We start from the raw sequence: 114,700 nt of genomic DNA on the forward strand, positions 1-114,700 counted from the left end.
CGTCTCGCCGAACTCGTGGGAGACCACGGGCTCGCGGGCGAATTCCGAGCCCGTCATGCCGAGTTGGTGAACCTGGTCGACGACTTTTGGGATCCGGAGGAAGGGATGTACTACGACCGTGCCAGCACTGCGCCCTTCGACTTCCACCGGGTGAAGACACCTGCCGCGTACTGGCCACTGCTGGCGGGCGCGTCCAGCACAGAGCAGGCTGCGAAGCTGGCTGACGCGCTGGAGGACAGTGCCGTCTTCGGCGGTGACGTGCCGTGGCCCTCCGTGGCACGCGACGACCCCGCGTTCCGGGCCACAGGGCACTACTGGCGCGGCGGGGTCTGGATCCCCTTGGCCTACATGAGCGGCCGAGCACTCGCCGACACCGGACACGCCGCTACGGCGGCCCGCGCGGCACGGCGGCTCCTCGACCACATGGCCAGGACGTACTCCGATTACAACCCGCCGACAATCTGGGAGGCGTACTCTCCGAACCGCCCCGCACCATCGACCGGCAAGGACGACCAGTACATCGTTCGCCCCGACTTCTGCGGCTGGTCCGCTCTCGCACCGATCGCCATGCTCATCGAGCATGTCCTCGGCTTCCGGGTCGATGCGATACAGAACGAAGTGGTCTGGACCCGCCCCGGTGGTGTGGCCGGCATCCGCGGCCTGTGGTGCGGCACGACGTCCCTGAGCGTGACCGACGACGGAGAAGGTCTGCTGAGCGTGCAGACGAACGGACCACTCCGGCTCACCGTCGACGGCACAGCCTACGACCTCACTGCGGGCTGCCACACAGTGCGCACGGCGACATGAGGGCGCACCTCAGACATACCCTCAGACGATGAGTGCGACGGTCGGGGCTGCCTGGGCGACCGCACGGCGCTGTCACGTTGTTGGATGCGTGTGTTTCTGACGGTGCGTCGGCACGTGGTGGAGCCCGTCCGGGCCTGGGCTCAGGCCGTGGTCGACAGGCCGGAATCGCCGGTGATCGCGCCGGTGAACGTCCCTCGCGCCTGCTCCAGTTGCTCAGCATTGCGCCGATCGACCGACCTTGTTGCTGGATCCGGACACCGCTGAACAGGAGCGAGATCCGGATGACGTGCATTGTCCCCCCTTGATCTGCGGACGGTTATCAAGAGGAGCGCGCGGACCTTCCTGCCCTCGCATGGGTCTGTCAAACGAGCGGCCGTGTCTCACATTCGGTGGTGACGGAGGGTTGCCAAGGTCGTTGACATTCACGTGCGAGATGTCAACGAGCTTGTAGATGTGGTGTTCTCGGGGCTGATACCGCTGGTCATCGAGGACGTGACCGACGAAGGCGAGCGGATCCTGGTGCGAGCACGGACGCCGGCGGACATGGTGCCGTGCCCGAGTTGCGGGGCGCCGTCCGGGCGGGTGCATGGCTTTCACCTGCGGACGGTGGCCGACGTACCGGTGGGCGGGCGACGGGCAGTAGTCCGTGTGCGGGTGCGGAGGCTGGTGTGTCCCACGCGAGGCTGTCGGCACACCTTCCGTGAGCAGGTGCCTGGGGTACTGGAGCGATACCAGCGACGCACGGCCCGTCTGACCAGGCAAGTCAAGGCCGTGGTCAAGGAGTTAGCGGGCCGGGCCGGGGCTCGTTTGCTGGCGGTACTCGCGGTGGGCGTCTCGCGGCACACCGCCCTGCGGACCCTGCTGCGTATCCCACTGCCCACCGGCCGAATACCCCGCGTGATCGGTGTCGACGAATTCGCTCTGCGTCGGCTTATCTCGAGCCGCCCGAAGGGCGTCCTTGATGTTGTGCACGACGCTGTGAGCCTCGGTGTTCTTCGTGGTGGACGTGGTTATCTGCGGCCGTCCAGCACACAGAACTCCGGGAGGGAACATGCTGGTTCAGCGTGTCGTGTCGCCGATGACGCGGCAGGAATCGTGGACGGTCTTGGGTGACGACGACGTACCGGTGGCGCCGATCGAGCGGTACTTGTCGTACCTGACGGACATCGAGCGGTCGCCGAACACGGTGAAGGCGTACGCGCACGACCTCAAGGACTACTTCGACTTCCTGTCCCAACAGGATCTGGACTGGCGCGAGGTGCGGCTGGAGGACCTCGGCGAGTTCGTGGCTTGGCTACGCCGTCCGCCCCGGGCCCGCAGCGGCAACGTGACGGTGCTGCCGTCGGTCGAGGCCCACTGCACGGAGTCGACGGTGAACCGGAAGCTCTCGGCCCTCTCCGCGTTCTACCAGCACGCCGCCCGGCACGGCGACGACCTGGGTGAACTGCTGATCACTTGGCAGCCGGCCCGACGACAGCGCGGTTCATGGAAGCCGTTCTTGCATCATGTCAGCAAGGGCGGTCCGGTCGCCCGCCGCACGATCAGCCTGAAGGCGCCGAAGAAGCTGCCCCGAGTGCTGACCGCCGTCGAGGCCCAGACCGTGCTCGATGCGTGCACCCGACTGCGCGACCGGTTCCTGTTCGCGGTGCTGCACGAGAGCGGAGTGCGGATCGGCGAGGCACTCGGCCTGCGCCACGAGGACATCGCAGCCGCCGAACGTGAACTGTCCATCGTCCCGCGCCTCAACGACAACGGCGCCCGCACCAAGTCCCACCAGCCTCGCCAGGTCCCCATCAGCGCCGAACTGGTGCGTCTTTATGCCGACTACCTGCACGGAGAGTACGGCGACCTCGACTCCGACTACGTCTTCGTCAACCTCTTCGCCCACCCGCACGGCCGCCCCTTGTCCTACGCCGCCGTCTACGACCTAGTCCGACGAGTGCGCCGCATGACCGGGATCGACTTCGACCCGCACTGGTTCAGGCACGGGGCGGCGACCAGGATGCTGCGCGACGGGGTGCCCATCGAGGTGGCCTCCAAGATCCTCGGGCACGCCGACATCACCACCACGCTCGACGTCTACGGACACCTGACCGTCGAGGACGCCCGCCGCACCCTGGAAGAGGCGGGCTGGTTCACCGGACGGGAGGTCACCCTGTGACCGCAGGTCAGGCCGACGCCTCGAGCACCGAGTCCGCACCCTGGGACTACCCGGGCGGACTGCGGGAGAAGCTGATGGCGGCGGTCCGTCCCGAATCGCGGGCCGACATCTGGTTCATCGAACCATCCGACCCGGTCTTCGGCGGCGTCCCCTGCCAAGTCAGCGCCTGTCGGCGGGCGGCCCGGCTGCACGATCTGTGCGAGGGGCACTACCAGCGCTGGAACAGCCAAGGCCGCCCGGACAAGGGCGAGTTCGCCGAGGAGACATCCGCCTCGCTACGCGGGCACGGCGTCCTTCCGGCCTGCCGGGTCGAGGGCTGCGGATACGGCAGGAACAGCACCGGCCTCTGCGTCGCACACGTACGCCAGTGGCACCAGGCGGGCCGGCCCGAGATCACCGCCTGGCTGGCCTTCCGGCGGCCGGTCACCACTCCGGCGCCTCACGGCCAGTGCCGGATTGCGGGCTGCGAGCTGTGGTCCACCGCCTACGCTCCGCTGTGTGTGTCGCACGCGGAACGGTGGCGGGTGGCCGGCCGCCCGGACATCGAGGAGTTCATGGCGGCGCTCGAGTCCGCCCCGCACCACTGCGAGATGATCGCGTTCCTGTGTCTGCCGCCGCGGCTGAGGCTGGAGATGCAGTACGTCCTGCAACAGCGCCGCGACGAACAACAGGCCCGACTCACACCCAAGTTGGCCCGGCACTCGATCAACGTCCTCGCCGCCACCGGCATGAACTCCCTGCTGGAGTGGCCGGAGGAGCTCTGGCGTGAGCGGCTGCGGACGGCCCCCGGCGCCCGCAAGGCGTCCAGTGCCTTCCTCACCTATGCCCGTCGAGAGGTGGAGAACCTGCACTACGGCGCCGGCTGGGACGTCGAATTCCCCCGAGACATCTGGCGCCTGCGCAACCTCGGCATCACCGGAACCCTGGCCCACCTGCACTTCACCGCGATCGAACAGCCCTGGCTCAAAGACCTTGCCAAACGCTGGACGCGATGGCGCCTGACCTGCGGACTCAGCCTCGGCACCGTCGGAGCCGGACTCGCGGCCGTCACCCGCTTCGCTGCCTTCCTCGCCCGCCCCGAACTCGGCGTCACCGGCCTGGCGAAGGTCAACCGGGCGGTGCTGGAACGCTACCTCGCCGAGTTGCACGGCCTGGGCGGCAGCACACACCACCACCAGCGGATCATCGGCCAGCTGGGCATCTTCCTCACCGACATCCGCCGTCACCGCTGGGACACGACCCTGCCCACGGACGCGGTGCTGTTCACCGAGGACGTCCCGCGCGAGACCAAGCGCCTGCCGAGGGCCCTGGCCGAGCACGTCATGGCCCAGGTCGAGGACCCGGCGAACCTCGACCGCTGGCAGGACCCCGCCTACCGGCTGATCACCCTCATCCTGATGCGCTGCGGACTCCGCCTCAAGGACACCACACGGCTGCCCTTCGACTGCCTGGCGCACGACGCCGACGGCGCCCCCTACCTGCGCTACCTCAACCACAAGATGAACCGCGAGGCCCTCGTCCCGATCGACGAGGAACTCCAGCAGGACATCAGCGACCAGCAGCAACGGCTTCTCGAACGCTGGCCGTCCGGCATCCCGGTGCTCTTCCCCAGGAAGCTGAAGAACGTCCACGGCACCGAGCCGATGAACGGCGGCACCTACCGCCAGGTCCTCACGCCCTGGCTGGAACGCTGCGACGTCCGTGACGAGCAAGGCCGCCCCGTCCACCTGACGCCGCACCAGTGGCGCCACACTCTGGGCACCCGGTTGATCAACCGAGACGTCCCGCAGGAAGTCGTACGCAAGATCCTCGACCACGACTCGCACGAAATGACCGCCCACTACGCCCGGCTGCACGACACCACCGTCCGCCGTCACTGGGAGAAGGCCCGCAAGGTCGACATCAATGGCGAGAGAGTCACGCTCGACCCCGACGGTCCGCTCGCCGAGGCTGCCTGGGCCAAGCAGCGCGTCGGCCGCGCCACCCAAGCCCTGCCCAACGGCTACTGCGGTCTGCCGGTGATCAAGACCTGCCCGCATGCGAACGCCTGCCTGACCTGCCCGATGTTCATCACGACCCCGGAGTTCCCACCCCAGCACCGCCAGCAACGCCAGGAGGTTCTCCAGATCGTCACGGCCGCCGAGGCACGGGGCCAGCAGCGGCTCGTCGAGATGAACAACCAGGTCCTCGGCAACCTCGACCGGATCATCACCGCGCTCGACCAGGACAACGACCCGACACAGGAGGTGGTTTCCGATGCGGGCTGACAACAGCTCCCACCTCGTCGTCTCGGCCCGTCGGCGCCACGAGCTGACCCGCGCCAAGACCGTCAGAGCCCTCCGCGAACTCGACATCGCCGGCGCTCCGGTGACCTTCGAAGCCGTCGCACGAGCCGCGGAGGTCTCCCGCTCCTGGCTCTACACCCAGCCCGACCTCCGAGCCGAGATCGAACGGCTGCGAGCACTCGACCGCCGCCCGCTGCCAACGCAGGCGCCCGCACGACAACGCGGCAGCGACGCCTCGCTCGCCCAACGACTGGAGATCGCCCTGGCCCGCAACCGTGACCTCACCGAGGACAACCAGCGGCTCCGCCGCCAACTTGCCCACGCCCTCGGGCAACTCCGCTCCGCCGGTCTCCCCGTCCTCGAAGGACCCACCGCACCACGACACACTTCCGTCACGATCGGCCCCTGCTGACGCCACTCACGAACGACTGCTCTGTCTCGTCAACGACACCGTCCTCGACGAGACAGAGCAGGTCACAGTCCTAGACAAGCGATCAGCTCGAGATAAGCCGGCGCCACCGCTATGCCACCGTGATCATCGATGCCGAGACCCACGAGCGGATCGACGTGCTGCCCGACCGCACGGCCGACACCCTGGAAGCATGGTTACGCGCTCGTCCGGGCGTCAAGGTCGTCTGCCGCGACGGCTCCGCGACTTATGCCGAGGCCATCCGTCGTGCTCTGCCCGACGCGGTGCAGGTTGGTGATCGCTGGCATTTGTGGCACAACCTGTGCGAAGCCGCGCTGAGCGAGGTCAAGGCGCACAGCACCTGCTGGGCCACCGTCCTGGACGCGCCCCTCTACGACGGCCCCCGTGCACAGACCACCCTGGAACGCTGGCACCAGATCCACGACCTGCTCGACCAGGGCGTGGGCCTTCTCGAATGCGCCCGCCGTCTGCAACTGGCCCTGAACACCGTCAAACGCTACGCCCGCGCCGATCGGCCCGAGCGGATGCTCCGCGTCCCCAAATACCGCGCGAGCCTTGTCGATCCCTACCGCGAGCACCTGCGCAAACGCCGGGCCGAAGACCCCGCCGTCCCGGTCAAGCACCTCTTCGAAGAGATCAAAGACCAAGGGTTCACCGGCTGCCTCAACCTCTTGCACAAGTACATCAACCAAGGCCGCGCGGACGCCGACCGCAGCCACATCTCCCCGCGCAGACTCGCCCGCATGTTCCTCACCATGCCCGACAACCTCAAGGCCGAACATCAGCACCTACTGGACCGGCTCATCGCGGCCTGCCCCGAGATGACCCAACTCGCCGTCTGCATCAGGGACTTCGCCCAGCTCCTGAAGCCTCACCCAGACAATGCCGACGCGCTCGAGACCTGGATCACCCAGGTCCGCACCGCCGATCTGCCGCACCTGCATGCCTTCACCCGAGGGCTGGAGCGAGACCTCGACGCCGCGATCGCCGCGTTCACACTCCGCTACAGCAACGGCCCCACCGAGGGCGTCAACACCAAGACCAAGCGGATCGCCCGCCAGATGCACGGACGAGCAGGCTTCACCCTCCTCCGCCACCGCATCCTCCTCGGATAGCGACACTCTCCGTCACCACCGAATGTGAGACAGGGCCGCTCGTTTGACAGACCCCCTCTGGCGAACCCTCAGAAACCCGCCCACAGCACACCCCGACGACACATCATGACGCAGGACCGGACGACAATCCGGCACAAGAACCGGCACCTTCATGGCCGGCCTGCCTCTGCAGGCTTCATCAGGCGCGCTCGACGGAGAACAGAGCACCCGCGAGCGGTGGCGGAACCTCATCACCGCACGGCGCGGCCGCACTCCGGTGATCTGACATTGGACGCCACGCCGCACAGCGAGAAACTCTCAGGACAGCTCGCCGGGCGCGTGCTTCACCCTCTGTACTGCCCGGGCCATATGGTCCCGACAGCTTCCGTGGATGGCAGTCCTCCTGGCCGTCTTCTCGGGCCTGTCTGCGGCAGTAGTCACCTCGGCCCCTCAAATCGTCCCCGGGTGGCGACTGAGTTCCGACGTCTCGCGCCATGGGATCCAAGGCGAGCAAGGGTCTGCGTATCGAGCGAATCCACACCGCCCCCAGCGTGCATCCGTGCGGACGACCGGGTCGAGCCGAAGGACGCCGATGAGTTCGAGGGGCCGGGGACGTGGCCATAATTACGGCGGCGGAGCGGGAACGCCGCGTTGGCCGAGCCAGCCTACGGTCACACCATGACCGAGCCCTCAACCTTCCCTGCGGCCGTCACCTTCCACCAAGACGGATTCGCCTCGATCCATGATCTCCTGTCGCCCGCCGAGGTCGGCGCCTACCGTGAGATCTACGACCTCTTCATCAATGGCGACATCGCCTGCGGTGACAAGCGCTCCGATCTCGGCGCCGGAAGCAGCCGCAAGAACGGTGCCGTGGAGAACATCACGCAGATCATGTGGCCGTCGGTGCTGTTCCCGCCGCTGCTGGACCTGCCGCTGCACGCGCGGGCCCTGGCGGTGGCGCGGGATCTGATCGGTGAGGACGCCGTTCTCGACTTCGACATGCTCATCGACAAGGCTCCGCACACCGGCGTGCCCACGCCCTGGCACCAGGACGCCGCCTACTGGGTGGGGCTTCCCGACACTCGGGCAGTGTCGATCTGGGTGGCGTTGGACGAGTCAGTCCTCGACAACGGCTGCATGTGGTACGTCCGCGGCTCCCACGAGACCCCGCTGCGGCCCCACTGGCCCGCCGGATCCGGCAGCGGTGCGCTGCAGTGCGAGTGCTCCGAGGATGAGCCCGGCGCCATGCCCGTACCGCTGCCGCCGGGATCCGCTGTCGCGCACGCCGGCGGCACACTGCACTACTCCCGAGGCAATCTCACCAACGGGCACCGTCGTGCCTACATCCTCAACTTCCGGCCCGCGGAGATGATCCGGCTGGAACGGGAGAAGGGCATGGACCACGGGCTGAGCAGCAACGAACGCGTCGTGCGCAACGGGGGCGCCCAGTGACGCCTGGCAGTCAGCGGCAGCCCGAGCCCTGGGCGCACCACGGGATCGCGACCCTTGCCGACGGCAGGCTCGTGACCTTCGCGCCCGACAACAGCCGCATGCAGATCAAGGACCCTGGTGGACGGCTGCTCGCTGAGCGTCCGACAGCTGCGGTCACTGCCCACGGGGTCACGGTGGCCTTCTCAGACGACGACGGCGAGCTTGTCTGGGTAGCTGACACCGGCTCCGGACCCCGCCCTGACGGCCACGGTGGCTACTTCCCCTGGTACGCCCCAGGTCACGGCAGGGTACTGGCTTTGCGGCTGGACGGCAGCGTCGCGCGTGAGCTCGGCCTGCCGCCGCTACCGGTCTACGAGAGTCAGCGGTTCGAGCCGACTGCCGTCCTTCCCCTTCCAGCGTTCGACCAGATCTGGGTCGCCGATGGCTACGGCGCCGGCCTGGTCCATCGCTATGCCACGTCCGGGGATTACCTGGGCACGGCCCCGGCAAGCCACGACGCCGCGTTCTGCTGCCCGCACGCGATGGTGCAGTTCGCAGACGAGGTGCTCATCGCCGATCGGGAGAACAACCGGCTGGTGATCGTCGATTCCGAAGGCCGGTTCGTCCGCACCCTTGCCGACGGCCTGCGAAGACCCAGCTGCCTGGCAATCCATCGCGATGCCGTGGTGGTCGGCGAGCTGTCGGCGTCGGTCGCCCTGCTGGACTTCGACGGCCGCGCGATGAGGCGCTTCGGGGCGGACGAGACGACAACGGTACGGCCGAGCTGGCCCAACGCGCTGGACTGTGACGGGGTGACCATCGCCCCGCCGCGTAGCGTCGAAGGCGGATTCAACAGTCCGCACGCGGTGGCGGTCGACCACACCGGCCAGATCCACGTGGTGGAGTGGCTCATCGGCGGACGGCACCTCCGCTTCGACCCGGACGACGCCCTGCCGCCAGCCCTGCTGTGACTGGTCCGGTTGTGTTGCAGGCGACCACCCCGCTGCACAACCGGACGTCGCTCTATCCACAGAAGGCTAAAGTCCAGACTGTTCAACGCTCCCCCGCCGTGAAACGATCAGTCCCCTGTCTTCAGCCGAAAACGGCGACTATGGCCCTTCCCTTCAACGACCATGTGAACCTCCACCAGACCGCGGAGCGCACGGTGGTCGATCTGTCCGCTCTCGGCCTGGCACCGTTGCTGGCGCTAGGCAGCTACCGGTACCTGCGCGCCCACGTGCCGCGTCCCCCGGACCGCCACCGAACCATGGTCGTCCTCGCCCTACCAATGCGCGGGACGTTTATGTTCGATGTCGACGGTGCCGAGCACCCGGTCTGCCCCGGCCAGATCATCCGCGTCCCGCCCGGTTGCGCCTACAGCACCGGCACGGAGGCCGAGCCGCGTGGGGCACTGATCTGGCTCATCGCCCGAGCGGCCGCCGACTCCGGTCCCGAAGACCTGCGCCGGGCTCTGGGGGTTCTCGCCGACCCAGCGGGACCGCTGGTCGTTGCCGTGGACGAGGTGGCCCGGGACGGACTGGACCGGGCGTTGAGCTGGGCCGACCGCCCCCGCGACTGGATCGATGATGCGCTGCTGCATCACATGGTCATCTCGGCTGTCCTGGGAGCGACCAAGGCGTACATGAACGCCGAGTCCCCGGTGTCCTGGCCGCACCAGGGTATCGCCCGGGTCCTGGCCTGGATCGAGGAGCATCTCACCGAGCCGGCCACCCCTGCGGAGCTCGCTGCCCTGGCCGGCCTGTCCACCAGCCAGTTCTATGAGGCGTTCCGCGTCGCCACCGGAACCAGCCCGAAGGACTACCTGCTGCGCCGCAAGACTGAGTACGCCCGCCAGTGGCTGCAGGACGATCCCACAGTTCAGGTTACGGCCGTGGCCCATTCCCTGGGGTTCTCGACCTCCCAGCGGTTCGCCACCATCTTCCGCCGCTACCACGGTGTCTCGCCGACCGCATGCCGGACAACACCTAAAGGCCTCGACGGCACCGCGTGAATTTCCGGTGGAGGAACGGGTACGCCAAGCTCCACGGCTCTCCGTAATCTCGCCGCAAGGCCGAGAAAGACAAGCCAGGTCACTGACGCCGAACTCCCCGACCTGGACAGCTGCGCGGCAACCCGGTCGAAGGGCTCCAGCTCACCGTCGGCCATGCCGCAGTCCCGCTCCATCGGGAGCGCCATCCTCTCGACTCGCGTGCCCGTCACCACCAGCCGTTCACCAGGGGAACCCATGCCCAGAAACTCGCGCGCCCTGCGCGCCGCCGTCGGAATATCAGTACTCGGTGTGTCCGCTTGCGGGGGAGGGACGGGCGGCACGTCCCAGAACGCCGACGGTAAGACCGGCAGCGTCACCTCGATCAAGCTCGTGGCCGCGGAGTACTCGAAGGACCACACAGCAGCGTTCTGGAAGAGCTTCGCCGCCACGTACAAGAAAAAGTACGGCATCACCCTGGACGTGCAGATCGTCAACTGGAACGACCTGGCCCAGCAGGCCACCACGATGATCCAGAACGGCAATCCGCCGGACATTCTGAACATCAACTACTACTCCAGCTTCGCCAAGGATGGCCTGGTCTACAGCGCGGACGAAGTGCTGCCCGCCTCGGTGCAGTCGGATCTTCTGGATGCGTTCAAGACCAGCGGCACTTTCAAGGGCAAGCTGTACGGTCTCCCGGACCTGTCGTCGGCGCGGGCGCTGTTCTACAACAAGACGCTGTACGCCAAGGCCGGTATCGCCAGCCCGCCCACCACCTGGGACGAGTTCGAAGCAGACGCCAAGAAGATTCAGGCGCTCGGTGGCGGGGTCGTCGGCTACGCCGAGCCCCTTGGCCCCGAGGAGGCACAGGCCGAGTTCTCCATGTGGGCGTTCAACAACGGGGGCAACTGGAAAGACGCCTCTGGCAAATGGAGCATCAACTCCGACGCCAACGTCAAGGCACTGCAGTTCCTGAAGAAGCTGTCGGTTGAGGACAAGGTCACCCAGAACAACCCTGGCAAGACCAACCGCACCGACGGCGCGTTCCCCTTGTTCACCAGCGGCAAGGCCGGAATGGTCGTGGGATTCGGACCGCTGTCCGCACAGTTGGACAAGGACAAGAGCGTCGACTACGGCATCGCGCCGATGCCCACCGCGGATGGCTCGGCCCCACGCACCTACGGCGTCACCGACTACCTGGAAGCCTTCAAGAAGCCCGGCAACCAGCAAGCCGTGAAGGACTTCTACGAGCTCTACTACCAGCCCGACCAGGTCAACACCTGGATCAAGTCCGAGGGCTTCCTGCCGGTCACCAAGTCGGGCCTGAAAGTCTTCAAATCTGAAGCGGCCCTCAAGGTGTACCTGGACACGCTGCCCAACATCATCCTGACCCCGAACCAGGACCCGAGGTGGGACAAGACCCTCACCGCGGTGCAGCAGAACCTCGGCGCGGCGGTAGAGCCGAGCGGGGACCCGAAGGCGGTCCTGGACCAGCTGCAGCAGACCGCCGAAGCAGGCGGCTGACCGTGGCCGCACAGCTCCAGATGCACCCCGCCGCGGATGCCTCGCCGGCCGCGGCGGGGACCGCCGCACCCGGCGTGGCCCGATCGCCCCACCGCGCCGGCTCCCGCCGCGACTACGTCCGGCTGCGTACAGCGCTGCTGTGGCTAGGACCTGCGATCGCCCTCATCACCGGGGTGGTCGTCTATCCGGCCGTGGAATTGGTCAAAGCCTCCACCGGCGACTACTCGCTCACCGGCCTGCGTCGCGGGTCGGTCGGCGCAGCCAACTTCACGCAGGTATTGCATCATCCGGCATTCGCGACCGTCACGGCGAACACCGTCATCTGGGTGTTCGCGGTCGTCGCCGTCACGATCGTCATCGGCCTCGGTCTCGCGCAGTTCCTATCGAAAGAGTTCTTCGGTCGCAAAGCGGTGCGTTGGGCGGTCATCGTGCCGTGGGCAACATCCCTGATCGTCACCGCACGCCTGTTCACTCTGGCACTCGACTACTACCACGGTGTTCTGAACAGCTTGCTGACAGCCGCACACATCATCGACAAGCCGATCGACTTCCTGGGCAACGACTCGTGGACGATGCCCTCGATGATCGCGGTCGGGGTGTTCGTCTCGCTGCCATTCACCGCCTACGTCCTGCTGGCCGGCCTGTCGTCCATCCCCGCGGAGGTGTACGAGGCCGCCCGGATGGACGGGGCCGGGAAGTGGAGGACGTACTGGCATGTGACGCTGCCGCTGCTTCGACCCGCACTCCTCGTGGCAAGTGTGCTGAACATCATCTACGTCTTCAACTCCTTCCCGATCGTGTACACGCTCAATGACCGGAACCCGGGCTTCGCCCATGACACGTCCATCACCTTCATGTACAAGCTCGCCTTCAAGAGCTCTGAACACAGCATCGGCATGTCCGCCGCGGCCGGAGTCATCAACGTCGCGCTCATCCTGATCGTGGTGCTGGTCTACCTGCGAAGCGTCAAGTGGAAGGAGATCTGATGGACTCCGCTCCGTCCATGGCCCGTATCCTCCATGACCGCGGCCGCAACTCCCGGTGGCGCCGTGCTCGCCGCTTCGTCCTTCCCGCTGGCGGGGCGGCCGTGGCCTTCGGGTTTCTGGCCCCGTATCTCATCATGTTGCTGGACGCGCTGCGGCCCTCCAGCGAAGTCGTCGCCTCGCCCGCCACGGTCCTGCCGCGCACCTGGCAGTGGTCGACATTCGGCACCGTGTTGTCCGATGACCGCTTCCTGAACTGGTTGAAGACTTCCGTGCTGGTCGCGGCGGCGTCGACCGCCATCGTGATCGCCGTCGCCGTACCGGCGGCCTATTTCTCGGCGCGGTTCAGATTCCCCGGCCGGACCGCGTTCCTGTTCCTTGTCCTGGTCACCCAGATGTTCTCGCCGACGTCACTGGTGGTGGGCATATACCGCGAGTTCTTCGACGCGGGTCTCGTGAACACGTACGCGGCGATCATCTTGACGAACGCGGGGTTCAACCTGGCGTTCGCCGTCTGGATCCTGCACGGTTTCATCGCCTCTGTGCCACGAGAGGTGGAGGAGGCCGCCGAGCTTGACGGCTGCACCAGGCCCGGAACTCTTCGACGGGTGATCCTGCCCTTGATCCGGCCTGGCCTGGTGACCGCGGTGATCTTCACGTTCATCGCGGCCTGGAACGAGTACGTCGTGGCTCTGACCCTGATCCAGGACGACGCCAAGAAGCCTCTGACCGTCGGTATCAGCTCCTACGTCACCGGCTACGAGCAGCACTGGGACCAGCTGTTCGCCGCCTCGATCGTCGCGGTCATCCCGGTCGTGATCCTCTTCGCGTCCATCGAGCGGCACCTGGCGGGCGGTCTCACCGCAGGCTCGGTCAAGTAGTGCAGCGCACGCAAAGCCCTTGCCAGCGAACATAGTCTGCCCTGGTCAGCGGATCGCCGTCGACTGAGGTCTCCCCCCTGCATGGGCGGTCCCGGAGGACCTGCCTTCATCACCAGTGCAGCATCACGCCGGAAGATTTCGTCTACATAGAAACCTCCCGTTGTGTTCGTGGCGCACGGTCGTCGGCTTATGCCGCCTGCTGGGTTATGCCGACTGCGACGGGCGGAAGCCTGATGGGGTCGGTGCCGGGTCCCGAAGCGGTCGACATAACCCTTGGCCTACTGCTCAGAGTGTCTGGAGGAACGCCAGCAGGGTGTCCGGGGCGGTGTAGCGGCCGGGTGTGCTGCCGGACGGGGCCGTGCGCGTGAGCGCGCGTTCCTTGATGGCCATGTCGGCGTGCAGATAGATTTGTGTAGTTTCCGTTGATTCATGGCCGAGCCAGAGGGCGATCACGGAGATGTCGACTCCCGCGTGCAGGAGCGCCATCGCTGTGCTGTGCCGCAGGGTGTGCGGGGTGACGTGCTTGTCGGCCAGGGACGGGCAGGTTGTTGCGGCGGTCCGGGTGTGCTTGGTGACGAGTCGCTCGACGGCGTCCCGGCTGAGCGGGGTGCCACGGCGGGTCGGGAACAGCGGATCGCCTTGCTCACCGCGTCGTTCCTTCAGCCAGGTCTTGAGCACCTTGACGGTGTCGGTGGTCAGTGGGGTGCATCGGTCCTTGCGGCCCTTGCCGTGGCAGTGCAGGTGGGGGCCGGTGCCCAGACGGATGTCCTTGAGGGTGAGGCCGGTCAGTTCGCTGACGCGCAGTCCGGTGTGGACGCCGGTCAGCAGCAGGGCATGGTCGCGACGTCCGGTCCAGGTGGTGCGGTCCGTTGCCGCGACCAGGGCGTCGGTCTCCGTGGCGGTCAGGTAGTTGACGATGGCCCGGTCGAAGCGTTTGGGCGGGATCGCCAGCACGCGTTGGATCACTGCCGCGTGCTCGGGGGCCCGCAGGGCCGCGTAGCGGAAGAACGAACGGATCGCGGCCAGGCGGGCGTTGCGGGTCGCGGTGGTGTTGCCTCGGTCGGTTTCCAGGTGCTGGAGGAACGCACCGATCGCCGGTGCGTCCAGGTCGGCGATGCTCAGCCGGGTCGGCCGGTGGCCGGTGCGCTGTCCGGCGAAGCCGAGCAGGAGGGTGAAGGTGTCCCGGTAGGCGGCGATGGTGTGGGGGCTGGCCTGGAGCTGGAGCATGAGTTTGTCGGTGAAGAAGCCCTGGAGCAGGGGTGCGAGGTCGCTCACGGTCGGCCTCCGAAGCTGTGTTCCAGGCGGGCCGCGGCCAGGGCCAGCAGTTCCGGTGAGCCGGAGAGATACCAGTAGGTGGACTTCGGGTCGGCGTGGCCGAGGTAGGTGGTCAGCAGTGGGAGCTTCGCCTGGACGTCGGCGCCGTCGCGGTACCAGTTCAGCAGGGTCGTGGTCGCGAACGTGTGGCGAAGATCGTGCATGCGGGGCCTTCGGCGGCTTTGGCCTGCGGTGATGTCCGCCGTCTCCAGCAGTTTGGCGAAGGTGTGCGGAATGTTGTGGGAGTCGAGGCGGGTGCCGCGGGTGGAGACCAGGAAGGCGGCCGTGCTCGGGGCGGGCCGCTGGCAGTCACGGTCCCGGGCGTACTTCCGCAGTGCGGCGGTGGTGCTGGCGTGCACCGGGACCTGCCGCGATTTGCCGAACTTCGTGTCCCTCACGGTCAGGAGACCGTCGGTGAGGTCGACGTCGGTGCGGTCCAGGCCGCAGGCTTCGGAGGTGCGCAGGCCTGTCACGGCCAGCAGGCCGAGCAGGGTGTGCCAGGTGTGGGCTCGGAAGGACGGTCGGAGTTCGCCCGTCGCCTGAAGGAGGGCGGCCAGTTCAGCGGGGGTGAACAGGTGCGGGGTGATGCGCCGGTAGTGGTGGGGCAGGGCATCGTCGGGCGGGACTTCGGTGGCCGGTTCCAGGGCCTTCAGATGCCGGGCGAAGATCCGCACGGCCATCAGGCGTCGGCTCCAGTGGACTTGATCGGTGCTGCGAGGGGTACTGGTTGCCCAGGTGAGCGCGGCCTCAGCGGTCAGGACGGTGGCGCCGGTGTGCTCCAGGTAGCTGACGAAGCTCATCAGCTTCTCGCCGAAGCTGGTCAGTTTGAAGCCCAGCCGGCGGCGCATGGCCAGGTACTCGTCCGCGTGCTGCCGGATCGTGGTCATCGTGCACCGCCTTCCGGCCACGGCTGGGCCAGCGCCTGCAGGGCTGCGTGGTCGACCTTCGCGTAGACGGCGGTGCTCAGCTGGCTGCGGTGCCGCAGCACTTGTCCCACTTCGGGCAGCGGGGCCCCGGCCCGGAGGATGGCGGTGGCCAGGCTGTGGCGGAGCCGGTGGGCTCCCCGCCGCGGCAGACCGGCCCTCTCGCAGGCCCTCCCCGTGATCGCCCGGATACAGGTTCCGGTCAGTGCCTGATACGGGGCCCGCGCCGTGACGAACACGGCCGTCGCCGAACAACTGGGACGGGCCCCGGTCAGGTAGCCGGCCAGGGCTTCACCGACCTCGGTCGGCAGCGGCAGCCGCTCGATGCGGGACCCTTTGCCCCGCACGGCGATCTCTCCCGCATGCCAGTCGATATCGGACAGCCGCAGGGCGGCGACTTCCGCACCACGCAGTCCCAGGCGGGCGAGCACCGTCAGCACCGCCCGGTCCCTCCGGCCCGCCGGAGTCCCCGGGTCCGCAGCCGCCAGCAGCGCGGTTATCCCCTGCGGCGGCAGGCCGCGGGGCAGGGGAGCAAGACGCCAGCCTGCCACCGACGGGACCGCACCGGTCAGCGAAGCCGGGATCCGCCCGTCCACGTGAAGGTAGCGCAACAGCGAACGCACTGCGCTCACCAGGGCTTTCGCCGACCAGACGCTGTCCGCGTCGGCCGTGTGCCGGACCATGAACGCGGTGACCTGCGCAGCGTCCAGCCGGACCAGCGACTCCTCCAGCGGATCCGGCAGCGCGGCGAGGAACTTGCGTGCCTGACCGCAGTAGCAGCGCACGGACTCGGCAGCCAGTCCGCGTTCCCCTCGCAGGTAGGCACCGTAGTCCGCCAGCAGTTCCTCCAGCGCACCGCCGCCGGCCGGAGCCGGAGCGGGCACGATGCCGCTGCCCCGAAGAACCCTGATCACCGCACCGAGCGACCGGCGGGCCACCGGCTCTGATCGGCACACCGCCCGCCGGAATGCCAGGAACTCCTCCACCCGCGGAGCCGTCAGTTCAGCCGGGGTGAGCTCCCGCCGTTCCATCCACGCACTCCGGCGCCTCATCATGCGTACCGCGTCCGTCACCGACGCCGCCGCGTACCCCAGGGACCCCAACTCCGTACGCACCAACAGCTCGTACGGCACCAACGATCCCGTCATCACCAGCGGCACCGGTCCACGACGCCGCCCTCCGCTCACATCCATGATCTGCTCCCGTCTTGCAGGTCAACTTGCCTGCACAGACAGGGATAAGAGACTCACCGGGACGTGGCCGCCGGTTATGCTGAACCTTTCGAAACCGGACATCAGGCCCATCAGGCTTCCGCCCGTCGCAGTCGGCATAACCCGGCATACGGCATAAGCAGATGATTTTGTCGCGATGTGCACCAGCCGTGAACAGGCCGAAAGGGTCAAGGAACGGCTGACCACATGGCTGACGCCCAGAGGGCTCGCCTTCCACGAGGACAAGACACGCATCGTCCACGCGGAGAGCGGGTTCGATTTCCTGGGGTTCAACGTCCGCCGCTATCACGGCAAGCTGCTGATCAAGCCGAGCACAGCGGCTCAACGACGGATCCGGGAACGGCTGAGTGCCGAGATGCTCGCCCTGCGAGGGGCCAACGCGGGAGCGGTGCTCAAGAAGATCAACCCGATCGTGAGGGGTTGGTCTGCCTACTACCGGACGGTGGTGTCCAGCGAGATCTTCACCGCGCTGGACAGTCACATGTGGAAGCTCGCTTACAAGTGGGCCAAGCACAGCCACCCGAACAAGCCGAAGCACTGGATATCCGACAAGTACTTCGGCCGGTTCAACAAGTCCAGGAAGGACCGGTGGGTGTTCGGCGACCGCTACAGCGGCGCCTACCTGCTCAAGTTCTCCTGGACGAAGATCGTCCGGCACCAGTTGGTCAAGGGCAGGGCGTCTCCCGACGACCCGGCGCTGGAGCAGTACTGGGCCGAACGGCGTCGCAAGGGACCGCCTCCACCGGTCGACGGCATGACCGTGCGCCTTCTCCAGGCACAGCAAGGTCGTTGCCCGATCTGTCGAGGGCTTCTGTTGCACGCCGATCACCCGCCGCGAAGCCCTCAGGAGTGGGAAGCGTGGCGGGCCGTCATCAGGAAGGCGCTCTCCAAGCAGTACATCGCTTTCCCAGGCGGCGGCTCATCGGGCGATCAACGGCTCCGTCTTCTTCACACCCTCTGTCAACGGCGGATGGAGCCGCCGGACTGACGAATCCTGCACCTTCTCCTGACCGCGAGCCCCTGAGGCTTGCTTGAGCCGTGTGCGGTGAACAGCTGCTTGCACGGTTCTGAGGGGGCGGGGACGCAGCAATGCGTCCCCGCTACCCGACTCATCATCGGCACCGACCGGTCCGCGATCGGCACGCTCGTGGAGCGCACGACCAGGTTCACGATGCTGCTGCACCTGCCACGGATGGAGGGCCACGGCATCGAACCGCGGACGAAGAATGGGCCAGCGCTGGGCGGATACGGCGCGGAGGCCATGAAGGATGCACTCGCGGCCAGGATCACCACCCTTCCTGCGCAACTGCGCCGCTCGCTGACCTGGGACCGCGGCAAGGAGCTGGCCCAGCACGCCCAGTTGACGATCGACACCGACATCCCGGTCTACTTCGCCGACCCGCGCAGTCCGTGGCAGCGCGGCTCCAACGAGAACACCTATTGGTGCAGCCTTGGCGGGCCGGACTTCTTCGACGGGAGAGGTTCGGCGGGACCGTCGGGTGACTCGGAGAACACGTGCCGAAAGGCTTTCCGTTGAGATGTCCACGGCGGTCCACAGGGCGAGAGTCCTGGCCGGGAGTGACTTGATAGAAGCCTGCTGAGCCGTCAACTCGCAATAGGTCTGTCCCCTGGCCAGGGCCCTCGCATCTGTCCCGTCATCCGCGACAGCAGACAAGAGGACAACTCGATGGTGACAGTGGGGATCGACCCGCACAAGCACGTCCACGTCGCAGTGGCCGTCGATGCTGACGGCAGGCGGCTGACCAGGCCGTTGACCGTCAAGAACGACGCGAACCTGATCGGCGTCCTGCTCAAGTGGATCCGCACGATCGCCGACGGCACCCCCGTCACCTGGGCCATCGAGGACGGCCGTGGCTTCGCCCGCCGCCTGGCCGACGGCCTGCTGCTGACCGGCCACGAGGTGGTCTGGGTCCCCACCCGGCTGATGGCCGCCCACCGCAAACTGCACGCCGCCACCGGCTCGAAGTCCGACCCCGTCGACGCTGCCGCGGTCGCCCACGCCGCTATCGCCACACCCGGCCTTGACCGTCACCGCATCGATGACCGCGTGCGCGAGCTGCGCGTTCTGGTCGACTCACGGGCCGACCTCGTCCGACGCCGCACCATGGTGATCAACCAGATCAAGGCATACACGCACCTCTGGCTCGACCTCACCCCGGGCGACCTCACCCGCCGGCCTGGCATGACCTTGCTGACGGCGCTGGTGGACACCACGGACATGAGCGGGCACGTCCGCCGGGTGCTGATCGAGATGATCACGGAGATAGACGGGCTGAACAAACGTGTCCGGGGACTCGAAACCACGATCCGGGAATTGGTCACCCCGCTGGCACCCGCGCTCCTGGAGATAACAGGGATCAGCCACGTCTCCGCAGCGGTCCTCCTTGCCGAGATCGGTGACATCACCCGTTTCACCAGCTCAGCAAAGCTCGCCCGCTACACCGGGACCGCACCGATCCCGGTCTACTCCTCCGACAAGGAACGCTACCGACTGCACCGAGGCGGCAACCGGCGGCTCAACAGCGTGCTCTACACGACGTCCATCGTCCAGCAGCGATTCCATGCGGGCGCGCGAGCACTCCTGGCCCGCCACGAGCCGACCAAGGGAGCCCGCGGAGCCCGACGCATCCTCAAACGCCATCTGATCGACGTCATCCACCGCGCCATGATTCAAGATCGAGCTACCTGGCAGCACCACATCACCCAACACCAGCTCGCCGCTTGACATAGAAGCGTCAACGGCCTGCTCCGCCAGTACTTCCCGAAGGGCACAGACCTTTCCCGCTGGGACGTACACGAGATCGATGCCGTTGCCACCGCCCTGAACTCCAGGCCCCGAAAGACACTCGGCTGGAAGACACCCGCAGAGGCCCTCAACGAACAGCTACTGTTGATCCAACAAGGCGGTGTTGCGACGACCGATTGAGCCTGGGCTGGCACCCGCGGTCGGAGTGGAAGATCACCGGACGAGAGGGGCGGCGCTGTCGGCAGGCGGCCGTCAGAGCATCGGCGACCAGCTCAGTGCGAAGGTGATCGGCCGTCGCCCAGCCCACCACCCGGCGCGAGGCGATGTCGATGACCGTGGCCAGATACAGCCAGCCCTCCGCGGTCGCGATATAGGTGATGTCGCCGCACCAGCGAGCGTCGACGGCCGAGGTGTCGGGCCGGAAGTCCCGCAGAACGAGGTCGGGCCTGATGGCAGCTCGTGGATCGGGGACCGTGGTCAGGTGCCGTCGTCGGCGGTGCCGGCCCTGCAGTCCGGCGGCCCGCATCAGCCGGGCGATGCGGCGGGCCGACTCCGCCCGGCGCGCTGCTTCCTCCCCGGCGGCCTGGATCGACACCGCCCCCAACTACACCAGCGGCCGCGCCCACCGGCTGCTGGCCCCCGGCCCTCGCCGACCACCCCGCTCTGCGCGTCGCGAAGAAGACGGGATTCCTCACCGCGGCCGCCGCCCGGCTCGCGCTCGCGGCCGGCGTGGTCGACCAGGCCGATGCCACAGCCGGCCACAGCCTCGCCCCGGCATATGTGCGGTGGCAGCTCGAACGCAATCGGGCCGAACTCGATCGGCATCGGCTCGACACGGTCTTTCTCCACAACCCGGAACGCATCACTCGATGGCGCCGGGCCAGGGGGTGTCAACGAAGTAGTTGGTTGTGCCATCGGGTGAAGAGGGTTTGTGGGTCGCCGGTGTATGACCATGGGGTGGTGGTGGGGCGGTTTCCGAGGTGTTGGAAGACTGTGGTGGCGTCGTTGGTCCGGTTGGCGTAGATGAGTGCGTGGGCGAGGAGGTTGAGGTCGGTGACGTCTTGTGCGTATTCGAGGGTGCTTCGGTGTGCGATCCATCGGGTGAGGGTTGTGTTGAGGTCCTGGTGCAGTGCCTCATGGGTCCAGTGGAAGGAGAGTCCGATGGAGGTTTTTCCTTCGGTGCGGATGAGTTCTCGGTAGTGCTCGGCGCGGGCTGCCTGGGGGAGGACGGCGAGGGGTGAGCCCAGCGGGGCGGTAGTGGCGACGTCGCGGGCGAAGTCGTACATGCGGCCGTGGGAGCCGTGCCAGCGGGCGGAGAGGTGACGCAGTACCTGGTGGTGTGCTTCACGGGAGTAGCGGTCACGCTGGAGGAGTTCGTCCCACCACTGCCAGGTGTGTGGGTGTCCTCCGCTGTAGAGGCGGGCGAGGGTGAGCAGGGAGATCCAGGGCATGGGGTCGGCGGGGAAGGTTTTGGTGGCCTGGAAGCAGACGTCGGCGGCGTGATGAAGGCGTTGGAGGTCGAAGGAGTCTGGGTGTTCCAGTGCCCGTGCATGGAACAGTCGCATCACTTCGGTGTCTGCCCGCAGGACGAGTGCGTCCGTGCTGTGAGGTTCGGCGATCTGCCAGCTCTCCACGGTGCGGTTGCCTGCCGCGGTCTCGGCGAGGAGTCTGATCCTGTGCGTGCGCCGGTCCCAGTCGTGGCCTGTGGCACGCAGCAGGTCTCGTGCGCCTTGCCAGCGTCCCATCCGCAGGTCCTGCAGGGCTTGTGCGAGTGGTTGGTCGCCGAAGGCGGGGTCGTAGCGCAGCGTTCGGGAATGGCGGATGCGTTTGGGTCGCGGTGGGGTCATGGCAGAGCCGTTGTCAGAGGTCGCTGACGCGGCCGTCGCGTTGCGTGGGGACGGTTCCGATGATGCCGCCGTACTGCGACTCCATGCTGTCTGCGACTGCCGCATCCAGGCGGGCGTGTGGGCGGGTGTAGTACTCGCTGTCCGCGATGACGTACCAGGTGAAGGGCAGGACACCGGCGAGCAGGGCGCCGAGGCCGATCACGAGGGGCGTGGCCTCAAGGTGGAGTAGCGACTGGTAGAGGACCCACAGCATGAACAGGGCTCCGGACAGTGGCCACAGGCCGATGAACACCGCGTTGGCGACGGATTTCAGTAGCAGTCTGCGATAGGCCACGACGACCGCGAATCCCGCGAGGGAGTAGTAGATGGTGATCTGCAGCCCGATGGCGCTGAACGCGTCGGCGAGTACGGTGTTGACGGGGCCCAGTGCGCTGGAGGCGAAGAGCAGGGCGAGTGCGACGGCTGTGACTGCTGTGATGGCGACCCAGGGGGTTTGCCATCGTCGGTGGGTGAGCCCGAAGGCGGCCGGGAGGGTGCGGTCGCGTCCCATGGCGAACAGGGTGCGGGTGACCTGGATCAGTGTCGTCTCCAGGGTGGCGATCGTGGACAGCATGACGGCCATCACCATGGCTTTGCCGCCCCAGCCCGGCCACAGGGCGTCCCCGAGGTCTGCCAGCACCGCGGCGCTGTTCTTCTGGATGTCGCCCTGGGTCATGACCAGGTTGACCGCGATCGAGACGATCTCGAACAGGGCCAGTACGCTGATCACGCCGAGTATCGCTCCCAGCCCGGTGCTGCGGCGGCTGTTGCTGGTCTCCTCACTGAGGTTGGCCGTCACATCCCAGCCCCAGAAGTAGAAAGCCGCGACGAGGGCGACGCCCGCAAACCCTTCGGCACCCCCAAGAGCGGTGACATCGAAGAGCCAGGACCACGAAAACGTCTCCCGGCCGCCCCCGCGGGCCAGCACCGCCACGCTGATCACCAGCAGAATCATGACCTCGATACCGGTCATCAGCCACTGAGCACGGGCCGTGATCCGGACACCCTTGACCACCAGCACTGCCATGAGCAGAAACCACAGGGCGCCGACTACGGCCGCCCAAGTGCCGTTCTGCGCCAAGCTGTCGGAGAACAACGACAGCGTGTAATAGCCGGCCGGCAGCGCACCGGCCACCATGAACAGCGTGGCCGAAACCACGAGCGCCCACCCGCTCAGAAAACCCAGCGCCGGGTGGAGAGCCCGGCCCACCCACGAGTAACTGGCCCCGGCGTTCACGTCCAGCCGCCCCAGATACTTGAACGCCAAAACGATCCCCATCATGGGTATCGCACACCACAACAGCGCGGCCGGGCTCGCAAGCCCGGCTGCTCCCGCCAGCACCGCCGTGGTCGCCGCGAGCGTGTACCCTGGCGCGCTCCCCGCGATGGCCATCACCACCGCATCCCCCACCCCCAGAACATTCGCTCTCAACCCATTGATCGCCCCTGTGCCGTCGATCCGACGATCCCTACTCATCAAACTCAGAACCTTTCGCCGCGCTCCGGGCCGATAGCCGGCTCGGTCATGCACGTGTGCTCTTGACATGCTGAGCACACGTGCAGCACCACCGATTCGGCTTGGTCCCTCGCGTGCATGGGACGGACAGCGAGCCGCTCTCGCGTTGTGTCCGTCAGCGGGTGACTGGAAGGAATGTTGCGGCTAGCAGCTGCTCCGGTAGATGTACTTGCCCACGGCGGGGTCGCCCATATTGTTCCGGTCGATGACCGCGAGGTCAGTGGCGATCTCCTTGGTGGTCGCCTGCCCAAGGAGCGCGTGCATCACCTGCTCCACGCCTTGCTGGCCGATTCCGTACGGGTCCTGAGCGACCAGGGCATCGATCACCCCAGCCTTGAGGTCCTCCATCTGCTTGGGGCCGGCGTCGAAGGAAACAATCTTGACCTTCCCTTGCTTGCCTGCGTTCTTCAGGCCGGTAGCCGCACCCTCGCTGGTTACCACGTTGGCCGCGAAGACACCGGCCAGGTCCGGGTGAGCGGAGAGCTGTGCTGTGGTGATTGATGCCGCTCTGGCCGCTTCGTCGTTGGTGTACTCGGGTCCGATGAGCTTGATACCGGGGTGCTTTGCTATACCTCGTTTGAATCCCTTGATCCGTGCATCCGTGGTCGTCACGCCGGGCTTCACGCTCAGGATCAGCACCGAGCCCTTGTTACCGACGAGCTTGGCAAGGGCTTCGGCTGCTTTCTCTCCCCCCTGCTCGTTGTTGGAGGAGATCCGCGTAAGGCCGATCGACGGGTCGTCCACGCTGGTGTCAACCAGCGCGATTTGGCTGCCGCCCTGCTGCGCTTGCTGCAGGGGTGCTGCCATCGCCACGGGGTCGACCGGGGCGATCAGGAGGCCGTCCGGACGCTTGGCCGTGACGCTTGTGACGACCTGAGTCTGCTGCTGAACATCCCACTGGTCAGGGCCGGTGACGTCGAGGGAGGCCCCGAGTCTCTTCGCCGCCTCCTGCGCACCGCACTGCATGGTGACGTAGAAGGTGTCGCCCTTTACTCCCTGCACGAGCGTGAGGTGCTTGACACTGCTGGACGTTCCGCCGGACTCGCCACTGGTGGACGGTCCGCCCGACGTACCAGCGCTACTGCAAGCGCTCAGCCCGAAGGCGGCCATGGCCGTTGTTGCCACGATCTTCTTCATCTGCATGGGTTTCCTCCTTGTCGTGTGCACCCGAGGGTGCTGTTACCGTCACAGCCGTGCTCGCGCGCGGCGACGAAGTTGGTCGACATAGACGGCGGCGATCAGGACCGCCCCCACCGCGACGGACTGCCAGAACGGCTGGACACCGAGGATGACGAACCCGTTGTGCAGAACCGCCGGGATGAACACTCCGATGACGGTGCCGATCACAGTGCCGGTGCCGCCGAAGAGGCTGGTCCCGCCGAGCACCACCCCAGCAATGGCACCGAGGTTGTCGTTGGCGTGGCCAGCAATGGTGGTGGTGCTGAAATGGGCCAGCGACAGCACTCCTGCAACGCCCGAGAGGAGCCCGGCCAAGCCGTACACCTTGATCAGATGGCGGTCCACGCGAATCCCAACGCGGCGGGCCGCCTCGGCGTTGGATCCGATGGCCAGCGTGTAACGGCCGAACCTAGTGGTGGCAAGCACTAGGGCGGCAATCACGGTTACCACGACAGCAACCACCACCAGCCACGGCACCCCCGCAACTCGGCCGTTGCCGAGCGTGGCAATCAGCCGGGGCGGGACCCCGCTGACGTCGACACCCCCCGTGAGCAACTGGGCGAGGCCAAGAGCCATACCCAGGGAGCCAAGAGTGACGATGAGCGAGGGAATCCGCGCCTTGGCGACCAGGACACCGTTGAGCAGCCCCCACCCCAGACCACTGGCAACGCCAGCGACGGCGCCCAAGGCTATCGCGCCCCACCCGGCATCTCCGCCGCCGATGGCGGTCATCACCTTGGCTGCCACGACACCTGAGAACACAAGAACCGAGCCAACGGAGAGGTCGATCCCAGCGGTGACAATCACGAAGGTCATCCCGACGCCCATCACCAGCAGAATGGCCACTTCAGTAGCGACACTGCGCAGGTTGAAAGCGGTGGCGAAGGATGCCGGCGTCAGAACGGCGAAGACCGCCATCAGCAAGACGAGCACAACGAAGGTCCAGGTGGTGTTGGTCCTGAGCAGGCGGCGCAGGGAGGCGGATGCGCCACCGCCGGCGTGAGTCTGGCTACTGTCCGTCGCCGAGGCGTCGGCTGGTTCGCTGCCTTCCACAAGGGGGGAAGCGCTCATGAGGCATCCACCCCGTGGCTCAGCGCGCCCGTCATAGCGCCCACCAGTTCCTTCATCGAGGTCCGCGTGGCGTCGAACTGCGCCACGCGACTGCCCAGTCGGAGGACCTCGACGCGGTCGGCGACCGAAAGCACCTCGGGCATGTTGTGGCTGATCAGTACGGTCGCGATGCCTCGGTCACGGACACGCCTGATCAGGTCCAGCACCCGCTCGCGCTGGACCACGCCAAGGGCAGCGGTGGGTTCGTCCATGAAGATGACTTTCGAAGCCCATGCGACTGCCCGGGCGATGGCTACGCTCTGCTTCTGGCCGCCGGAGAGCGCGGCGATAGGCGCTTCGGAATCCTTGAGGGTGACACCGAGTTCCTGGAAGGCGGTGGCTGCCCGCCGCCGCATGGTGGCGCGGTCGAGCACTCCCAGTCGACCGCGGATCCCTCTGCGGAGCAGTTCCCGGCCTAGGAAGACATTGGCTGCGGCGTCGAGGTCGGTGGCCAGTGCGAGGTCCTGGTACACGGTCTCGATACCGGATCGTTGGGCGTGGGCAGGACTGCCGAAACTCACCGGCTCACCGTTGAACAGGATCTCGCCGCAGTCGGGGCGAATGGCCCCCACGAGCGTCTTGACCAGCGTGCTTTTGCCAGCGCCGTTGTCTCCGATCAGGGCCACAACCTCACCCGGGAAGACGGTGAAAGCGGCTCCACGCAAAGCCTGCACGTGCCCGTAGTTCTTTGTCAGCCCCTTGGCTTCGAGTAGTGGTTCCGGCATGGCTCCTCCTATTGGCGCATCAGCTGCAGTCCCGTCCCCCTGTGACCAGCGAAGTGATGACGGGAGAACCGCGACAAGGCAGCTCAGGGCAGGGGCCTTGGACGCGGAGTCATCTGACAACGTTGTCGACAACGATGTCAGGTCGGGTTGACCGGCATGGTGTGCCTTTCCTCGCTGCGCTGTCAACGTCGCCAAGACGGACAGGGCGCTAATAGGACCCAGATAGTTACCTGATCACTACTGACAGAACGGGGCAGTGCGCTATGCGGACAATCGGTGACGGAGAACCAGAGATAGTTCCTTGACTAGAGAGAGGCTGCGTAGCCGCAGCAGGCGCAAAGTATGTGCTGACGCTCCTCCCAGGCGTACGGTTTGGCCGTTAAGGGGAGCGGAGGTGCCGGCCATTTCCGCATTCGACGAGCTGAATGACCACGGGCACCTGGGTCCTGAGTGTCTCTTTTTGATCAATAGGTTGATCTCAGAGGAAGTGCGACGGCTGCCGGTTCTGTCTCCGCTGGCGGCGCAGCAGGTCCTGGAGGACATACTGGGTGACTTTCTGGTGTACCGCCTCAAGGGAGGCATCGCCAACTGCTTGGCGCTGGCCACAGATGAGAACTCCGTTGGGAGACTGCCGCGGAAGTCGATCCGGAACTGGTTGATTGACAAGGCGCGTAAGACTGCGGTCGGATCATTACGCTGCTCGCTGGAGCTTTGCTGGGCGGCGAGTGATGTCTTCGAGACAGTGCCCGCAGGTGAGGAGGGTGCTGGCAGGTGACGCCTGGTCGGGCGAACCCACGGAGCCGACTTGTATGGGGGGCGACACGTCGGGTGTGGCTGCCCCGTTCCATTCTTGCCGCAGAGCCACGTTGTGTATCCCGGGGCTGGCAGTTTTGCTCCTTGACTCGCTCTTCTTCGGACCCGCACACTCCCGGAACCGGGGTACGGACCACTTGCCGCCTCGACGGCTGAGCGGTGTCACCTTCTAGGGGCAGATTCTTGCCCTGACGAGCTGATACGACGAGCACTCCTGTCCTGTGCGGCTTGCCGAAGAGGCTCAACACCGGCCGGTAAAGGACGTCCTGCGCATGAAGGCCAAGCCACTGACCGAGTCACTGAATCCGACTATTTGGGTCCCCCGCGGCCCGGTCCCGGGAACTACCGCGCCGAGCAATCGGAGCATTGTCATCCGGGAGTATTGACAACGATGTCAGAGGCGTGATCTAGTCCGCTTCGATCCACTTCGGTGCCGCTGTGCTGCGGCGCAAGGAGGTCTCACTGTGATGACCTTTACTGCTCCCTTCCTTTACGTGAAGCCAAATTGGCACGTGGGTGCTCGCTCACTCCTCCTGGCACCGTGCGGGCCCGCCGGAACCGCCATACCCGCCGTACCCGCCGAACCGGTTCCCCTCTCCGCCCGGGGTTCGGGTCCGATGCGGCCCACCCCCCAGCGGGGCTCAACGACAAAGCTTCCCAGGCCGTGTGCATCCGTCTCGCCCTCAGGCTGGTCGCTGCCTTTGCATTTGCACGGCTCGAGCCAAGCGAACTTGGCTGGGCTGTCGAGGGAGGGCCGGAGGCCCGAGGGCCCTCAATGTTTAGCCACGAACGGCAGTTTCACCTTCGGTTTCCGCTCCGACACGAGGCCCTACGCATAGACCGCGCAAGCCGGCCTCGTTACACGAGTCGGACCCGCGACGGCTGCCAGCACACAGACCCTACGGCTCGGCTCCTTGAGCACGGTGTGCAAACGCAAGCGCCGATCTGTCGAATTTGCTGACTCGGCCCATGAGCTCGAGATCACCCATCCCGTCTTGCAAAACACATGACGGGTGAGGAGAACAGGAGACAATCCCCATGCACAGACCGATCCATCGATGGCGGACTCAAGCATCGACGGCCGTCGCCGCAGCGCTTGTCGCGGGTGCCGCCCTTGTCCCCGCACCAGCGGCCGCCCAGGCCGCTTCATACGACCCGGCCCTCACGACCCTGGTCAACCCGTTCATCGGCACGCAGAATTTCGGCAACACATTTCCGGGCGCAAGTGCCCCCTTCGGCATGGTCCAGGTCAGTCCCGACACCGGTGGCCAGGGCGGCTACGACTATCAGCAGGACAAGATCCAGGGATTCAGCCAGACCCACCTCTCCGGAGTCGGCTGCTCTGTAATGGGCGAGCTTCCGTTGATGCCGACGACCGGCGAGGTCGACAGCGTCGACCCCGCCGACTACCGCTCGGCGTACTCGCACGACGACGAGCACGCCGAACCCGGGTACTACCGCGTCGGACTGAAGACGTACGGGATCGATGCGGAGCTCACTGCCACACCCCGCACCGGATGGCAGCGCTACACCTTCCCGGCGGGCACAACGAAGGCGAACGTCCTGTTCAACACTGGCAGGGCGAATCAGCGTGTATACAGCTCCGAGGTGCATGTCGTCGGCGATCGGACCATCGAGGGCCGTATCGAAGCGGGCAATTTCTGCGCAGGCAAGGACCGGCACACGGTCTACTTCAGCGCCACCTTCGACAGGCCGTTCGCGTCGTACGGTACCTGGCGGGACACCGCCCGCACCTCCGGCAGCCGTGACGCGGCAGGCGAGGGCGGCAACGGCGCCTGGGCGACGTTCGACGCGGCCAGTGACCGGGACGTTGTGGTCAAGGTGGGTCTGTCCTACACCAGCCCTGACGGAGCCCGGAAGAACCTGGCTGCCGAGACGAAGGACTCGTACGACTTCGACGCCACCCGCGCGGCGCTGCACGCTAGCTGGGAGCAACAGCTCGGATCCATCAAGATTGGTGGTGGCACGCCCCAGCGGCAGCGAGCCTTCTACACCGCGCTCTACCATGCCCAGCTGCACCCAAACCTGGCCGGCGACGTGGATGGCCGGTACGCAGGCTTTGACGGGAAGACGCATCTCGCGTCCGGGTTCACGCCTTACCAGAACCTGTCGCTGTGGGACACCCACCGACCGCAGAACCAACTGCTGCAAATGCTGCAGCCGAAGGTCGCCCGGGACGTGGCACTGTCGGTCGTCGCGATCGGACGGGATGGCGGATGGCTGCCCCGCTGGTCGCTCGCCAACAGCGAGACCAACATCATGACCGGCGACCCGGTGACCCCGTTCCTCGTCGAGGCATGGTCCAAGGGTCTGCTCGCCGGCCACGAGAAGGAGGCGTACGCACTACTGAGGAAGAACGCAGTCAGTACGCCGCCCGCCGATTCCGCCTACAACGGCCGTGCGGGTGTGGCCCTTTACCAGGAACGCGGCTACATGCCCACCGGGCTGGAGCCTGGCAAGGACTGTGCGGACAAGGGCGGCGACAATGACTGCCGTCATCCCGCATCCGCAACCCTCGAGTACGCGGCGGCGGACGCCTCGCTGGCGCTGATGGCCAAGGGGCTCGGGCACACTGCGGACGCGCGCATGTTTGCGGCGCGTGGCCAGTGGTACCGGAACTTGTGGGATCCCTCGATCAAACACTTCCGGCCGCGCACGATCGCGGGCACATGGCTGGCCCCCTACGACCCCGTCGAAGCGGGCCACCAGTTCCACGAGGGCGGCGCATATCAGTACCAGTGGCTGGTGCCCCAGGACCCGGCCGGGCTGGTTACCCTGATGGGCGGCAAGAAGGAGACAGAGAAGCGGCTCGACTGGTTCTTCGCATACCGCAAGCTGCTCACCGACCCGGCCGGCACGGCACGCAAGGACTGGATCTCCGCACCCTATGACTACTACGGGAAGCCGACGTACAACCCGAACAACGAGCCCGATCTGCACGCCCCGTACATGTATCTGTGGGCGGGAGCTCCGGCGAAGACCGCCACAGTCATCCGCGCGGCAATGACGCTCTTCACGGACGGCCCTGACGGGATGACAGGCAACGACGACCTCGGGACGATGTCCGCCTGGTACGTCCTCTCGTCGCTTGGTCTGTATCCGACGATGAATGGTGGCGGCTTCCTCGCCGTCTCCAGCCCGCAGTTCCCGTCGACGGTGGTGCGGATCGGCGCGTACGGGCGGGCACAGGGCGGCACGCTCACCATCAAGGCGCCCGGCGCGAGTGACGCTACGCGCTATGTGCAGAACGCTCAGTTCAACGGGCGAGACCTGCGGCGCACATGGCTCGACTGGGATGCAGTCGCCCATGGCGGCACGCTCACCCAGAACCTCGGCGGCACACCTTCCGCATGGGGTACGAGCAAGGACGCGGAGCCGCCGTCCGTGAACCAGGCTGCCGCCGACCCCCGCCGCCACCTCGACGCGTCGCTCCGAACCACCTCCGACGTTGTTCCGACAGCTGAAAGCGCCCAGAGTGTCCGCCTGGAGCTGGATGTGCTGGGCCAGTCCCCAGGCGCGCTGCGGGTGACTGTGGGCGCGAAGGCCCCCGACGGTTGGACGGTAAAGGCGCCGGAACCCTTCCGACTGACGTCTCGTCACATTCCGGTCCAGCGGACCGTACCGGTGGACGTGACCGTGCCAGCCGGAACCGCAGCGGGTTCATACCCCGTGCGGATCAACGCGACGGCAAACGGTGTGGAGACCGTGGAACGGACCGCGACCGTAGAGGTACGCGCCGCGGCACGCTGCGCGGCGGACATCGAAGGGCAGTGCGCCGTGGACCTCGGCAATGAGCTGAACCACGACGGCACCGCCACGGTCGACGCCTCCGACGAAGGCAACTTCGACGAAGCGGGATGGGCCTACGACGCCGGACTGCTACCCGCAGCAGGCCCAGTCATCTGGGACGGCGTGAAGTACAACGCCCCCGATCCGTCTGGTACGGCACCGAACTTCGTCGAGGCCCGAGGCCAGGCCATGCTCCTCCCACCCGGCTCCCACAGCGCGCTGCGACTGGTCGCCTCGGCACACCACGGCACGGTGACGACCATGCTCACCATCCGATACACCGACGGCACCACTGCCGAAATACCCGTAACAGTTGGTGACTGGGCGGGAGGAGCGCCGACAGGAAGCTCCGTGGCGCTGGAGATGCAACACCGGATCAAGCGCGGACAGGGCGTGGACGGTCCGCCGGTGCGCCTGTTCGGCATAACGGCAGGCCTCAATGCATCGAAAACGGTGCGATCGGTAGGACTGCAGAATGACACGCGGGTGCAGGTGTACGCGCTCACCCTGACGTGACGCTACACCCGAACAAGAGGCGCGGACATGTTCCACGATGCTGCGGACACGACCGCCGCCCGCACGAGTTGACCACATTCGCCGAATGATGAGATCGGAGAATTGCTAAGGGGGTGGTTCGCCCTGATGGGCAGTTTGATCGTCGACCCCGCTGCCCATCAGGGACCGATCCCGACCTCTCAACGGCCTCATCGCAAAGCACTGGAGTCGACGTCCAACCGCCGTAACCTCAAGGAATCAGGATCTCTAACAGCCGTGGCCGTGGAGCCGTCCAGAGCGTGGGCAGGGAGCACCTCCTCAAATCGACAAGCAGTTCTTAATCTCTAAGGGACGAGAGACAGCATGAAACCTCGAATATCTGGAGTGCTCGCCATGGTTGGGGCGCTCCTGGCTTGCGTACTGGTGGAGCCAGCATCAGCCGCTACACCCGACACCTCGACTCGCGCGACCGCGTCGGTCAACGCCCGGCGTGCCGTCGCCTCCTATACGGCGCTCCAGGACTATCTGGCTCTCCCCGACGGCTCAGAGCTCTACCGCCAGCGGTACCCGATCCGAGAAGGCGACCGCGCGCACTCCTATGAGTGGCCATTCTCTCAGGCGCACGTAGCCACCTTGGATCTCACCGGACTGCCCGGCCGGAAGGGAACCCGATTCCTCCCCGACCTGGCATCCCGGGCCACAGGGCAGGAGCGTTACTGGAACGCAGCAGGCGGTAGAACCGGCCTGCCGGGCTACGTCTCCCAGCCTGTGTTCCCTTACGGCGCGGGCGGCGACCTCTTCTATGACGACAATGAATGGGTGGGTCTGCTGAACATCCAGAAGTACCTGATGTTCAGCGACAAGGCCGCGCTCACACGTGCCAAGGACATCTTTGCTCTCGTGATGTCGGGCTGGGATACTGACGCCACACACGCCGCCCCCGGCGGCGTGTTCTGGACCCAGGCCGACTGGACCGCCGACCGCAACACTGTGTCCAACATGCCCGCTGCTCAGCTCGGACTCCGGCTCTACCAGATTACCAAGGACCGATCCTATCTGGACTGGTCACTGCGTATGTACAACTGGACCAACCAGCACCTGCTCAGTCCTGACGGTCTGTATTGGGACCACCTGAATCCGACCGGCTCGGTAGACAAGAATTACTGGTCCTACAACCAGGGCGTCCCTGTCGGTGTGAACGTGTTGCTGTACCAGATCACGCACGACCGATCCTACCTGGACCGCGCCAAGCGGATCGCAGATGCGGCCTACAACTACTACGTGAAGCAAGGCAGACTGTCGACGCAGCCGCCGGAATTCAACGCGGTCTTCTTTAAGAACCTGCTCTTGCTTGAGTCGGTGACCAAGAAGCAAACCTACCGCGACGCGATGAACCAATACGCCTCGGACGTGTGGGAGGAGAACAGAAACCCGTACACCGGGCTGTTCGAGTTTGGCGACAGCAGCGGAACCGAAGCGGTTCAGCAAGCGGCGATGATTCAGATCTACGCGGTCCTTGGTTGGAACCACGGAGAGCATAAAGTGCTGTACTGACCTAAACCGAACGGGCATGTGGTTGACGGCATAGCGGTCGACCACATGCCCGGGTCAAGCCCCAGCTCGGCGAGGCGCTCCAGCAGCAGGTCCAGGCCCCTCGCTTCCATGCAATGCGCCAGCAGCCGGTCCCGGAACCCGGTCAGCGCTGTGTGGCCGAAGCCGGGGGCGGTCAGCTCCAGGCCCAGCAGGTGCTTCACGTCGATCCTGGCCCACACCGCGCGTGGTGCGGGGCATCGCGGCGGAACAGCAAAGAGGCACACTCGTTGCCGTGCCGGGGGAAGTCCTGGGGTACTCACGTTCTTCGGTGTGCTGCCCGCGATGCGGCTGAAGTAGCCGCCCAGGGCCGGGCGCTCTGCTCCCGGGCGTCCGGGTCCGGGCCGCCTGCGATGGCTGTGCCGGTCTGGTGAGGCAGGCCTGAAGGGCGGGCGTTCATTCACCTCGCCAGGGCGGGCGGGGCAGCTCGATGATGTGGCAGCTGTGGTCGGTGAGTTGCTGCAGCCGCGCCTGCGCGGGCGCGTCGTGGAGATCGAGGACCCAAGGGCCGGGTATGAGGACGATACGGTGCCTTCCTGCCGCGACGGCTCGCAGAAGCCGCTCGTACTCGGGGCGGTGAGCCCGTCGGCCGTTGTCGAAGTAGAGAACGGGTGCGGGCAGGTCGAGGTGACGGGCGTAAGCCTTCAGGGCGTGCTGGTGGTGTGTCATGCCCCATTGGTCGTAGGGGTAGCAGCGCAGGTAGGCGGCTGTGCCGACAGGAGTGTGCCGACGGATCTGTGAGGGAATGAACATGGGTTCTCAAGACGGTACGGCGGGCTGGACAGTGAAGTTGCACGACACCGCGGGCTGTTGACGTGGTGTGAGGGTGGGGAGCATCGGTCCTCGGGCAGCTGATCGGCGAGGCTTTTGGGTGCGCGGTCATGGCCCGGCTCGCTTGTGGTCCGGCGACGAGGGCGGATCGGTGACGAGGATGAAAGCGGGTCGGCGTCTGTGCGGTGCGGGCAGCGTGAGGACGCGGCGGCAGCCGGCCTGGGTGAGTACGCGGATTACCAGGCGGGCTCTGGCGTCGTCGCTGGAGAAAACCCATGGTCCGGGCACGAGAAGCACGCGGTGGGATCCGTTCATCACGGCCCGGACCAGTTGCCCCAGATGGGGTGGGGTACCGCTGGAGGGGTAGTCGTTGTCCAGGTAGAGCGTTGGGGCTGGCAGTCCCAGCCGGGCGGCGAAGCAGCGCAGCGCCTGGTGATGACGTTCCACCGCGTGCGAGTTGTGCGGGTGGTACCGCAGGTAGGCGGCGGGCGGCAGTATCGCGAGGGTGGTGCGTGTATCCATGGGAGGTCCTGAGGGGTTGGGGTGACCGGCTCAGAGGGAGGGATTCGGCGGGCCTGGCTGCTGGGCTGCTGCCGGGCTGACCCGGTGAGGTGCGGTCGGCGCTCGGGGCCGGGACCTAAGGGTGTGAGCGGGTGTGGCTGGCGGCCGAGAAGGTGGTGCCGCGGCAGCAGTGGGGGCGCGGTGCGGGATCGCCGACGGGTTGGGTGGAGGTCAGGCGGCGAGTGGGAGGTCGACCCAGTAGGACGTGCCGTAGAGGAGAGAGCGGGTGCCGTGCGCCGTGGCCAGCGAGGCGACGATGTGGCTGCCTCGGCCGTGCTCCTCCGGGCTGCCGGTAGCCGCCCACGCGCCCTCTTCGACGGCGGGGCCTCCGTCGTCAACCTCGATGTGCACGGTGCCCTCAGTCGGCTGCTCGACGCGCAGGGCGACGGGGGGGAGAGCGTGCTCGACGGCATTGGTGACTAGTTCGGACACCACCAGCAGGACCAGATCGGCGCACTCCTCGTCCACGCCCCACCCCTGAAGCATGTCGCGCGTGACGCGGCGGGCGACGCCAGCGGACTCGGGACGGTGGGCCAGCACCCAGATGCCGGGCTGGCCCGGCGTGGTCCCTGACGCCAGCGCCTCGTTGAGGGCCCTGCGGCTGTGGGCCGCGGCCTCGACCGCTTGCGAGCCGGCGGGACGGGTGGCGGTTATGGCCTCGCGACCGGCCGGGACTGTATTTTCCGTGGAATTCATGACGTCACTCCGTCAGGAGAATTCAAGAAAGTGAATATGCCGAATATTGGGCATTTTCCCTTAATGGGGCACTTTCAGAAGACTTCATTTCGGCGATGAAGTCCAGGGCATATCCCACCCATTCGAGAGCCGGTTTACCGGTATTCGATAGGTAGGGTTCGCCGCAATGGTAGGTAGTGCATTTCCTGGCACCAAGAGGTGCGCTCCTGGAGCGGGACGGTCTGCAGATTCCGGCCCGGTGAGGCGACCCTGGTAGTGACGGTCGCCAACTGGCCAGGGAGAGTCAGTAGGGGCTAGCGTGGAAGGATCAGTGCCGAAGACTTCGGGGCCGAGAAGCAACCGTGTTCGGTCTGACGGGACGGCTGGTGACGGCATTTTGACCGTAGGCCTTGACTCCGCCGCTTTCGCCTGGAGTGGCGGTTTCGATTTCGTGGGCCGCCGCCGGGAAGCCGGTCTGCTTCTCGACGCGGCAGGACATTCGCCTGCCCTCGTACTGGTTGATGGCGAGGCCGGTGTCGGCAAGTCCCGCCTGGTGGGTGAGGCCACAGCTCAGATCACCGAACACGGCGGCCGTGTCGCGACCGGATACTGTCATCCGCTGCGTGAGCCCTTCCCCTACGGCCCGGTCATCGATGCCCTCCGGCAGATTGGCGGGTGGCTGCCGCCTGTCGCCGAGATTCCTCCCTGGACCGACCTGCTGCGTCCCCTGCTGCCGGAACTGGCCGATCAACTGCCGCCGACCGCCGACACATCCGCTGCGCCCCAGCGGCACGAGGTCGTCCGGGCGGTCCGCGCGCTGCTGCAGGCGTGCGGCACACTCACCGTGGTCGTCGAAGACCTGCACTGGGCCGACGAAGCCACCCGCGAGCTGCTGCTGCTCCTGGCCATGGACCTGCCCCCTCGCCTGACTCTGGTCCTCACCTACCGGCGCGAGAACGCGGCCGCCGGCCCCGTGCTGGGTCCCGCCTTCCGCCGTATGCCCCGCACCCGCCTGGTGGAGATCCACCTCGAGCCGCTGGCCGAGAAAGACGTCGACGACCTGGCCGCCGCCGTTCTGGGCCCCGCCGCCAGCCCGGCACTGAGCCGTGCCCTGTTCGAGCGCAGCGCGGGGCTGCCGCTGGTCGTGGAGGAGGACCTGCTCACCCTGAGCCCCTTCCGCACGGATCATCCGGGCAGTGTCGCCGCGGACCCGGTGGCTGCCCTGGACCGGGCGGCCGTCCCGCGCGGCCTGTCCGAGGCGGTGGCGGCACGCATGAAGAACCTGACGGCACCAGCGGTCGCGATCGTGGAAGCCGCGGCCGTACTCGCCGTCGCAGTGGAGGAAAGCCTGCTGACCCAGCTCGCCGGACTGGATCCAGCCGAGGGCAGCGACGCGCTCGTAGCGGCCCTTCATGCCCAGGTACTGCGTGAGTCCGGACCGATGGCCCTGATGTACGGGCTCCGGCACACGCTCGCCCAGCAGGCTGTCTACCAGTCCATCCCCGGACCGCGCCGACGGCGCCTGCACGAGCGTGCGATCACGGCGCTGCGCGACCTGTCCCACCCGCCGCTGGTGCAGATCGCCCGCCACCACCGTGCGCTGGGTGACCACGACGGCTGGCAGTCCCTCACGCAGCAGGCCGCAGACCAGGCCATTGCCGTCGGAGATCACGGCACAGCCGCCTCCCTGCTCCACGCCTTGCTGGACGAGAAGAGCACCGGCGACGACCTACGGGCCCGCACCGCGCTCGCACTCAGCCGCATCGCTCTCTTCAACGTCGACTACACAGCATCGATGGCGCAGCTGCGCCAGATCCTCGCCGATCCGCGACTGCCCACCGTCGCCAAGGGGGAGATCAGAGTCGGTTTGGCCGCTCTGTTCTACAACCAGGTGAATGACCTGACGGTGGCACGCGAGCAACTCGAGCAAGCCGTCGTGGAACTCGGCGAGCACCGGCCAGGACCTGCTGGTGAGGCTCTGTGCTCACTTGCCCTCCTCGCCTACGACTGCGGCCGGCCGGACAAGGACATACTGGGCTGGATCGACCGGGCAGAGCGCATGGTGGAGCACGGCGATGACGCCGTGGCCAAAGCATGGGTGCATGCTGACAAGCTCTTCCTCCTGGCAGGACTAGGCGAGCGCGAGGTATGGCCCATGGTCGACCAGTTGCCCCGCGACGACGAAGACGCAGCAGTCCTGCGGGAGAACGCCCGCGGCCTGTGCAATATCGCCGACGCCGCCCTCTACGTGGGCCACGACCCGCGGGTGCCCGGCCTGCTGGACGACAGCCAAGCCCTTGCCGATCGGCTGGGCCACACGACGATGGTCGGCTGGTGCCGCCTCCATCGCCTCAGGCACGCCTGGTTCGCGGGCCTCTGGGCCGACCTGGAAGCAAAAGCCACGGCTCTGGCCGCAGACTTCCCCGATGACCACCTGGTCGAGGCCGAGATCTCGCTTACCCTTGGGGACCTGTTCACTGCCCGCGGCCAGTGGATGAAGGCGCTGGAGCACTACGGGGACACCGCCACCAAGGCCTTCGCCGTGGTGGCCGCTCAGGTTGCCGCTGGCATCGGCCGCATCCATCTCGCCCAGGGCCACGCAGAGGATGCCTGGACCGTCACCAGCAATGCCATGGACGAGCTGCGTAGCAACTCCGCCTGGATCAGAGCCGCCGTCCTCGTGCCCGTCACCGTGATGGCCGCCCTGACAACGGGACGCGCCGAGGAAGCCGCCCAGCTCGCCGCAGAACTCGAACACGGCATCGCAGACCGCGACGCGCCGGCCGCCATCGCCTACCTTCACCTCTGCCGCGGCCTCCTTGCCCGTGATAGCCATCCGGACACTGCCCGTGAGCAGTTCCTCCGCGCCGAAGCAGCCTTCCGGACGATCGGTCGGCCCTACCCCACCGCCATTTCCGCAGAACTCGCCGCCAGTACGCTCATCCCCGCACAGCCGGAGGAAGCCGCCCGCGCCCTCACCGAAACAGCCGAGAACTATACACGGCTGGGGGCAGTCTTCGACGCCTCCCGCGTCCGGCAGACCCTGCGAGACCTCGGCCAGACTCCACCCTCCGTCGGCCGACGCGGCTACGGCGACCAGCTCTCCCCCCGCGAACACGAAGTCGCCCAGCTGCTCGCTACCGGCGCTTCCAACCGCGACATCGCGCGGAGCCTCTTCCTCTCTCCCCGCACGGCCGAGCATCACGTCGCCAGCATTCTCCGCAAACTCGGCGTCACCGACCGCACCGCCGTGCGGGACGCACTCGGCGATCGGGAACCGTAGGCCGTACTGTTGTTCGCCCGTGCTGCGCGGTTGGTGGTGGGTGGGTGACTCAGGCATAGCGCCAGGTGACGGTCTGATGCGCATGTGAGACGACAGGCCAGGAGGCCTGTCGGCGTACTCCTATTCACGTGTACGCCGACACTGGGTCACGCACTGCTTCCCGCTCTGGGTTGGACGGCTGCGCCCGCGACCGCGTAAGGCACGGGACGGTTCTAGGCACCTGGGGAGTTCTCCGGGAAGTGACAGGCCACTTGGTGGCCATCACTGAGCTCGCGCAGGGCCGGTTCGACGTCACAGCAGATCTGCTGGGCTTTCCAACACCGAGTCCGGAATCGGCAGCCGCTGGGCGGATGGGCCGGCGAGGGGATGTCGCCCGTCAGGTGGATGCGCTCGCGGCGGGGTGCGGAGTGGTGGCCAGGGACGGCGGACAGAAGGGCGACGGTGTAGGGATGCAGGGGGGTGTCGTAGAGCGAGTCCCGGCCAGCGAGTTCGACGATCTTGCCGAGGTGCATGACAGCGACCCGGTCTGCCACGTGCCGAATGACGGCCAAGTCATGTCCGATGATCAGATAGGCGAGGGCGAGTTCGCGCTGGAGGTCGTCAAGTAGATTGATGATCTGAGCCTGGATCGAAACATCCAGGGCCGCAACAGGCTCATCGGCGACGATCAGTTTCGGTTTAAGGGCCAGGGCGCGGGCGATGCCGATGCGCTGGCACTGGCCAACGGAGAACTCGTGCGGATAACGGTTGTTGTGCTCCGGGTGGAGGCCGACCAGTTCCAGCAGCTCTTGCACGGCCCGCTGCACCCCGCGCTCGGTGTGGACCTGGTGGAACCGAAACGGCGCGCCCACTATCGAGCCGACGGTGTGGCGAGGATTCAATGAGGAGTACGGGTCCTGGAAGACCATCTGGATATCGCGGCGCAGTGGCCGCATCGCGCGGGGTGAGAGGTGGGTGATGTCGCGCCCCGCGAACACGACCGTTCCGCTCGTTGGCTCCTCCAGGCGGATGATGAGCCTGCCAGCGGTGGTCTTACCGCAACCGCTCTCCCCGACCAGGCCGAGAGTCTCCCCAGGCTGCACGGTGAAGTCGATTCCGTCCACAGCCTGCACCGCTCCAACCTTTCGGCGCAACAGCCCCTGCGTGAGCGGGAAGTGCTTGACCAGGCCGGTTACTCGAAGAAGCGGTTCACTCATGGCGGTGAGCTCCTGCCCGTGTCAGGGGCCGGCCACTGCAGGAGGGGAGCGATCTCCTCACGGAAGATGCGCTGACGTTCACCGGACGGCAGGTGGCAGGCCACCTGATGGCTAGGACCACCAGCGCCCGTAAGCCCGGGCACCTGGGAGAAGGACAGTTCGCCATTGCGCTGGGCATACGGACACCTGGGATGGAATGCGCACCCCGTCGGCAGGCTGAGCAGGCTGGGAGGATTGCCTGGGATGGGCACGAGCCGATCCTGCCGCCTCACGTCCATTCGAGGCATGGACGTGAGCAGCCCCCACGTGTAAGGGTGCGCGGCGGCGTTGAAAACGTCTCTCACCGGGCCTTTCTCGACGCACCTGCCGGCATACATAACCAGGACGTCGTCTGCGGCTTCTGCGACGACGTCGAGGTCATGAGTGATCAAGATGACGGCGGTGCCGGATTCCTCCTGCACGTCACGAATGAGATCGAGGATCTCCGCCTGCACGGTGGCATCCAGAGCAGTCGTGGGCTCATCGGCAATCAACAGTCGGGGGCTGTTGACCAACGCCATGGAGATTACGACGCGCTGACGCATCCCACCGGAGAACTGATGCGGATACTCCTCGGCTCGACGGTCAGGCTGCGGAATACCGACGCGGCCGAGCATCTCTACAGCCCGCCGATGCGCCTCAGGGCGGCTGACACCGGGATGGTGAGCCTTATACGCCTCGATGACCTGCGCCCCGACCGTGTAGTACGGGTGCAGGGAAGTAAGTGGATCCTGGAAGATCATCGCGATGGTGCCACCGCGCAATCGCCGCATGTGGTCGGGACCAGCGCTGGTGATCTCTTTCCCCTCCAGCCAGATCTCTCCACTGACCCGGGTACGCGCGGAGTGGTGCAGGCCCATGAGGGCAAGCGCAGCGGCCGTCTTGCCGGAGCCGGACTCTCCGACGATCCCCAAGGTCCTGCCGCGCTCCACACCGAAGGAAAGACCGTCGACGGCGCGCACCAGACCGTCGTCCGTCTCGACGCAGACCGTCAGGCCACTGGCCTTGAAGAATCCGCCATCGGGTGGCTGCTGGGCGGTAGTGGGTGGGGGGGTCACCGGTATCTCACCCTGGGGTCGAGTGCCGTGTAGAGGATGTCCACAACCAGGTTGGCGATCACGATGAAGAAGGCACCCAGGAGGGTGACCGCCATGATCTTCGGCAGGTCGTTCTCAGAGATCGCCTGGACAACGTACTGGCCCAGCCCCGGAAGCGAGAAGGCCGTCTCGACGAGCACCGCGCCACCGAGGAGCAGGCCGACATCCAGTCCGAAAAGGGTGAGGATCGGGGTGAGGGAGGCCCTGAAGCCGTGGCGGACGACGACCCTTCGCTCGGTCAGACCCTTGGCGCGCGCGGTTCGGATGTAGTCCTCGTCCATTGTCTCGAGCATGCTCGCCCGGGTCAGCCGTGCATACAGCGCGGTGTACAAGAAGGCGAGGGTGAGCCACGGCAGGACGAGGTTCTTCGCCCACATGAGCGGGTTGTCGCTGAACGGGACGTAGTGCAGGTTGGCGAAGATCGGCCACCGGTAGCTGAACAAGGCCAGGGAGATCAATGCGGTGAAGAACACGGGGAGCGAGATGCCGATGAGGGCAATGGCCATGGTCAACCGATCGATCAGTGAACCGTGCTTGAGGGCAGAGACGACACCGGCCGTCACCCCGACCACCAGCCAGATTACCGACGCGCCGATGACCAGCGACAAGGTCACAGGGATCCGTGCGCTGACCTGCGGCCACACCGGCTGGTGGGTCTTGAAGGAGTAGCCGAAGCACGGCGCGGCGCAGTGCGAGGCTTCGGGTCCGAAGCGGAAGGTCCGTCCGGCCACGACACCGTGGAGGAACTGCGTGTACTGCCTCCACAGCGGCTGATTGAAACCGAGGTTCCTCTCCACAGTGGCCAAGGCCTCCGGACTAGGATCACGACCGATGTACTGGGCCGCCAGCTGCGTGTTGGTCTGTCCGGCAAACCGGGGAACCAGGAAGAAGACCGCGAACGTGATCGCCGTCACGATGACCAGCATCAACGCCGCCGAGAGGATACGGCGACCGAGGTAGGCGGCCATGGCATCAGCCCACCCGCCCCCACCCCACAAGGCGGGGCCAAGGGGCCTGTCACCTCCCCCCGTCCTGTCCGACAGTGAGGTAGTCGTACATGCCGTAGGCCGGGGTCACGAACACATTCGTGGCCTTCGCCGGCCGGTAAAGCGGGCTCTTCAGATACAGCAGCGGCACCAAGGGCGCCTGCCGCATCGCCGTCTTGTCGATGTCCCCCCAAGCCTTCGTGCGTGCTGCCGCGTCAGGGTTGTTGATCGCCTGAGCGAGCATCCTGTTGACCTGCGGATCATTGAGTTCCGAGAAGTTGGTGTTGCCCGAAGCCTTGATGCTGTTGCCGTTAAGAATCTGGTCCATGAAGCCGTAGCCCGTCGGCCAGTCGGCCGCCCATTGCATCATCATCAGTCCCAGCTGGTGGGAGCGGACGAAGGCCGGTGCTCCGGCATAGTTGGACGCGTAAGTACCCGACGGGTACTGCTGTATGGCAGCGTCGATCCCTGCACGTTTGAGGGACGCCTGCACGGCCTGGGCCATGGCGATCTCGTTGGGCTGGTCAGCTCGAGCCGCGAGGTTGGTGGAGAATCCACCCGGGTGCCCGCACAGAGTGAGTTCCCGCTTGGCTGCGGCCAGGCCGTCGGGCGAATTGGCACCCTCGTGACCGGACGTCGGATAGAGGTCGTAGGCAGTGTGGCCGATCACACTGGGCGGCAGGATCGTTGTCGCAATCTCACCGCGGACGCTCCCACCAGCCGCGGTCTGTACCGACCCGCGGTCAACCGCGTACTCCACGGCACGCCGGCAGTGCACGTTGTCCAAAGGCGGCACCGCACTCGACATCGCGACGTAGGCCATCAGGCCCGACTGAGCGACGTCGACATGCGCCTTCTGAGTCGGGTCACTCAACACGGTCGCCTGAGTGGAGGCCGCGATGCCCTCGCCGTGCAGATCGAGGGTGGCAGTGCCAGCTATCAGGTTCTGGTCGACCGTGCTCTGTTCACGGTTGAACTGCACCACGATCTTGTCCGCGTACTGCTTGCGCAGCGGATCGCTCGCACTGCTCCAATGGGGGTTGCGTACCAGCGTTGCGCCCGCACCCTCTTGGTAGCTCGCGAACATGTACGCCCCGGAAGACACGATGCGGTTCACGTACCCCGCGCCGGTGTCCCTGGTCCGGGGCACTGGGGCCGACTGCGGGTTCGACACCAGATAGTCGAAGTCGGCGAACGGCTTGCTTAGGTGGAAGATGATCGTAGTGTCGTCGGGCGTCTCGATCGACTTCAGCCCGCCCGTCCTGTCCCTGTAGGGACCCGCGTACGGCGGCTGGTTGTCTACCAGGTACTGCCTGAAGTAGGTCGGGCCGTTCGACAGCGCCTCGGGCGCGTAGTTGCTCCGCTCGATCGCGTACTTCACATCTCGGCTGGTGATCGGCGAGCCATCGGAATACTTCAGCCCCGAACGAATCCGGTACGTCCACGTCCTCCCGCCGTCACTCACCGTTCCCAAACCCGTCGCAAGATCCGGCACCAGCTTCGCCGTGGAACCGGGCTCGGACGCGAACGTAGTCAGCGGGCGGCCGTACAGCCGCGAGAAATTCCACATGTAGCCGTAGTACGTGTTACCCGGATCCATCGAATCCGGCGTGCCGGCCAGCTGATAGGTCACCGTCCCCCCGGCTCGATCGGAAGCATTGACCACACCACGGTTCCCCGCGTTGAAACCGTCCTCCTGGCCACCAGCACCCTCATCCGCAGCCGAACAGGACACCAATGCCAGCAGCACACAGACACCCACAACAAGCCAGTCGGCCGGTCTCCTCACGATGACTGCCCCTCTCGACGGCGGACGGGAGGCGCACATCACTTGCCCCTCGGATGCAGGGCATCACGCAGGCCATCCCCGAGCAAATTGAACGCAAGCACCGTGACGAAGATGGCGAGACCGGGGACGACCATGAAAAACGGATCCGACTGGTAAAACTTGACCGCCTGCGCCAGCATGCCACCCCACGACGCCTGCGGCGGCTGAACACCCACCCCCAGAAAACTCAGACCAGCCTCGAACAGAATATTGATCGGAATCAGCAGAGTCGCGCACACAACGACCGGCCCCGCCAGATTCGGCAGAAGTTCCCGGAAAAGAATGTACGACCCGTGCGCGCCCAGGCTCCGCGCCGCATCCACAAACCCCCGCTCCCGCAGTGACAGTGTCTGCCCGCGAACAATCCGACCCATCAACGGCCAGCTGAAAAACCCGATGACAAAAATCAGCACCCCGACATGCAGTACCACCCCCCGCAACCCGAACGCGCCGTTCTGCAGCACCGCAGACAACGCAATCGCCAGCAGCAGTAGCGGGAACGACAAGAAGAGATCCATCAACCGGCTGATCACCCCATCCACCCAGCCACCGTAATAGCCAGCCGCCACACCCAGCACCGTCCCGAGTACCACAGCCAGCCCCGTCGCGCCCAACGCCACAGTCAACGACACCCACGAACCCTCGATGATTCGCGCAAGAATGTCCCTCCCGAATTGCGGCTCCACACCAAGCGGGTGATCCCAGCTAATTCCTCCCCATGCACCCTTCGGGCGCAGTAGGATAGGGTCCACGCGATCCTGATGAAATGCGTTGGGATTAAGACCAAAAACAGCCTGGATAGGCTTCGCCAAGATGGCGACAACCACCAGAAGAATCACAACAAGACCGCCGGCCACCGCACCCTTGTCACGCTTGAAGCGCGCCCACGCGATCTGCCGGAGAGAGCGACCCTGAATCCGGCCACCGACGCCGGATAGAGCAGAATCCGGACTCGCGTCAACACCCGAAACGTCGAACGGAGCTGCCACGGCGCATCCCCAGCCAATCAGAGCCACCGGCGAACATCACATCCACCGTAGACCCGCCGCTGAAGGACTGCAGCCCAGCCAGTCGGCCCTGTGCCCGCCCTAGCCTCGGGCTTTCGCGCGCCCAGCAGACTCGGAGGTCTTCGTAAGCTCGTTGTCGCCTGCCGGTGGAGGTCCGGTCCGGGTAGCTGCCAGGAGGCCCGGTAGCAGACTCGCGGCGTCGGGGGGAAACGCCCGGCTGAGGTGGCCCCTACGGTGTGGACACTCTGAACCTTGGATCTTGTAGATCCGAGGAAGGGTGTCCTAGCCTCGCGCTTTCGCGAGTGGGCCTGTCCGGGTCTTGATCAAATAAGTGGAGAGTGCCACTGACCTGCAATGCCGGTGATTTAGGGTGTTTTTGCAGGTGAGGATTGGTGTCCTGGGTTCCCTGTGACTTTGAGTGAGTAGCTGACGTGGCTGGGAGGGCGGGGCTCGTCCCGGCGTTTGGCTTCGAAGGTGTTCCTCGGTGGTTTCTTCAGTCGTTGGCAGCGGCGGTCGCGGCGTGAGGGCAGGAGTTCGTGTCCAACTACCACTACCTCGTCCCCGAACTGGGCCCCGGCACCACGTTCGCCGCCGACTCCGCCAAGCAGGTCCACGAACTGACGGAGGCCCTGGAGCTCGGCCACACCGCCCGCCCGGTGCTCGTCGGACCCGTCACCTACCTCCTCCTGGCCAAGCCCGCGCCCACGGTCCCGGCGGACTTCGAACCGCTCACCCTGCTCGACCGGCTGCTGCCGGTGTACGCCGAGGTCCTCCGCGACCTGCGTGCCGCGGGCGCGCAGTGGGTGCAGCTCGACGAGCCCGCGCTCGTGCAGGACCAGCCCCCGGCCGTACTGAACGCCGCTTCCCGCGCCTATCGCGACCTCGGCGGGCTCACCGAACGCCCCAAGCTGCTGGTCGCCTCCTACTTCGACCGGCTCGGCGACGCCCTCCCGGTGCTGGCCAAGGCACCGGTCGAAGGTCTGGCATTCGACTTCACGGGACGAGGCGCCGCCAACCTCGACGACGTCGCCGCGGCCGGAGGCCTGCGCGGCAAGCGGCTCGTCGCCGGAGTCGTCGACGGCCGCAATGTGTGGATCGCCGACCTGGGCCGTTCCATGGCCACCCTCGCCACGCTCCTCGGACTCGCCGACCGGGTGGACGTGGCACCGTCCTGCTCGCTGCTGCATGTGCCCCTGGACGCGACGGCCGAGCGGGACGTGACCCCACAGATCGCCCGCTGGCTGGCCTTCGCCCGGCAGAAGACGGACGAGGTCGTCACCATGGCCCGCGGCCTGACGGAGGGAGCCGACAGCATCGCCGCCCATCTCTCCGCCAACCGCGCCGACCTGCTCGCGCGCGCCACCTCCGCGCTCACCCACGACCCCGCCGTACGCGCCCGATGCGCGGCCGTCACCCCGGCGGACGCCCGCCGGAGCCTGCCGTACGCGGAGCGTTCCGTGGCCCAGCGCGCCCGCCTCGGTCTGCCGCCGCTGCCCACGACCACCATCGGCTCGTTCCCGCAGACCGTCGAACTGCGCACGGCGCGGGCCGATCTGAGAGCCGGACGCATCGGCGCCGAGAGCTACGACGAGCGGATCGAGGCCGAGATCCGGGAGGTCGTCGCCTTCCAGGAGAAGACCGGCATCGACGTGCTCGTCCACGGGGAGCCCGAACGCAACGACATGGTCCAGTACTTCGCCGAGCGGCTGAGCGGCTTTCTCGCCACGCAGCACGGCTGGGTCCAGTCGTACGGCACCCGCTACGTCAGGCCGCCGATCCTGGCCGGCGACATCTCACGGCCCCAGGCCATGACGGTGCGCTGGACCGCCTACGCGCAGTCGCTGACCGACCGTCCCGTCAAGGGCATGCTCACGGGCCCTGTCACCATGCTCGCCTGGTCCTTCGTCCGCGACGACCAGCCGCTCGCCGAGACCGCCCGCCAGGTCGCGCTCGCCCTGCGCGACGAGGTCGAGGACCTCGAGGCGGCCGGAAGCCCGGTGATCCAGGTCGACGAACCCGCCCTGCGCGAGACCCTGCCGCTCCGGGCCGCCGACCACGACGCGTATCTGCACTGGGCGACGGAGGCCTTCCGGCTCACCACCGGCGGGGTGCGGCCGGACACGCAGATCCACACTCATATGTGCTACGCGGAGTTCGGGGACATCCTTCAGGCCATCGACGACCTCGACGCCGATGTGATCAGCCTGGAGGCGGCCCGCTCTCATACGCAGGTCGCGGGCGAACTCGCCACCGCCGGTTATCCGCGCGAGGTGGGACCCGGCGTGTACGACATCCACTCGCCCCGTGTCCCCAGTACCGAAGAGGCAGCGGCGCTGCTGCGCAAGGGACTTGAGGCGATTGCGCCCGAACGGCTGTGGGTCAACCCCGACTGTGGCCTCAAGACCCGGGGCTGGCCGGAGGTCCGGGTGTCGCTGGAGAACCTCGTGAGCGCGGCCCACGAGGTGAGGTCCGCGCTGTGACGGGCGGCTGAACGGCCGGGCGGAGGACACGAGTGCCGCGTCCCCCGCCCGGCCGAAACCGGCCCAGGGCTCAGATGTCCGGCCGCTGGAACGCCTCAAGGATCTGCTCGGCCGCCAGCGTCGCCGTCAACTCCCCGTCCCGCACCTGCCGTTCCAGACCTGGAGCGAGCGCACGGACCCGGGGATCGCTGCGCAGCCGGTCCCGCAGCTCGTCGTGAACCATCGTCCACGTCCAGTCGATCTGCTGGTCGCGGCGCTTGGCGGCGAGCCTGCCAGTTGAATCGAGCAGGGCCCGGTGCTGCTCCAGGCGCTCCCAGAGTGTGTCCAGACCCGTGCTCTCGCGGGCACTGCACGAGAGCACCGGCGGAGTCCACGCGGCGTCCGCCGGATGCATCAGCCGCAGCGCGCCCGCCAGTTCACGGGCGGCCGAGCGGGCGTCCCTCTCGTGCGGACCGTCGGCCTTGTTGACGGCGATGACGTCGGCCAGCTCCAGCACGCCCTTCTTGATGCCCTGGAGCTGGTCACCGGTGCGGGCCAGGCTCAGCAGCAGGAAGGAGTCGACCATGCCTGCCACGGCGGTCTCCGACTGGCCGACGCCCACCGTCTCCACGAGCACCACGTCGTACCCGGCCGCCTCCATCACGATGATGGTCTCGCGGGTCGCCTTGGCCACTCCGCCGAGCGTGCCCGAGGTGGGGGAGGGCCGCACAAAGGCGGCCGGGTCCACCGCGAGCCGCTCCATCCGGGTCTTGTCGCCCAGGATGGAACCGCCCGTACGGGTCGAGGACGGGTCGACGGCGAGCACCGCGACCCGGTGGCCGAGGCCGGTGAGCATCGTGCCCAGGGCATCGATGAACGTGGACTTGCCGACGCCGGGCACACCGCTGACACCCACCCGCCGGGCGCTGCCCGCGTACGGCAGCAGTTCGGTCAGCAGGTGCTGGGCAAGCGCCCGGTGGTCGGCGCGGGTGGACTCGACGAGCGTGATCGCGCGGGCGATGTACGCCCGCGACCCCTCTCGTACGCCCTTGACATAGCTGTCGATGTCGATCGTGGGAGGCATCCGGGGCACAGTCTCACAACTCGTGGCCGAGCGAGGCACCCAGCGTCTTCACCAGGTCCTGCGCCGCGTCCGGGATCACCGTGCCGGGCGGGAAGACCGCCGCGGCCCCGGCGTCGCGGAGGGTCTGGATGTCCTGGGGCGGGATCACCCCGCCCACCACGATCATGATGTCTTCCCGTCCCTCGGCGGCCAGTTGCTCGCGCAGCGCCGGCACGAGCGTGAGGTGCCCGGCCGCCAGCGAGGACACGCCGACGATGTGGACGTCCGCCTCCACCGCCTGGCGGGCCACCTCCTCCGGCGTCTGGAACAGCGGACCGACGTCCACGTCGAAGCCGAGGTCGGCGAAGGCCGTGGCGATCACCTTCTGGCCGCGGTCGTGGCCGTCCTGGCCCATCTTGGCGACGAGGATGCGCGGGCGGCGGCCTTCGGCCTGCTCGAACTCCTCGACGAGCGTCCGGGTGGTGTCCACAGCCGGTGACGTCCCTGCCTCGTTCCGGTACACACCGGAGATCGTACGGATCTGACCGGAGTGCCGTCCGTACACCTTCTCCAGTGCGTCGGAGATCTCACCCACGGTCGCCATCGCACGGGCCGCGTTCACCGCGAGTGCCAGGAGGTTGCCCTCCGGACCGGCGCCCGGACCGGCCTGCGCGGCCGCGGTCAGCGCCCGCAACGCGTCCTGGCAGGCACCCTCGTCGCGCTCGGCCCGCAGCCGCCGCAGCTTCTCGATCTGCTGGGTGCGCACCGAAGAGTTGTCGACCTTGAGCACATCGATCTGCTCGTCGGTCTCCACGCGGTACTTGTTCACGCCGATGACGGGCTGGCGTCCGGAGTCGATACGGGCCTGCGTACGGGCCGCGGCCTCCTCGACCCGCAGCTTCGGGATACCGGCGTCGATGGCCTGCGCCATACCGCCGGCTGCCTCGACCTCCTCGATGTGCTGCCAGGCGCGGCGGGCGAGGTCGTGGGTGAGCTTCTCGACATACGCGCTGCCGCCCCACGGGTCGATGACCCGGCAGGTCCCCGACTCCTGCTGGAGGAGCAGTTGGGTGTTGCGGGCGATGCGCGCGGAGAAGTCGGTCGGCAGGGCGAGCGCCTCGTCGAGCGCGTTGGTGTGCAGGGACTGGGTGTGACCCTGGGTGGCGGCCATGGCCTCCACACAGGTGCGCGTGACGTTGTTGAAGACGTCCTGCGCTGTCAGCGACCAGCCCGAGGTCTGCGAGTGGGTACGCAGCGAGAGCGACTTGGCGTTCTGCGGGTCGAAGGTCTTCACCAGCTTCGCCCACAGCAGCCGGGCGGCCCGCAACTTGGCGATCTCCATGAAGAAGTTCATGCCGATCGCCCAGAAGAACGACAGACGCGGCGCGAAAGCGTCGACGTCGAGTCCCGCGCCGATACCGGCCCGCAGATACTCCATGCCGTCGGCGAGGGTGTACGCCAGCTCCAGATCGGCCGTGGCCCCGGCCTCCTGGATGTGATAGCCCGAGATGGAGATGGAGTTGTAGCGCGGCATCTTCTGCGAGGTGTACGCGAAGATGTCCGAGATGATCCGCATCGAGGGCTTGGGCGGATAGATGTAGGTGTTGCGGACCATGAACTCCTTGAGGATGTCGTTCTGGATGGTCCCCGCCAGCTTCTCGGGCGGCACGCCCTGCTCCTCGGCGGCCACGATGTACAGCGCGAGAACGGGCAGCACCGCGCCGTTCATCGTCATCGACACACTCATCCGGTCCAGCGGAATGCCGTCGAAGAGCTGCCGCATGTCGTAGATCGAGTCGATGGCCACACCGGCCATGCCGACATCGCCCGTCACCCGCGGATGGTCGCTGTCGTAGCCCCGGTGCGTCGGAAGGTCGAAGGCGACCGACAGTCCCTTCTGCCCGGCGGCGAGATTGCGCCGGTAGAAGGCGTTGGACTCCTCGGCGGTGGAGAATCCGGCGTACTGCCGGATCGTCCACGGCTGATTGACGTACATCGTCGGGTACGGTCCGCGCAGATACGGCGCGATGCCCGGGTAGGTGCCGAGGAAGTCGACTCCGGCCAGGTCCTGGCCCGTGTACAGCGGCTTGACCGGAATGCCCTCGGGCGTGTCCCACACCAGGTCGGTGTCGCCCTTGCCGGTGCTCTCCTTGACGGCCGAACGCCACTGGTCCTCGGAGACCGCGGAGGCGTCGCCCTTGCCGAGCTCGATTCCTGAGAAGTCCGGGATCCCCATCACGCCACTCCGATCCGGTCGAGGACGGAGCTCAGCACGGCGACCGCGTCGCCGCCCGCGACGACGAACTCGTCGACTCCGGCCCGTTCATACGTCTCACGCTGCTCGCCGGGCCGGCCCGCGAGGAACACCCGCAGCGCTCCGGCCGCCTTCAGCGCCTCGGCCACCTCAGCGGCCTGCTCGGCGTAGAGGGCATCGCTGGAGCAGATGCAGGCCACGTCCGCGCCACTGGTGGTGAAGGCCTCGGCGACCGAGGCCGCGTCGACCGAGACCGGGTCGTGCACGGCTTCGACACCTCCGGCCTGGAAGAGGTTCGCGGCGAACGACGCCCGCGCGGTGTGCGCGGCGGCCGGGCCGAGCGCGGCCAGGAAGACGCGCGGCCGGGCCCCGGCCGAGGCCAGATGCGCGTCCGAGCGGGCGCGCAGCGCCTCGAAGGCCTCGTCCCGACGGACCTTCGGCAGACCGCCCGAAGGCGCCGCGGGTGCCGGGTCGCGTTCGACCGGCGCCTGCGAGAGCAGCGGGAACTCGCTCACACCGGTGATCGGTTCACGCCGCTTGGCGAGGTTCTTCGCACGGTTCTCCCAGGTGGCGCCGATCCGCTCGGACACCAGACCGTCGCGCAGCGCGGCCTCCTGGCCCCCGGCGCGCTCGATCTCCTGGAACCATGTCCAGGCCGCCTGCGCCAGCTCGTCGGTGAGCCGCTCCACGTACCACGAGCCGCCCGCCGGGTCGATGACCCGGCCGACGTGCGACTCCTCCATCAGGATCGTCGAGGTGTTGCGGGCGATGCGGCGGGCGAAACCGTCGGGCAGCCCGAGCGCATGGTCGAAGGGGAGCACGGTCACGGCGTCGGCGCCGCCGACACCGGCGGCGAGGGAGGCCACGGTGGTGCGGAGCATGTTCACCCAGGGGTCGCGCCGGCTCATCATCACCGGGGACGTCACCGCGTGCTGGAGCTGGGCACCGGCGGCGGCATCCGCACCGCTCGCCTCGGCGACCCGGGCCCATACGCGCCGGGCCGCGCGCAGCTTGGCGATGGTGAGGAACTGGTCGGCGGTGGCCGCGTAACGGAACTCCAGCTGACCCAGGGCCGCTTCCACGGAGAGTCCGGCCGAGGTGAGTTCGCGCAGCAGGGCGACTCCGCCGGCGAGTGAGCAGCCCAGCTCCTGCGCGGCCGAGGCACCGGCCTCGTGGTAGGGGAGGGCATCGACGACCAGTGCACGCAGGCCGGGGTACTTCGCGTCGCAGAGCCGCGCGAGTTCGACGGCGGCGGCCTTCGCCCGTGCGGTGTCCTCGTGCGAGCCGGTGCGCGCCGCGTGTCCCAGCGGGTCGGCGCCGAGATTGCCGAGCGCCGCCTCGGGGGCGATCCCCCGCTCCTCGTAGAGCCGCAGCAACTCCCGTGCCGCGGGCTCGAATTCGGCACCCGCGTCGAGCACCACCGGGGCAAGGTCGAGATAGACCCCGTCGAGTGCGGTGGGCAGTGCGGAGACCGGGATCGCGGCCGAGCCGACGGACAGCCAGAGCGAGGTGACCCCGTTCTCCAGGTCGGCGAGCACCGCCTCGTTCGTCCGTACCGGATCCGGCCGGTCGTGGCGCTGGCGCACGTCCCAGCCGGAGACCGCGCCGCCTTCGGGCCTGCCGCCCCGGGTGAAGGGGGCGAAACCCGGATATCCGGCGCCGTCCGCGCCATCGCGTGCTGTGTCCGCGGTGTACAGAGGACGGGTGGTGAGCCCGTCCTCCAGGGCCGTGGACAGCACGTCCGCGGCCGCCGTCTCCGGCGCGTCCTTGCCTGCCTTGCGCAGCACGCCGGCCACCAGCCGCTGCCACTGCTCGTGGGTCGCATCCGGGAATTCGGCGGCCAGTGAGAACCCGTCATCGGGGAGGACCGTCATGCTCAGATGCTAGGTCACGTGCACAAAGGCGCAGCAGGGGCCGGGGCTGTGACCTTGCACTCTCAGGACCACTCTTGATCCGTGGAGCCCGATGCTCTATCCGTGGGACGATCCGTCCCAAACTCCGGACATGCCCGGGACGTGGACGGCCGGTGGACGGGGAGCGCGTGGCGTCGTGCCACGGCGACGACGACCAGCACGACGGCGGGGGCCCTGAAGATCGGCGACTTTCCCGGCATGCCGGTGTCCCCACCCGGATGCCGCGCTACTACGAGGAGCGGAACCTGCTCCACCCGGAGCGGGCCGACAACGGCTACCGCCCCTTCGACGCCTCCGCCGTCCACCGGGTCCAGCAGATCCGCGGGCTGCTCGACTCGCCACTGGCCACGGAGATCATCCGCCGCATCCTCCCCCTCCTGACCGAGCCGGACGACATCCCTGTCCACCCCGGGTGCCCGGCGCCTCGGACCGCTGCGCTGCTGAGGCGCGAGGCGGACCGGATCCAGCAGCGGATCGAGTGCCTGACGGCGCAACCGCGACGTGATCCTCGCCTACCTCGCGGCGGTCCACGCCCCCTGCCGAACAGGGGCGACCGGGCCGGGTGCACCGGTGCTGGGGCGGCCTTACGGTGGGATCAACGCGCTGGGGCGCACGGTCCCCGCAGGGAAGGCTGGAGCCGTGATGGCCGGTGAGATCTCCTTCTTCGAACTCGGCGTGGGCGAAGCCGAGGCGGCCCGCACCTTCTACACGGGACTGTTCGGCTGGGCCTTCGACGCCGGTGCGACCGAGGGCGGCGGCTACGCGATCCGGACCCCCAACGTCCCCGGCGGAGTGCACGGCGGTGACCCCGGCGCGAGCCCGTACGTCTTCCTCAGGGTCGACGACATGAAGACAGCACTCGAACGCGTCCGCGAACTGGGCGGTACGGTCGACGACTTCGACGCGGGCGACGACAACGCAACAGTCGCGCGCTTCGGCCGCTTCAAGCTCTGCCACGACGACCAGGGATCGCCTTTCGGACTGCACGAGCCACCGCAACGCTCCTGAGCGCGACCACCGCCGGGCCGTGCGATGAGCCGGTCGGGGCGACGACCCCGCTATAGCGTGGCCCCATGTGCTGGAGCGCGACGGCCGACCTCGCCGTCGGCGGCTGTGTCGCCGCCGTCGGAGTCGCCTGCGTCGCGCAGGTGCGCCACCTGCGTGATCTGCCGCTCGCCGCCCTGCCGTTGCTGCTCGGGGCCCATCAGATGATCGAGTCCTTCGTCTGGCACTCGGACGGCGGTACGGGACCCGCGACCCTCGCCTGGGCCGTGATCGCTCTGCCGTTGCTGCCGGTGTGGGTGCCCTTCGGGGTACTGCTCGCCGCCCCGCCTGCCGCCCGGCGCCGGCTCGCCGTCCCGGCCGCCGCGGGCACCGCCACCGCCGCGGTCCTCGCGTACCACCTGGCCACCGGGACCGTGACGGCCGGGATCCGCGGGCACACCCTCGCCTACGTCCTCGACCTGCCGCGTTCCTGGACCATCATCACCGGATATCTGGTGGCCACGGTCGGCGCGCTGCTGCTCGGCGACGACCGGGTGCTGAGGCTGCTGGGCATCCTCGCCGGACTCGGCGCCGTTGCCTGCGCCGTGCTGTGGCGGCTGGAGTTCGTCTCCACCTGGTGTGCGCTGGCCGCGGTGGTCTCCGTCGTCCTCCTCGACTGGGTGCGCCGGCGTCCGGACGGCGTGGCGAGGAGCGCGACCGCCGCGCCCTGACGTCGGGGCCGCTGCCCCGGCACGGCTCCGCCTCCATGCCGGGGCGTCTGTCCCCGCCGGGCAGGGCCCGGGTCCGGTCGCATGTGGTGGTCGGCAGGGTGACGCTGGAGGAGTACCCCGACCGACAGCGCGGGCCGCGACCGCCGGAGGAAGCACGCGGAACAAGAAGGAGGAGCGGCTCGGCCGGGGCTCAGCCGTCATGTAGCCCAGAGGCAGGAAAGATCGTGAAAAGCAACAGCGCACAGGAGTACACGACACCGGTCGCCGTGACGGTCAGCGGCTGCGCGAAGGAGGACGCCGACAAGGTCTTCCGCGTGCTGGCACAGTCCTTCGCATCGGACCGCGCCGACGACGACGCGCCCCAGTACACCGCCCACAGGGAGACCAGCGTGTGGACCTCCACCTTCGAGGTGTCGCGGTCGCATGCCAAGCCCGAACCCGTGCGGCTGAGCGCACCCGTCGAGGCCGACGTCCAGGGCACGTACTGGGGAGTGGACCGGCTGAGCGAGACGCTCGCCGACGCCTTCGCCGTCAGGCCGGAAGGCATGGCGGCCGGCGACCAGGAGAAGGACGTCCATCTGCGGCTGGAGAGCGGGATCAAGTAGGCCAGGCCGGCGCCCGGGGCCGTTTCGCGTTGCGGGAACGCCCCCGGCGCGCAACTGTCGAAGGACCGAGCCCGAGGAGGACCTGCCATGCCCATCGCCACGGTGAATCCCGCTACCGGGGAGACGCTCAGGACCTTCGAGGCGCTCGGACAGGGCGAGATCGAACGGCGCCTGGCGCTCGCGGTGACGGCGTTCGGCGAGCACCGCACCACCGCGTTCGGCAGGCGTGCGGAGCTGCTCGGCCGTGCCGCCGACCTTCTGGACGCGGACCGGGAGGACATCGCCCGCACCATGACCCTGGAGATGGGCAAGCCGATCACGGCCGCCCGCGCGGAGGCCGCGAAATGCGCGAAGGCGATGCGCTGGTACGCACAGCACGCCGAGGAACTCCTCGCCGACGAGCACCCGGCGCCCGCCGATGTGAAGGACTCCGGAGCCACACGGGCGAGCGTCCGCTACCGTCCGATCGGCGCCGTCCTGGCCGTCATGCCCTGGAACTTCCCGCTCTGGCAGGTCGTACGCTTCGCGGCCCCCGCACTGATGGCCGGCAACGTCGGCCTGCTCAAGCACGCGTCGAACGTGCCGCAGACCGCTCTGTATCTGGAAGACCTCTTCCGGCGCGCCGGCTACCCGGAGGGATGCTTCCAGACGCTGCTCGTCGGATCGGGCGCGGTCGAGGCGATCCTGCGCGACAGCCGGGTGGCAGCGGCGACGCTGACGGGCAGTGAGCCCGCCGGCCGCTCCGTCGCGGCCATCGCGGGCGACGAGGTGAAGAAGACCGTCATGGAGCTCGGCGGCAGCGATCCCTTCGTCGTGATGGCGTCGGCCGACGTCGAGAGCGCGGCACGGACGGCGGTGAAGGCCCGCGTCCAGAACAACGGCCAGTCCTGCATCGCGGCCAAGCGCTTCATCGTCCAGGCGGACGTGTACGACACCTTCGTCGAGCACTTCACCGCGGGCATGCGGGACCTGACCGTGGGCGACCCGATGGAGGAGTCCACCGACGTCGGCCCGCTCTCCACCGAACAGGGCCGACTCGACCTGGAGGAACTGGTCGACGACGCCGTGAGGCTGAGGGCGACGCTCCGCTGCGGAGGGCGGCGTCCGGAGAAGTTCGACCAGGGCTGGTACTACGAGCCCACGGTACTGAGCGACATCACCCCCGAGATGCGCATCCACCAGGAGGAGGCATTCGGCCCGGTCGCCACCGTCTACCGGGTGGCAGGGCTCGACGAGGCCGTGGCCCTCGCCAATGACACTCCCTTCGGGCTGAGCTCGAACGTCTGGACGCGGGACGACGCGGAGGTGGAACGCTTCGCACGGGACATCGAGGCGGGCGGTGTCTTCTTCAACGGAATGACGGCCTCCCATCCGGCCCTGCCTTTCGGCGGCGCCAAGCGCTCCGGATACGGCAGGGAGCTGTCGGGCCACGGGATGCGGGAGTTCTGCAACATCACCACGGTGTGGCACGGCGCGTAGGGCGTGCCGAACGGGCCCCGCTCGCCCGGCCCCCGGCGTGCGGCCCCTCCGCCGGTCCTCCCGCGCCGTGATGGAACGAGGGCGCGACCAGGTGAGCGTCGGCTAGCTCGCCCCGCTGCCCTGAACGTGCTCACTCGCTGACGCGCAGCACCAGCTTGCCGCGGGTACGGCCCTGCTCGCCCCGGCGGTGCGCCTCGGCGGCCTCGGCCAGCGGGAGGACGTCCTCGACCTCGACGCTCACCGCGCCCTTGTCGATCAGCGCGGCGATCTTGGCGAGCCCGTCGCCGTCCGGCTCCACGAGGTACGGCAGCGCCCGCAGTCCCTGCGAGCGTGCCGTCTCCAGCAGTTCGGCCGAGACGCCCGAGGGGACGGCGACGATCGTGCCGCCGGGGCGGAGAGTCCTCAGGGAGCGAGTGCTGGTCGCGTCCTGTCCGTCGCCGACGAGATCGAGCACGACGTCGACATCATCGATGGCGTCCTCGAAGCGGACGGCGGTGTAGTCGACCAGTTCGTCGGCGCCGAGCGAGCGCAGCCAGTCGTGTTTCTCGGCCCGTGCCGTGCCGATGACACGGGCGCCGAGGTGTTTGGCGAACTGCACGGCGAAGTGGCCCACGCCGCCCGCGGCGGCGTGGATCAGCACCCGCTGCTCCGCCCGGACGTTTGCGGCGTCGGTGAGCGCCTGCCACGCGGTGAGCGCTGCCAGCGGCACCGCGGCGGCGTGGTCGTGGTCGACCGAGGCGGGCTTGCGGGCGAACTGGCGCGCGGGAGCGGTCACATACTCCGCGTACGCACCGGCCTGGCGCGGGAACCACGGCATGCCGTACACCTCGTCGCCGACCTGGAGCGTGTGGACGCCGAAGCCGACGGCCTCGACGACACCGGACACGTCCCAGCCCAGGATGAACGGCGGCTCACCCAGCACGGGGGCCATACCGCCGCCTTCGCGGGTCTTCCAGTCCACCGGGTTCACCCCGGCGGACCGCACCCGCACCAGCACCTCGGTGGGAAGCGGCTCGGGCCGGGCGACCTCGGTGACGCTCAGTACTTCGGGTCCGCCCACGGTGTTCTGGGTGATCGCGCGCATGGTCGTGCCGCTGCTCATGTCGGGTCTCCTGGAGGGCATGCCGGGGGTGCGGACACACCGCCCGGGTCGGTTGATCATCGACCCCGCCAAACTAACCGCTGGGTAGTGGTTACCCGCAAGGACCACTACTATCCAGAGGGAAGTATCAAGCTCAGCGGCTGTGCAGGAGGCTCTCGATGTCCGTCACGTGTACGACGGGTCGCCATGACGACCATGATGTGTACGCCGCGCAGTGCCCGTGCCGGGACGTCCTCGACGTGCTGGCCCACAAGTGGACCGCGCTGGCCATCGGTGCGCTGGAGGAGGGCCCGCAACGCTTCGGTTCGCTCCAGCGCAGGCTCCAGGGTGTCAGCCCCAAGGTGCTCACCCACACGCTCCGCAGGCTGGAGCTCCACGGCTTCGTCGACCGTACGGTCTATCCCGCGGTGCCCCTGCACGTCGAGTACGAACTGACGGAGCTCGGGCGCGGAGTCGCCGTACCGCTGAGCGGACTGCGCGACTGGGTGGAGGTCCACCTCGACGAGATACGGTCCGCCGGTACCGACGACCTCGCCCACGGCTGAGCGGGCGCCCACTCGGCGCGCGCACGGCGCCCCGTCGGCACCCCGCTCCGCCGCCCGCGGGCGCGTGCGGCAAGGCGGAGACGGCCTTCTCCGTACGTACGCCCCGCCGCTCAGCTCGCCGCCGCGAGCACGGCGGGCCGGGCGAGCGCCGCGGAGAACTGGTCGACGACCAGCCCGAGAGCCTCGGCCGCCTCCGGGGCGATCGCGAGGCCGTCGTCGCCGCTGACGATCTGCTTGTCGAGGGTGAACCAGCCCTGGACGACATGGGCCGCACCCATCGAACTCAGCACCGGACGCAGGGCGTAGTCGATGGCCAGGACATGGGCGGTGGTGCCGCCGGTGGCGAGCGGCAGAACCGTCTTGCCGCTGAGGGCGTACTGCGGCAGCAGATCGAGCAGCGCCTTGAGCACCCCGGAGTAGGAGGCCTTGTAGACCGGGGTGCCGATGACGACCCCGTCGGCGCGTGCGAAGAGCTCCGTCGCCTCGACGATCGCCGGATGCTTGAAGTCGGCGCCCAGGAGTGCCTCGGCGGGAATGGTACGGACATCGAGGGGCAGCACCTCGTGCCCCTGGGCGGCCAGTCGCGCGTCCAGATGGCGCAGCAGACGGCCGGTGCGGGAGGTTGCGGAGGGACTTCCTGACACGGACAGCACGACGGCCATGGGGATTCCTTCGGGGTGTGGGCGAGCGTGGGACGTTGAACGGGTGGTTCCGGCACCTGGCTGTACGGGCTCGGCCGCCGTCGCCGGAGGAAATCACATCTTCGTTCGCCGAAATTCGCGCAGCAGGAATTCATTGCGGGGAATACGCGAAATCGACCGCGGTGGGGCAGGGGAATCCCGCGCTCATGAAAGCGGGGAGCGGACGGGGCACGCGGGAGGGCGGGGTGGATTGTTCATACGCCCGCACTATGCGGCGTCCCGGGATCCGTGGCGCGGACCGGCGGAAGGAAGAGGGAAGAGGGCCCTGCTACAGAGCCATGACGCGGCAACAGGCGGCACTGGAGACACGGGCGAGGTCGACGTGCCGCCGCCGTGTGAGGTCCAGTCGCGTCTTCATGGCACCGATTTCAGCAAGGGAGAGTGGATTCAGTCAAGGGATGAGTGATCGATCTCGCATGCCGGACCGATGTGAACGCCCCGTAAATCATGCGCCGGACGGCCATTTGTTGCCACATGTGCTGGTCGCATCCGAATCCGTGCGCCAGCATCACCACCGGTCCGCCGGACCGGCCGGTCACTCTCACGTGGTTCCTGGTTCGCACATCTATACGACACATCCTCGCGAAAGGAGTGCCGCGGAAGCCCGGTCCGGACCGGTCGGCCCCGGGCCGGGCTTCGCCGGACGCGCCTCAGGCCGTCACAACGAGGTCATCACGTGCTTGATGCGGGTGTAGTCCTCGAAGCCGTACGCCGAAAGGTCCTTGCCGTAGCCGGACTTCTTGTAGCCGCCGTGGGGCATCTCGGCGACAAGGATCATGTGCGTGTTGATCCACACGCAGCCGAAGTCCAGCCGCTTGGACATACGCATCGCGCGGGCGTGGTCCTTGGTCCACACCGAGGACGCCAGCGCGAAGTCGACACCGTTCGCCCACTCCACCGCCTGGTCCTCGTCCGTGAAGGACTGGACGGTGATGACGGGGCCGAACACCTCGTTCTGCACGATCTCGTCGTCCTGCCTGAGGCCGGAGACGACGGTCGGAGCGTAGAAGTAGCCCTTCTCGCCCACGCGGTGGCCGCCCGCCTCGACCTTCGCGTGGTCGGGGAGACGCTCGACGAAGCCGGCGACCTGCGCGAGCTGGTCGGCGTTGTTGAGGGGGCCGAAGAGGACGTTCTCCTCGTCGATGCCGCCGGTCCTGGTGTCCGCCGCGGCCTTGGCCAGCAGAGCGACGAACTCGTCATGGACCGACTCGTGCACCAGCACGCGTGTGGCAGCCGTACAGTCCTGCCCCGCGTTGAAGAAGCCCGCGACCGTGATGGAGTCGACGGCCTTTTCGAGGGCGTCACGGTCGAGGTCGTCGAAGACGACGACCGGCGCTTTGCCGCCCAGCTCCAGGTGGACCCGCTTGACGTCCTTGGCGGCACTTCCGGCCACCTGGATGCCGGCGCGCACCGATCCGGTGATGGCGGCCAGGGCGGGGACCGGGTGCTCGACCATGAGCCGGCCGGTCTCGCGGTCGCCGCAGATGACATTGAGAATGCCCGCCGGGAGTCGCAGCTCCTTCACCACACGGCCGACGATCTCGGCGAGCAGCACCGTCGAGGCCGGTGTGGTGTCGGACGGCTTGAGGACGACGGTGTTGCCGGCGGCGATGGCGGGGGCGAACTTCCACACCGCCGTCATCATCGGGTAGTTCCACGGGGCGACCTGAGCGCAGACACCGATCGGCTCGCGGCGGATGATCGAAGTCAGGCCCTCCGCGTACTCGCCGGCCGACCGGCCTTCGAGCATACGGGCCGCTCCGGCGAAGAAGCGGATCTCGTCGACCATCGGGACGATTTCCTCGTCACGTGTCACCCGCCGGGGCTTGCCCGTATTGCGGCACTCCGCCTCGACGAGCTCGTCGGCACGTGCCTCGACGGCGTCCGCGATCTTCAGGAGCAGGGTCTGGCGGGTGCTCGGAGTGGAGTCCCGCCACGTGGGGAAGGCATCCGCGGCAGCCGTCATGGCGGCGTCCACGTCTGCCGTGCCCGAGAGCGGAGAGCTTGCGTACGCCGCGCCGCTCGTGGGATCGACGACCGCCAGAGTGCGGCCGTCCCGCGCGTCGACGAATGCACCGTTGATGTAGTTGCGCAGCGTACGGATACCACTCACGCGGCTCTCCTCATGTCCGGGAAGTGCAGATGGCCGTGAAACCCGCTGTCGGGCGGACCCGTACGCGGTGATGACACAGCTCCCCGGGGGTGAGGGGTGGCCGTGAAGGGGCGTCCGGGGCGTACCGGGAGGGGCCCTGTGCGTCGGGGCGTGGAATTGGCGACTTCCACGTCGTCGGATTGCACCGGGGACAGGGGCTGGGGGAGGGACCCGGCCGGGGCGGCCGGCCGGGTCCCTCTGCCCTCAGAAGTTAACCGGCGCCCGACCGGCCATGAAGTGGTGGATTCATCCACTGCCCGGGTGCGAAGTGGATGATCTGCACAGTGTCGGGCTTGTTGACCCGCCCCGGGCGAGTACCTACTGTTGCGCCACACGGTCGCCGAACTGACGCAGATCGTAGGTACATCTCCGCTCTCAACCCGCGCATCACCCGATCGTGATGGCGTATGGGGGCAGATCCCGGGACGTCACTGCCGTTGGCGACGGCTGCGGACCGGGCGTCGCACAGTCGGCCCTTTCCCTGTTCGGCCTCTTCTCTCCTTCCCCGCCGGTGCTGATCCCTGTCGCGCTCCGCACCAGTCATCGGTGTGCCCCGACGCGGGGCTCGTCGTGATCCAAGAAAGGCATGGCCAACCATGAATGAGCAGTCACAGAAAAGCCTGAGCCGCCGTTCGCTGCTGAGGGCTGCGGGCTACTCCGCCGCGGCGGCGCCCTTCGCCGGGTCGCTGCTCACCGCGTGCAGCACCAAGTCGACCCCCACGGCCAAGTCGAACACCGCTGTCACCGTGACGTCCTACGGCGGCTCGTACAACGATCAGCTCACGAAGACACTGCTCAAGCCCTTCGAGAAGAAGACGGGCATCCGGTCGTCGTTGCTCGCCAACACCAGTCTCGCGGGACTCAAGGCGCAGGTGCTGTCGGGTGATGTGCAGTGGGACCTTGTCGAGCTGACCGCGCCGGAGTACCTCCAGGCCGTCGACGAGGGCCTGTTGGAGAAGCTCGACTACTCGGTGATCGACCCCAAGGGACTGCCGGCGTACGCCAAGTCCGATTACGGCATCAAGTACCTGAGTTTCCTGTTTGTGATGGCCTGGGACCAGAAGCACATCCCGGACGCGGGGGCGCCCAGAAACTGGGAGCAGTTCCTCGACCAGGGGAAGTACCGGACCAAGCGGTCGGTCTACTCGCAGCTGTCCGACAGTTCGATCCTCGAGGCCGCACGCATGGCCGCCGGGGTGCCCTTCGACAAGATCTACCCCCTCGACGTGGACGCCGCATTCGAGTACCTCGTCCAGCACCCCGGCCGCGACCGGCTCATCTATCACGCGGCCAATCAGGAGCCGATCCAGCAGCTGACCTCGGGTGAAGTGTCGCTGTCGACCAGCTTCAACAACCGGATCAACGCGGCCCGCAAGGACGGGGCGAGGCTGAACTTCACCCCGACCAACAGCGTCGTCGCCGGTGACTACTTCGTCGTCCCCAAGGGATCGAGGAACAAGGAGGCGGCCTTCCGGCTCCTGGACTTCATGAGCAACGACGCCGCCGCGGGAGCCGACTTCATCCAGACCACGAACCTCACCCTCGCCAACACGTCGGCGCTCGCGAAGTTGCCGCCCGCCGTTGCCGACAGCCTCCCCACGAGTCCCAAGCTCGCGGACTCGATTCTCGTGCGGGACGACGCCTGGTGGGCCAAGCACCTGAAGGAGACCGAGCAGAAGTTCAAGCTGTGGCAGGCGGGCAGCTGATGACGTCCATCCTCACCGAAGTCACCGCCTCGGTCGGCGATGACATACCACGCACACGCCGCAGGCGCCCCCGCGTCGGATGGCTCCTGCTCCTGGCCCCGGTGCTCGCGTTCGACGCCGTCCTTTTTCTGACGCCGCTGGGCAAACTCGTCTCGGTCAGCACCCAGGGCGATGCGTACGAGCAGATCCTCAAGGATCCACTGGTGTCACGGTCGCTGATCAACACGCTCGAGATCAGTGGACTGTCGACCCTGGCGACGGTCGTCCTTGGATATCTGCTGGCCGTGGTGATCTGGCGTCGTGGCCCCCTGGCCCGCGTCATCCTCTTCGCCCTGGTCCTGCTGCCGTTCTGGACGGGCGTCCTGGTGAAGAACTTCGCCTGGGCGGTCCTCCTTCAGGACAACGGGCTGGTGAACAGCGCACTGCAGATGATCGGCGTCACCGAAGCCCCGGTCGCCCTGCTCCACAACCGCTTCGCGGTGGTGCTGGGAATGGTGCACTACCTGCTGCCGTACGCCGTGTTCCCGATCTTCGCGGCGCTGTCGGCGATCGACGACCGTCTGGAACTGGCGGCCCGGTCGCTCGGGGCGAATGAGGCGTCGGTCTTCCGCCGGGTCATTCTGCCGCTGACCGTGCCGGGAGTCTCCGCCGCGGGCCTGCTGGTGTTCATCATCAGCACCGGCTTCTTCATCACACCCGTCGTGCTCGGCGGCCCCGGCGACATGATGATCGCGAACGAAATCGACTTCTACGCACGGCAGTTGGCGGACTTCGCGGGAGCGTCGGCGCTCGCCTTGGTGCTGACGGTGATCGTGAGCGTTCTTGTGGCCGTCTACCAGCGGATCCTGCGTGCGGGAGGCGAATATGAGGCAGGCTAGCCCTCGACATCTCTCGGCGCTGATCGCGTCCGTGCCGGTCTTCGTCTTTCTCGTGGTGCCGACGCTGATCGTCCTGCCGATGGCGTTCACCGGGAGCCGGTACATCACGTTCCCGCCGGGCCGGCTCTCCACCGAGGCGGTCTCCGGCTTCTTCGTCGACCAGGCGTGGATGTCAGCCCTGCTCGCGAGTCTGCAGGCCGCCGGTGTCGCCGTGGTGATCTCGGTGCTGCTGGGTGCCACGGCCGCGGTGGCGCTGCACGGGCGGACCTTCCCCGGGAAGGCGGCGGTCACCGGGCTGATCCTCGCCCCGATGATCGTGCCCGCGGTGGTGCTGGCGCTGGCGTTCTACCAGTTCTTCATCTCCGCCGGCCTGGTCGGTACGGTGCTGCCGATCGGCCTCGCCCATGCGGTGATCGCCGTGCCGTACGCATTTCTGACCGTGCGGGCAAGCCTCGCCGGGCTGAACCCGGCGCTCGTACGCTCCGCGAGCAGCCTGGGTGCGGGCACATGGTCGGTGCTCCGCTTCGTCTACCTGCCGGTGATCCGGCCGGGGCTGATCGCGGGGGCGCTGTTCGCCTTCTCGGTGTCCATCGACGAGACGGTCATCGCCCTGTTCCTGCAGTCGCCGCACGCCACAACGCTCCCGGTGAAGATGTTCACCGACATCCAGTACAACCTCACGCCCAAGATCGCGGTCTCGTCGGCGATGCTCGTGACCGTCGCCACGATCGGTCTGCTCGTGCAGGTCTGCCTCACCATCCGCCGCCGCTCCATCGCACGGCTGCTGCCGCTGACCGCTGCCGCCGAACAGACAGGGTGAACCGATGAACACCTCGACCACACTCCCGGCGCCCGCCCCGGATACAGTCGCCGACGAGGAGCGCGGCTCGATCGAACTGCGCCGTGTGCGCAAGACGTACGGTGACGTCACCGCCGTCGACGACCTCGATCTGTCCGTCAGTCCCGGGGAGTTCGTGACCCTGCTCGGGCCCAGCGGCTCGGGCAAGACCACGACCATGATGATGGTCGCCGGCTTCGAGGAACTCACCTCGGGGACCGTGCTGATCGACGGCAAGCCGGTGGACCGGCTCCCGCCGAAGGACCGCAACCTCGGAGTCGTCTTCCAGAGCTATGCCCTGTTCCCCCATATGACAGCGGCCGAGAACGTCGAGTTCCCACTGCGGATGCGCGGCATCCGCTCGGGCGAGCGGCGCAAGCGCGCCGAGGAGGCCCTCGCCCGCGTGGGGCTCGCCGGGCTGGGGGACCGTCGCCCCCGCCAGATGTCCGGCGGTCAGCAGCAACGCGTCGCGCTCGCCCGCGCCCTGGTGTTCAACCCGGCGGCGCTGCTGCTCGACGAGCCCATGGCAGCGCTGGACAAGCGACTGCGGGAACAGATGCAGGACGAGGTAAAGACCCTGCAGAGGGCCCTGGGGATCTCCGTCGTCTTCGTGACCCACGACCAGGACGAAGCCATGTCGATGTCCGACCGGATCGTCGTCATGCGCGACGGCAGGGTCGTGCAGGAGGGAGCGCCCGAGGACGTGTACGCCCACCCGCTCACCGACTGGGTGGCCAACTTTCTCGGTGACACCAACCTCCTGCCGTGCACGGTCCTCGAGCGCCGTGGCGGCGTCGCGGTCGTCGACCTCGGAGCCTGGGGAGTGGGCAGGGTCCTTGACCGCGGTGCCGAGGGCGATGCCTACGCGGTGTCGATCCGGCCCGAACATCTGCGGTTCGTCGACGCCGACCGCAGCGAGAACCGGGCCACCGGCCGCCTGCTGTCGTCCACCGGCCTGGGTGCCACGGTCCGGCACCGGCTGAACGTGGGAGGCAAGGACGTGGTCCTGCGGGAACTCAGTACGGGTACGCGGGGCGGTTGCCCCACGGACTCCGAAGTGAGCGTCGGCTGGTCCCAGGACGAGGCCCAGTTGCTGGTCCTCGAGTCCTGACCGCCTGGCTTCCGGACACGCCTGTGCCTTCTCCGCCCCCTACCCCCGGGACGGGGAAGGCCTCGGTTTGCCGAATTGGCAACAAGGATGGCCACTCCCATGCCGTCCGCCACATGATCGGCACCGAGCTGCCGTCGGCGGGGCAAGCACAGGCTTCGCATGGGGCAGAGCGAGAGCCCTGGAGGACGCATGTCGCAGCAGGCCACGGCCACCACTCACCGGCTGGTCCCTGCGCCCGCAGGCTGGCTCCACCTCGTGGAACAGGGTTCCGGGCCGCTGGTGTTGCTCGTGCACGGCTTCCCGGAGTCCTGGTACGCCTGGCGCCATCAACTGCCGGTGCTCGCCGCCGCCGGATACCGTGCGGTCGCGACCGATGTCCGAGGCTACGGCCGTTCCTCCAGGCCCGCCGACACGGACGCGTACAGGATGCTGGACCTGGTGGAGGACAACGCGGCCGTGGTGCACGCCCTCGGCGAACCCTCCGCGGTGATCGGGACACGACTGGGGGGCGACGATCGCCGCCAACTCCGCGCTGGTCAGGCCGGACGTCTTCCGTGCGGTCGGTGCCGGTCCGCAGACTCCGTGCCTTCCCCCGCGTCGTCAAGCGCAAGATGTCCAACTGGGGCCTCACACGGCCCCAGCACCGCGACTGGCCCCAGCCTGCTGCCCCGCCCGCCGAAGCCGTCACCATTACCCCCGCCTCCAAGACCGCCCCGGCCAAGCGAAAACCGAAGGTCACGGCCTAAAACAGCGGCATTGCCTTTAGCCCCCTTCAGCCCTGGCGTACCTCGTAGGCGAGCCCCGCGAGGACAAGATCCTCCCAGGCCATGCCGACGCTCTTGAACAGCCTCGGGCGCGAGGTGTCGACGCTCACCGTGCCGCGTGCAAGATCCGCGAGCCCCACCAGGGCGTCGGCGGCGATCGCGCCCGACCGCACGGCGAGCAGGATGTCACCGGCCTCGCGCAGCGCGGCTCCGCGTGCTTCGATCACCACTGTCGAACGGCGTACGCACGCTTCGTCGACCTCACGCGCCTCCGGCTCGTGCGAGCCGACGGCGACGACCGTGGCATGCGCGGGCAGCGACGCGCCGTCGAAGAGGGGCGTGCGGGCCGTGGTGCAGCAGGCGACAAGATCCGCCTCGGCCACCGCGTCAGGAGTGCCCGCCTCCATCACCGGGCCCGCATCCCCGTACCGCGCAAGGAAAGCATCCAGCCGTCCCCGGTCGCGGCCGACGACCGTGACATGGCGCAGGGGGCGAACGGCCGCCAGCGCCTCGACATGGCTGTGCGCCTGCGGCCCGGTGCCGAAGACGACGAGCCGCTCCGCGCCGGGCACGGTGAGCAGATCGGCGGCGCACGCCGAGACCGCGGCGGTCCGGACCGAGGTCAGCGCGATGCCGTCGAGCACGGCCAGCGGGCCGAGGGTTTCGGCGTCCATCAGCAGATAGGTGCCCTGGACGCGGGGGAGTCCGCGGGCCGGATTGTCCGGAGCCACCGTGGCGATCTTGACGCCTGCGTAGCGGTGGGATTCCGAGGGCATCAGCAGCAGCTCACCCCGCGCGACACGGACGGCGGAACGGGCCGGATCGGCCTCCGGGTCGAGCCCCTTGCGCAGAGCCGCCAGGAGCCCGCTGACCGCGGCCGTCATGGGCAGCGACGCGTACACCTCCTCGGCAGTCATGACCACGGGCGTTTCGTGGTGCATCAAGGTCCTCCGTCGCTGGCGTGGGCGTCACGAGGGCGCACCTTCATCGCCGCGGGAGCCGGCGTCGGCACCCCCGGCGATGAAGGTCGGGAACGAGAAGATCACACGGTGGGTGCCCTGAGGGCATCACATGTTGGGCACCGCGAGCTTGTCCCAGCTCGACTTCCCGGGAATGCCGTCGGCGTCGTCGGCGGACAATCCCAGCTTGCGCTGCCACACGGAATAGGACGTGCGATCGGCATGCGTCCACTCAGGGCCCGGGCCCTCCTCGTACCGCCCGCAGTCCTCCGCCACCAGCCGCTCTCCCATCGCCGTGATGATGGGGCTGCGCCGGCCTGTGACGAAGAACGCGGCACCCGGGAACGGCTCTAACGCTGCGGCCGGGGGCCGGTGCGACGCCGGTGGCTCCTCGTGCGCCGGAGGCCTGGCCCTGCCACCGAGGCGCGCGTCGATCCGGGCACGCATCGAGTCCATGGTGAAGCCGCGCGGGTCGACCTTCCCCGGCTGCCACTCCTTGTGACCGATCACCGAGCGCTCGGACCAGCCGTGGGCCCGGCAGATCGCCGCGGCGGCCTTCTCGATCGCCTCCAGCTGGGCGGCGGGCCACTTGTCCTGGCCGTCGCCCAGGTTGATGCATTCGAAGCCGTAGAAGTGGCGGTTGCCGTCGGTGTTGGCCTCGTTGTCGTTCGGCAGCGCCTTCTCGTCGATCACGGCGCGCAGGACGTCGTCGTCGCCGAGTCCGGCGTGGTTGGCCCGGCCGTGGCCGACCATGTGGACCGTGCCGTCCTTGGCTATCACTCCGTGGCACAGCGGCCCCGGCAGGCTGGAGTGACCGTCGTAGCAGAGGTTGACGGAGCTCTGGGTACCCGATGTCACGGTGTGATGGATCATCACACCGTGCACGGGACCCCACGGCCCCTTGTGATTGCGGTTGTGCGTACGCCAACTCCGGTGCTCGACGACGGTGAGCCCTTCGTTGCGCAGCGCCTTGAGGAGCTTGTCGGCTGTCAGCGGCGTTGCCATCGTGGTGCTCCTTTCCCAGTAGTGGTCAGTTCTCCGGCTGACCTTCGTCCTGCGCTGCCCGCCGTGAACCCGGATTGCCCGCAGTCTCGTTCTCAGCGGCAGCGGCTTCCGCCTCATACGTTTCATCCGCCGCAAGTGCCTCAGCGTCGGGGGCAGGAACGGGGCTTGAGAGCGGCGCGAAGGCCAGGCGCAGATCCGCCTCCGAGCCTTCGCCGAGCACCCGGGCGAGCGGCGCGTAGTGGGTGTGCCGGCCGTATGGGGCTTGGACCAGGGGGCGGCGGGCCGCATCCGTCGGCCGTTCGACGCCGCCCGTGACCGTGTGTGCCGCGACGGCCCAGAAGTCGCCCGCCCCATAGGTCCAGCCGGCCTCGATATAGACGAACACGCCGTCCTCCAGGGGCAGCCAGCCGCCTTCCTCGACGCGGATCGCGCCGTTGCGGAGCTTCGCCGCGCCCTGCTTCGTACGGCTGGTTCCGGACGCGTGGCGCAAGGCCGAACGCTGGTCCCAGCGGCGCAGAAACGGATGCGATGCGGGGCGACGCCCCACGGACGGGTCCGGCTCGCCCGAGAGCCGCACGCGGCGGCCCGGCAGATCGACCTCCTCGATCCGCAGCAGCGGCAGCGGCTCACCGCGACTGAGGTAGGCGGTATCCGCGAACTCGACCCAGTCACCGATGTTCAGGTCCATTTTATCGTCGCTGGCCACAGAGGCCAACTCGACCCAGGCGCCGTCGAGGTCGTCGACGGGGAACGTCATCGATCCGTTCTGCCGCGACCAGTTGAAGGGGCGTCCTACGCGGGGCCGCCCTCGTGGATCTCCACGTGGTACATCTGGTTCTCCGTGCCCCGGTGGCGGGCGTCCGGCCCGACCGGGCACGGGTCCTCGTCCGCGCGCTCGGGACGCTCGCCGCGCGCCGCCATCCGCGCGTCGGGCGCCTGAGCCGCGGCCCACTTCGCGAAGGCCGCCCGCACCTGGTCCTTCGTCGCGCCGTCCGCCAGTTCCAGCTGTGAGCCGGCAGGCGGAAGCACCTGCCGGACGACCTTGAGCCGGGCCGCCGTGCCGGGCATCGCCCCTCGCGCGGCCGAGACCGCGGACGCCGACCGCCGCGAATCGGCAGCACCCGTGCTCCAGCGTCAGCGCCCGTACGGTCTCCACTGCGCCCGCCGTCGCAGGCCGCAGCCGAGGTCGGTCCGTGCCAACCGCTCGTGCGCACCCCGGTGACCTGCGCGGCGAGCCGGGATCGCCGCCGTCGCGGTGCTCGCCGTCTTGTGTTCCGTCGGCCGGACGGCGGGCCGGAAGGGGTCAAGACGCCGGGGGCGCGGCCTGCTTGGGGTCGTCCTTGGACGCGACACTGACCGGCACATCGGGGTTCCGGAACCAGGTGCCCTGCACCGCCCGCTGAATGAACATCAGGACGGCACCGATCACCAGGGCGCCCACGCCGATCACGGACACGCCGCCCGTCTCCCCGAACACCGGGAGATCGATGACGGTGGATCCGTACTCCGGGTCGGCGTAGACGCTGAAGGCCGCGTAGCAGAACAGTCCGAGCAGTATCAGGCCGCCGAGGCCCGGGAGGATGCCCTTCAGCCACAGGTCCGAGGCGCTGCGGGTGAGAACCTTGCGGAAGTACCACACGCAGGCGAAGCCGGTGAGGCCGTAGTAGAACGCGATGCCCAGGCCGACCGAGTCGACGGAGTCCCCGAGAACGTTCTCGCTGATGGCCGTCAGGCCGGCGTAGAAGGCGATCGACACCAGGCCCATGACCACGGTCGACCAGGTGGGGGTGAGGAAGCGCGGGTGGACGCGGGCGAAGACGGAGGGGAGCGCCTTGTGCGTCGCCATCGAGAAGCTGGTGCGGGCCGTGGGCAGAATCGTCGTCTGCGTGGAGGCCGCGGCGGAGGTGAGCACCATCAGGATCAGCAGATTCGCCAGGAACCCGCCGAATCCTTCCGTGCCGAACACCTGGTCGCCGAAGCTGCCGAGCACATCTCCGGCGTTGTCGGGGTTGGCGAGCCCGATGCCCTTCTCGCCGATACCGGCGAACGCCTGGGCCGATGTGGTGACCAGGATGTAGATGAGCAGCAGCAGGACGGTGGAGATGACGGCGGCCCGGCCGGGGGTGCGCTCACGGTCGGCGGTCTCCTCGTTGACGGAGACGGCGGTGTCCCAGCCCCAGTAGATGAACACGGCCAGCAGCACGCCCTGGGTCAGGGCACTTGCCGAGCCGATCTCGAAGGGGTTGAACCAGGAGGCGTCCACATGCAGGGACTCGGCCGGAGCGTTGTCCCCGTACACCTTCACCAGAGCCCAGACGGAGAGCACGGCGAGGAGCACGAGTTCGATGGAGAGCAGCCATTTCTGCAGGGCGGCGGAGATCTCGATGCCGACGTAGCAGATGGCGGTCATCACGGCGATCCAGATGACACCGGCGAGCGCCGTCCACCAGCGGCTGGCGGCCAGTCCGTCGGCCCCGATCAGCTGGAATCCGTACTGTCCGGCGATCTGGGCCAGGTTCGCCATCACGATGATGTCGGCGATGATGATGCCCCAGCCGCCCATCCAGGCGGTATGAGGGCCGAATGCGCGCGCCGACCAGGTGAAGGTCGTGCCGCAGTCGGGGTCGACTGCGTTCATCGCCTTGTAGCCGTAGGCGATGAAGAGCATCGGGATGAACCCCAGCATCACCACGATCGGTGACTGCAGGCCGACGGCCAGGACGATGAAGCCGAGGGTGGCGGCCAGGCTGTACGCGGGGGCGGTCGAGGCAAGACCGATGGCCACGGAGGAGACGAGCCCGAGTGCACCGTCCTTGAGTCCCTTCTCTCCCACCGCCGACGACTGCGGGGGCGAGGGGTCGGGTGATTCGCCGGGGGCTGTTTGCATGAGGCGGCCTTTCGCCGACGGCCACGGGAACCCGGCGCGACTACGCGAACGGGCAGGCATCGCTATGTACTGGCTTACACCTATTTGATCCTGAGTGAAAGCTGAGCGCATTCCGGCGAGGACCGCGCCCTGGGAGACGTGGACCTGCGGGGCGACGCGACCCGTTGACACGCATGCGGCCCAGCGGTGTCACGGCGACGGCGGGATCGATGACCGAGACGAAAGGCCTGGGAACCGCCGAACACCCGGCGCTGTGGGATTCCTCCTGACCCACGCACCTCCTTCCTGAAGGACTGCGCCGCCCTCCCCGGTGGTGCCGCCGCCGCGTGTACGGAAGGCGGGAGAGCGGGTCAGACCCGTCCCGCGGCGCGGTGCGGTTCGAACCAGCCGCCGTCCCTCTGATCTGGCCCGGACTCGGCCGAACGGCGGGTCGCGGACCCGGGCTCGGACTCGGCAGGGGGGCGCGGCTCGGGCGGTGGGCCGGGCTGTGGGGGCGGGTGGTCCAGCAGTCGGGTGCGGGCGTCCGGGTCGATCCAGTTCACCGGGCGGGGATCGAGGAAGTGCTCCGCGTGCGAGACATGGCCGCGCCGCGCCACCGACGCGGGCAGCGGGTCGCGGATAAGCGATTCTGCGGGAAGACCGGACTCATGGAGCAGTTCCGCCGTCTCCTGGACAAACATCACGGGACCGCAGAGATAGACGATTTCGCCGGGCCATTCGCGGCGGGCGCGCAGATTGCTGTGCAGACGCTCGGCAGCGCGGACGCGGCCCTCGCTCCACTCCTCGTACCACCAGTAGGCGCTCAGATAGGGATGCGCGCGGAGGATGTCGACGAGCGCTCCCGAGTCGTAGAAGTCCGCTTCGCCGCGGGCGATGACGTCAATGCGGATGCGGGGCGCGGGCTTTCGGGCCAGTAACTCGTTCAGGACCCCCTTGACCGGCGCCCAGCCCGTACCGGCCGCGATCAAGGTGACGGCGGGGGTGCCGGGCGGCGGGGCGAGCGCGGAGCCCGACGCGGCGCCCAGCCGGAGTATCTGGCCGGGTTCGGTACGGTCGCACAGCACCGTGCTGAGCAGCCCGTCGGTGACCCGGCCGACATGGAATTCGAGCACACCGTCGCGGTCGGGGCGGCCCGCCAGGCTGTACGGCCGCCACACGCCGGGCAGTTCGGGATGCTCGACGCCGGCGTACTGGCCGGGGAGCCAGTCATAGGGCGCGGACGTGAGGGCCCGGATGACCGCGGTGTGCCCGCCGTGCAGCCGGTGCGAGAGCACGGTCGCCTCCCACGACGCGGGCTCGTCCGCCGCGATGGACAGGTGTGCGCCGCCGGTCATCGCCTCGGCCGCGCTCCGGTACACGCGGACCCACGCCGCCTCGGTCCGTTCGTCCCAGGAGTGCGAGCTGTGGAAGCGGATGGCGGCGACGAGGCTGTCACCCACCGCCGCGTAGTCCTCGTCCGCCGTCCCGAACTTGCGGTGGTCCCGGCCCAGTCGCTGGAGATGCGCGAGCAGGCCGGGGTGGTCGAGGTGGTCCACGAGATGGACCAGGGCGGTGAAGAGCCGATCGTACTGATCGTCCATCCGGGCGGGAAACAGCGGACGCAGTTCCGGATGGTTCGTAAACAAATGCGCGTAGAAGTAGCGCACCACGTGCGAGGAGCGGAGCCTGACACGCTCCAGACTCGCCCTCACCACGGCTATGTCGTCGTTCATACAATCCCCCGCGCCCTTGTGCAGCACCATCCGGCCGCGCAGGGTCCGGGTGCGACATGGCTGCGCGCCGATGGAACGCGCGTCACGTGCTGAGAGTGCGCACGGTATCAACTCGTGTGCGGTGTCGAGCAGTTGCGGAGTGAATTATGTCTCGACCGGAACATTCTCTTTGCCGGACCAGCGTGCCGCCGCGGCCTACAGGCCCTGCCAGTCGGGCTTGGCGGCGTAGGTGGCGCGGAAGTAGTCGGCGAGCTTGAGGCGGGAGGCCGCCGCCTCGTCCACGACGACCGTGGCGTGCGGGTGGAGTTGCAGCGCGGACGCGGGCACGAGCGCGGAGAGCGGGCCTTCGACCGCGAGCGCCACGGCATCGGCCTTCGCCTCGCCGGTCGCCAGGAGCACCAGATGACGGGCCTCCAGGATGGTGCCGATGCCCTGGGTGATCACATGGTGGGGGACTTCGTCGAGTCCGTCGAAGAAGCGGGCGTTGTCCTGCCTGGTCTGTTCGGTGAGTGTCTTGATCCGGGTGCGGGAGGCGAGGGAGGAGCAGGGCTCGTTGAAGCCGATGTGCCCGTCGGTGCCGATGCCCAGCAGCTGGAGATCGACGCCGCCGGCCTCCGTCAGCGCGCGGTCGTAGGCGGTGCAGGCGGCCACGACGTCCTCGGCGGTGCCGTCGGGGCCCATGAAGGAGGCGTCGGTCAGGCCGAGGGGTTCGACGACCTCGCGCAGGACGACCGAGCGGTAGGACTCGGGGTGGCCGTACGGCAGGCCCACATACTCGTCGAGCTGGCAGATCCGTGCCCGGGAGGCGTCGGTCCCCTGCGCACGCACCTTGGCCGCGAGGGCTTCGTAGACGGGCAGCGGGGTCGATCCCGTGGCGACGCCCAGCAGGGCGTCGGGCTTGCGTCGCAGCAGGTCGGCCATGGCTTCGGCGATGAGCACGCCACCGGCGGCGGAGTCCGGAACGATGACAACTTCCACGAAGATCCCTGTCTCTGAAAGCGCAACTGGTGTAGACCAATCTATCAGGGTGTGGGGGAGCGCGGCAGCGGTGGCAGACGTACCAGGAGTGAAACCTGGCAGAAATCCCCGGTGCGCCGGCGTCGATACGCTCGGACCAGGACCGCACGGGAGGTGGGCGCATGGTCACTGGACCCGGACCCCAGATACCGGACCGCAGCAGGCTGCGCACCGTGGTCGAGGACGAGACGCAGCTGCGCCACCACGTGGTGCACGGCTACCGTCGCGCGTACCGCATCGCGGGAGAGGGCCCGGCGATTCTCCTCATCCACGGGATAGGAGACTCCTCGGCCACCTGGGTGGACCTCATTCCGGGGCTGGCGCGCCGGTACACCGTCGTCGCACCCGACCTGCTGGGCCACGGGGACTCGGACAAGCCGCGTGCCGACTATTCGGTGGCGGCCTACGCGAACGGCATGCGCGATCTGCTCGGCGTACTCGGCATCGACCGCGCCACACTCGTCGGCCATTCACTGGGCGGCGGAGTGGCCATGCAGTTCGCCTACCAGTTCCCGGAGCGCACCGAGCGGCTGGTCCTGGTGAGCGCCGGCGGCGTCGGCCCGGAGGTCAACCCCGTCCTGCGGGCCGTCTCGCTCCCGGGCGCCGACCTGCTCCTGTCCATGCTCGCGCTGCCGGGAATGCGGCGGGGGACCGGGCTCTTCGCCGAGCTGATGAGGAGACTGGACACAGATCTCGGCCAGGACGCCCCGGAACTGCTGAACATGGTCGACGCGCTGCCGAACGCCACCTCGCGCAGCGCCTTCATCCGTACGCTGCGTGCCGTGGTCGACTGGCGGGGCCAGGTGGTCACGATGCTGGACCGCTGCTACCTGACCCAGGGCATGCCGACCCTGCTGCTGTGGGGTTCCCGCGACAGCGTGGCGCCGGTGAAGCACGCGTACGGAGCGCATGCGGCGATGCCGGGGAGCCGACTGGAGATCTTCGACGGCGCGGGTCACTTCCCCTACCACTCCGACCCGGCTCGCTTTCTGGCGCTGGTCGAGGAGTTCATCGAGACGACCTGCCCGGCCGACTGGAGTACGGAGCGCTGGCGGGAACTGCTGCGGGCGGGGCGCCCGGTCGAGGACGGCCCGCAGATCGCCGGCGAGCGCAGCGCGACATAGGCGTCGGCGACGGGCGGTGACCGCTCGCGTCAGAACAGCGGCAGCTGGCCCGGGAATTGCGGGACGACCGCGCCGTCGAGATCCGGTTGCAGGGCCGGATCGAGCGGTGCCCGACGCCGGGACCCGGGACAGGAGACCAGATCCGCGGCTGTCCTCACTCCGGCCGGGTCGTGTCGGGCGAACCGCCCGGCGACAACGGCGATTTCACGGCGGCACACGGGGCAGAGGCGTCGGGGAGCGGACATGACCCCAGTCTGCCAGCCGTTCCTGCCCGGGACGTCCGGCCCGGCAGCGGGAGGCGCGGCACCTCGCCGGACTCCGATGCCCGGCCGGGGGCGCGGCATCTCCCCGGACTCCGCTCCTCGGTGGCAGGGAGGCTCGCGCGTGCCGGTGCCGGCACCCGGACTTGTCACCGCACCTCGACGAGCCGGGCGAACGCCACCACGTTGCCCTCGTAACCGGTCTTCTCGGCATAGCGACCGCCGCAGGTGATGACCCGCAGCTCCGGCTGGGCCGTGTCCCGGTAGACCCGGGCCGCGGGGAAGTCCTTCTTCGCGAGCAGTTCGACCGCGTAGACGGCGAAGACCGCCGTCCGGCCGTCCGCGCGCAGAATCTCGATGCGGCTGCCCCGCTGGAGCAGTCCGAGCGAGTAGAAGACGGCCGGGCCCGCCTCGTTGTCGACATGGCCGACGACGACGGACGTGCCCCGCTCGCCCGGGCTGACCGCGCCCCGGTACCAGCCCGCGAGATTGCCGTTCGCGAGCGGCGGTGGGTCGACCCAGCCGTCGGCGTCGAGGCCGACTTCGGTCAGCGGGGCGTCGAGCCGCACGGATGGTACGGCGATCCGGCGCGGCGGAGAGTGGGGGAGCGGGCCGGGCGCCGCCGGCATGGCGTCGGCGGCGCCGTGGTCGGCGGCGACTGCGGGGGAGGGTTCGGGAGGGCCGCCGGAGGTCCCCGTGGATCCGTTGTGTACGAGAAAGACACCGAGCAGCAGGACGCAGAGCAGCGTGAACCAGGCGCCGCGCCTGTTGGACGTGGGCATAGGCCTTCCCTTGTGCGCCCTTCGATGGCGCTCCGCCGCCCAGGACTGTGGGGGACCCGGGGCGGCGGAGCCGCTGTGGCAGCGTCAGACGCCGTCCCCGGCCCGGCGGCGCAGCAGCAGGAATCCGCCGGCGCAGAACGCTCCGGCGATCAGGGCGGAGCCGGCCGAGATCTGCGTGGGGCCGAGATCGGCGAAGGAGCCGCCCGCGCCGCCTTTCACACCTCCGTCGGGCTTCGTCAGCACGGGGCCCACGTCGGAGCCTGTGTCCGGCTCCTTGCCCGTTCTCGGGTCGGACCCCGTGACCGTTTCCAACCCTGTGCTTGTGTCCGGGCCTGTGTCCGGGGCTGGGGCCGTGCCTGGGTCCGGACCCACGCCCGTGCCTGTGCCTGTGCCTGTGCCTGTCCCTGTGCCGGTGAGGGTCCCCGTGCCTGGGTCCGTCGCCGTGCCTGTGGGGGTCCCCGTGTCTGTGGGGGTCCCCGCGCCGGTGTCCGTGTCGGTGCCTGTGCCTGTGAGCGACGCGGGTCCGGCGGTGATGCTGAGCGGGGCCGTGCCCTTCTCGCCCTTGCAGTCGAAGGTGACGTCGTACGCAGCACCCGGCTTGGCGCCCTCGTCCACCGTCGCCGTGCCTGGCTGGCCCTCGGTGAGGGTGACGGAGTCGAAGACCCCCGACGAGGCGGTCACGCTCTCGCACTCCGTGGCGCCGAGAGTGACGGTTTCGCCGGGCGCGACGGTCGTGGGACTGACCGTGAAGCCGAAGGAGGTGGTGTTGCTCCCGTCGTCGGCGAGAGCGGCCGGGGCACCGAGAGCCAGCGCGGCGGTGCCGATCAGAGCGAGGGTGGCGACACGTATTGCACGCATGGTCGGTTCTCCGATTTCCCGAGGGGCAGCCGCGGACATTTCCGCGATGGCGAGAAATGCCCCTCGCCGCGTCCGACGCTAAGAGGGCGGTCGGGGATGCCGCATGCGGCGCGGGCCGGGCGGGCACGGCGTGTCACCGCCGTCCGGCTCGCGGCGGCGGCGGTCGTGCCAGGTCACGCGGTGTGGCCGCAGGCCGGGGCCACACCGCGGTGCGCCCAACTCCGAACGGGTGAGGGCGTCACCCGGGTGGCCCCGCGCCACCGCCGGCCCCCGGCGCTCTCCGGCACCGGAGCGTCATGCCTTTCGGTAGGTGTACGCCTCCGAGGCCGCCGCCTCGACCGCGTCCAGGTCGCCGCCCGCCGAGGCGGTCACCACCGCCGCCACCGCGCCCTCCACGAACGGCGCGTCGACCAGCCGTGTCCCGCCGGGCAGTTCGTCCCCCTCCGCCAGCAGGGCCTTCACCGTGAGCACCGCGCTGCCCAGATCGACGAGGACGGCGACTCCCGCGCCCCCGTCCACCGAGGCCGCCGCCGAAGCGATCAGTTCGGAGCTGGTGCCGAGGCCGCCGTCAGGGGTGCCGCCCGCCGCGGCGACCGGCGCGGTCGGGCCGCCGCCTGCGAGCCCCCTGGCCAGTTCGGCGACGGCGGCCGCCACCTCCTTGCTGTGCGAGACCAGCACGATCCCCACCGGCTCCGCGCCGCTCATCCCGCCACCTCCGCGAGCGCGGCGATCAGCAGCGCCGAGGAGGTCGCGCCCGGGTCCTGGTGTCCGATGCTGCGCTCGCCCAGATAACTGGCCCTGCCCTTGCGCGCCTGGAGCGGCACCGTCGCCAGCGCGCCCTGCCCGGCCGCATCGGCGGCCACCGCGAACGAAGCGGTGCCCTCGCCCAACGCCTCGACCGCCGGCTCCAGCGCGTCCAGCATCGTCTTGTCCCCGGCCCTGGCCCCACCGAGCTGCGCGACCGCCGCCACACCAGCCCGCAGGGCGTCGGCCAGCCGCGCGGGGCTGACCTCGGCATCCTCGCCGAGCGCCTTGCCCGTGCGCCGCAGCAGCGTTCCGTACAGAGGGCCGGACGCGCCGCCCACCGTCGAGATCAACTGCCGCCCCGCCAGGGTCAGTACGGCACCGGGCGTCGTCGGCGTCTCCTTCTCCAGGACCGCGGTCACCGCGGCGAATCCGCGCTGGAGATTGCTGCCGTGGTCGGCGTCGCCGATCGCCGAGTCCAGCTCGGTGAGGCGGTCCGCCTCCCGGTCCACCAGGGCCGCCGCGGCCGTCAGCCAGCGGCGGAAGAAATCGGCGTCGAGCACAGGAACTCCCATGGTGAGTCGGTCCCGGACGTTCAGCGGCCCCAGCGGAGCGCGGGGGTCTGCACCGGCGCGTCCCACAACCTCAGCAGCTCCTCGTCTGCCTGACAGAGCGTCACCGAGCAGCCCGCCATGTCGAGCGAGGTCACATAGTTCCCGACGAGCGTACGGGCGACCGCCACCCCGCGCTCGGTGAGCACACGCTGCACCTCGGCATTGAAGCCGTACAGCTCCAGGAGCGGGGTCGCCCCCATGCCGTTGACGAGGACCAGGACCGGGCCTGTCGGCTCCAGATCCTCCAGCACCGCGTTGACGGAGAAGTCGGCGATCTCGCGTGAGGTCATCATCGGCCGCCGCTCACGCCCCGGCTCGCCGTGGATACCAATGCCCAACTCCAGTTCTCCCGACGGCAGATCGAAGGTGGGGCTGCCCTTCGCCGGTGTGGTGCAGGCGCTCAGGGCGACGCCGAAGCTCCGCGAGCTCTCGTTCACCTGGCGGGCGATGGCCTCGACCCGCTCCAGCGGCGCGCCCTCCTCCGCGGCGGCTCCGGCGATCTTCTCCACGAAGAGCGTCGCGCCGGTGCCGCGCCGGCCCGCCGTGTACAGGCTGTCGGTCACCGCGACATCGTCGTTGACCAGTACCTTCGCCAGGCGTACACCCTCGTCCTCGGCGAGCTCGGCCGCCATGTCGAAGTTGAGGACGTCGCCCGTGTAGTTCTTGACGACGAACAGCACGCCCTCACCACTGTCCACCGCGGCCGCCGCCCGTACCATCTGATCCGGGACCGGACTCGTGAAAACCTCACCCGGGCACGCCGCGGCGAGCATCCCGGGACCGACGAAGCCGCCGTGCAGCGGCTCGTGCCCCGAGCCCCCGCCCGATACCAGCCCCACCTTCCCGGCGACGGGCGCGTCACGCCGCACGATCACCCGGTTTTCCACGTCCACTGACAGCTCGGGGTGCGCGGCCGCAAGGCCGCGCAGCGCGTCCGCGACGACGGTCTCGGGCACATTGATGAGCATCCTCATGGGTACCTCCTGGTGAGCGTTGCGGCCTGGCCTTCGGCGTGGGACGTGGCGCCTCGGTTCAAGTATCGAGGGAAGGCCGCCACGGGTCACGGACTGTGGCAGGAGTTGTCGCCGGGGCGGTATGCCGGGCGTGCCGGGAGGCGGCAGGGGCGTGCGCCGGGCGGTCAGCAGCCACATCAGGGCCGGGACCTCCCCCCCGGGGTGCGCGGCGGCCAGCGCCGGGGCGGTTCACGAGCGCGACGGGCCGCGGGAATCGGACGCCGTCTCCCCGCCGCCCGCCGGGTCACTCCATTGCCTGCCCGGTCACGGCGAGCGCCGCTGCCATGATGCTCAGCTGCGGGTTCACCTCGGGGCAGCCGGGCAGCACCGAGCCGTCGGCGATCAGCACCCCCCGCACCCCCCGCAGACGTCCCCGGGCATCGGCCGGGGAGCGCTGCGGGTCCCCGCCGGCGGCGACCGTTCCCGTGGGGTGGAAGGCGGAGAGGTGCAGGCCGCGGACGGTCACCCGCGCCAGTACGGCGTCGAGCTCGGTGAGATTCCTGGCGCGCGGTGCGGCCGGGATGCCGGTGAGGACCTCTTCGGCGCCGGCGGCGAAGAGCAGCCGGCCCATTGCGCGTACGGCTGTCATCAGGCGGCTGGCGTCGCGCGGATCCAGGTCGTAGCGGATCAGGGTGCGACCGCGGCCCTGGACCCGGCCGGAGGGACGGTCGGCGATCATGGCGCCGAGGGTGGCCAGACGTCCCGCGGCGTCGAGTTCACCGCGCAGCTCCCGGCCCAGGCCCGGCAGGACGAAGCTGCCCATGCCCGGCGGGGTTGCGGTCGCCTCGATCAGTACGCCGTCGCCGTGCAGCTCCTCCACGCCGACGCTCTGGAGCACGCCCTCCCAGGCGGTGACCTGCTGGGGGAAGCGTCCGGCGACGCTGGTCGCGGGGTGCACGCTGAGGTTGCGGCCGAGCTGCGGGTGCCCACCGAGGCCGGAACGCCGCAGCAGGGGCGGCGACTGGAGCGCGCCCGCCGCGACGACGACGAGCGGGGCGAGGATCTCCAGCTCACTGCCGTCGGGACGGGCGACACGGACGCCGGCGGCCCGCTTCCCGCCGGGACGGTCGGAGTCGACCAGGATCCGCAGGACCCGGGCACCGGTGACGATACGGGCGCCGGCGGCACACGCCTCGGGCAGGACGGAGAGCTGCACGCTCTGCTTCGCGCCGGACGGGCAGCCGACGACGCACTGACAGGAGCCCTTGCAGCCGGGTGCGTTGCGCCGCAGTGGCGCGGCGCGCCAGTCGAGCCGCCGCGCGCCGGCCAGGGCCAGCAGGCCGTTGTTGCCGAGGACGTCGAGGGGCTGCGTGGCCACCCGCAGGGTACGTTCCGCGTCGTCGAGGTGCTTGTCCAGATCCTCGGCGAGGGCGAAACCGAACGTCGAGCGCCAGCGTTCGAGGACATCGGGCGGAGTGCGGTAGCAGGTACCGGAGTTGACGACGGTGGTTCCGCCCACCGCCCGCCCGGTCGGCAGGAGCAGCGGGGGACGGCCGACGGCGACGCTCGCCCCGCCGTCGCGGTACAGCTCGGCGAACCGGTCGAGGGGAGTACGGCGTCCGAAAGAAGCCGTTGTGTGGTGCTCGCCCTCCTCCAGCACCACGGTGCGCAGCCCGGCGCGGGCCAGGGTGCGTGCCGCCATGGCGCCTCCGGCGCCGGAGCCGATGACGATCGCGTCGGCCGAACTGCGCGCCGCCCACTGCTCGCAGGGGGTGCAGTCGAGCGGCGGATCGTCCGGCGGGGCGAACGGCAGCCCGCGCCCACCCCCTCCGGACAACCGCTCGCTGTCATCGAGCATCTTCTCCGTACCGGCGGCGAGCAGCACCGGAACCTTGAGCAGATCCAGCAGCGGCGCCAGCGCGGTGTGCGCTGCGAGCGCGGCCATGACGTCTTCGCGCTCGCCGGGGCCGAGCGAGGTGAGCCGTCGTCCGGTGCGGGCGAGCGCGTACGTGTCCACAGCCGCGGCTGCGCCGAGCACGCCCGCGCGTGCGGGGGCGGGCATCGAGGCGAGCACATCGCTCAGACGCCCCGGCACCCGTGCTGGCCAGCGGTCGGCTCCGTCGTCGGCGAGGAGGGCGGCGACGAGTCCGGGGGCGGTCATCGGGTGCCCACCTCCGCGTGCGCGGTGCCGTCCAGCGTCCACTGGGCCTCCGGACGCCAGCGCCCCCACCAGCGCTCCACACGGACGACGGCATCCGCCTTCTCGCTGTTGCGGCAGACGGCGGGGGAGCGGTCCGGGTCCGCGTAGTCCAGGGTCAGGGTCCGCTCCTCGGACTGGGTCACCTCGACCCGGATGCGGCGCAGTCCGGCGCGTCCCGTCACCGTCCAGGTCGGCAGCCCGACGGTGGCACGGAAACGGCCGAGGCCGGCCCAGCCCACCGCCGCCCGCTCCGCCCGGCGGGGCCAGGTGTGGCCCCCGCGGCGCAGGCGCAGGAAGACCAGCGGCGGAAGCCGGCGCAGACCGGGGCGCATGGAGACGGCGGCGACGATCTCCAGTACGTCACCTCCGCCGAGGTCGGCGTGGAGCCAGGCCCAGCGCCGGGCGTTGCCGTGTCCGTAGATACGGGCGGACGCGCCGGGCGCCCCCTTCAGCGTCAACGTCCTGTCCCCGTAGGTGACCGTGCCGTCGTAGGACGCACGGGCGTACGGCAGCATCTGGGCGGCCGGGAGCAGCGCACGCCGCCAGGACCAGCGCGGGAAGGTGAACAGCGGTGCGTCCTCGCCCCTTTCGGCGAGGTCCCAGCGGAACTCGCCCGCGGAGCCGGTGAGGCTGCCGGGCCGGGCCTCGACGCCCTGGGACGTGAAGCCGTCGGCGGAGCCACGCCACGGCTCGGGGCCGAACCGCGCGTGGGCGACCGGGCCTTCCTTCGGGAAGATCGCGACCCAGCCGTGGGCGAAGGGCGGTGCGCCGTCGGTGGGAGAGGTCAGTTCATGGTGCAGCCAGAGTCCGTCGCCGGTGACCGGGTCGGTCGCGGTGGTGTACCAGACCTCGGTACGGCCGTGCTCTCCCCGCCAGCGTGGAGCGAGCAGCGGGGCGACGTCGTGACGGCGGGGGAAGCGGAAGCTCGCCAGGAAGGGCGCGAGCCCGGTCGCCACCGGAAAGCGCAGCGTGCCTTCGCCGATCCGCCGGTCCCCCTCCTCGTACAGCGTGAAGGGCAGCGTCGTCATGGACCGCAGCGGATGCAGGGGGGTGATGGACTTCCAGCCGTCGAGCCTCAGACGGCGTCCTGTGGCGGTGAAGGTCAGCCGGTAGCGGATCCGGCGACGTGCCAGGGGCGAGATCTCCAGTTCGCCCACCGCCTGGGCGTCGTCGGCCCAGCCGGCGATCCGTATGCGTCCCGTGAGCCTGGCCTCGGTCGTGCCGCGCGGGCGCAGGACGCTGTCCGCCGTCACCCGCAGATCGAGCCTGGCGCGGCGGGTACGGCCTTCCTCGTCGAGGCGGGCGGTGCCGAGCATGGTCTCCGTGAACCGTGTTCCGCGCTCGCTGCCGGTCCGTGTTCCGCGCTCGCTCATGCCGGTCCGTGTTCCGCGCTCGCTCCTGCCGGTCCCTCCAGCATGATCCGCTCGGTGGCGGTCAGATAGGCGTCCGCCGCCACGCGGGCCCCGGGGCCGTCTCCCGCCGACACGGCGTCCACCACCGGCGCCAGCCGGGCGTGGGCGGACACCGGGTCGGTGAACGGTTCCACCAGCGCGGCCCTGACCGGCAGATAGGCGTTGAAGAGGGTGTTGGTCAGCAGGACATAGACACGATTACCGGTGGCGCGGGCCAGGGCCCGGTGCACCTCGACATCGGCGAGCTGCACGGCGTCGCCTCCCTCGGCCGCCCGTACGGCCGCCAGCAGCTCACGCAGTTCGGTCTTCTGCTCGTGCCGGGCTCGCAGGGCGGCCCGCTCGGCGATCAACGCACCGACACTGCGCCGTACTTCGAAGACCTCGGCGATCCAGTCCGGGCTGTGGCGCACCAGCATGGGCAGCAGATCGGCGCCACCGAGCCGCGCGTAGTCGCGCACCCGGGTGCCCACGCCGTGCCGGGTCTCCAGCAGCCCTGCCTGGATGAGCCGCCCGAAGGCGTGCTTGAGGGTGGTGCGGGTGACGCCGTACCCGTCGGCGAGCTGCCGCTCGGGCGGCAGATAACTCCCGGCCGGATGGCGGCCGGTGAGGATGTCCTCACGCAGCCGCCCCTCCAGGACGTCGACGATCGTCTCGCGGGGCAGCGTCTCCACGAAGTTCCTTCCCGGGGCGGCGGCGACCGAAGTGGCCGTGCGGCAGTCCCACTTACTGAGTGAGTCAGTGGCTCAGCCACTCAACCAGTAGGCGGGAACGGGGGTCAAGGGGCAGGGTGCCGTGAACACCCGCCCCTCGGACCCCGATTCCCGCCTTCCCCTACTCCGGGCCGGAGTCCTCCGGTGTGCCGCGCGCCAGTTCGGCCAGGGTGTCCAGCGCCTGCCCCAGAGCGTCCGGCGGCGGCGACGCGAGCGCGAGCCGTACGGCATGGGGCGCATGGCCCGGCCCGACGGCGAACGCGGCGGCGGGCGTCACCGCGATGCCCCGGCGGGCAGCGGCGGCCACGAAGGTCTCCGCCCGCCAGGGCTCCGGCAGTTCCCACCAGCAGTGGTAGGCGTGCGGATCGGCGCGCACCCTGTATCCAGCGAGGCGGTCGGCGACGATCTGCTGGCGCATCGTCGCGTCCCTGCGCTTCGCGCCCTCGATCGCCGTGGCGGTGCCGTCGGTCATCCACCGCACCGCGGCCTCCAGGGCGAAACCCGATGCCGTCCATGCCCCGGACCGAAGGGCGGAGGCGACGGAGTGGACCAGATGGGCCGGGGTTGCCACGAAGCCGAGGCTGAGGCCCGGAGCGAGCCGCTTGGAAAGACTGTCGACGACGAGGGTCTGCTCGGGCGCGAGGGCCGCCAGCGGTGGCAGGTCGTCACGGAGGAAGCCATAGACGGCGTCCTCGACGAGCGGGATGTTCCGGGCGCGTACGACGTTCGCGAGTTCGGCCCGGCGCTGCGCGGACATGGTGACGCCGAGGGGATTGTGCAGCGTCGGCTGAAGATAGAGAGCACGCAGGGACGGGGCCGCGCCGAGCGCCTGCGGCACCAGCCCGTCCCCGTCGACCGTCAGCGGGACCGGCGTGATGCCGAGGCGGGCCGTGATGCCCTTCACCACCGGGTAGGTGAGCGGCTCCACGCCGAGGCGCTCACCGGCCGGGACCAGGGCCGCGATCGCGGCGGCGATCGCCTGCCGGCCGTTGCCCGCGAAGAGGATCCGCCCGGGGTCCGGTGCCCAGCCCGCGCGCGCCAGATGCGCGGCGGCGGCCTGCCGGGCTTCGGGTGTGCCTGCCGCGCCGACCGGGCGGAGGGCCGTGGTCAGCGCCTCGGGGCGCAGCATGCGCGTGAGGCTCCTGGCCATCAGTGCGGGCTGGTCGGGCAGCACGGGGAAGTTCAGTTCGAGGTCGATCCGCGCCCCGCCGGGCTCCGCCAGCGCGGGTTCCGGCAACGGCGCACCGGCGCGCACGAAGGTGCCGCGCCCGACCTCACCCACGGCCAGGCCCCGCCGGATGAGCTCCTGATACACGCGCGCGGCGGTCGAACTCGCGATGCCCTGCGCGCGGGCGAATCTGCGCTGCGGCGGGAGCTGGTCGCCGGGGCGCAGACGCCCGCGGGCGATGTCCGCCGCGAGCCCGTCGGCGATGACGCGGTAGTCCTCCATCAGGCCATCCTATATTGCACCGAGAGCATTGTTTTTATTGCTCCGAGAGATTGCACCTCATAGCATCGAGGAGTCAATCCGGCGCGCGGAAGGCAAGCTCATGAGCAGGGCCTCTTTCGGTGACATCACCGTGGGGTACGAGGACGAGGGCAGCGGCGACGCACTGGTCCTCATCCACGGCCACCCCTTCGACCGCTCCATGTGGCGGCCTCAGACAGCGCACTTCAGCCGGTCCGGATGGCGCGTGATCGCCCCTGATCTGCGCGGCTACGGCGAGAGCACGGTCGTGCCCGGCACCACGCCGCTGGAGACGTTCGTACGCGATGTCGTCGCCCTCCTCGACCACCTCGGCGTCGATCGTTTCGTCCTCGGCGGACTCTCCATGGGCGGACAGATCGTCATGGAGTTCTACCGGCTGTTCCCCGGCCGGATCCGGGGCCTCCTGCTCGCCGACACCTTCGCCGCGGCCGAGACGGAGGAAGGCCGCATCCGGCGCCACGAGACGGCGGACCGGCTCCTGCGCGAAGGAATGCGCGGATACGCCGAGGAGGTGCTGCCCAAGATGGTCGCGCCGGACAACATCAGGGCCCGGCCGGATGTCGCCCGTCATGTGCTGGGCATGATGTCCGAAGCCCCGCCCGAGGGCGCCGCGGCGGCCCTGCGCGGCCGGGCCGGGCGCCCGGACTATGTCGCGATGCTGGGGCGTATCGCCGTGCCCACGCTGGTCCTGGTGGGGGAGGACGACGCGTTCACGCCGGTGGAGGATGCGCGTCTGATCCAGGAGCGCGTCCCCGGTGCCACGCTCGCGGTGATCGAGGGGGCCGCGCACATGCCGAACCTGGAACGGGCAACGGAGTTCAACGCCGCGTTGGAGCACTTCCTGGACAGGCTGCGGACACGACGGCCCACAGACGTGTGACCCCGCCGGCCCCGGCCCGTCCTCACGCAGCCGCCACGCGTCGTAGCACCACGGACTTCCGCCGCGTTCACGCGAGGAGGGGCCCGCGTGAGGACGGGCCGCGTGAGGACGGGCTCGCGGTCCCTGGGAACTCGGGGTCGCTAGGGAAGCTGCTGGTCCGGGTCGAAGCTCAACCGGGCCCGTACGGTGTCGGGCCCGCGGACCCGTGAGGCGAAGGCGATCAGCTCGCACCTGCCCGCCTGCCGGCAGTCGACCGTGCTGCCGCCGATGGTCGTGAAGGTCACCGACACCGCCATGTCGCGGTCCATCACACCCTCGTCGGTCGTCGCCGGCGGCCGGCTGCCGGGGCGGCAGCCGAGGGTGTCGGCCGATCCGGTCAGGCATTCCAGCACGGAGACGTGGTACTGCGGTTCATAGCCGCGCCCGCTCACATGCACCGTCTGCCCGTTCAGCAGGTCGTGGTCGGGCGTCGCACTCAGCGTGGGCGGGGCTTCGAGCGGGCCGTGCGGCCTGAAGCGCAGCGGCACGGTGGTCAGCAGCGCGCCGTCGTTGTCGGTCAGCGCCAGCGAACAGGGGTTGGAGGGTGCCACCGTCCGGCAGTCGACGTTGCCTGCCGCCGTGCTCAGCTGCGCGTAGAGCTTCTTGGGCGAGGGGTAGTACGTGCCGTCGGGCAGGACCCGGTACTGCCGCCTGGTCTCCTCGTCGCAAGTCGCCACGGAGGCGGAGGGCCCGCACTCCTTCACCCATACGTACTGCTTCGGTGGCCCGTCGCTGATCGTCACGGTGATGATGTCACCGTCGAGCAGGCCGACCGTGCGGCTCACCTTCAACGCCGGTCCTGCGGGAGCCGGTTCGGCCGATCCCGGCTGCGCCCCCACCATGGACAGCAGTAACCCGCCGCACATCAGACCCGCGCCCACGGCTGCTCTGCGCGCGTTCGTCATCCATCTCATCGCTCAAGGCCTCCCAGCCTCCGTGAAAACACCGGTCAGGCGCACTGCGGGTGACGCACAACTGCCAGGGGCCCCAGTCCCCATGCCTTCGCCTCATCGGTAGCTTCCTCGCGCCGTAACCGTCCGGGGTGCATCCTCATGGTCCGGACGGGCGAGCGGCCAGAGCGCGAATCGGTCACCCCGAAGGGCGGCGACCGGACCCGGTCCTGCTCAACCGGCGCATGACCGCCCGTTCCCAGGACAGGACCTGGCCGAGGGCGACCGTGACCGTGACGACGGCGAAGAGCCCGGTCAGCCGGGACAGCAGGACGAAGGGCGACCCGAAGGGCCCGAATCGATCGAAGCCGCGGGCAACGGCACGCGGCATGGAGAACTTTGAGCCCTCACGGGTGGAGTCGTGGACCTCGCGGAGGAACGGGAGCCTCGCGAGGAACGCGTTCGCCTGCCTTCATCCCGGCCCGCGGGCGGAGTCGCTCAGGAGCGGGGAGGCCCGTCGTCGTAGCGCTGCTCGAAGACGTGCGAGCGGACGCGGCGGGCGGTACGGCGCTGGGCGCTGCAGGCCATGACGGTGCCGAAGGCCAGGGCCGCCGCTCCCGCGATCATGAAACCCGAGCCGAGGACGTCGACATCGACCCAGGTGAGCTGCCAGGTGACGTAGAACCTCAGAGCGGCTCCGAGGGCTATGAGGGCGAGTCCGCCCGCTGCGGTCATGAGCGGCCTCCTCTGGATGGGGCGCCCAACGGGTGCTCCCTGTCTCTCGTCCGGATTTCTTCCCTCAGCGTGCGGGCCCGCAGCGGGAATGTCCTGGTGGGGAGCACCCGATTGCGCCGATCGAGTCTCCGGCGCGCGGCGGCGAGGGTCCTTCCGTACGGTGAAGCCGTCCTTCCGATACGCGAACGGGCGGTGTGCGGACCTGTCCCCGGGCCTCCCGGGTGCCGCCCGGGACGGTAGGAGGCCGGATGCACCGATCGGACTCTGCTTCCACGCCGCCCGGCGCCGGCGGCAGGCCTCCGGCGCCCGGCCGGCCTGGCGCCCTCTTCAGGCGGCCCCGGCGTGCGACGCGCAGCGAGCTCAGCCAGCTGGTCTGCGCGGTCGTGGGGTTCGGGCTGGGACTCGCGGTTCCCGAGGTGAAGTCCGGCCCACAGATCGACGCCGGCCGGGTGAGCAGCCTCCTCTTCTCCGTGGGGTTCGGCGTCGTCAGCCTGGTGAGCATCATCTACTCGGTGCTCTTCCTGGTGGTGCAGTTCTCCGCCAGCGCGTTCAGCCCGCGGCTCGGCCTGTTCCGCGACGATCCGATCGTGTGGCGGACCTTCGCGTTCGCCATCGGGGTCTTCGTCTTCGCCATGACCGCGGGGCTCTCGATCGGAGCGGAGCAAGAGGTGTCCGTCTTTCTGCCCTGTGTGGCCGTGCTTCTCGCGCTGGTGGCGCTGGCGTTGATGCGCACCCTCCAGACCAGGGCTTTCGCGTCGATCCAGCTCGCGCCCGCGCTGGGGGCGGTCACGGCGCGGGCCCACCACCTGTTCGACGCGCTGTACACACAGCCGTACACGGGCTTCGCCACCGGCCGGGAGCCGGACGCGGGCGCCGCGGTCACACTGCGCTGGACGCGGAGAGCCGCCGTCCTGCAGCAGATCGACGTGCCGACGCTCGTCGCTGCGGCCAAGGAGCACGGCTGTGTGGTCACTCTGCGTCCGCACATCGGCGGCACTCTGGTACGCGGCATGGCACTCGCCGACGTGCGGGGCGGCGAGCTGCCCGAGCAGGCGCTGCACAGGACCCTGGTGACCGGCGAGGAGCGCAGTCTCGCGCAGGACCCCGAATTCGCCTTCCGGCTGCTGGCGGACATCGCACTCAAGGCGCTCTCCCCGGCAGTGAACGACCCCGCCACCGCCGCCCAGGCCCTGGACCACACCGAGGACCTGCTGATCCGGATCGCGGACCGTGACCTGGACGTCGGCCGGATCGCCGACGACGGTGGGACGGTCCGCGTGGTCGTTCCCGTGCCCGGGTGGGAGCGGTTCATCGCCCTGTCCGTCGACGACGTCACCGTCGCTGCCCTCGCCTCGCCCATGGTGCTGCTCAGACTCCGCACCCTGCTGAGGCGGCTGCTGGAGGCATGTCCCGCATCACGGCGCCCGCTGGTGGGCGACCGGCTCCGCTGGGTCGAGCAGGTCGGGGCCGAGGACTACCCTCTCCATTGGGAGCCGTATGCAGATGAAACGCCATAGTGCGGGGCAAATTTCGCAAAGCTATCCTGGCGAGGATCCTGGCCGCCTGACCGGACTTTCCGGTCCCTCCTCCGGAGCGAGCGCATGGCAGGACGGGACTGGCCCGTGATCGGACCCGCCGAGAGGCTGGCCCTCAACCGCATGGGCAGCTTCGACTGGGATCTGGCGAACGGGACCTTCGAGCTCGACGAACCGGGCCTGGCCGTCTTCGACCTGGGCCCGGGAGAATTCGACGGCAGACCCGAGTCGCTCAGCTCCCGGGTGCCGCCCGAGGAGAGCCTGCGCCTCGAATCGGTCGTCGGCCAGGCCATCGAGCGGGGGCGCACCTCGTACGGCGCGTACTTCCAGGTGAGGCGCCGCAACGGAATCCGGCAGTGGACCCATGTACGGGGGCGGATCCTGCGTGACGCACGGGGCAGCGCCCACCGGGTCGTCGGCATCGTGCGCAACGCGACCACCGAGCTCACCGAATTCGCGGTGATCAGCCCACTGGAGGCCGACCGGCAGCGGATGGCCGCCATGGTCCAGGGCACCACGGAGGTACTGTCGCGGGCCGTGACCGTGGACGATGTCACCGCCGCTCTCACGGGCACGGCCGGCCTGGAGCGCTTCGGCGCCGACGGGCTCGCCCTGGGGCTCGTCGACGGCTCCGCCTTCAAGATCATCGCGCTCTCCGGCGAGTCGATGGAAGTGATCAAAGAACTGACGCTCAACAAGCTGGACGCCTCGCTGCCGCTCGCCGAGGCGGTCCTCACCCAGGAGCCACGGTTCGTCACCTCCCTGGACGAGCTCGCCGTCAAGTTTCCGAAACTGGCGCCGTACATCCGTCGGCTCGGCGTCGATGCCGCCGCGTTTCTGCCCCTGGTCGCCCAGGCCCGTTCCATCGGAGGGCTGGCGCTCTTCTACCGCGGCCGGACCCAATTCTCCGCCGAGGACCGCACCCTGTGCCGTGGGCTGTCCGGCATCGTCGCCCAGTCGCTGCAGCGAGCCATCCTCTTCGACAAGGAGCGGGAGTTCGCGACCGGCCTCCAGTTCTCCATGCTCCCGCGCCACATCGCCGATTTCCCGGGCGCCGAGATCGCCGTGCGCTACCACGCGGCGTGGAGCGGCCGCGAGGTCGGCGGAGACTGGTACGACGTGATCGCCCTGCCCCGCGGACGCGTCGGGATCGTGGTCGGCGATGTCGAGGGGCACGACACGCACGCCGCCGCGATCATGGGCCAGCTGAGGATCGCCCTGCGCGCCTTCGCCGGCGAGGGGCACGACCCCTCCACCGTGCTCGCCCGTGCCTCGCGCTTCCTCGCCGAACTCGACACCGACCGCTTCGCCACCTGTACGTACGCCCAGGTCGACCTGGTTACGGGAGGCGTGCGGGCCGTACGGGCGGGCCACTTGGGGCCGCTGATCCGGCACACCGACGGACGGGTCGGCAGCCCGAATCTGCGCGGAGGACTGCCCCTCGGCCTGGCCACGGAGTTCGAGGAGGAGGAGTACCCCGAGTCGCGGCTGGACCTCGTGCCCGGCGAAACGCTCGTGCTGTGCACCGACGGCCTCGTGGAGGAGCCCGGACTCGACATCGCCGCCGGGATCCAGGCGCTCGCCGACGCCGTGCGCAGCGGACCCGACGAGGCGGGCGCGCTCGCCGACCATCTCGCGGACCAGCTGTGGCGGCGGTGGGGGACCGGCGACGACGTCGCCCTGCTCATCCTGCGCCGGGCACCCGATCCCGGGACCCATCGGGCCCCCAGGATCCACCAGTACGTCCACCAGGCCGACCCGGAGGGACTGGCCGAGGCGCGCACCGCACTGCGCCACGCGCTGGAGGACTGGGGACTGGCCAGACTGGCCGACGATGTGGAACTCGCCGCCGGTGAACTGCTGGTCAACGTACTCCTGCACACCGAGGGCGGAGCCGTGCTGACGCTGGAGGTCCTGCCCGAACCGGTCAGGCGCGTGCGGCTGTGGGTGAAGGACCGCTCCAGCGTCTGGCCGCGCCGCAGGACGCCCGGTGAAGCGGCGACCTCAGGACGGGGTCTGAACATGATCGACGCGGTGTCCGCGCGCTGGGGCGTGGAGCCCCGGGGCGAGGGCAAGGCCGTCTGGTGCGAATTCGAACCGCCGGACACCGCGAGCTGAGGGTCCCGGACGGCCGGGACATGGGACGGAACGCGCTGCGGGCGCCGCGCCGTTGCCGGGGCGCGGCGGGCCCCGCCGACGGTGGGTGACACCGCATTCTGAGCGGTCCGAAGGCCGTTGGAGGTCAAAGGGGTCGGCTTGCCGGAGGGCTTTCCGGCTGCCGGCGCTGAACCGTGTCGTTCGCTCCGTCGAGGAATTCGACGACCGCGAGGAGCGCGAGGACTCCGATGGCCAGCCAGATGGTGACCATGCTGGTGGGGTGGTCCCAGAGTGCGAACACCACAGCCGCCACGACGACCACGCCCCAGTTGAGCCACGTCTTCCAGTGGTGGACCCAGGTACCGACACGACCGGTGTCCAGCCCCGTGGCACCACGCACAGCGCCGATTCCGGACCTCCACATCTCCCGCGCCTTCACCGCCCAGCGCCCGGGGCCGCTGAGCCAGGCTCCCAGCGCGATCACCGCGCCGAGGGTGACGACGGTGCGCACGCTCGAGCGCAGGAAACGGATCAGCGTCTCGTAGACCGAGGAGGCGGCCGCCTGGTTCACCGAGGCGGGCAGTGCGTCCAGATAGTACGTACGGAACGCCGTCAGTCCGATACCGAGGATGCCCACGGCGACCGCGATGCCCAACACCGCGGCGATCAGCGCCCGTCGGCGGTGTACGGCCAGGAGGACGCCCGCCGCCGCGATCAGTACGGCCACGATGGGGAGCCAGACCCCCATGATCTCCAGGAGCCGGAAGACCTTCTTTCCCTTGCCGATCTGGTCGGACGTCGCGACGACGAAGCTGGTGTGCACCTCGGGGATCTTCTCCGCGACCGTCAGACCACGGTCGATGAGGCGTTGCTTGACCCGGTCGATGACCGGGGCGAGATCCACCGTGACCTGGTCCCCCTTGAGCACGACGGCGCCGCCCCCCTCACCGGTGAGCGCCTTGACCATCGTGTCGTGGGCGCGGCGGTTCACCTCGGTCCAGATGGTGGCGAAGGCGTCGCTGGAGACGAACCGCGCTGTCACCGCCTGCACGAGGCTCTTGAGGCCGCTGGTGAGCGGACCGCTGAGCTTGCTGAGCGCGGCATCCAGCTTGGGCCGGTCCTCCGGGGCGACCTCCGCGATCAGGTCGGACACACTGATGTGCTCCATCACCGCGTTCGTGATCCGGTTGGTCACGGCGGCCTGTACATCGGGGTCCGAGGCGAGCGGCTCCACGGTGGCCACGTACCGGTCGGTGTCCCCCACGATGTCGGCGGTCCAGACCGAGACCGCGCACAGCGGGGCCAGAATCACCGCCAGCACGATCAGTACCGCGGAGAAGAACGAACGCACACGGTGCCGGGGCTTCTTGCTCTCCAGGGAGGCAACCTTGTGGCGCAGCTCCGCCAGCTCGGCCCGTTCCGCCGAGGTCAGTCGTCCGTCCCCCGATGCGTCGGCGTTGCTCACCAGGTCTCCGTCCGCCGTTGCTGCTGTTGGCGTCAGCTAAACCCGGGGATCCGGCGTCGGCACGGCACGTGGGCATACGGGTGAATCCGGCGCCGCCGCCGACCACGCGCCGTCCGTGTCACGTCGGCGGGCGGGTTCACCCGGACGGCCGCGTCCAGGTGGTCGCAGGTCCGGGCGCCGCACAGGCTCGGTCTGACCTCGCCCCTCGACGAAGGAGTCAACCCATGTCACAGACAGCGAACCGGTCGGGCACCCACGGCAGATCAGGCGCGGGCGGGGGCGGCGCATGGGCGGCGGGCGGCACGCTGTTCGCCGGTGTGCTGCTCCTCATCGACGGAATCCTGGCCGTCGTCAACGGCATCGCGGCCATCGCCGACGACGACATCTACGTGCGCGCCGACAACTACGCCTACACGTTCTCTCTGACCACCTGGGGCTGGATCCACCTGGTCCTCGGTGTGATCGCCGTCGCCACGGGCTGGGGCATCCTGAGGGGCGCCGGCTGGGCCCGTGTGCTGGGCGTGGTGATCGCCTCGCTGAGCGTCGTCCTCAACTTCATCTGGCTGCCGTACCAGCCGTTCTGGGCCGTGATCGCGATCGGCGTGGGCCTCTACGTCATCTGGGCGCTGTGCACGGACCGCTCGATCGGCACGGTCTGAGCCGCTTGCCGCGGCGCCGGGTGAATACTCGTCACGCGCTCGTCCGTACCCGGACGGAAGGAAGACGATCATGCTCACGAACAGCAAGGCGTTCAGCGGCTTCGCGGTCACCGATCTCAAGAAGGCGAAGGAGTTCTACGGTGGGACGCTCGGTCTGCGGGTCACGGAGCGGGAGGGCGGGCCCGGTGGCCTGCTGACCCTGCACCTCGGCAGTGGCGCGGACGTACTCGTCTACCCGAAGCCGAACCATGTGGCGGCGAACTACACCGTGCTCAACTTCCCGGTCTCCGACATCGACGCCGTGGTCGAGGAACTGACCCGGCGCGGGGTGACCTTCGAGCGGTACGCGGGCTTCGACCAGGACGACAACGGGGTCATGCGGGCGCATGGCCCGCCGATCGCGTGGTTCACGGACCCCGCCGGGAACACCCTCGCCGTGCTCCAGCCGGACTGAGGCCGCTGTCTGAAGGGCGAGCGAGCCCGGATGTCAGTCGGTGGGCGGGCACCGCAGTTTGTTCCCGGTCACCGGCGCCCCCTCCACGCTGCTGCGGTCGTAGACGACCTTGACGACCGCCGATGCCCCGGTTCCGACGGCGATGTCGAAGACCGGCCCGTGCCCGGCGACCGGACGCAGCGTGGCGCCGGGGAGGGCGGCCGCGACCGTGGGGGCGTACCGGTCCCAGTACGGATCGAAGGTGATGACGGTCGGGCCGCCCGGCCTCGGCTTCGCGGGCAGCGTGGGGGTGTTGTCGACCACGAAGCTGTTGGCCGACATCGCCGCGGCGACCTCGGGGTCCGTCACGCGCAGATGGATCGAGGACGGCGGGATGTCGACGGGGACGTCGTTGCTCGGGCGGATCCTGGTGTCGCCGACGATCGGCCGGTCCTCACGCAGCGCGTCCCACAGAGCGGCCGAGCGCTCCTTGTGCCACAGCAGGGTGGATCCCCACTCCGGCACGCGGTGGTCGAAGTCCGAGATCGGCACGGTCGCGAACTCCGTCTGATCGGCCTTGAGCCGGCGCAGTACGGAGCCTAGGTGCATCAGATCCAGCAGGCTGGTGTCGGCGTCGGCGCGCACCGACTTGCGCAGCGTGATCGCCGTGTCGATGGCGGCGGCCGGGTTGGCGAAGGCTCCCTCGTCCCTGAGCCGGGAGAGCATTTCGATGAGCAGGCGCTGCTGACGGCGTACCCGGCCCAGGTCGCCGGGCGGGGCGACATGACGGGCGCGTACGTACCTCAGGGCGCGGCGGCCGTCCAGCCGGTGCGTTCCCCGCGACAGCTCCAGCCCGGAACCGTCGTCCGTCAGACGCTTGTCGGTGCAGACGGTCGCGCCTCCCATACGGTCGACGGCGGACGCGAATCCGCTGAAGTCCGTCTCCAGATAGTGATCGATGCCGAGCCCGGTCGCCTTTTCCACGGTCCGCACCGCGAGGTCCCCGTCGCCGTGGGCGAAAGCGCCGTTGATTTTCCCCGAGTGCCGTTCATGCGCATGGTCGGCGAACTCCACGTACGAGTCACGCGGAATGGAGACCGCGCTCATCCGGCGGCCGTCCTCGGCGAGATGAACGAGCATCATCACATCGGTGCAGTCGCATTCCTTGCCGCCGACATGGAGGCGTTGGATCTCTTGTGGCGACATGCCCGTGCGGCGGTCGATTCCGACGACGAGGACATTGGTGCCCTTGGTCTCCTTGATGCCGGAGACCGGGGAAACGGGCTGTTCGGACGTCCAGAGGGAGCCGCCCGTGGCGAGTGTGGCGACCAGGACGGCCGTGAGCGTAAGGCTGCGCACAGAGGACTCCTCCGACATCGGATATCGACCAATCATCAGACAGAAGCATGAAATGGCTGCCCTGGCCTGTATTGACCGTCGATTCACGTGCCGGTGTCGTGCACACGGAAAAGGGTCCGCCCGCTGTATCGCGGACGGACCCTTTCCTTCGAGGAACCTGAACCGGAGAAGGGAACCGGTCAGACGGTGATGATCGCCGGGTCGCTCACACCCGGACGACCGTTCTCGACATGCCCGGCGAACCGGCGCAGGAACGCCGCGTCCGTGTCGGACACCACGCTCAGGTCGTACCAGCGCTTGCTGCCGCACAGATCCACGGTGTGCACGACACGCTTGCCCGGACGCACGGTGAAGGTCTGCTTCCTGCCGCCGTACGCCTGGGTCAGCGTGAGGCGGCAGCTGGTTCTGCCGGTGTTCTTCATGGTCAGCTCGACGCTGCCGGTGGAGGCGATGTGGCGTGCGGTCACCTCCGGGCCCGCGGTCTTGCCGGGCCCCTTGAAGGTGCGTACGAAGCCGTTCGGGCCGTACACCGACAGGTCGTACACGCCGTTGGAGTACACCGTGTTCCAGGTGTCGGAGAGCTGCTTTCCGGCGGAGGTCGTGTACGTCCACGGCCCGTCCGTACGGTTCGCGGAGGTCACCAGGAACTGTGCGCCCGCCGAGGCGCCCGAGCCGAAGGTGAGCGTGAAGCGCCCGGTCGCCGGGTTCAGAGCGCCGTCGACCAGCGGTGCGTACGGCAGCGGACGCGCGCGCCGCGAGCCCTTCTCCTGCTTCGGCAGCTCCGGGTTGGCAGGCGGCGTGGGCACATAGCTGGGGTGCCGCGCGTGGTCCGGCGGCTCGTACCCGTCGGTGTCCGGGAGGGCCGCGGGCGCGGTGTTCTTGAGGCCGAAGTCGAAGGCCGAGGTCAGGTCTCCGCAGATGGCGCGCCGCCACGGCGAGATGTTCGGCTCGCCGACCCCGAAGCGACTCTCCATGAACCGGACGATCGAGGTGTGGTCGAAGACCTCGGAGCAGACGAAGCCGCCGGTGCTCCAGGGGGAGACGACGAGCATGGGCACGCGCTGGCCGAGGCCGTAGGGACCCGCGGCGTACTTGGCGTCGCCCTTGAAGTGGTCGAGTGCGGTGTCCACGGTCGACAGGCCCTGGGCGGACGATGCGGGCGGGTAGGGCGGCGGCACGTGGTCGAAGTACCCGTCGTTCTCGTCGTACGTGATGAACAGCGCGGTCTTGCTCCACACCTCGGGGTTGGACGTGAGCGCGTCGAGCACCTGCGCGATGTACCAGGCGCCGTAGTTCGCCGGCCAGTTCGGGTGCTCGGAGAAGGCCTCGGGGGCGGCGATCCAGGAGATCTGGGGGAGCTTCCCCGCCTTCACATCGGCCTTGAGTATGTCGAAGTACCCGTCGCCGTTCTTGGCGTTCGTGCCGGTGCGGGCCTTGTCGTACAGCGGGTCGCCAGGCTTGGCGTTGCGGTACTTGTTGAAGTAGAGCAGCGAGTTGTCGCCGTAGTTGCCGCGGTAGGCGTCCTCGATCCAGCCCCAGGAGCCGGCCGCGTCCAGGCCGTCGCCGATGTCCTGATAGATCTTCCACGAGATCCCGGCCCGCTGGAGCCGCTCGGGGTACGTCGTCCAGTCGTACCCGGCCTCGTCGTTGGCGAGGACCGGGCCGCCGCCCTTGCCGTCGTTGCCCGTGTGGCCCGACCACATGTAGTAGCGGTTGGGGTCGGTGTTACCGATGAAGGAGCAGTGGTACGCGTCGCAGACGGTGAAGGCGTCCGCGAGCGCGTAGTGGAAGGGGATGTCCTGCCGGGTCAGGTACGCCATCGTCCCGGCGGACTTGGCCGGAATCCACTGGTCGTACTTGCCGTTGTTCCAGGCCTTGTGGCCGCCCGACCAGTCGTGGTTGAGGCCCTCGATGAACTGCATGCCGAGGTTTTCGGCGTCGGGGTGGTAGGGCAGCACGTCCTTGGAGCCGTCGGACTGGTGCCAGACCGACTTGCCGGGACCCGTCGTCACCGGGCGCGGGTCGCCGAAGCCGCGTACGCCCTTCATCGCGCCGAAGTAGTGGTCGAACGAACGATTCTCCTGCATGAGCACGACGATGTGCTCGATGTCCTTGATGGTGCCGGAGCGGCGTGCGGCGGGGATCGCGGCGGCACGGTCGATGCTGCTCGACAGGGCCGAGAATCCCGCGGTCGCGCCCGCGATCTGAAGGAAACGCCGCCGATTGAGTTCAGGCATGAGTGTGAGCCTCTTGGGTTGGGGGACAGGAGCGAACGGAGTGTCCAAGAGGAACCGGAGGAAGGGAAGGTCCGGTGTCGGCCGTGTGAAAGGGCGGAGTACTCACCGCGAACACACGGACAGAGCCGGTGTGCGGGAGGCAGAGGCAAGGTACTGGCGGGGCGTCAGACCGACGGTGCGCCGCCCGGGCGTTGCGGGTGTACCGGCTCCGCAGGTCGGCGCCGTCCGGTACGAGGACACTCGTCTTCGCGACCGTCATACAGCGCGCCCAACCCCCCGGGACCTGAGACCACACGGTCCTCAGGAGGACGGGACCGCGCTCGATCCGGTCCAGTCGAGCAGTTCATCGGCGCCGAAGGTGTTGATGATCCGCGTGGCCGGCACCCCGCACTCCTCGGCCCGGGAGCAGCCGATGATCTGCCAGTCCAGCTGCCCGGGGGCGTGGGCGTCCGTGTCCACGGCGAACCAGACCCCCGCGTCGACCGCGAGACGCAGCAGTCGTCTGGGGGGATCCAGCCGCTCGGGTCTGCTGTTGATCTCCACGGCGGTGCCGTGCGCCGCGCAGGCGGCGAAGACCTCGTCCGCTTCGAACCGCGACTCGGGCCGCCGCTTCTCTGCGATGAGCCGGCCCGTGCAGTGACCCAGCACATCGGCCAGCGGATTGCGGACCGCTTCGACCAGCCGCCGGGTCATCGCTGCCGACTCCATCCGCAGCTCCGAGTGGACCGAGACGACCACGAGATCGAGCTGGTCCAGCAGCTCCGGATCCTGGTCCAGCGAACCGTCCACGAGGATGTCGCACTCGATGCCCGTCAGCAGCCGGAATGGGGCCCACTGCCGGTTGAGGTCCGCCACGACCCCCAGCTGTTCCCGCAGCCGCTCCGCGGTCAGACCACCGGCGACCGTCAGCCGGGGCGAGTGGTCGGTGAGGACGGCCCATGCGTGACCGAGAGCGATCGCCGTACGTCCCATGGCCTCGATGGGACTGCCGCCGTCCGACCAGTCCGAGTGCAGATGGCAGTCGCCGCGCAGCAGAGCGCGCAACCGCGCGCCGCCGTCGGCGAGCGGCACGGACGCCTCCTCCTCCAGAGCCTGGAGATAGCGCGGGACCTCACCGGCCAGAGCCTCCCGGACGACCTGCGCGGTCTTGGGACCGATACCCTTCACGGCCTGCAGCGTGCCTGCGCGCACACGCCGGCGGATCTCGTCGTCGGGTATCTGCGACAGGACGGCCGCCGCCGTGCGGAAGGCACGGACCCGATACGTCTCGGCCCGGCTGCGCTCCAGCAGAAACGCGACCCGGTCCAGCGCCTCCACGGGGTGCATCGCAGCTCCTTCGCACCGTGAGGTTCCACTGTCACCCGCCCCGGATGCCACGGCACGCCGAGCGGGGGTCGCTCAGGGTAGTCACGCGAATGGCAGGTGTGACAGCGCCGGGGGAAAATGAACGGCCGGATCTCTTCCCGGTGTACGGATCTCTTCCCGACGTACGGCAGTTCCGCCCGGACCCGTCCTACACCGGGGCCCGGACTGCCCGCTGGTGCTTTCACTCAAGGAGGGCACTGATGTTGATGCCGGACATCGCTGTGATCGCCGGGCTGATGGCCCGCTACCGGGCCCACGAACACCACTTTCTCGCCGCCCCCCACGACCACGGTGCGCGGATGCGCTTCGAGGACACCGCGTACACCCTGTGTGTGCTGATGGGTGAGCGCACGGCCAGGGAAGCCGTCCTCGCGGCGGAACGCTACGTCGCCCGCGCCCGGCCGAAGAAGGGTGCCGCAAAGGAGCGTCCCTGACCCACGGTGCGCCAACCCACGGTGCGCTGAGCCCGGCCACGGCCGGAGGGAGCCGATCACGTCTGACCCGATCATCACCGGCGGGAAGGATCGAGGAGTGCGTGATCATCCCACGTCCGACAGCCTCTCGGTGGCCGAGCTGGTCCGAAGGCCCGCCGTCGTCCAGATCTTTCGCTCGACGGCCGCCGCCACGCTCGCCTACGTCGCCGCCCTGGCGCTGAGCAGCGAGCCCGCTCCGCTCACCGCCCCCCTGACGGCGCTCCTCGTCGTCCAGGTGACCTTCTACTCCACGCTCACCACCGGCATCCGCCGGGTGAACTCCGTCGTCGCGGGCGTGCTGATCGCCATCGGATTCAGCGCGCTCATGGGCCTGAGCTGGTGGAGCCTCGGGCTGATCATCCTCGCGGCGCTGGTCGTGGGGCGCCTGGTGCGGGTCGGTGAGTTCGTCCCGGAGGTCGCCATCAGCGCCATGCTCGTGCTGGGCGTGACCCGGGTGGCGAGCACGGCGTGGGACCGGGTCCTGGAGACCCTGATCGGCGCGGTCGTCGGGCTTCTGTTCAACTTTGTGTTCGTGCCCCCCGTATGGGTGGGTCCGGCAGGTGAATCCATCGAGGACCTCGCCCGGCGCATGCGCCGTCTTCTCCTGCGCATCGGCGAGGAACCGAGCAGCCCCACGACCGTCGCGCGGGCCGCCGCCCGTCTCCACGAGGCACGCCGTCTCGACAACGACATCGCCGACGTGGACGCGGCACTGCGCCAGGCGGAGGACAGCCTCCGGCTCAATCCGCGGGTCAAGGAGGGGCTGCTGTACCGCGTGGTGCTGCGCACCGGGCTCGACACGCTGGAGATCTGCGCGGTGGTGCTGCGGGTGGTGGCCCGCACGATGACCGACCTCGCCAAGGCGCGCCGGGAGGAGGAACTGTTCCCTCCCGAGGAAGGCGCCGCACTGGAGGACCTTCTGAGCCATGTGGCCGACGCCCTGGTCAGCTTCGCGGTGCTGGTCACCACGGAGGTCAGCGAGAGCGCCGACGCGGCGGAGGCCAGACTCGCCGGTGAACTCGCGGCGGCCGCCACGGCCCGGGAGAAAGCGGCCCGGCTGCTGCTCGACGGCGTTCTGCGGAATCCGCGCCACTGGCAGTTGAAGGGAGCGCTGCTCACCGAGATCGACCGGATCCTGGACGAGCTCGACATGGAGCACCGCACCCGGCGCCTGATGGAGGAGCTGGACCATGCCACGCGCGAACAAGGGGAGCGGTATCCGCGGATCGCCGGCCTGCGCCGACGGAACCGCGACAGGCGACGGGGGCGGGCAGCGGCCCACTGACCGGGCGGGCCGCGGCACGGCGTGGGCGACAGCCGTTGTCTGCCGCCCGTGAGGCGTCGGCGTCCCCGCCAGCCGGGCGCGGGTCCCTCGAAGCCGTCGCCCTTTCGTTGCCCGCCCTGGAGGCGGACGGCGAGGCGGCGCCGAACGCCCCGCTGCAGGAGTGTGGCCGAGGGAACAACGGGTACCTGCCCTGCGTCCTGGCCCGCCGGGTCGGCGGGCCCGGTGGCGGTGGCGGAGGCGGCCTGCCAACGTCGACATGAAGGACGGACGTCGAGGAAGCGGGTGGACCCCATGGTGTCGGGAGTTGCCGGGCAACCCTCCGAGGACGGCGCCGCCGGAAATGAGCGCTTCGGCGTCGAGGTGCGCGGGGACTCCGGCACGGCCGTCCTCGCACTCACGGGGGAACTGGACCACGACACGGCCGAGCCGCTGAGACGGGCACTCGCCGACTGCGTGGAGGCCGCACCCGAGCGGATCGTGGTGGACTTCGGGGACCTGGAGTTCTGTGACTCCACCGGACTGAATGTGCTGCTGCGGGCGCGGCTGTCGGCGATCGAGGCGGGCTGCGGTCTTGAGCTCGCCGCGCTGCGGCCGCCGGTGGCGCGGATGTTCGACGTCACCGGGGCACACGCGGTGTTCACGGTGTACGCCAGTCTCGCCGAAGCGCTGGCGGACCGGCGGCCGACGTAGCGGAGGTACGGATGGGCGTGAGCCTCCGCGGGCAGGGGCAGACCCGCCGACTGGTGCTGTTCGGGACCAAGGGGGTGGTGAGCCGCTGCCGCGACTTCACCGAGGAGGCCCTGGCCGACTGGGGCTGGACACCCGCCGAGACCGAGCGGGACGCGGAGCTCGTCGAGGACGTGTTGCTGCTGGTGTCGGAGGTGGTCACCAATGCCTGTCTGCATGCGGGCGGGCCGACGGAGCTGGCCCTGAACCACAGTGATGACCGGCTGCGCATCGAGGTCGCGGACGGCAGCCCGCAGCGGCCGAGACCCCGGCCGCGGAAGGCCGTCTCACAGCCGGGAGGCCATGGGCTGATCGTGCTGGAGCGGCTGGCGCGGAGCTGGGGCTCTGAGCGCCGGGGCGACGGGAAGGCCGTCTGGTTCGAGGTCACGCCCCCGAAGCGGGCCTGAGGCCTTTCTTTTGGATCTTCTGAGCCCGTCGGCGACGGCCGTGTGCCGCAAAGGCTCTCCGACGGCTGGGGCCGGGTCCCGCGAGGGCCGGGGCAGGACGGTCGGGTCAGTGGTCGCCGGCCGGGGTGAGCCGGGCGGGCAGGCGCTGCTCGTTGATCCGGCCGGGGTGTCCGGCGCGGGTGCGCGTGTCACAGTGGGGGAAGCCGTCGGGACCGCGTGTCGGCGGCCTGACGGCATGCCGCTGTGAGAGACGACAGGGCGAGGTCAGCGATGGATGTGTCCGCCCGCACGCCCGATCCGGAGCAGCCCGATCCGGAGCAGCCCGGCCCCGAGCAGCCCGGTCCGGAGCGCGGCGGAGCCTTTCCGGAGCGCGTGGTTCCGCCGGAGCTGAGCGAAGAAGCGCTGAGGAAGTTGCTGGCCGGGCTGACGGCCGTACGGGACGGGGACCTCACCGCCCGGCTCCCCGACGACGCCAACGGGCTCCTCGGGGAGATCGCGGCCATCTACAACGGCATGGTGGACCAGCTCTCCCTGGTCACCTCCGAGGTCACCCGGCTGGCCCGGGAAGTGGGCGGTCAGGGTCTGCTCGGCGGCCACGCGCGCGAGCCGCGCGTCCCCGGGGTATGGCGTGAGCTCACCGACGGCGTCAACACCATGGCGGACAACCTGACCTCCCAGGTCCGCTCCATCGCCCAGGTCGCAACCGCCGTGGCCCGCGGAGACCTCACCCAGAAGATCAGGGTGGACGCGCGCGGCGAGATCCTGGAGCTCAAGGAGACCATCAACACGATGGTCGACCGGCTCTCCTCCTTCGCGGAGGAGGTCAGCCGCGTCGCCCGCGAGGTGGGAACGGACGGGAAACTGGGTGGTCAGGCCGCCGTCCAGGGTGTCTCGGGCACCTGGAAGGACCTCACGGACAACGTCAACTTCATGGCGGACAACCTCACCAACCAGGTCCGCAACATCGCCCAGGTGACCACCGCGGTGGCGCGGGGCGACCTGACGCGCAAGATCGACGTAGCCGCCCGCGGAGAGATCCTGGAACTCAAGACGACGATCAACACGATGGTGGATCAGCTGTCCTCCTTCGCCGCCGAGGTCACACGCGTGGCCCGGGAGGTCGGCAGCGAGGGCCGGCTGGGCGGCCAGGCAGAGGTGGAGGGCGTCTCCGGCACCTGGAAGCGGCTCACCGAGAACGTCAATGAACTGGCCGGCAATCTGACCCGGCAGGTCCGCGCCATCGCCGAGGTCACGAGCGCCGTTGCCGAGGGCGATCTCACCCGGTCCATCGCCGTCGAGGCACCCGGCGAGGTCGGCGACCTCAAGGACAACATCAACGCGATGGTGGAATCGCTGCGTGCGACGACCCGGGCCAATCAGGAACAGGACTGGCTCAAGACGCATGTGGCGCGTATGGCGAGCCTGATCCAGGGCACGCGCAGCCTCACCGCGGTCGCCGAACTGATCATGACCGAGGTGCCCCCGCTCGTCTCCGCCCAGTACGGCGGCTTCTTCCTGGCGCAGAACGAGGGCCAGGGACCCGAGCTGGTCATGATCGCCTCCTACGGCGCGCCCGACGACCCGGCCGAAGGGGCCCGTCGCTTCCGTTTCGGGCAGTCCCTCGTCGGTCAGGCGGCGCGGAGCCGTAACACCATCACGGTCGACGACCTCCCCGCGGGATACGCGACCATCGTCTCCGGAACGGGCCGGATGGACCCCAGCAACCTGATCGTGCTGCCCATCGTCGTCGAGGACCAGGTGCTCGGTGTCATCGAACTGGCCGCGCTGCGCCCGCTGACCGCCATCGACCGGGACTTCCTCGACCAGTTCATCGAGACGGTCGGTGTGAACCTCAGCTCGCTGATCGCCAATGTGCGCACCGACGAGCTCCTGGACCAGTCGCAGCGGCTGACCGCCGAACTGAGCACACGCTCCCGTGAGCTGCAGGCCCGTCAGGAGGAGCTCCAGCGCTCCAACGCCGAACTCAAGGAGAAGGCCGCGCTGCTGGCCGACCGCAACCGCGACATCGAACGCAAGAACCTCGAGATCGAGCAGGCCCGGCAGGAACTGGAGGCCCGCGCCCAGCAGCTGTCGCGCACCTCGATGTACAAGTCGGAGTTCCTGGCCAACATGAGCCATGAGCTGCGTACGCCCCTGAACAGCCTCCTCATCCTCGCCCAGTTGCTCGCCCAGAACCTCGAAGGCAATCTGACGCAGAAACAGGTCGACTACGCCGAAGTGATCCACTCCGCCGGATCCGACCTGCTGCAGCTGATCAACGACATCCTGGATCTGTCGAAGGTCGAGGCCGGAAAGATGGACGTCCATCCCGAGGCGTTCCCGCTCCGGCAGCTCCTGGATTACGTCGAGGCCACGTTCAGGCCCGTGGCCGCCGATCGCGATCTGGAGTTCCTGGTGGTCACGGCTCCGGGCGTCCCCGACGAACTCGTCACCGACGAGTCCCGGCTGCGGCAGGTGCTGCGCAATCTCCTGTCCAACGCGCTGAAGTTCACCGAAGAGGGAAGCGTCGAGCTCCGGGTGCGCGACGTGGAGGAGGACGAGCTGCCGCCCGCGCTGCGCGGCAGCGGACCGGTGGTCGCCTTCCAGGTCACGGACACCGGAATCGGCATCCCGCCCGACCGGCTGCGGAGCGTGTTCGGAGCGTTTCAGCAGGGCGACGGGACCACATCGCGCAGATACGGCGGGACCGGCCTCGGGCTGTCCATCAGCAGGGAGGTGGCACAGCTCCTCGGCGGCACCATCGTCGCCGAGAGCACGGTGGGCCGCGGTAGTTCGTTCACGCTCTGTCTGCCGGTGCGGGCCCCGGCACGACGCCCGCAGGACCGGCAAGGTGTCCGGTCGCTGCCGGACGGTGGCGCGAGCGCCGAGGAACCGGCCGCCGGCCACACGGTTCTGGTGGTCGACGACGACGCCCGGAACATCTTCGCGCTGACCCAGGTGCTGGAGCGTGAGGGCATGGAGGTGCTCCAGGCCGACAACGGCCGGGCGGGAATCGACCTTCTCACGGAGCACGGCGAAGTGGATCTCGTCGTGATGGACGTGATGATGGCCGGGATGGACGGCAACGCCACCATGGCCGCGATCAGGGAACTGCCCCGGTTCGCCGATGTACCGATCATCGCGGTGACCGCTAAGGCCATGCCGGGCGACCGTGCCAAGGCCCTCGCCTCCGGAGCCAACGACTACGTGGCCAAACCGGTCGACGCGGACCGTCTGATGGAGAGAATCCGCATGTGGCTGGCGCGCCGCGGCTGACCTCCGTGCCCAGCCGCCGCCCGGTCGTTCCTGCCCTGCGGGGTCGGTCCATGCCTGCGGGGCGGTTCAGCTGATGTGGATCGCGATCAGGCTGGTGTCGTCGTCCGTGTCACCCGTGGCCGCGCTCAGCAGACGGTCGGCCTGCTCCTCCGCCTCGCAGCCGCTCAGCTCCTCCGCCGCCCGGCGGAGCGTCTCCAGCCCTTCGTCCAGGGCGTCGTGGCGCCGCTCGATCAGCCCGTCCGTGTAGAGCAGGAGGGTGTCTCCCGGCATCAGCTGGGTGGTCGTCTCGTGGTAGGCCGCGGTCGGCACGGCACCCAGCAGGATGTTCCGGGGCGTGTCGATCAGCCGAGCCCTGCCCTCGCGCAGCAACAGCAGTGGCAGATGGCCGGCACTGGCCCAGCACAGGGTCCGGTCGGCGGGGTCGTAGAGCGCGCACACCGCGGTGGCCGTCGGGTGTCCCTGCGTGTGCACGGTGACCTCGTTGAGCCATTCCATGAGCCGGCCCGGCGTATGACCGGTGAAGGCCAGCCCCCGGAGCGCGTTGCGCAGCGCGACCATGCCGGTGGCCGAGTCGATGCCGTGCCCGGCGATGTCACCGACCGCGACCAGCACCTTGCCGTCCGGCAGCGGGAGCACGTCGTACCAGTCGCCGCCCACGCGGTACTCCTGGACCGCGGGCCGGTAACGCGCCGTCGCCTGGAGCCCCGGCAGCCGCTGAAGCGCGGGCATTTCGGGGACGATCGCATGCTGCAACTGGAGCGCCAGCTGGTGCCGCAGGGCTGCCTGCGCCTGTACGGCCGTGAGCTGGTCGAAGGTCGCGCTGAGCGCCGCCTCCGTGTGAAACCCGGTGGAGACGTCCTGGTAGACGCCGGTGATCCCGGTGAGAACACCCTCGTCCAGCAGGGGCTCAGCGGCGACGCGCACATGTCTGAGTCCGCCGTCGTCACGCGTGACGCGCACGACGGTGACCGCGCCCCTGCGCCGTTCGGTGAGGGCGCAGAGAAGGCCGTCGAACTCGCCCGCGTCCGCCGGGTGCACACGGACCCGCAGCTCGGCGAGGGGAATCGGCGCGGAGCCGGGGTCGACGCCCAGGATTCCGTACGCCCCCTCGCTCCAGGACGACGTGCCGGCGATCACGTCGTCCTCGAACGGTCCGACGCCCTGCAGATGTCCCACCGCGCGGGTGGCGGACAGGCGCCGGTCGCTGCTGGTGTGCCAGAGCACGACGGTCCGCCCGGGACCGACCGGCAGGACCCGCACGTCGAGAAGCGGGGCGGGAGCGCTCGGGGTGTTCTCGGATGGCAGCCTGGCCGCGCGCTGGAGCGATGTCCCCTCGTGCGCGCGCAGGGAGAGCAGCGCGAGCTCGGCATGATGCCGGGGGAAGGCCACTTCGAGCGGCTGCCCCATCGACTGATGGCCGCCGCCCAGGGTCTCGGAGGCGGGCGGGTTGAGGTACTCCACCGACAGTTTCCGGGTGTCCGGGTCGCGGGAGAGGACCATCGCCGGATGGGCCAGGGCGTCGAGCAGATCGTCGAGGAGCGGTGAGGGAGAGGGGGTGCTCTCCGTGCCGCTCAGTACCCTCGCCGCCACGTCGAGGAGATCGGTGAGGACGCGGCGGAGCGTGGCGTCGAGCTCCACCGGCCCCGGCCAGACGACCAGCGCCGCTCCGACGGTCGCGCCCTTGAGCCGCAGGGGCAGGAGAGCGCGGGCCGCATCGGTGCCGGGGCCGGGCAGGAGGACGTCCTCAGGAGGTCCCGAGGGCAGCCAGACGGGGGAGCCCTCGGTCAGGACCTGCCGCAACGGCGCGGGTGCGCCCGGCGGGATCCACTGCCAGCGCACCGCCTCCGCGGCGCTCACGCCCGCGTGTCCGGCGAGGCGCAGGCTCCCGGCCTCCGTCCGCCACAGCCACAGACTCTCCGCTCCCAGGGGCCGCAGGCCGCCTTCCAGCAGGGTGGCCGCGGCCCCGCCGACGGTGTCGTACCCCTCGGCCGCGGTGACGACACGGCGCATCCGACGGGCCTCGGCCCTGACGTCTCCGTCGCCCGGGGAAGCAGGTGCGGGTGTGACGGCCACTGATCCCGCCGCCGAGTTGACGATGTCCGCCGCCAGGTCCTCGGTGCTCACGCCGGTCGCGTCGGCGAGCCGCAGGAGATGCTCGGTCGCCTCGGCGGGCGACGTCCCGAGCTGGATCACCAGGATCCCGGTGGCCAGGTCGATCAGGTGCCGCCGCGTGAGCTGTGCCCGAAGGCTCGCGTTCTCGGCGGCCAGGCCCGCGACCGCCGCGGACAGCTCGTCGTGCCCCCCGCCCGAGCCGTCAGGCTGCGCAGGCATGATCACGACTACTCCCATCCCGAGCGCGCGACGTGCAGCGGGTGATCGCGTGCGCTGTGGATTCTACGCGGCGGAACCGTGCGGAGCATGTGCCCGAATGCCCGGTGAACGCTGTCCGGGGCGGGGCAGGGGGTACCCGGGTGGCGACCGGCACCCGCCCGGGGCAGGGTGGTGAGCACCGAGCCGTCTCCGACGGGAGGATGACCATGCCCCGCGGTTCAAGTCCCCGGCGTGAACGTCAGTACGAGCACATCAAGGAGAGCGCCGAGCAGCGCGGCGAGAGCACGCGGCGAGCGAAGGAGATCGCGGCCCGCACAGTGAACAAGGAACGCGCCCGCGCGGGCGAGTCCAAGACGGCCGGCAAGAGCTCCACACAGGACATGTCGTCGTCCCGGCGCGGTGGCCTGCGCTCCCACAGCGGGGCTCAGGGGCCGACCTACGAGCAGCTGTACGCCGAGGCGAAGCGCCGCAACATCCGCGGCCGGTCGTCCATGAACAAGGACGAGCTCAGGAGTTCGCTGGGCGACAGCTGACGCCGCTCGCCGCAGGCGCCGTGGACGGTGTCCGTGTCACGGTCCGCCCGGGGGCAGCGCGCCGAGGGCGGACCGCAGCGCGGCCCGGACGGACTTCTCGGGCGGCGGTCCGTCGACGCTGTCCACGATGCGCTGAGCGATGTCGCGCAGCTTGATGTTGGTGTGCTGGGAGACGTCGACCAGCACCTGCCACGCCTGCTCCGGGGTGCACGACGCGGTCGCCATGATGATCCCGCGAGCCAGGTCGATCACCGGGTGGCTGAGCAGGGCCCGCCGGAGCCCGTCCACCTCCTCGCGCAGCGCACGGGCTTCCGCCTCGGCGCCCACGCTGCCGCACCCGGTCCCGTCCGCTGCGGCCCACGCCGCGGCGGCGGAACCCACCGAGGCGTCCGGGGCCGGTCTTCCGTCCTGCGTACGCGCCATGTTCCCGCTCCTCCCCAGCAGCCGAACCGGTGCGATGTCCCGTGGTCTCCTCACGCTCCTGCCCGCGACGGGGCCCGGACAAGCCCGGGGGTTTCACGCCCGGAGACCGTGGAACCCCCAGGGCACGTTCCCCGCGTACGAGGGGAACGGAGGCGCCGGACAGTTGGGATCGTCAGCTGCCGGCGCCGCCTGCTGCCGCCTCACTGATCGCGGGCGCGGGTGGTGACCGTGAACAGGGCGCCGTCGGGATCGCGCAGGGTCGCCTGGGGCCCTTCGGGGGCGGTGTGCCGCTCCATGAGGAGACCGCCGTTGCGCAGGGCCGCCTCCACGGTGGCAGGCACGTCGCCGACGGGGAAGTGAACGTGCCAGCGCGGCCGGATCAGAGGATCGGGCGCCGCCCCTGAGGCACCGGAGCTCAGGCGCGCCAGGATGAGGCCCTCGCTGCGCAGCACGACCTCGTCCTCCTCGTAGCTGACCTCGCAGCCGCCCGGGCGGTCGGACGCCCATTCCAGCACCTCGCCGTAGAAGATGGCGGCGTCGAAGGCGTTGCGGGTCCTCAGGCGCAGCCAGGCGGGCGCGCTCTTGCGCCAGATGTGCCAATTGGGGATGAGCAGGCCCTCCCAGATGCCGAACACGGCGCCGTCCCGGTCCGAGGCCAGCGCACCGCGCCCCAGGGTGAACGAGAGCGGGCCCACGGCGACCGTGCCGCTGCGCTCCCGGATACGGGCAGCGGCCTCGTCCGTGTCGGTGACGGCGAAGTACGGAGTCCAGTCGACGGCCACCTGAAGCTGCGGCGCAAGCGCCCCGATGCCGGCGACCGGCGCTCCTTCGTAGACGGCGACGCTGAACTGCTCGCCCAGCCTGCCCCTGAGGAACCTCCAGCCCAGCACCGCGCCGTAGAAGTCCTGGGCTGCCCTCAGGTCCCTGGCCATGAGGCTGACCCAGCACGGCGCGCCGTGTACGGCCGCTGTCGACGTGGCGCTGTCGGCTCCGGCTGCTCTCGGTTCCTTGTCCATAACACTCGGTGTCCCGGTCGGATGAGCGCGGGCGGCGGGACGGTGGCCCGGGCCTCTCGGCTTGACGCAGCTCATCTTCCCCCCGGGCCGCCGTCCTCGCGAGCGGCGGGCAGGGCGCGCCCCGCCCGCCGCTCGCGATTCCACCGACCGGCCCGAGAATCCTGGCTATGACCGGCCGATGTTCTCCACGAGGCATGACTCGCCGGTCTCGCCGCTGCTGTACGCGCTCTGCCGGGCGCCGAGCGGCAGCTGGTCGCGTCGGCCCTCGGGCCCGCCGCGCCACGCTTTCCTCGTTTCCCGTCAGCCGGTGCCTTTGTCCCCATGCATACACCTGACTTCGGAGCGTTTGACCGACGAATGCAGGGGCAGGCGAATTCTGTGCTTCGGACCGGAGGCACGTCCGTGGGACATGCACGGCGCGCCCCATTGCGGCTGCGTGTGCATCGGCATTCCTGCGGTGGAAACCATCCGTTCCGCACCGTTGAGGAAGTGGCGGCGCATCATGCGCACACATGCCGGCAGGAAGCACCCGCACGACGACGCCCCCGACACCGCAGCCGCGTTCCAGCGGCTCGCAAAACTGCCCCACGGAGCCGAGCGCGACGCCGTACGCGGCGAGTTGGTGAGGGCCTGGCTGCCGATGGCGGAGCGCATAGCAGGCCGGTTCAGAAACCGCGGCGAGAGCGTCGACGACCTGTGCCAGGTCGCGGCGCTCGGCCTGGTGAAGGCCGTGGACCGCTACGACCCCGAGCGGGGAAGTCCCTTCGCCGGCTTTGCCGTGCCCACCATCACCGGCGAGGTCAAACGGCACTTCCGCGACCACATGTGGAGCGTGCACGTCCCGCGCCGGGTCCAGGACCACCGCAATCGCGTACGCGTGGCCCGGCGCGAACTCCTCCAGACAGTCTCGGGGAGGGCTCCGACCCTCATCGAGATCGCCGCCCAGGCGGGGCTCACGGAAGAGGAGGCCAGAGCCGGACTGGAGGCCGCCGACTCCTTCACCGCGCTCTCCCTGGACGCCGAACTACCGGGCAGTGACGGTGGCCGCACCATGACGGACGCCATGGGAGCACCGGATCCGGCGCTCGACCTCGTCATCGACCGTGAGGCCGTCAAGCCCCGGCTGCGCCGCTTACCGGAGCGGGAGCGGAAAATCCTCTACATGCGGTTCTTCCGCGACATGACACAGAGCAGAATCGCGGAGGATCTGGGAATCTCCCAGATGCATGTTTCGCGGCTGATCAGCAGCTCATGCGCACGAATTCGGCGCGAGATCATGCAGGATGCCGCCCAGGGCCCTTCTTTCGGATCAGGCCGGATCCAGGAGAGAGATCCCAGGACATACGAATGACCACAGGAGGTCCGGCGTCATGGAGAGAGCGGAAGACGACAGGGATCACGGCCGGGACGAGACGCCGGAGGAGAGAGCCGACAGACGCTGGAACGAACTCCTGCAGGAATTGCGCGTCGCACAGACCGGCGTCCAGATTCTCTTCGGTTTTCTGCTCGCGGTCGCATTCCAGCCCCGATTCGCCGAACTGTCCACCACCGACCGCAACATCTATCTGGTCACGGTGATGCTGGGAGCCGCGACAACGGGTGCGCTCATCGGGCCCGTGTCGTTCCACCGGCTCCTCACCGGGCGCAAGCTCAAACCCGAGACGGTCCGTTGGGCCTCCCATCTCACCGTCGTCGGGCTGGTTCTGCTGCTCTGCACCATGGCGTCGACGCTGCTGCTCATCCTGCGGCTGGTCCTGGACGACACGCTCGCGCTGTGGCTCGTCGCCGGGATGATGGCCTGGTTCCTCGCCTGCTGGCTCGCGCTGCCGCTGTGGGCCCGTGCTCGCTACGCCACCGAGTTCGTCGACCAGCAAGGAGAAACCACGCAGAAGTGACCACCGGGCAGGGAGCGCCGGGCAGGGGCCGCTGCGGGCGGCGTCGGACGGCGGGACGGGGGAGCCCGCGAGACGCCGCCGACGGCCTGGGCCGCCGCGATCACCGGATTCGCGACGAGGGCCGAAAGGATGGTGACACGGGTTGTCCCGTCCTGATTCGCTGCGATTCTTTTCCGTCACCGTCAGTACGCGGACACCCGGGACGTCACATCTGCCCCTATGCGTCCGTGACATGCTTGGCTTCGTCCCCTTGGACGCCCTTCGGCGGAGCGCCGACCCCCAGCCGAACGTCCTGAACGCCGGTCGTGGTGACGCGAGTCAAGGACGTGAGGGGTGGGGCGGGTGCACATCAAGCGGAGCGTGACGGTACTGTGCGCGCACCGCCAGATGGGTGGCGCGCAACCGTGGAGGAACGAGTGACAACTAACAACAGATCGTGGCGGCGTGCAGGCGCCTTCACAGCGGTCGTGACGGCCGGTGTGTTCGGCGTCGGCCTGGCGGCCGGAACGGCTCAGGCGCACACCCCGGAGTGGAAGGTGACCTGTACAGACGTCAGCGTCGACCTCACGGACTACAGCACCAAGGACGACAACACCGTGACCGTCACGGTGGACGGCAAAGACCTGCTGCCCGCCGAGACGTTCAAGGGGAGCTTCCACAAGAAGCTCGAGCTCCCCAAGCACGACAAGGAGCTCACCCTCCACCTCATCGTGAAGGCGGGCGACAACGACAAGTTCTCGCGCGACCTCACCGAGAAGGCGCCGGTGTGCGAGAACAACACGCCGGCCCCGAGCCCGTCCGGGCCGCCGAGTGACACTCCCAAGCCGAGTGACACTCCGAGCGACACGCCGAGCACGGCCACCGAGGTGCCGCCGGCGTCGACGCCGAGCAACCCCGGTGACCTCGCCGAGACCGGCTCCTCCAGCTCCACCCCGCTGATCGCCGGCGCTGCCGCCGTCGTCATCGTCGCGGGTGGCGGCATCATGTGGGCCGCGCGCAAGCGGCGCAGCGCGCAGCACTGACCCCGGCACGCCGCCGCGGCTCGAACCGCGGTATGACGCCGCAGAGGTGCACAGGAAGGGGCGGGCCGTCCTCGACGGCCCGCCCTTTCCTGCGTTCTTCGTCAGGCAGCGGCCGGCGTGTAGTGGGCGGCCTCGTCGCCCTCGACGACCCGGCTGGGGCTGCCGTCGACGCCGACCGGGACATCGCCGGCCACCGTCACCCGGTGCAGGAGGCGCGGCAGGTCGCCGTAGTCGTCGGGCGCGTAGTGCTGGGTGCTGCGGTTGTCGAAGAGGACCAGGTCGCCGGGTGCCCAGGTCCAGCGGACCACGTTCTCCGGACGGGTCACGTACGACTGGAGGATCCGCAGGATGTCGCGGGACTCGGACGGGGACAGGCCCACCAGGCTCTGCGCGAAGCCCCCGATGAACAGACCGCGTTCGCCCGACTCGGGGTGGACGCGCACCACCGGGTGTTCGGTGCGGTACTTCGTGGACACGAACCGCCTGCGGTGCTCGGCCGCCTTCTCGCTCGTGGGCTCGGCGTAGTCGTAGGCGTTGGTGTGCACCGCCCACAGTTTGTCCGCGAGCTCCCGCAGCGGTTCGGGCAGATCCCGGTAGGCGGCAGCCGAGTTCGCGATCAGGGTGTTGCCGCCGTAGGGCGGGACGACGAGGCTGCGCAGCGTCGACGCCTTGGGCGGCGTCCGCAGGAACGTGACATCCGTGTGCCACTGGTTGGCGCGGATGCCCTCGTCGCCGTCGACGGGCAGAATGTGCGGCTGGCCCTCGGCGGACGGCACTGTCGGGTGGGCGGTGGTCAGCTCGCCGAAGAGCGAGGCGAAACGTATCTGGGCCGCGTCGTCGAGCTCCTGGCCGCGGAAGAAGAGCGCCTTGTGCTCCACGAGTGCCGCGTTGATCTCGGTGACGATGGCAGGGTCGAGGTCGGCGGAGATGTCGACGCCGAGGATCTCGGCGCCGATCCGGCCGCCGATCCGGCCGCCGATCCGGCGGATGTCGAAACCGGTGCTGGTCATGAGGAACTGCCTTTCTCTGTGCGGTGGTACGGATACGGGACGCGACGTGTTCAGTGGGTGGGGGCCATACGGCCCGCCGGGCGCTTCAGGCCGTAGTGTTCGCGCAGCGTCCGGCCGTCGTACTCGGTGCGGAACAGCCCCCGTTGGCGGAGCAGCGGCACGACCTGGTCCACGAAGTCCTCCAGCCCGCCCGGCAGATACGGCGGCATGATGTTGAAGCCGTCCGCCGCGCCCCCGGTGAACCACTCCTCCAGCTGGTCGGCGATCTGCTCGGCGGTACCGGCGACGACGCGATGGCCGCGCCCGCCGCCGAGGCGGGCGATCAGCTGGCGGATGGTGAGCTCCTCACGCCGGGCGAGCTCCGCGACGAGGGTGAACCGGGACTTGTTGCCGTTGATGTCCCGCTCCTCGGGGAGCTCGGGCAACGGGCCGTCGAGCGGCAGTCCGCTCAGGTCCGTTCCGAGCATCCCGGACAGCTGCTGAAGCCCGTACTGCGGCACCTGGAGGCCGGTGAGCTCGTCCTCCAGCGCCAGTGCCTCGGCCTCGGTCGCGCCGATGATGGGGCAGATACCGGGAAGGATCTTCAGCTCGTCGGGCTGTCGGCCGTACTTGGCGAGGCGAGACTTGAGGTCCTTGTAGAAGGTCTGGCCGTCGGCGAGGGTCTGCTGGGCCGTGAAGACCGCCTCCGCGTACCGGGCCGCGAACTCCTTGCCGTCCTCGGAGGATCCGGCCTGTACCAGCAGCGGGTGACCCTGCGGGGAGCGCTGCACATTCAGCGGCCCGTCCACCCGGAAGTGGGTGCCGCGGTGCCCGATGGCCTGAACGGCCCCTTCCTCGGAGTAGACACCGCGCTCGCGGTCGATGACCGGGGCGTCGTCGCGCCAGCTGTCCCACAGCTGCCTGGTCACATCGAGGAACTCGGCTGCCCGCTCGTAGCGCAGCGCGTGCTCCAGGTGGTCTTCCCGGCCGAAGTTCCTGGCCTCGGCCACATTCCCGGAGGTGACGATGTTCCAGCCGGCGCGCCCGCCGCTGATGTGGTCCAGCGAGGCGAACTTGCGTGCCACGTGGAAGGGCTCGTTGAAAGTGGTGGAGACGGTGGCGATCAGGCCGATGTGCTCGGTGGCCACGGCCAGCGCGGAGAGCAGGGTGAGCGGCTCGAACCCTCCGACGGCGTTGTAGCGGGCGTTGCCCCACAGCGCGACGCCGTCCGCGAGGAAGAGCGAGTCGAGCCTGCCGCGTTCGGCGATGCGGGCCAGCTCCTGGAAGTAGGCGAGATCGGTGATGCGCTCCGGCTGGGTGCGCGGATGACGCCAGGCCGCGTCGTGATGGCCCGCGTTCATCAGAAAGGCGTTGAGATGGAACTGGCGCGGAGTGTCGGCGGACATGGTGGGATCCTCAGCTTCCGGTCAGGGTGCGCCAGGACGTGAAGCGGCGTTCCAGCGCGACGAGCAACTGGTTGAACGCCACTCCGATGGCGGAGATGGTGATGATCCCGGCGTACATCTCGGGGATCGCGAAGTTGAACTGCGAGGCGTTGACGAGATAGCCGAGCCCGGCCTTGGCGCCCACCATCTCGGCGGCGACGAGCACCAGGATCGCCACCGCGCCGGCCAGCCGGATGCCGGTGAAGACCGTCGGCACGGAGGCGGGCAGGATCACCTTCTGGAAGATCCTCGGCGCGGGCAGGTCCATCGACCGCGCCAGCCTCAGCAGGGTCGGATCGACGCTGCGCACGGCGCTGATGGTGTTCAGCAGGATCGGCCAGGTGCAGGCGTACAGCACGATGGAGATCTTCGAGGTCTCCCCGATGCCCAGCAGCAGGACGAAGACGGGCAGCAGCGCGAGCGCGGCGGTGTTGCGGAAGACTTCGAGCAACGGCCCGAGCAGATCCGCGAGAGGCCGGTACCAGCCGATGAGCAGGCCCAGTGGTACCGCGATGACGACCGCGAGCCCGAATCCGGTGAGCGAGCGGCCGAGGCTCGCCTGGGTGTGTTCGGCGAGCTGCCCGTCGACGAGCAAATGCCACCAGGCGACGGCCACTTCGGAGAACGGCGGCAGGAAGGTTCGGTCGACCAGGTTCAGCCGGGGCGCGCTCTCCCACACGGCCAGCAGCACCGCAATCGCCACGGTGCGGGTGAACACGGCCAGCAGAATCCGGCCGGTGTGCCGCAGCGGGTTCGGCAACGCCCGGCGCGGGCGCGCGAGTACC

Annotated in this window: 97 protein-coding genes and 6 pseudogenes (2 of these 103 cut by a window edge); 48 read left to right on the forward strand and 55 right to left on the reverse strand. The window is 69.0% G+C overall.

The annotated features are described in order from the left end of the window. The 12 genes and pseudogenes from OG293_RS33190 to OG293_RS33245 all read left to right on the forward strand — a co-directional run. Positions 1-807, forward strand: the 3' portion of a protein-coding gene (locus OG293_RS33190) for an MGH1-like glycoside hydrolase domain-containing protein (RefSeq protein WP_406002430.1). Its footprint begins 645 nt before the window's first position; 807 of the gene's 1,452 nt are visible here — the last part of the coding sequence; its start codon lies off the left edge, out of view; it ends in the stop codon at positions 805-807. Between the two features lie 456 nt (positions 808-1,263). After that, positions 1,264-1,737, forward strand: a pseudogene (locus tag OG293_RS33195) (transposase family protein); the annotation flags it as partial. Between the two features lie 121 nt (positions 1,738-1,858). Further along, complete coding sequence (locus OG293_RS33200) at positions 1,859-2,968, forward strand: site-specific integrase (protein ID WP_406002431.1); 1,110 nt, start codon at positions 1,859-1,861, stop codon at positions 2,966-2,968. After that, positions 2,965-5,235, forward strand: a complete 2,271-nt coding sequence (locus tag OG293_RS33205; RefSeq protein ID WP_406002432.1) for a tyrosine-type recombinase/integrase — start codon at positions 2,965-2,967, stop codon at positions 5,233-5,235. The genes OG293_RS33200 and OG293_RS33205 overlap by 4 nt, the downstream gene beginning before the upstream one ends. Then, entirely contained in the window at positions 5,225-5,665 is a 441-nt protein-coding gene (locus OG293_RS33210; protein ID WP_406002433.1) for a DUF6262 family protein, read from the forward strand. Before OG293_RS33205 ends, OG293_RS33210 begins: the two co-directional genes overlap by 11 nt. Positions 5,666-5,745: 80 nt before the next feature. Then, positions 5,746-6,798, forward strand: a pseudogene (locus OG293_RS33215) (ISL3 family transposase); the annotation flags it as partial. A gap of 657 nt (positions 6,799-7,455) precedes the next feature. Next, positions 7,456-8,229: a phytanoyl-CoA dioxygenase family protein gene (locus OG293_RS33220; RefSeq protein WP_406002434.1), complete on the forward strand. Its 774-nt coding sequence runs from the start codon at positions 7,456-7,458 to the stop codon at positions 8,227-8,229. Then, positions 8,226-9,179 (forward strand): hypothetical protein, encoded by a 954-nt coding sequence (locus OG293_RS33225; protein ID WP_406002435.1) that lies wholly within the window; start codon positions 8,226-8,228, stop codon positions 9,177-9,179. The genes OG293_RS33220 and OG293_RS33225 overlap by 4 nt, the downstream gene beginning before the upstream one ends. 140 nt (positions 9,180-9,319) lie before the next feature. After that, positions 9,320-10,219 carry a helix-turn-helix domain-containing protein gene (locus OG293_RS33230; protein ID WP_406002436.1) on the forward strand — a complete coding sequence of 300 codons (900 nt, stop codon included), beginning with the start codon at positions 9,320-9,322 and terminating at the stop codon, positions 10,217-10,219. Between the two features lie 234 nt (positions 10,220-10,453). Further along, entirely contained in the window at positions 10,454-11,722 is a 1,269-nt protein-coding gene (locus tag OG293_RS33235) for an extracellular solute-binding protein (protein ID WP_406002437.1), read from the forward strand. 2 nt (positions 11,723-11,724) lie between these two features. Continuing rightward, on the forward strand, positions 11,725-12,708 hold the full coding sequence (locus tag OG293_RS33240; RefSeq protein ID WP_406002438.1) for a carbohydrate ABC transporter permease: 984 nt from the start codon (positions 11,725-11,727) through the stop codon (positions 12,706-12,708). Further along, positions 12,708-13,586, forward strand: coding sequence for a carbohydrate ABC transporter permease (locus OG293_RS33245; protein ID WP_406002439.1), 879 nt, complete (start codon positions 12,708-12,710; stop codon positions 13,584-13,586). Before OG293_RS33240 ends, OG293_RS33245 begins: the two co-directional genes overlap by 1 nt. A 285-nt stretch (positions 13,587-13,871) precedes the next feature. Here OG293_RS33245 and OG293_RS33250 read toward each other — a convergent pair whose 3' ends face one another. Genes OG293_RS33250 through OG293_RS33260 form a run of 3 tightly spaced genes read right to left on the reverse strand, consistent with a single transcriptional unit; the run spans position 13,872 to position 17,016 of the window. After that, entirely contained in the window at positions 13,872-14,861 is a 990-nt protein-coding gene (locus OG293_RS33250) for a tyrosine-type recombinase/integrase (protein ID WP_406002440.1), read from the reverse strand. Continuing rightward, a complete protein-coding gene (locus OG293_RS33255) occupies positions 14,858-15,787 on the reverse strand; it encodes a tyrosine-type recombinase/integrase (RefSeq protein WP_406002441.1) in 930 nt (309 codons plus the stop codon). The genes OG293_RS33250 and OG293_RS33255 overlap by 4 nt, the downstream gene beginning before the upstream one ends. Beyond that, entirely contained in the window at positions 15,784-17,016 is a 1,233-nt protein-coding gene (locus OG293_RS33260) for a site-specific integrase (RefSeq protein WP_406002442.1), read from the reverse strand. The genes OG293_RS33255 and OG293_RS33260 overlap by 4 nt, the downstream gene beginning before the upstream one ends. 175 nt (positions 17,017-17,191) lie before the next feature. On the opposite strand from OG293_RS33260, the gene OG293_RS33265 reads away from it, so the two are divergent. The 4 genes and pseudogenes from OG293_RS33265 to OG293_RS33280 form a co-directional block, all read left to right on the forward strand. After that, a complete protein-coding gene (locus OG293_RS33265; protein ID WP_406002443.1) occupies positions 17,192-18,043 on the forward strand; it encodes a group II intron maturase-specific domain-containing protein in 852 nt (283 codons plus the stop codon). A 120-nt stretch (positions 18,044-18,163) separates the two neighbouring features. After that, positions 18,164-18,493 (forward strand): annotated as a pseudogene (locus OG293_RS33270) (transposase); the annotation flags it as partial. A gap of 249 nt (positions 18,494-18,742) precedes the next feature. After that, the gene (locus tag OG293_RS33275; RefSeq protein ID WP_406002444.1) at positions 18,743-19,801 is read left to right on the forward strand and encodes an IS110 family transposase; all 1,059 of its coding nucleotides are present in this window, start codon (positions 18,743-18,745) and stop codon (positions 19,799-19,801) included. Then, a pseudogene (locus OG293_RS33280) lies at positions 19,802-20,002 on the forward strand (transposase); the annotation flags it as partial. It abuts the gene before it with no gap. Here OG293_RS33280 and OG293_RS33285 read toward each other — a convergent pair. The 6 genes from OG293_RS33285 to OG293_RS33310 all read right to left on the reverse strand — a co-directional run bounded on the left by OG293_RS33285 (position 19,950) and on the right by OG293_RS33310 (position 26,238). Beyond that, entirely contained in the window at positions 19,950-20,417 is a 468-nt protein-coding gene (locus tag OG293_RS33285; protein WP_406002445.1) for a DDE-type integrase/transposase/recombinase, read from the reverse strand. The pseudogene OG293_RS33280 and the gene OG293_RS33285 sit on opposite strands and share 53 nt — an antisense overlap. 295 nt (positions 20,418-20,712) lie before the next feature. After that, on the reverse strand, positions 20,713-21,669 hold the full coding sequence (locus OG293_RS33290; protein WP_406002446.1) for a hypothetical protein: 957 nt from the start codon (positions 21,667-21,669) through the stop codon (positions 20,713-20,715). 13 nt (positions 21,670-21,682) lie between these two features. Further along, on the reverse strand, positions 21,683-23,185 hold the full coding sequence (locus OG293_RS33295; protein ID WP_406002447.1) for an APC family permease: 1,503 nt from the start codon (positions 23,183-23,185) through the stop codon (positions 21,683-21,685). Positions 23,186-23,368: 183 nt separating this feature from the next. Beyond that, positions 23,369-24,367: an ABC transporter substrate-binding protein gene (locus OG293_RS33300; protein WP_406002448.1), complete on the reverse strand. Its 999-nt coding sequence runs from the start codon at positions 24,365-24,367 to the stop codon at positions 23,369-23,371. 42 nt (positions 24,368-24,409) lie between these two features. Continuing rightward, the gene (locus tag OG293_RS33305) at positions 24,410-25,474 is read right to left on the reverse strand and encodes an ABC transporter permease (protein ID WP_406002449.1); all 1,065 of its coding nucleotides are present in this window, start codon (positions 25,472-25,474) and stop codon (positions 24,410-24,412) included. Then, on the reverse strand, positions 25,471-26,238 hold the full coding sequence (locus tag OG293_RS33310) for an ATP-binding cassette domain-containing protein (RefSeq protein ID WP_406002450.1): 768 nt from the start codon (positions 26,236-26,238) through the stop codon (positions 25,471-25,473). The genes OG293_RS33305 and OG293_RS33310 overlap by 4 nt, the downstream gene beginning before the upstream one ends. Before the next feature lie 394 nt (positions 26,239-26,632). On the opposite strand from OG293_RS33310, the gene OG293_RS33315 reads away from it, so the two are divergent. The 3 genes from OG293_RS33315 to OG293_RS33325 all read left to right on the forward strand — a co-directional run bounded on the left by OG293_RS33315 (position 26,633) and on the right by OG293_RS33325 (position 32,910). Continuing rightward, on the forward strand, positions 26,633-27,013 hold the full coding sequence (locus OG293_RS33315) for a hypothetical protein (RefSeq protein ID WP_406002451.1): 381 nt from the start codon (positions 26,633-26,635) through the stop codon (positions 27,011-27,013). A 1,076-nt stretch (positions 27,014-28,089) separates the two neighbouring features. Continuing rightward, entirely contained in the window at positions 28,090-31,377 is a 3,288-nt protein-coding gene (locus OG293_RS33320; RefSeq protein WP_406002452.1) for a GH92 family glycosyl hydrolase, read from the forward strand. Positions 31,378-31,749: 372 nt separating this feature from the next. Further along, a complete protein-coding gene (locus OG293_RS33325; RefSeq protein WP_406003794.1) occupies positions 31,750-32,910 on the forward strand; it encodes a glycoside hydrolase family 76 protein in 1,161 nt (386 codons plus the stop codon). 432 nt (positions 32,911-33,342) lie between these two features. Here OG293_RS33325 and OG293_RS33330 read toward each other — a convergent pair whose 3' ends face one another. The 3 genes from OG293_RS33330 to OG293_RS33340 form a co-directional block, all read right to left on the reverse strand. Beyond that, positions 33,343-33,699, reverse strand: a complete 357-nt coding sequence (locus OG293_RS33330) for a hypothetical protein (protein ID WP_406002453.1) — start codon at positions 33,697-33,699, stop codon at positions 33,343-33,345. Positions 33,700-33,825: 126 nt separating this feature from the next. Further along, on the reverse strand, positions 33,826-34,239 hold the full coding sequence (locus OG293_RS33335) for a hypothetical protein (RefSeq protein WP_406002454.1): 414 nt from the start codon (positions 34,237-34,239) through the stop codon (positions 33,826-33,828). Between the two features lie 210 nt (positions 34,240-34,449). Beyond that, positions 34,450-34,974, reverse strand: a complete 525-nt coding sequence (locus OG293_RS33340; RefSeq protein WP_406002455.1) for an ATP-binding protein — start codon at positions 34,972-34,974, stop codon at positions 34,450-34,452. A gap of 376 nt (positions 34,975-35,350) precedes the next feature. On the opposite strand from OG293_RS33340, the gene OG293_RS33345 reads away from it, so the two are divergent. Next, entirely contained in the window at positions 35,351-38,236 is a 2,886-nt protein-coding gene (locus OG293_RS33345) for an ATP-binding protein (RefSeq protein WP_406002456.1), read from the forward strand. A gap of 212 nt (positions 38,237-38,448) precedes the next feature. Here OG293_RS33345 and OG293_RS33350 read toward each other — a convergent pair whose 3' ends face one another. The 5 genes from OG293_RS33350 to OG293_RS33370 form a co-directional block, all read right to left on the reverse strand. After that, complete coding sequence (locus OG293_RS33350; RefSeq protein ID WP_406002457.1) at positions 38,449-39,432, reverse strand: ABC transporter ATP-binding protein; 984 nt, start codon at positions 39,430-39,432, stop codon at positions 38,449-38,451. Continuing rightward, on the reverse strand, positions 39,429-40,529 hold the full coding sequence (locus tag OG293_RS33355) for an ABC transporter ATP-binding protein (RefSeq protein WP_406002458.1): 1,101 nt from the start codon (positions 40,527-40,529) through the stop codon (positions 39,429-39,431). Before OG293_RS33355 ends, OG293_RS33350 begins: the two co-directional genes overlap by 4 nt. Continuing rightward, a complete protein-coding gene (locus OG293_RS33360; protein WP_406002459.1) occupies positions 40,526-41,536 on the reverse strand; it encodes an ABC transporter permease in 1,011 nt (336 codons plus the stop codon). Before OG293_RS33360 ends, OG293_RS33355 begins: the two co-directional genes overlap by 4 nt. 49 nt (positions 41,537-41,585) lie before the next feature. Continuing rightward, complete coding sequence (locus tag OG293_RS33365) at positions 41,586-43,304, reverse strand: ABC transporter substrate-binding protein (protein ID WP_406002460.1); 1,719 nt, start codon at positions 43,302-43,304, stop codon at positions 41,586-41,588. 77 nt (positions 43,305-43,381) lie between these two features. After that, complete coding sequence (locus tag OG293_RS33370) at positions 43,382-44,371, reverse strand: ABC transporter permease (protein ID WP_406002461.1); 990 nt, start codon at positions 44,369-44,371, stop codon at positions 43,382-43,384. Positions 44,372-44,925: 554 nt separating this feature from the next. Between OG293_RS33370 and metE the strand changes: the two genes are divergently transcribed. Continuing rightward, positions 44,926-46,869 (forward strand): 5-methyltetrahydropteroyltriglutamate--homocysteine S-methyltransferase, encoded by a 1,944-nt coding sequence (metE, locus tag OG293_RS33375; RefSeq protein ID WP_406002462.1) that lies wholly within the window; start codon positions 44,926-44,928, stop codon positions 46,867-46,869. A 70-nt stretch (positions 46,870-46,939) separates the two neighbouring features. Here metE and meaB read toward each other — a convergent pair whose 3' ends face one another. The 3 genes from meaB to OG293_RS33390 are packed head-to-tail and all read right to left on the reverse strand — an operon-like array spanning position 46,940 to position 52,039. After that, on the reverse strand, positions 46,940-47,932 hold the full coding sequence (gene meaB / locus OG293_RS33380; protein ID WP_406002463.1) for a methylmalonyl Co-A mutase-associated GTPase MeaB: 993 nt from the start codon (positions 47,930-47,932) through the stop codon (positions 46,940-46,942). A 13-nt stretch (positions 47,933-47,945) separates the two neighbouring features. Continuing rightward, complete coding sequence (scpA, locus tag OG293_RS33385) at positions 47,946-50,147, reverse strand: methylmalonyl-CoA mutase (protein WP_406002464.1); 2,202 nt, start codon at positions 50,145-50,147, stop codon at positions 47,946-47,948. After that, positions 50,147-52,039 (reverse strand): methylmalonyl-CoA mutase family protein, encoded by a 1,893-nt coding sequence (locus OG293_RS33390; protein WP_406002465.1) that lies wholly within the window; start codon positions 52,037-52,039, stop codon positions 50,147-50,149. The genes scpA and OG293_RS33390 overlap by 1 nt, the downstream gene beginning before the upstream one ends. A 152-nt stretch (positions 52,040-52,191) precedes the next feature. On the opposite strand from OG293_RS33390, the gene OG293_RS33395 reads away from it, so the two are divergent. The 5 genes from OG293_RS33395 (at position 52,192) to OG293_RS33415 (ending at position 55,877) form a co-directional block, all read left to right on the forward strand. After that, complete coding sequence (locus OG293_RS33395; protein WP_406002466.1) at positions 52,192-52,731, forward strand: MerR family transcriptional regulator; 540 nt, start codon at positions 52,192-52,194, stop codon at positions 52,729-52,731. After that, on the forward strand, positions 52,721-53,086 hold the full coding sequence (locus OG293_RS33400; RefSeq protein WP_406002467.1) for a VOC family protein: 366 nt from the start codon (positions 52,721-52,723) through the stop codon (positions 53,084-53,086). Before OG293_RS33395 ends, OG293_RS33400 begins: the two co-directional genes overlap by 11 nt. A 65-nt stretch (positions 53,087-53,151) precedes the next feature. Further along, positions 53,152-53,793, forward strand: coding sequence for a DUF6629 family protein (locus tag OG293_RS33405; protein ID WP_406002468.1), 642 nt, complete (start codon positions 53,152-53,154; stop codon positions 53,791-53,793). Positions 53,794-54,017: 224 nt separating this feature from the next. Continuing rightward, positions 54,018-54,398 (forward strand): hypothetical protein, encoded by a 381-nt coding sequence (locus OG293_RS33410; RefSeq protein ID WP_406002469.1) that lies wholly within the window; start codon positions 54,018-54,020, stop codon positions 54,396-54,398. Between the two features lie 87 nt (positions 54,399-54,485). Next, complete coding sequence (locus OG293_RS33415; RefSeq protein ID WP_406002470.1) at positions 54,486-55,877, forward strand: NADP-dependent succinic semialdehyde dehydrogenase; 1,392 nt, start codon at positions 54,486-54,488, stop codon at positions 55,875-55,877. 130 nt (positions 55,878-56,007) lie between these two features. On the opposite strand, the gene OG293_RS33420 is transcribed toward OG293_RS33415, so the two are convergent. Then, the gene (locus OG293_RS33420; protein WP_406002471.1) at positions 56,008-56,979 is read right to left on the reverse strand and encodes an NADP-dependent oxidoreductase; all 972 of its coding nucleotides are present in this window, start codon (positions 56,977-56,979) and stop codon (positions 56,008-56,010) included. A 158-nt stretch (positions 56,980-57,137) separates the two neighbouring features. Here OG293_RS33420 and OG293_RS33425 point away from each other — a divergent pair, with 158 nt between their 5' ends. Then, positions 57,138-57,524 (forward strand): winged helix-turn-helix transcriptional regulator, encoded by a 387-nt coding sequence (locus OG293_RS33425; RefSeq protein WP_406002472.1) that lies wholly within the window; start codon positions 57,138-57,140, stop codon positions 57,522-57,524. Positions 57,525-57,634: 110 nt separating this feature from the next. Here the strand turns inward: OG293_RS33425 and ssuE are convergent, their stop codons facing one another. The 4 genes and pseudogenes from ssuE to OG293_RS33445 form a co-directional block, all read right to left on the reverse strand. Beyond that, positions 57,635-58,186 (reverse strand): NADPH-dependent FMN reductase, encoded by a 552-nt coding sequence (gene ssuE, locus OG293_RS33430; RefSeq protein WP_406002473.1) that lies wholly within the window; start codon positions 58,184-58,186, stop codon positions 57,635-57,637. A gap of 307 nt (positions 58,187-58,493) precedes the next feature. Next, on the reverse strand, positions 58,494-58,583 hold the full coding sequence (locus OG293_RS33435) for a putative leader peptide (protein WP_406002474.1): 90 nt from the start codon (positions 58,581-58,583) through the stop codon (positions 58,494-58,496). A gap of 109 nt (positions 58,584-58,692) precedes the next feature. After that, positions 58,693-58,794 (reverse strand): annotated as a pseudogene (locus tag OG293_RS33440) (alpha/beta hydrolase); the annotation flags it as partial. A gap of 89 nt (positions 58,795-58,883) precedes the next feature. Next, positions 58,884-60,338 carry a gamma-aminobutyraldehyde dehydrogenase gene (locus OG293_RS33445; RefSeq protein WP_406002475.1) on the reverse strand — a complete coding sequence of 485 codons (1,455 nt, stop codon included), beginning with the start codon at positions 60,336-60,338 and terminating at the stop codon, positions 58,884-58,886. Between the two features lie 635 nt (positions 60,339-60,973). Between OG293_RS33445 and OG293_RS33450 the strand changes: the two genes are divergently transcribed. From OG293_RS33450 to OG293_RS33475, 6 genes and pseudogenes are all read left to right on the forward strand, one after another. After that, positions 60,974-62,083 (forward strand): extracellular solute-binding protein, encoded by a 1,110-nt coding sequence (locus OG293_RS33450; RefSeq protein WP_406002476.1) that lies wholly within the window; start codon positions 60,974-60,976, stop codon positions 62,081-62,083. After that, positions 62,083-62,961 carry an ABC transporter permease gene (locus OG293_RS33455; protein ID WP_406002477.1) on the forward strand — a complete coding sequence of 293 codons (879 nt, stop codon included), beginning with the start codon at positions 62,083-62,085 and terminating at the stop codon, positions 62,959-62,961. Before OG293_RS33450 ends, OG293_RS33455 begins: the two co-directional genes overlap by 1 nt. Further along, positions 62,948-63,781 carry an ABC transporter permease gene (locus OG293_RS33460; RefSeq protein WP_406002478.1) on the forward strand — a complete coding sequence of 278 codons (834 nt, stop codon included), beginning with the start codon at positions 62,948-62,950 and terminating at the stop codon, positions 63,779-63,781. The genes OG293_RS33455 and OG293_RS33460 overlap by 14 nt, the downstream gene beginning before the upstream one ends. A 4-nt stretch (positions 63,782-63,785) precedes the next feature. After that, positions 63,786-64,910, forward strand: coding sequence for an ABC transporter ATP-binding protein (locus OG293_RS33465; RefSeq protein WP_406002479.1), 1,125 nt, complete (start codon positions 63,786-63,788; stop codon positions 64,908-64,910). Positions 64,911-65,099: 189 nt separating this feature from the next. Next, positions 65,100-65,508, forward strand: a pseudogene (locus OG293_RS33470) (alpha/beta hydrolase); the annotation flags it as partial. After that, positions 65,474-65,656: a hypothetical protein gene (locus OG293_RS33475; RefSeq protein WP_406003868.1), complete on the forward strand. Its 183-nt coding sequence runs from the start codon at positions 65,474-65,476 to the stop codon at positions 65,654-65,656. The pseudogene OG293_RS33470 and the gene OG293_RS33475, both read left to right, overlap by 35 nt. Before the next feature lie 26 nt (positions 65,657-65,682). On the opposite strand, the gene OG293_RS33480 is transcribed toward OG293_RS33475, so the two are convergent. The 7 genes from OG293_RS33480 to OG293_RS33510 all read right to left on the reverse strand — a co-directional run bounded on the left by OG293_RS33480 (position 65,683) and on the right by OG293_RS33510 (position 73,215). After that, a complete protein-coding gene (locus OG293_RS33480) occupies positions 65,683-66,615 on the reverse strand; it encodes an ornithine cyclodeaminase family protein (protein ID WP_406002480.1) in 933 nt (310 codons plus the stop codon). 126 nt (positions 66,616-66,741) lie between these two features. After that, positions 66,742-67,638 carry a peptidoglycan-binding protein gene (locus OG293_RS33485; RefSeq protein WP_406002481.1) on the reverse strand — a complete coding sequence of 299 codons (897 nt, stop codon included), beginning with the start codon at positions 67,636-67,638 and terminating at the stop codon, positions 66,742-66,744. Positions 67,639-67,663: 25 nt separating this feature from the next. Beyond that, entirely contained in the window at positions 67,664-68,395 is a 732-nt protein-coding gene (locus tag OG293_RS33490; protein WP_406002482.1) for a DUF6519 domain-containing protein, read from the reverse strand. A gap of 35 nt (positions 68,396-68,430) precedes the next feature. Then, the gene (locus tag OG293_RS33495; RefSeq protein WP_406002483.1) at positions 68,431-68,706 is read right to left on the reverse strand and encodes a DUF6519 domain-containing protein; all 276 of its coding nucleotides are present in this window, start codon (positions 68,704-68,706) and stop codon (positions 68,431-68,433) included. A 235-nt stretch (positions 68,707-68,941) separates the two neighbouring features. Further along, positions 68,942-70,525, reverse strand: a complete 1,584-nt coding sequence (locus OG293_RS33500) for an APC family permease (RefSeq protein WP_406002484.1) — start codon at positions 70,523-70,525, stop codon at positions 68,942-68,944. A gap of 350 nt (positions 70,526-70,875) precedes the next feature. Then, positions 70,876-72,237: a globin domain-containing protein gene (locus OG293_RS33505; RefSeq protein ID WP_406002485.1), complete on the reverse strand. Its 1,362-nt coding sequence runs from the start codon at positions 72,235-72,237 to the stop codon at positions 70,876-70,878. A 195-nt stretch (positions 72,238-72,432) separates the two neighbouring features. Next, complete coding sequence (locus OG293_RS33510; RefSeq protein ID WP_406002486.1) at positions 72,433-73,215, reverse strand: glucosamine-6-phosphate deaminase; 783 nt, start codon at positions 73,213-73,215, stop codon at positions 72,433-72,435. Positions 73,216-73,376: 161 nt separating this feature from the next. On the opposite strand from OG293_RS33510, the gene OG293_RS33515 reads away from it, so the two are divergent. After that, on the forward strand, positions 73,377-74,378 hold the full coding sequence (locus tag OG293_RS33515) for an alpha/beta fold hydrolase (RefSeq protein WP_406002487.1): 1,002 nt from the start codon (positions 73,377-73,379) through the stop codon (positions 74,376-74,378). A 29-nt stretch (positions 74,379-74,407) separates the two neighbouring features. On the opposite strand, the gene OG293_RS33520 is transcribed toward OG293_RS33515, so the two are convergent. From OG293_RS33520 to OG293_RS33565, 10 genes are all read right to left on the reverse strand, one after another. After that, positions 74,408-74,623 (reverse strand): hypothetical protein, encoded by a 216-nt coding sequence (locus tag OG293_RS33520; RefSeq protein WP_406002488.1) that lies wholly within the window; start codon positions 74,621-74,623, stop codon positions 74,408-74,410. Positions 74,624-74,787: 164 nt separating this feature from the next. Beyond that, entirely contained in the window at positions 74,788-75,420 is a 633-nt protein-coding gene (locus tag OG293_RS33525; protein ID WP_406002489.1) for a class F sortase, read from the reverse strand. An 84-nt stretch (positions 75,421-75,504) separates the two neighbouring features. Then, entirely contained in the window at positions 75,505-76,278 is a 774-nt protein-coding gene (locus OG293_RS33530; protein WP_406002490.1) for a hypothetical protein, read from the reverse strand. A 294-nt stretch (positions 76,279-76,572) separates the two neighbouring features. Next, a complete protein-coding gene (locus OG293_RS33535; RefSeq protein ID WP_406002491.1) occupies positions 76,573-76,983 on the reverse strand; it encodes a PTS-dependent dihydroxyacetone kinase phosphotransferase subunit DhaM in 411 nt (136 codons plus the stop codon). Further along, the gene (dhaL, locus tag OG293_RS33540) at positions 76,980-77,585 is read right to left on the reverse strand and encodes a dihydroxyacetone kinase subunit DhaL (RefSeq protein WP_406003795.1); all 606 of its coding nucleotides are present in this window, start codon (positions 77,583-77,585) and stop codon (positions 76,980-76,982) included. Before dhaL ends, OG293_RS33535 begins: the two co-directional genes overlap by 4 nt. A 32-nt stretch (positions 77,586-77,617) precedes the next feature. Next, on the reverse strand, positions 77,618-78,610 hold the full coding sequence (dhaK, locus tag OG293_RS33545) for a dihydroxyacetone kinase subunit DhaK (RefSeq protein WP_406002492.1): 993 nt from the start codon (positions 78,608-78,610) through the stop codon (positions 77,618-77,620). Positions 78,611-78,893: 283 nt separating this feature from the next. Next, positions 78,894-80,750: a GMC family oxidoreductase N-terminal domain-containing protein gene (locus tag OG293_RS33550; RefSeq protein WP_406002493.1), complete on the reverse strand. Its 1,857-nt coding sequence runs from the start codon at positions 80,748-80,750 to the stop codon at positions 78,894-78,896. Further along, complete coding sequence (locus OG293_RS33555; RefSeq protein ID WP_406002494.1) at positions 80,747-82,162, reverse strand: hypothetical protein; 1,416 nt, start codon at positions 82,160-82,162, stop codon at positions 80,747-80,749. The genes OG293_RS33550 and OG293_RS33555 overlap by 4 nt, the downstream gene beginning before the upstream one ends. Beyond that, positions 82,159-82,872: a FadR/GntR family transcriptional regulator gene (locus OG293_RS33560; protein WP_406002495.1), complete on the reverse strand. Its 714-nt coding sequence runs from the start codon at positions 82,870-82,872 to the stop codon at positions 82,159-82,161. Before OG293_RS33560 ends, OG293_RS33555 begins: the two co-directional genes overlap by 4 nt. Positions 82,873-83,032: 160 nt before the next feature. After that, entirely contained in the window at positions 83,033-84,361 is a 1,329-nt protein-coding gene (locus OG293_RS33565) for a PLP-dependent aminotransferase family protein (RefSeq protein ID WP_406002496.1), read from the reverse strand. Between the two features lie 100 nt (positions 84,362-84,461). On the opposite strand from OG293_RS33565, the gene OG293_RS33570 reads away from it, so the two are divergent. Further along, positions 84,462-85,280: an alpha/beta fold hydrolase gene (locus OG293_RS33570; protein WP_406002497.1), complete on the forward strand. Its 819-nt coding sequence runs from the start codon at positions 84,462-84,464 to the stop codon at positions 85,278-85,280. Positions 85,281-85,420: 140 nt separating this feature from the next. Here the strand turns inward: OG293_RS33570 and OG293_RS33575 are convergent, their stop codons facing one another. From OG293_RS33575 to OG293_RS33585, 3 genes are all read right to left on the reverse strand, one after another. Continuing rightward, positions 85,421-86,224 carry a neocarzinostatin apoprotein domain-containing protein gene (locus OG293_RS33575; protein ID WP_406002498.1) on the reverse strand — a complete coding sequence of 268 codons (804 nt, stop codon included), beginning with the start codon at positions 86,222-86,224 and terminating at the stop codon, positions 85,421-85,423. Between the two features lie 184 nt (positions 86,225-86,408). After that, positions 86,409-86,600 carry a hypothetical protein gene (locus OG293_RS33580; protein ID WP_406002499.1) on the reverse strand — a complete coding sequence of 64 codons (192 nt, stop codon included), beginning with the start codon at positions 86,598-86,600 and terminating at the stop codon, positions 86,409-86,411. A 107-nt stretch (positions 86,601-86,707) separates the two neighbouring features. Further along, positions 86,708-86,944, reverse strand: coding sequence for a hypothetical protein (locus OG293_RS33585; RefSeq protein ID WP_406002500.1), 237 nt, complete (start codon positions 86,942-86,944; stop codon positions 86,708-86,710). A 248-nt stretch (positions 86,945-87,192) separates the two neighbouring features. Between OG293_RS33585 and OG293_RS33590 the strand changes: the two genes are divergently transcribed. Further along, a complete protein-coding gene (locus OG293_RS33590) occupies positions 87,193-88,461 on the forward strand; it encodes a DUF2254 family protein (protein ID WP_406002501.1) in 1,269 nt (422 codons plus the stop codon). A gap of 84 nt (positions 88,462-88,545) precedes the next feature. After that, positions 88,546-90,597 carry a SpoIIE family protein phosphatase gene (locus OG293_RS33595; protein WP_406002502.1) on the forward strand — a complete coding sequence of 684 codons (2,052 nt, stop codon included), beginning with the start codon at positions 88,546-88,548 and terminating at the stop codon, positions 90,595-90,597. 124 nt (positions 90,598-90,721) lie between these two features. Here OG293_RS33595 and OG293_RS33600 read toward each other — a convergent pair whose 3' ends face one another. Then, positions 90,722-92,041, reverse strand: coding sequence for a hypothetical protein (locus tag OG293_RS33600; RefSeq protein WP_406002503.1), 1,320 nt, complete (start codon positions 92,039-92,041; stop codon positions 90,722-90,724). Between the two features lie 224 nt (positions 92,042-92,265). On the opposite strand from OG293_RS33600, the gene OG293_RS33605 reads away from it, so the two are divergent. Both OG293_RS33605 and OG293_RS33610 read left to right on the forward strand, forming a co-directional pair. Beyond that, positions 92,266-92,700 carry a hypothetical protein gene (locus OG293_RS33605; RefSeq protein WP_406002504.1) on the forward strand — a complete coding sequence of 145 codons (435 nt, stop codon included), beginning with the start codon at positions 92,266-92,268 and terminating at the stop codon, positions 92,698-92,700. 70 nt (positions 92,701-92,770) lie between these two features. Then, positions 92,771-93,154 (forward strand): VOC family protein, encoded by a 384-nt coding sequence (locus tag OG293_RS33610; protein ID WP_406002505.1) that lies wholly within the window; start codon positions 92,771-92,773, stop codon positions 93,152-93,154. Between the two features lie 33 nt (positions 93,155-93,187). Here OG293_RS33610 and OG293_RS33615 read toward each other — a convergent pair whose 3' ends face one another. The 3 genes from OG293_RS33615 to OG293_RS33625 all read right to left on the reverse strand — a co-directional run bounded on the left by OG293_RS33615 (position 93,188) and on the right by OG293_RS33625 (position 98,055). Further along, positions 93,188-94,492: an LCP family protein gene (locus tag OG293_RS33615; RefSeq protein ID WP_406002506.1), complete on the reverse strand. Its 1,305-nt coding sequence runs from the start codon at positions 94,490-94,492 to the stop codon at positions 93,188-93,190. Positions 94,493-94,671: 179 nt separating this feature from the next. Then, positions 94,672-96,729 (reverse strand): phosphocholine-specific phospholipase C, encoded by a 2,058-nt coding sequence (locus tag OG293_RS33620; protein ID WP_406002507.1) that lies wholly within the window; start codon positions 96,727-96,729, stop codon positions 94,672-94,674. Positions 96,730-97,029: 300 nt separating this feature from the next. Continuing rightward, complete coding sequence (locus tag OG293_RS33625) at positions 97,030-98,055, reverse strand: PHP domain-containing protein (protein ID WP_406002508.1); 1,026 nt, start codon at positions 98,053-98,055, stop codon at positions 97,030-97,032. A gap of 239 nt (positions 98,056-98,294) precedes the next feature. Between OG293_RS33625 and OG293_RS33630 the strand changes: the two genes are divergently transcribed. The 5 genes from OG293_RS33630 to OG293_RS33650 all read left to right on the forward strand — a co-directional run bounded on the left by OG293_RS33630 (position 98,295) and on the right by OG293_RS33650 (position 104,261). Next, positions 98,295-98,528, forward strand: a complete 234-nt coding sequence (locus OG293_RS33630) for a DUF5133 domain-containing protein (protein WP_406002509.1) — start codon at positions 98,295-98,297, stop codon at positions 98,526-98,528. A gap of 97 nt (positions 98,529-98,625) precedes the next feature. Next, positions 98,626-99,852 carry an FUSC family protein gene (locus OG293_RS33635; RefSeq protein ID WP_406002510.1) on the forward strand — a complete coding sequence of 409 codons (1,227 nt, stop codon included), beginning with the start codon at positions 98,626-98,628 and terminating at the stop codon, positions 99,850-99,852. Between the two features lie 291 nt (positions 99,853-100,143). Next, positions 100,144-100,542 carry an STAS domain-containing protein gene (locus OG293_RS33640; RefSeq protein ID WP_406003796.1) on the forward strand — a complete coding sequence of 133 codons (399 nt, stop codon included), beginning with the start codon at positions 100,144-100,146 and terminating at the stop codon, positions 100,540-100,542. An 11-nt stretch (positions 100,543-100,553) separates the two neighbouring features. Beyond that, positions 100,554-100,985 carry an ATP-binding protein gene (locus OG293_RS33645; protein ID WP_406002511.1) on the forward strand — a complete coding sequence of 144 codons (432 nt, stop codon included), beginning with the start codon at positions 100,554-100,556 and terminating at the stop codon, positions 100,983-100,985. Positions 100,986-101,255: 270 nt separating this feature from the next. Further along, a complete protein-coding gene (locus OG293_RS33650; protein WP_406002512.1) occupies positions 101,256-104,261 on the forward strand; it encodes a HAMP domain-containing protein in 3,006 nt (1,001 codons plus the stop codon). Between the two features lie 66 nt (positions 104,262-104,327). Here OG293_RS33650 and OG293_RS33655 read toward each other — a convergent pair whose 3' ends face one another. Continuing rightward, positions 104,328-106,592, reverse strand: coding sequence for a SpoIIE family protein phosphatase (locus OG293_RS33655; RefSeq protein WP_406002513.1), 2,265 nt, complete (start codon positions 106,590-106,592; stop codon positions 104,328-104,330). 206 nt (positions 106,593-106,798) lie between these two features. On the opposite strand from OG293_RS33655, the gene OG293_RS33660 reads away from it, so the two are divergent. Then, positions 106,799-107,125, forward strand: coding sequence for a plasmid stabilization protein (locus tag OG293_RS33660; protein WP_406002514.1), 327 nt, complete (start codon positions 106,799-106,801; stop codon positions 107,123-107,125). A gap of 36 nt (positions 107,126-107,161) precedes the next feature. On the opposite strand, the gene OG293_RS33665 is transcribed toward OG293_RS33660, so the two are convergent. Beyond that, positions 107,162-107,548, reverse strand: coding sequence for an ANTAR domain-containing protein (locus tag OG293_RS33665; protein ID WP_406002515.1), 387 nt, complete (start codon positions 107,546-107,548; stop codon positions 107,162-107,164). A gap of 200 nt (positions 107,549-107,748) precedes the next feature. Continuing rightward, positions 107,749-108,564, reverse strand: coding sequence for a VOC family protein (locus tag OG293_RS33670; protein ID WP_406002516.1), 816 nt, complete (start codon positions 108,562-108,564; stop codon positions 107,749-107,751). Between the two features lie 502 nt (positions 108,565-109,066). On the opposite strand from OG293_RS33670, the gene OG293_RS33675 reads away from it, so the two are divergent. The 3 genes from OG293_RS33675 to OG293_RS33685 all read left to right on the forward strand — a co-directional run bounded on the left by OG293_RS33675 (position 109,067) and on the right by OG293_RS33685 (position 111,481). Further along, entirely contained in the window at positions 109,067-109,915 is an 849-nt protein-coding gene (locus OG293_RS33675; protein WP_406002517.1) for a SigB/SigF/SigG family RNA polymerase sigma factor, read from the forward strand. 19 nt (positions 109,916-109,934) lie between these two features. Further along, positions 109,935-110,459 carry a DUF6328 family protein gene (locus OG293_RS33680; protein WP_406002518.1) on the forward strand — a complete coding sequence of 175 codons (525 nt, stop codon included), beginning with the start codon at positions 109,935-109,937 and terminating at the stop codon, positions 110,457-110,459. A gap of 416 nt (positions 110,460-110,875) precedes the next feature. Next, positions 110,876-111,481: an LAETG motif-containing sortase-dependent surface protein gene (locus OG293_RS33685; protein WP_406002519.1), complete on the forward strand. Its 606-nt coding sequence runs from the start codon at positions 110,876-110,878 to the stop codon at positions 111,479-111,481. Between the two features lie 101 nt (positions 111,482-111,582). Here OG293_RS33685 and OG293_RS33690 read toward each other — a convergent pair whose 3' ends face one another. The 3 genes in view from OG293_RS33690 to OG293_RS33700 are tightly spaced (at most 50 nt apart) and all read right to left on the reverse strand, a layout consistent with a single transcriptional unit that may run on beyond the window. Further along, the gene (locus OG293_RS33690) at positions 111,583-112,491 is read right to left on the reverse strand and encodes a TauD/TfdA dioxygenase family protein (protein WP_406002520.1); all 909 of its coding nucleotides are present in this window, start codon (positions 112,489-112,491) and stop codon (positions 111,583-111,585) included. Positions 112,492-112,541: 50 nt separating this feature from the next. Further along, positions 112,542-113,876 carry an LLM class flavin-dependent oxidoreductase gene (locus tag OG293_RS33695; protein ID WP_406002521.1) on the reverse strand — a complete coding sequence of 445 codons (1,335 nt, stop codon included), beginning with the start codon at positions 113,874-113,876 and terminating at the stop codon, positions 112,542-112,544. 10 nt (positions 113,877-113,886) lie between these two features. Continuing rightward, on the reverse strand, positions 113,887-114,700 hold the 3' portion of the coding sequence (locus OG293_RS33700; protein WP_406002522.1) for an ABC transporter permease. It continues 71 nt past the right edge of the window; only the last 814 of its 885 coding nucleotides appear in the window; its start codon lies off the right edge, out of view; the stop codon is at positions 113,887-113,889.

Origin of the sequence: Streptomyces sp. NBC_00829 (assembly GCF_045161795.1) — a bacterium.
Taxonomy (GTDB): domain Bacteria; phylum Actinomycetota; class Actinomycetes; order Streptomycetales; family Streptomycetaceae; genus Streptomyces.

What these genes read in the sequence shown, in the direction of transcription:
- OG293_RS33200 (WP_406002431.1), top strand. Translation starts at nt 1,859, where the DNA reads ATGCTGGTTCAGCGTGTCGTGTCGCCGATGACGCGGCAGGAATCGTGG.
- OG293_RS33210 (WP_406002433.1), top strand. Translation starts at nt 5,225, where the DNA reads ATGCGGGCTGACAACAGCTCCCACCTCGTCGTCTCGGCCCGTCGGCGC.
- OG293_RS33220 (WP_406002434.1), top strand. Translation starts at nt 7,456, where the DNA reads ATGACCGAGCCCTCAACCTTCCCTGCGGCCGTCACCTTCCACCAAGAC.
- OG293_RS33230 (WP_406002436.1), top strand. Translation starts at nt 9,320, where the DNA reads ATGGCCCTTCCCTTCAACGACCATGTGAACCTCCACCAGACCGCGGAG.
- OG293_RS33235 (WP_406002437.1), top strand. Translation starts at nt 10,454, where the DNA reads ATGCCCAGAAACTCGCGCGCCCTGCGCGCCGCCGTCGGAATATCAGTA.
- OG293_RS33245 (WP_406002439.1), top strand. Translation starts at nt 12,708, where the DNA reads ATGGACTCCGCTCCGTCCATGGCCCGTATCCTCCATGACCGCGGCCGC.
- OG293_RS33255 (WP_406002441.1), bottom strand. Translation starts at nt 15,787, where the DNA reads ATGACCACGATCCGGCAGCACGCGGACGAGTACCTGGCCATGCGCCGC.
- OG293_RS33260 (WP_406002442.1), bottom strand. Translation starts at nt 17,016, where the DNA reads ATGGATGTGAGCGGAGGGCGGCGTCGTGGACCGGTGCCGCTGGTGATG.
- OG293_RS33265 (WP_406002443.1), top strand. Translation starts at nt 17,192, where the DNA reads ATGTGCACCAGCCGTGAACAGGCCGAAAGGGTCAAGGAACGGCTGACC.
- OG293_RS33275 (WP_406002444.1), top strand. Translation starts at nt 18,743, where the DNA reads ATGGTGACAGTGGGGATCGACCCGCACAAGCACGTCCACGTCGCAGTG.
- OG293_RS33290 (WP_406002446.1), bottom strand. Translation starts at nt 21,669, where the DNA reads ATGACCCCACCGCGACCCAAACGCATCCGCCATTCCCGAACGCTGCGC.
- OG293_RS33295 (WP_406002447.1), bottom strand. Translation starts at nt 23,185, where the DNA reads ATGAGTAGGGATCGTCGGATCGACGGCACAGGGGCGATCAATGGGTTG.
- OG293_RS33300 (WP_406002448.1), bottom strand. Translation starts at nt 24,367, where the DNA reads ATGCAGATGAAGAAGATCGTGGCAACAACGGCCATGGCCGCCTTCGGG.
- OG293_RS33305 (WP_406002449.1), bottom strand. Translation starts at nt 25,474, where the DNA reads ATGAGCGCTTCCCCCCTTGTGGAAGGCAGCGAACCAGCCGACGCCTCG.
- OG293_RS33310 (WP_406002450.1), bottom strand. Translation starts at nt 26,238, where the DNA reads ATGCCGGAACCACTACTCGAAGCCAAGGGGCTGACAAAGAACTACGGG.
- OG293_RS33320 (WP_406002452.1), top strand. Translation starts at nt 28,090, where the DNA reads ATGCACAGACCGATCCATCGATGGCGGACTCAAGCATCGACGGCCGTC.
- OG293_RS33325 (WP_406003794.1), top strand. Translation starts at nt 31,750, where the DNA reads ATGGTTGGGGCGCTCCTGGCTTGCGTACTGGTGGAGCCAGCATCAGCC.
- OG293_RS33330 (WP_406002453.1), bottom strand. Translation starts at nt 33,699, where the DNA reads ATGTTCATTCCCTCACAGATCCGTCGGCACACTCCTGTCGGCACAGCC.
- OG293_RS33335 (WP_406002454.1), bottom strand. Translation starts at nt 34,239, where the DNA reads ATGGATACACGCACCACCCTCGCGATACTGCCGCCCGCCGCCTACCTG.
- OG293_RS33340 (WP_406002455.1), bottom strand. Translation starts at nt 34,974, where the DNA reads ATGAATTCCACGGAAAATACAGTCCCGGCCGGTCGCGAGGCCATAACC.
- OG293_RS33350 (WP_406002457.1), bottom strand. Translation starts at nt 39,432, where the DNA reads ATGAGTGAACCGCTTCTTCGAGTAACCGGCCTGGTCAAGCACTTCCCG.
- OG293_RS33360 (WP_406002459.1), bottom strand. Translation starts at nt 41,536, where the DNA reads ATGGCCGCCTACCTCGGTCGCCGTATCCTCTCGGCGGCGTTGATGCTG.
- meaB (WP_406002463.1), bottom strand. Translation starts at nt 47,932, where the DNA reads ATGCCTCCCACGATCGACATCGACAGCTATGTCAAGGGCGTACGAGAG.
- scpA (WP_406002464.1), bottom strand. Translation starts at nt 50,147, where the DNA reads ATGGGGATCCCGGACTTCTCAGGAATCGAGCTCGGCAAGGGCGACGCC.
- OG293_RS33390 (WP_406002465.1), bottom strand. Translation starts at nt 52,039, where the DNA reads ATGACGGTCCTCCCCGATGACGGGTTCTCACTGGCCGCCGAATTCCCG.
- OG293_RS33400 (WP_406002467.1), top strand. Translation starts at nt 52,721, where the DNA reads ATGGCCGGTGAGATCTCCTTCTTCGAACTCGGCGTGGGCGAAGCCGAG.
- OG293_RS33405 (WP_406002468.1), top strand. Translation starts at nt 53,152, where the DNA reads ATGTGCTGGAGCGCGACGGCCGACCTCGCCGTCGGCGGCTGTGTCGCC.
- OG293_RS33415 (WP_406002470.1), top strand. Translation starts at nt 54,486, where the DNA reads ATGCCCATCGCCACGGTGAATCCCGCTACCGGGGAGACGCTCAGGACC.
- OG293_RS33420 (WP_406002471.1), bottom strand. Translation starts at nt 56,979, where the DNA reads ATGAGCAGCGGCACGACCATGCGCGCGATCACCCAGAACACCGTGGGC.
- OG293_RS33425 (WP_406002472.1), top strand. Translation starts at nt 57,138, where the DNA reads ATGTCCGTCACGTGTACGACGGGTCGCCATGACGACCATGATGTGTAC.
- ssuE (WP_406002473.1), bottom strand. Translation starts at nt 58,186, where the DNA reads ATGGCCGTCGTGCTGTCCGTGTCAGGAAGTCCCTCCGCAACCTCCCGC.
- OG293_RS33435 (WP_406002474.1), bottom strand. Translation starts at nt 58,583, where the DNA reads ATGAAGACGCGACTGGACCTCACACGGCGGCGGCACGTCGACCTCGCC.
- OG293_RS33450 (WP_406002476.1), top strand. Translation starts at nt 60,974, where the DNA reads ATGAATGAGCAGTCACAGAAAAGCCTGAGCCGCCGTTCGCTGCTGAGG.
- OG293_RS33455 (WP_406002477.1), top strand. Translation starts at nt 62,083, where the DNA reads ATGACGTCCATCCTCACCGAAGTCACCGCCTCGGTCGGCGATGACATA.
- OG293_RS33460 (WP_406002478.1), top strand. Translation starts at nt 62,948, where the DNA reads ATGAGGCAGGCTAGCCCTCGACATCTCTCGGCGCTGATCGCGTCCGTG.
- OG293_RS33465 (WP_406002479.1), top strand. Translation starts at nt 63,786, where the DNA reads ATGAACACCTCGACCACACTCCCGGCGCCCGCCCCGGATACAGTCGCC.
- OG293_RS33480 (WP_406002480.1), bottom strand. Translation starts at nt 66,615, where the DNA reads ATGCACCACGAAACGCCCGTGGTCATGACTGCCGAGGAGGTGTACGCG.
- OG293_RS33485 (WP_406002481.1), bottom strand. Translation starts at nt 67,638, where the DNA reads ATGGCAACGCCGCTGACAGCCGACAAGCTCCTCAAGGCGCTGCGCAAC.
- OG293_RS33490 (WP_406002482.1), bottom strand. Translation starts at nt 68,395, where the DNA reads ATGACGTTCCCCGTCGACGACCTCGACGGCGCCTGGGTCGAGTTGGCC.
- OG293_RS33495 (WP_406002483.1), bottom strand. Translation starts at nt 68,706, where the DNA reads ATGCCCGGCACGGCGGCCCGGCTCAAGGTCGTCCGGCAGGTGCTTCCG.
- OG293_RS33500 (WP_406002484.1), bottom strand. Translation starts at nt 70,525, where the DNA reads ATGCAAACAGCCCCCGGCGAATCACCCGACCCCTCGCCCCCGCAGTCG.
- OG293_RS33505 (WP_406002485.1), bottom strand. Translation starts at nt 72,237, where the DNA reads ATGAACGACGACATAGCCGTGGTGAGGGCGAGTCTGGAGCGTGTCAGG.
- OG293_RS33515 (WP_406002487.1), top strand. Translation starts at nt 73,377, where the DNA reads ATGGTCACTGGACCCGGACCCCAGATACCGGACCGCAGCAGGCTGCGC.
- OG293_RS33520 (WP_406002488.1), bottom strand. Translation starts at nt 74,623, where the DNA reads ATGTCCGCTCCCCGACGCCTCTGCCCCGTGTGCCGCCGTGAAATCGCC.
- OG293_RS33525 (WP_406002489.1), bottom strand. Translation starts at nt 75,420, where the DNA reads ATGCCCACGTCCAACAGGCGCGGCGCCTGGTTCACGCTGCTCTGCGTC.
- OG293_RS33530 (WP_406002490.1), bottom strand. Translation starts at nt 76,278, where the DNA reads ATGCGTGCAATACGTGTCGCCACCCTCGCTCTGATCGGCACCGCCGCG.
- OG293_RS33535 (WP_406002491.1), bottom strand. Translation starts at nt 76,983, where the DNA reads ATGAGCGGCGCGGAGCCGGTGGGGATCGTGCTGGTCTCGCACAGCAAG.
- dhaK (WP_406002492.1), bottom strand. Translation starts at nt 78,610, where the DNA reads ATGAGGATGCTCATCAATGTGCCCGAGACCGTCGTCGCGGACGCGCTG.
- OG293_RS33550 (WP_406002493.1), bottom strand. Translation starts at nt 80,750, where the DNA reads ATGACCGCCCCCGGACTCGTCGCCGCCCTCCTCGCCGACGACGGAGCC.
- OG293_RS33555 (WP_406002494.1), bottom strand. Translation starts at nt 82,162, where the DNA reads ATGAGCGAGCGCGGAACACGGACCGGCAGCGAGCGCGGAACACGGTTC.
- OG293_RS33565 (WP_406002496.1), bottom strand. Translation starts at nt 84,361, where the DNA reads ATGGAGGACTACCGCGTCATCGCCGACGGGCTCGCGGCGGACATCGCC.
- OG293_RS33570 (WP_406002497.1), top strand. Translation starts at nt 84,462, where the DNA reads ATGAGCAGGGCCTCTTTCGGTGACATCACCGTGGGGTACGAGGACGAG.
- OG293_RS33575 (WP_406002498.1), bottom strand. Translation starts at nt 86,224, where the DNA reads ATGACGAACGCGCGCAGAGCAGCCGTGGGCGCGGGTCTGATGTGCGGC.
- OG293_RS33580 (WP_406002499.1), bottom strand. Translation starts at nt 86,600, where the DNA reads ATGCCGCGTGCCGTTGCCCGCGGCTTCGATCGATTCGGGCCCTTCGGG.
- OG293_RS33585 (WP_406002500.1), bottom strand. Translation starts at nt 86,944, where the DNA reads ATGACCGCAGCGGGCGGACTCGCCCTCATAGCCCTCGGAGCCGCTCTG.
- OG293_RS33590 (WP_406002501.1), top strand. Translation starts at nt 87,193, where the DNA reads ATGCACCGATCGGACTCTGCTTCCACGCCGCCCGGCGCCGGCGGCAGG.
- OG293_RS33595 (WP_406002502.1), top strand. Translation starts at nt 88,546, where the DNA reads ATGGCAGGACGGGACTGGCCCGTGATCGGACCCGCCGAGAGGCTGGCC.
- OG293_RS33605 (WP_406002504.1), top strand. Translation starts at nt 92,266, where the DNA reads ATGTCACAGACAGCGAACCGGTCGGGCACCCACGGCAGATCAGGCGCG.
- OG293_RS33610 (WP_406002505.1), top strand. Translation starts at nt 92,771, where the DNA reads ATGCTCACGAACAGCAAGGCGTTCAGCGGCTTCGCGGTCACCGATCTC.
- OG293_RS33620 (WP_406002507.1), bottom strand. Translation starts at nt 96,729, where the DNA reads ATGCCTGAACTCAATCGGCGGCGTTTCCTTCAGATCGCGGGCGCGACC.
- OG293_RS33625 (WP_406002508.1), bottom strand. Translation starts at nt 98,055, where the DNA reads ATGCACCCCGTGGAGGCGCTGGACCGGGTCGCGTTTCTGCTGGAGCGC.
- OG293_RS33630 (WP_406002509.1), top strand. Translation starts at nt 98,295, where the DNA reads ATGTTGATGCCGGACATCGCTGTGATCGCCGGGCTGATGGCCCGCTAC.
- OG293_RS33640 (WP_406003796.1), top strand. Translation starts at nt 100,144, where the DNA reads ATGGTGTCGGGAGTTGCCGGGCAACCCTCCGAGGACGGCGCCGCCGGA.
- OG293_RS33645 (WP_406002511.1), top strand. Translation starts at nt 100,554, where the DNA reads ATGGGCGTGAGCCTCCGCGGGCAGGGGCAGACCCGCCGACTGGTGCTG.
- OG293_RS33650 (WP_406002512.1), top strand. Translation starts at nt 101,256, where the DNA reads ATGGATGTGTCCGCCCGCACGCCCGATCCGGAGCAGCCCGATCCGGAG.
- OG293_RS33655 (WP_406002513.1), bottom strand. Translation starts at nt 106,592, where the DNA reads ATGCCTGCGCAGCCTGACGGCTCGGGCGGGGGGCACGACGAGCTGTCC.
- OG293_RS33660 (WP_406002514.1), top strand. Translation starts at nt 106,799, where the DNA reads ATGCCCCGCGGTTCAAGTCCCCGGCGTGAACGTCAGTACGAGCACATC.
- OG293_RS33665 (WP_406002515.1), bottom strand. Translation starts at nt 107,548, where the DNA reads ATGGCGCGTACGCAGGACGGAAGACCGGCCCCGGACGCCTCGGTGGGT.
- OG293_RS33670 (WP_406002516.1), bottom strand. Translation starts at nt 108,564, where the DNA reads ATGGACAAGGAACCGAGAGCAGCCGGAGCCGACAGCGCCACGTCGACA.
- OG293_RS33675 (WP_406002517.1), top strand. Translation starts at nt 109,067, where the DNA reads ATGCGCACACATGCCGGCAGGAAGCACCCGCACGACGACGCCCCCGAC.
- OG293_RS33680 (WP_406002518.1), top strand. Translation starts at nt 109,935, where the DNA reads ATGGAGAGAGCGGAAGACGACAGGGATCACGGCCGGGACGAGACGCCG.
- OG293_RS33690 (WP_406002520.1), bottom strand. Translation starts at nt 112,491, where the DNA reads ATGACCAGCACCGGTTTCGACATCCGCCGGATCGGCGGCCGGATCGGC.
- OG293_RS33695 (WP_406002521.1), bottom strand. Translation starts at nt 113,876, where the DNA reads ATGTCCGCCGACACTCCGCGCCAGTTCCATCTCAACGCCTTTCTGATG.